The 112920-nt window shown below is 69.9% G+C and carries 107 protein-coding genes (2 of these 107 only partly in view); 56 read left to right on the top strand and 51 right to left on the bottom strand.

The annotated features are described in order from the left end of the window. Positions 1 to 314: the 5' portion of a DNA gyrase/topoisomerase IV subunit B gene (locus tag Q9G87_RS43985; RefSeq protein ID WP_305922574.1), read on the bottom strand. 1753 nt of this gene lie to the left of the window's left edge; 314 of the gene's 2067 nt are visible here — the first part of the coding sequence; it begins with the start codon at positions 312 to 314; its stop codon lies off the left edge, out of view. Positions 315 to 560: 246 nt separating this feature from the next. Here Q9G87_RS43985 and Q9G87_RS43980 point away from each other — a divergent pair, with 246 nt between their 5' ends. Further along, positions 561 to 791, top strand: a complete 231-nt coding sequence (locus tag Q9G87_RS43980; RefSeq protein WP_305922573.1) for a DUF7455 domain-containing protein — start codon at positions 561 to 563, stop codon at positions 789 to 791. Positions 792 to 952: 161 nt separating this feature from the next. Here the strand turns inward: Q9G87_RS43980 and Q9G87_RS43975 are convergent, their stop codons facing one another. Next, positions 953 to 1651, bottom strand: coding sequence for a GNAT family N-acetyltransferase (locus Q9G87_RS43975; protein ID WP_305922572.1), 699 nt, complete (start codon positions 1649 to 1651; stop codon positions 953 to 955). A 152-nt stretch (positions 1652 to 1803) separates the two neighbouring features. Here Q9G87_RS43975 and Q9G87_RS43970 point away from each other — a divergent pair, with 152 nt between their 5' ends. Continuing rightward, positions 1804 to 2550 carry a YaaA family protein gene (locus tag Q9G87_RS43970; RefSeq protein ID WP_305922571.1) on the top strand — a complete coding sequence of 249 codons (747 nt, stop codon included), beginning with the start codon at positions 1804 to 1806 and terminating at the stop codon, positions 2548 to 2550. Between the two features lie 70 nt (positions 2551 to 2620). Here Q9G87_RS43970 and Q9G87_RS43965 read toward each other — a convergent pair whose 3' ends face one another. From Q9G87_RS43965 to Q9G87_RS43955, 3 genes are all read right to left on the bottom strand, one after another. Beyond that, positions 2621 to 4276, bottom strand: a complete 1656-nt coding sequence (locus tag Q9G87_RS43965) for an RNA polymerase sigma factor (protein WP_305922570.1) — start codon at positions 4274 to 4276, stop codon at positions 2621 to 2623. A gap of 242 nt (positions 4277 to 4518) precedes the next feature. Continuing rightward, the gene (locus Q9G87_RS43960) at positions 4519 to 6612 is read right to left on the bottom strand and encodes a SpoIIE family protein phosphatase (protein WP_305922569.1); all 2094 of its coding nucleotides are present in this window, start codon (positions 6610 to 6612) and stop codon (positions 4519 to 4521) included. A gap of 217 nt (positions 6613 to 6829) precedes the next feature. After that, the gene (locus tag Q9G87_RS43955) at positions 6830 to 7399 is read right to left on the bottom strand and encodes an HhH-GPD-type base excision DNA repair protein (protein WP_305922568.1); all 570 of its coding nucleotides are present in this window, start codon (positions 7397 to 7399) and stop codon (positions 6830 to 6832) included. Between the two features lie 154 nt (positions 7400 to 7553). Between Q9G87_RS43955 and Q9G87_RS43950 the strand changes: the two genes are divergently transcribed. The 8 genes from Q9G87_RS43950 (at position 7554) to Q9G87_RS43915 (ending at position 15198) form a co-directional block, all read left to right on the top strand. Continuing rightward, positions 7554 to 7778, top strand: a complete 225-nt coding sequence (locus Q9G87_RS43950) for a hypothetical protein (protein WP_305922567.1) — start codon at positions 7554 to 7556, stop codon at positions 7776 to 7778. A 306-nt stretch (positions 7779 to 8084) separates the two neighbouring features. Further along, entirely contained in the window at positions 8085 to 9575 is a 1491-nt protein-coding gene (locus Q9G87_RS43945; RefSeq protein ID WP_305922566.1) for a hypothetical protein, read from the top strand. 12 nt (positions 9576 to 9587) lie between these two features. Continuing rightward, a complete protein-coding gene (locus Q9G87_RS43940) occupies positions 9588 to 10367 on the top strand; it encodes a thioesterase family protein (protein WP_305922565.1) in 780 nt (259 codons plus the stop codon). 36 nt (positions 10368 to 10403) lie between these two features. Next, positions 10404 to 11159 carry a LamB/YcsF family protein gene (locus Q9G87_RS43935; protein WP_305922564.1) on the top strand — a complete coding sequence of 252 codons (756 nt, stop codon included), beginning with the start codon at positions 10404 to 10406 and terminating at the stop codon, positions 11157 to 11159. Between the two features lie 5 nt (positions 11160 to 11164). Next, positions 11165 to 11770 (top strand): 5-oxoprolinase subunit B family protein, encoded by a 606-nt coding sequence (locus Q9G87_RS43930; protein ID WP_305922563.1) that lies wholly within the window; start codon positions 11165 to 11167, stop codon positions 11768 to 11770. Next, on the top strand, positions 11767 to 12615 hold the full coding sequence (locus Q9G87_RS43925; protein WP_305922562.1) for a 5-oxoprolinase subunit C family protein: 849 nt from the start codon (positions 11767 to 11769) through the stop codon (positions 12613 to 12615). The genes Q9G87_RS43930 and Q9G87_RS43925 overlap by 4 nt, the downstream gene beginning before the upstream one ends. A 107-nt stretch (positions 12616 to 12722) precedes the next feature. Beyond that, positions 12723 to 14138: a Si-specific NAD(P)(+) transhydrogenase gene (gene sthA, locus Q9G87_RS43920; RefSeq protein ID WP_305922561.1), complete on the top strand. Its 1416-nt coding sequence runs from the start codon at positions 12723 to 12725 to the stop codon at positions 14136 to 14138. A gap of 136 nt (positions 14139 to 14274) precedes the next feature. Beyond that, positions 14275 to 15198: a DMT family transporter gene (locus tag Q9G87_RS43915; RefSeq protein WP_305922560.1), complete on the top strand. Its 924-nt coding sequence runs from the start codon at positions 14275 to 14277 to the stop codon at positions 15196 to 15198. 70 nt (positions 15199 to 15268) lie between these two features. On the opposite strand, the gene Q9G87_RS43910 is transcribed toward Q9G87_RS43915, so the two are convergent. Further along, complete coding sequence (locus tag Q9G87_RS43910) at positions 15269 to 15940, bottom strand: DoxX family protein (protein ID WP_305922559.1); 672 nt, start codon at positions 15938 to 15940, stop codon at positions 15269 to 15271. Positions 15941 to 15975: 35 nt separating this feature from the next. Continuing rightward, on the bottom strand, positions 15976 to 17505 hold the full coding sequence (locus Q9G87_RS43905; protein ID WP_305922558.1) for an MFS transporter: 1530 nt from the start codon (positions 17503 to 17505) through the stop codon (positions 15976 to 15978). Positions 17506 to 17755: 250 nt separating this feature from the next. On the opposite strand from Q9G87_RS43905, the gene Q9G87_RS43900 reads away from it, so the two are divergent. From Q9G87_RS43900 to Q9G87_RS43865, 8 genes are all read left to right on the top strand, one after another. Then, positions 17756 to 19495, top strand: coding sequence for a tetratricopeptide repeat protein (locus tag Q9G87_RS43900; protein WP_371825918.1), 1740 nt, complete (start codon positions 17756 to 17758; stop codon positions 19493 to 19495). A 15-nt stretch (positions 19496 to 19510) separates the two neighbouring features. Then, on the top strand, positions 19511 to 20407 hold the full coding sequence (locus Q9G87_RS43895) for a haloalkane dehalogenase (RefSeq protein WP_305922556.1): 897 nt from the start codon (positions 19511 to 19513) through the stop codon (positions 20405 to 20407). Positions 20408 to 20471: 64 nt separating this feature from the next. Continuing rightward, entirely contained in the window at positions 20472 to 22820 is a 2349-nt protein-coding gene (locus Q9G87_RS43890) for an AAA family ATPase (protein ID WP_305922555.1), read from the top strand. Between the two features lie 80 nt (positions 22821 to 22900). Beyond that, positions 22901 to 23884 carry an ABC transporter permease gene (locus Q9G87_RS43885; RefSeq protein WP_305922554.1) on the top strand — a complete coding sequence of 328 codons (984 nt, stop codon included), beginning with the start codon at positions 22901 to 22903 and terminating at the stop codon, positions 23882 to 23884. Next, the gene (locus tag Q9G87_RS43880; RefSeq protein WP_305922553.1) at positions 23884 to 24786 is read left to right on the top strand and encodes an ABC transporter permease; all 903 of its coding nucleotides are present in this window, start codon (positions 23884 to 23886) and stop codon (positions 24784 to 24786) included. Before Q9G87_RS43885 ends, Q9G87_RS43880 begins: the two co-directional genes overlap by 1 nt. Next, on the top strand, positions 24783 to 26798 hold the full coding sequence (locus Q9G87_RS43875; RefSeq protein ID WP_305922552.1) for a dipeptide ABC transporter ATP-binding protein: 2016 nt from the start codon (positions 24783 to 24785) through the stop codon (positions 26796 to 26798). The genes Q9G87_RS43880 and Q9G87_RS43875 overlap by 4 nt, the downstream gene beginning before the upstream one ends. 18 nt (positions 26799 to 26816) lie before the next feature. Then, positions 26817 to 28505 carry an ABC transporter family substrate-binding protein gene (locus Q9G87_RS43870; RefSeq protein WP_305922551.1) on the top strand — a complete coding sequence of 563 codons (1689 nt, stop codon included), beginning with the start codon at positions 26817 to 26819 and terminating at the stop codon, positions 28503 to 28505. 71 nt (positions 28506 to 28576) lie between these two features. Further along, entirely contained in the window at positions 28577 to 29680 is a 1104-nt protein-coding gene (locus tag Q9G87_RS43865) for a DNA glycosylase AlkZ-like family protein (protein ID WP_305922550.1), read from the top strand. Here Q9G87_RS43865 and Q9G87_RS43860 read toward each other — a convergent pair. Continuing rightward, positions 29677 to 29928, bottom strand: a complete 252-nt coding sequence (locus tag Q9G87_RS43860) for a hypothetical protein (RefSeq protein WP_305922549.1) — start codon at positions 29926 to 29928, stop codon at positions 29677 to 29679. The two genes, Q9G87_RS43865 and Q9G87_RS43860, sit on opposite strands and share 4 nt — an antisense overlap. A 96-nt stretch (positions 29929 to 30024) precedes the next feature. Beyond that, the gene (locus Q9G87_RS43855) at positions 30025 to 31119 is read right to left on the bottom strand and encodes an MFS transporter (protein ID WP_305922548.1); all 1095 of its coding nucleotides are present in this window, start codon (positions 31117 to 31119) and stop codon (positions 30025 to 30027) included. A 76-nt stretch (positions 31120 to 31195) separates the two neighbouring features. Between Q9G87_RS43855 and Q9G87_RS43850 the strand changes: the two genes are divergently transcribed. Beyond that, positions 31196 to 31642: a hypothetical protein gene (locus Q9G87_RS43850; protein WP_305922547.1), complete on the top strand. Its 447-nt coding sequence runs from the start codon at positions 31196 to 31198 to the stop codon at positions 31640 to 31642. A gap of 91 nt (positions 31643 to 31733) precedes the next feature. Then, positions 31734 to 32177: a carboxymuconolactone decarboxylase family protein gene (locus tag Q9G87_RS43845; RefSeq protein WP_305922546.1), complete on the top strand. Its 444-nt coding sequence runs from the start codon at positions 31734 to 31736 to the stop codon at positions 32175 to 32177. Between the two features lie 533 nt (positions 32178 to 32710). On the opposite strand, the gene Q9G87_RS43840 is transcribed toward Q9G87_RS43845, so the two are convergent. Together Q9G87_RS43840 and Q9G87_RS43835 are read right to left on the bottom strand one after the other, a co-directional pair. After that, entirely contained in the window at positions 32711 to 33334 is a 624-nt protein-coding gene (locus Q9G87_RS43840; protein WP_305922545.1) for a pyridoxamine 5'-phosphate oxidase family protein, read from the bottom strand. Continuing rightward, complete coding sequence (locus tag Q9G87_RS43835; RefSeq protein WP_305922544.1) at positions 33303 to 33890, bottom strand: winged helix-turn-helix transcriptional regulator; 588 nt, start codon at positions 33888 to 33890, stop codon at positions 33303 to 33305. The genes Q9G87_RS43840 and Q9G87_RS43835 overlap by 32 nt, the downstream gene beginning before the upstream one ends. 56 nt (positions 33891 to 33946) lie before the next feature. On the opposite strand from Q9G87_RS43835, the gene Q9G87_RS43830 reads away from it, so the two are divergent. Further along, positions 33947 to 34810, top strand: coding sequence for an alpha/beta fold hydrolase (locus tag Q9G87_RS43830; RefSeq protein ID WP_305922543.1), 864 nt, complete (start codon positions 33947 to 33949; stop codon positions 34808 to 34810). Here the strand turns inward: Q9G87_RS43830 and Q9G87_RS43825 are convergent, their stop codons facing one another. Both Q9G87_RS43825 and Q9G87_RS43820 read right to left on the bottom strand, forming a co-directional pair. After that, positions 34811 to 35896: a PrsW family intramembrane metalloprotease gene (locus Q9G87_RS43825; protein WP_305922542.1), complete on the bottom strand. Its 1086-nt coding sequence runs from the start codon at positions 35894 to 35896 to the stop codon at positions 34811 to 34813. It lies immediately after the preceding gene. 60 nt (positions 35897 to 35956) lie between these two features. After that, positions 35957 to 37168: an amidohydrolase gene (locus Q9G87_RS43820; protein WP_305922541.1), complete on the bottom strand. Its 1212-nt coding sequence runs from the start codon at positions 37166 to 37168 to the stop codon at positions 35957 to 35959. Positions 37169 to 37205: 37 nt separating this feature from the next. Between Q9G87_RS43820 and Q9G87_RS43815 the strand changes: the two genes are divergently transcribed. Next, positions 37206 to 37604 (top strand): ester cyclase, encoded by a 399-nt coding sequence (locus tag Q9G87_RS43815; RefSeq protein WP_305922540.1) that lies wholly within the window; start codon positions 37206 to 37208, stop codon positions 37602 to 37604. A 16-nt stretch (positions 37605 to 37620) separates the two neighbouring features. Next, a complete protein-coding gene (locus Q9G87_RS43810; protein ID WP_305922539.1) occupies positions 37621 to 38091 on the top strand; it encodes a TIGR03618 family F420-dependent PPOX class oxidoreductase in 471 nt (156 codons plus the stop codon). On the opposite strand, the gene Q9G87_RS43805 is transcribed toward Q9G87_RS43810, so the two are convergent. Further along, positions 38051 to 39445 (bottom strand): MFS transporter, encoded by a 1395-nt coding sequence (locus Q9G87_RS43805; RefSeq protein ID WP_305922538.1) that lies wholly within the window; start codon positions 39443 to 39445, stop codon positions 38051 to 38053. The genes Q9G87_RS43810 and Q9G87_RS43805 overlap by 41 nt on opposite strands. Before the next feature lie 162 nt (positions 39446 to 39607). Here Q9G87_RS43805 and Q9G87_RS43800 point away from each other — a divergent pair, with 162 nt between their 5' ends. Beyond that, positions 39608 to 40435 (top strand): glycerophosphodiester phosphodiesterase, encoded by an 828-nt coding sequence (locus Q9G87_RS43800; RefSeq protein ID WP_305922537.1) that lies wholly within the window; start codon positions 39608 to 39610, stop codon positions 40433 to 40435. A gap of 219 nt (positions 40436 to 40654) precedes the next feature. Here Q9G87_RS43800 and Q9G87_RS43795 read toward each other — a convergent pair whose 3' ends face one another. The 6 genes from Q9G87_RS43795 to Q9G87_RS43770 form a co-directional block, all read right to left on the bottom strand. Continuing rightward, positions 40655 to 41878 carry a PP2C family protein-serine/threonine phosphatase gene (locus Q9G87_RS43795; protein ID WP_305922536.1) on the bottom strand — a complete coding sequence of 408 codons (1224 nt, stop codon included), beginning with the start codon at positions 41876 to 41878 and terminating at the stop codon, positions 40655 to 40657. Positions 41879 to 42075: 197 nt separating this feature from the next. Next, positions 42076 to 42345: a winged helix-turn-helix domain-containing protein gene (locus tag Q9G87_RS43790; protein WP_305922535.1), complete on the bottom strand. Its 270-nt coding sequence runs from the start codon at positions 42343 to 42345 to the stop codon at positions 42076 to 42078. Positions 42346 to 42634: 289 nt separating this feature from the next. Then, the gene (locus tag Q9G87_RS43785) at positions 42635 to 45451 is read right to left on the bottom strand and encodes a vitamin B12-dependent ribonucleotide reductase (protein WP_305922534.1); all 2817 of its coding nucleotides are present in this window, start codon (positions 45449 to 45451) and stop codon (positions 42635 to 42637) included. Next, a complete protein-coding gene (nrdR, locus tag Q9G87_RS43780; RefSeq protein WP_043614619.1) occupies positions 45448 to 45903 on the bottom strand; it encodes a transcriptional regulator NrdR in 456 nt (151 codons plus the stop codon). The genes Q9G87_RS43785 and nrdR overlap by 4 nt, the downstream gene beginning before the upstream one ends. Positions 45904 to 46387: 484 nt before the next feature. Further along, positions 46388 to 46702, bottom strand: coding sequence for a LysM peptidoglycan-binding domain-containing protein (locus Q9G87_RS43775; protein ID WP_305922533.1), 315 nt, complete (start codon positions 46700 to 46702; stop codon positions 46388 to 46390). Then, positions 46693 to 47079, bottom strand: a complete 387-nt coding sequence (locus tag Q9G87_RS43770; protein WP_305922532.1) for a hypothetical protein — start codon at positions 47077 to 47079, stop codon at positions 46693 to 46695. Before Q9G87_RS43770 ends, Q9G87_RS43775 begins: the two co-directional genes overlap by 10 nt. A gap of 1048 nt (positions 47080 to 48127) precedes the next feature. Here Q9G87_RS43770 and lexA point away from each other — a divergent pair. After that, a complete protein-coding gene (gene lexA / locus Q9G87_RS43765) occupies positions 48128 to 48835 on the top strand; it encodes a transcriptional repressor LexA (RefSeq protein WP_305922531.1) in 708 nt (235 codons plus the stop codon). Between the two features lie 248 nt (positions 48836 to 49083). Here lexA and Q9G87_RS43760 read toward each other — a convergent pair whose 3' ends face one another. Then, positions 49084 to 50436, bottom strand: a complete 1353-nt coding sequence (locus Q9G87_RS43760) for a glycoside hydrolase family 43 protein (protein ID WP_305922530.1) — start codon at positions 50434 to 50436, stop codon at positions 49084 to 49086. A gap of 89 nt (positions 50437 to 50525) precedes the next feature. Beyond that, positions 50526 to 51371 (bottom strand): aminoglycoside adenylyltransferase domain-containing protein, encoded by an 846-nt coding sequence (locus tag Q9G87_RS43755; protein WP_305922529.1) that lies wholly within the window; start codon positions 51369 to 51371, stop codon positions 50526 to 50528. A gap of 164 nt (positions 51372 to 51535) precedes the next feature. Between Q9G87_RS43755 and Q9G87_RS43750 the strand changes: the two genes are divergently transcribed. Beyond that, positions 51536 to 52546, top strand: coding sequence for a MalY/PatB family protein (locus Q9G87_RS43750; RefSeq protein WP_305922528.1), 1011 nt, complete (start codon positions 51536 to 51538; stop codon positions 52544 to 52546). 219 nt (positions 52547 to 52765) lie between these two features. On the opposite strand, the gene Q9G87_RS43745 is transcribed toward Q9G87_RS43750, so the two are convergent. Further along, positions 52766 to 55906, bottom strand: coding sequence for a S41 family peptidase (locus Q9G87_RS43745; protein WP_305922527.1), 3141 nt, complete (start codon positions 55904 to 55906; stop codon positions 52766 to 52768). A gap of 147 nt (positions 55907 to 56053) precedes the next feature. Here Q9G87_RS43745 and Q9G87_RS43740 point away from each other — a divergent pair, with 147 nt between their 5' ends. Together Q9G87_RS43740 and Q9G87_RS43735 are read left to right on the top strand one after the other, a co-directional pair. Further along, the gene (locus Q9G87_RS43740; RefSeq protein ID WP_305922526.1) at positions 56054 to 56473 is read left to right on the top strand and encodes a hypothetical protein; all 420 of its coding nucleotides are present in this window, start codon (positions 56054 to 56056) and stop codon (positions 56471 to 56473) included. A 49-nt stretch (positions 56474 to 56522) separates the two neighbouring features. Further along, complete coding sequence (locus Q9G87_RS43735; protein ID WP_305922525.1) at positions 56523 to 57488, top strand: TIGR03557 family F420-dependent LLM class oxidoreductase; 966 nt, start codon at positions 56523 to 56525, stop codon at positions 57486 to 57488. A 9-nt stretch (positions 57489 to 57497) separates the two neighbouring features. Here Q9G87_RS43735 and leuS read toward each other — a convergent pair whose 3' ends face one another. Further along, a complete protein-coding gene (gene leuS, locus Q9G87_RS43730; RefSeq protein WP_305922524.1) occupies positions 57498 to 59978 on the bottom strand; it encodes a leucine--tRNA ligase in 2481 nt (826 codons plus the stop codon). Positions 59979 to 60564: 586 nt separating this feature from the next. On the opposite strand from leuS, the gene Q9G87_RS43725 reads away from it, so the two are divergent. Beyond that, on the top strand, positions 60565 to 62331 hold the full coding sequence (locus Q9G87_RS43725) for a hypothetical protein (protein ID WP_305922523.1): 1767 nt from the start codon (positions 60565 to 60567) through the stop codon (positions 62329 to 62331). A gap of 3 nt (positions 62332 to 62334) precedes the next feature. Here the strand turns inward: Q9G87_RS43725 and Q9G87_RS43720 are convergent, their stop codons facing one another. Beyond that, positions 62335 to 63576: a cytochrome P450 gene (locus Q9G87_RS43720; protein WP_305922522.1), complete on the bottom strand. Its 1242-nt coding sequence runs from the start codon at positions 63574 to 63576 to the stop codon at positions 62335 to 62337. 226 nt (positions 63577 to 63802) lie between these two features. Between Q9G87_RS43720 and Q9G87_RS43715 the strand changes: the two genes are divergently transcribed. Beyond that, positions 63803 to 65005 carry an RNA methyltransferase gene (locus Q9G87_RS43715; RefSeq protein WP_305922521.1) on the top strand — a complete coding sequence of 401 codons (1203 nt, stop codon included), beginning with the start codon at positions 63803 to 63805 and terminating at the stop codon, positions 65003 to 65005. Positions 65006 to 65048: 43 nt separating this feature from the next. Here the strand turns inward: Q9G87_RS43715 and Q9G87_RS43710 are convergent, their stop codons facing one another. Further along, on the bottom strand, positions 65049 to 65858 hold the full coding sequence (locus Q9G87_RS43710) for an alpha/beta fold hydrolase (protein ID WP_305922520.1): 810 nt from the start codon (positions 65856 to 65858) through the stop codon (positions 65049 to 65051). A 104-nt stretch (positions 65859 to 65962) separates the two neighbouring features. On the opposite strand from Q9G87_RS43710, the gene Q9G87_RS43705 reads away from it, so the two are divergent. Next, positions 65963 to 67363, top strand: coding sequence for an MFS transporter (locus tag Q9G87_RS43705; protein WP_305922519.1), 1401 nt, complete (start codon positions 65963 to 65965; stop codon positions 67361 to 67363). Between the two features lie 59 nt (positions 67364 to 67422). On the opposite strand, the gene Q9G87_RS43700 is transcribed toward Q9G87_RS43705, so the two are convergent. Next, positions 67423 to 68676 carry a cytochrome P450 gene (locus Q9G87_RS43700; protein ID WP_305922518.1) on the bottom strand — a complete coding sequence of 418 codons (1254 nt, stop codon included), beginning with the start codon at positions 68674 to 68676 and terminating at the stop codon, positions 67423 to 67425. A gap of 33 nt (positions 68677 to 68709) precedes the next feature. After that, on the bottom strand, positions 68710 to 70251 hold the full coding sequence (locus tag Q9G87_RS43695; RefSeq protein ID WP_305922517.1) for a GMC family oxidoreductase: 1542 nt from the start codon (positions 70249 to 70251) through the stop codon (positions 68710 to 68712). A 125-nt stretch (positions 70252 to 70376) separates the two neighbouring features. On the opposite strand from Q9G87_RS43695, the gene Q9G87_RS43690 reads away from it, so the two are divergent. The 4 genes from Q9G87_RS43690 to Q9G87_RS43675 all read left to right on the top strand — a co-directional run bounded on the left by Q9G87_RS43690 (position 70377) and on the right by Q9G87_RS43675 (position 73824). Then, positions 70377 to 71915, top strand: coding sequence for a long-chain-fatty-acid--CoA ligase (locus Q9G87_RS43690; protein ID WP_305922516.1), 1539 nt, complete (start codon positions 70377 to 70379; stop codon positions 71913 to 71915). A gap of 49 nt (positions 71916 to 71964) precedes the next feature. Beyond that, entirely contained in the window at positions 71965 to 72621 is a 657-nt protein-coding gene (locus Q9G87_RS43685; protein ID WP_305922515.1) for an HAD family hydrolase, read from the top strand. A 10-nt stretch (positions 72622 to 72631) separates the two neighbouring features. Further along, positions 72632 to 73594, top strand: coding sequence for an aminoglycoside phosphotransferase family protein (locus Q9G87_RS43680; protein ID WP_305922514.1), 963 nt, complete (start codon positions 72632 to 72634; stop codon positions 73592 to 73594). A 104-nt stretch (positions 73595 to 73698) separates the two neighbouring features. Continuing rightward, entirely contained in the window at positions 73699 to 73824 is a 126-nt protein-coding gene (locus Q9G87_RS43675) for a hypothetical protein (protein WP_305922513.1), read from the top strand. A gap of 175 nt (positions 73825 to 73999) precedes the next feature. On the opposite strand, the gene Q9G87_RS43670 is transcribed toward Q9G87_RS43675, so the two are convergent. Next, positions 74000 to 74605: a TetR/AcrR family transcriptional regulator gene (locus tag Q9G87_RS43670; protein ID WP_305922512.1), complete on the bottom strand. Its 606-nt coding sequence runs from the start codon at positions 74603 to 74605 to the stop codon at positions 74000 to 74002. Between the two features lie 103 nt (positions 74606 to 74708). Between Q9G87_RS43670 and Q9G87_RS43665 the strand changes: the two genes are divergently transcribed. Then, positions 74709 to 75617, top strand: coding sequence for a zinc-binding dehydrogenase (locus Q9G87_RS43665; protein ID WP_305922511.1), 909 nt, complete (start codon positions 74709 to 74711; stop codon positions 75615 to 75617). Positions 75618 to 75662: 45 nt separating this feature from the next. On the opposite strand, the gene Q9G87_RS43660 is transcribed toward Q9G87_RS43665, so the two are convergent. The 4 genes from Q9G87_RS43660 to Q9G87_RS43645 form a co-directional block, all read right to left on the bottom strand. Continuing rightward, positions 75663 to 76922, bottom strand: a complete 1260-nt coding sequence (locus tag Q9G87_RS43660) for a class I SAM-dependent methyltransferase (protein ID WP_305922510.1) — start codon at positions 76920 to 76922, stop codon at positions 75663 to 75665. 4 nt (positions 76923 to 76926) lie between these two features. Next, positions 76927 to 78276 (bottom strand): FAD-binding oxidoreductase, encoded by a 1350-nt coding sequence (locus Q9G87_RS43655; protein WP_305922614.1) that lies wholly within the window; start codon positions 78274 to 78276, stop codon positions 76927 to 76929. 203 nt (positions 78277 to 78479) lie between these two features. Continuing rightward, entirely contained in the window at positions 78480 to 79463 is a 984-nt protein-coding gene (locus Q9G87_RS43650; protein ID WP_305922509.1) for an NAD(P)-dependent oxidoreductase, read from the bottom strand. Next, positions 79460 to 80986 carry a serine/threonine-protein kinase gene (locus Q9G87_RS43645; RefSeq protein ID WP_305922508.1) on the bottom strand — a complete coding sequence of 509 codons (1527 nt, stop codon included), beginning with the start codon at positions 80984 to 80986 and terminating at the stop codon, positions 79460 to 79462. The genes Q9G87_RS43650 and Q9G87_RS43645 overlap by 4 nt, the downstream gene beginning before the upstream one ends. Positions 80987 to 81095: 109 nt before the next feature. On the opposite strand from Q9G87_RS43645, the gene Q9G87_RS43640 reads away from it, so the two are divergent. Next, on the top strand, positions 81096 to 82217 hold the full coding sequence (locus Q9G87_RS43640; RefSeq protein WP_305922507.1) for a CaiB/BaiF CoA transferase family protein: 1122 nt from the start codon (positions 81096 to 81098) through the stop codon (positions 82215 to 82217). Here the strand turns inward: Q9G87_RS43640 and Q9G87_RS43635 are convergent. Continuing rightward, positions 82144 to 83418, bottom strand: a complete 1275-nt coding sequence (locus tag Q9G87_RS43635) for an FAD-dependent monooxygenase (RefSeq protein ID WP_305922506.1) — start codon at positions 83416 to 83418, stop codon at positions 82144 to 82146. The two genes, Q9G87_RS43640 and Q9G87_RS43635, sit on opposite strands and share 74 nt — an antisense overlap. 74 nt (positions 83419 to 83492) lie before the next feature. Between Q9G87_RS43635 and Q9G87_RS43630 the strand changes: the two genes are divergently transcribed. Continuing rightward, complete coding sequence (locus tag Q9G87_RS43630) at positions 83493 to 84017, top strand: TetR/AcrR family transcriptional regulator (RefSeq protein ID WP_305922505.1); 525 nt, start codon at positions 83493 to 83495, stop codon at positions 84015 to 84017. A gap of 28 nt (positions 84018 to 84045) precedes the next feature. Here Q9G87_RS43630 and Q9G87_RS43625 read toward each other — a convergent pair whose 3' ends face one another. Further along, positions 84046 to 84498 (bottom strand): GyrI-like domain-containing protein, encoded by a 453-nt coding sequence (locus Q9G87_RS43625; RefSeq protein ID WP_305922504.1) that lies wholly within the window; start codon positions 84496 to 84498, stop codon positions 84046 to 84048. A gap of 97 nt (positions 84499 to 84595) precedes the next feature. On the opposite strand from Q9G87_RS43625, the gene Q9G87_RS43620 reads away from it, so the two are divergent. Then, complete coding sequence (locus Q9G87_RS43620; RefSeq protein WP_305922503.1) at positions 84596 to 86035, top strand: GuaB1 family IMP dehydrogenase-related protein; 1440 nt, start codon at positions 84596 to 84598, stop codon at positions 86033 to 86035. Between the two features lie 61 nt (positions 86036 to 86096). Here Q9G87_RS43620 and Q9G87_RS43615 read toward each other — a convergent pair whose 3' ends face one another. Then, positions 86097 to 86858 (bottom strand): SDR family NAD(P)-dependent oxidoreductase, encoded by a 762-nt coding sequence (locus Q9G87_RS43615; RefSeq protein WP_305922502.1) that lies wholly within the window; start codon positions 86856 to 86858, stop codon positions 86097 to 86099. Between the two features lie 78 nt (positions 86859 to 86936). Here Q9G87_RS43615 and Q9G87_RS43610 point away from each other — a divergent pair, with 78 nt between their 5' ends. The 3 genes from Q9G87_RS43610 (at position 86937) to Q9G87_RS43600 (ending at position 90083) form a co-directional block, all read left to right on the top strand. Then, positions 86937 to 87311: an FKBP-type peptidyl-prolyl cis-trans isomerase gene (locus Q9G87_RS43610; protein ID WP_305922501.1), complete on the top strand. Its 375-nt coding sequence runs from the start codon at positions 86937 to 86939 to the stop codon at positions 87309 to 87311. 156 nt (positions 87312 to 87467) lie between these two features. After that, positions 87468 to 88991, top strand: coding sequence for an ATP-dependent DNA ligase (locus Q9G87_RS43605; RefSeq protein ID WP_305922500.1), 1524 nt, complete (start codon positions 87468 to 87470; stop codon positions 88989 to 88991). 405 nt (positions 88992 to 89396) lie between these two features. Next, entirely contained in the window at positions 89397 to 90083 is a 687-nt protein-coding gene (locus tag Q9G87_RS43600) for a septal ring lytic transglycosylase RlpA family protein (RefSeq protein WP_371825917.1), read from the top strand. A 41-nt stretch (positions 90084 to 90124) separates the two neighbouring features. Here the strand turns inward: Q9G87_RS43600 and Q9G87_RS43595 are convergent, their stop codons facing one another. Then, the gene (locus Q9G87_RS43595; RefSeq protein ID WP_305922612.1) at positions 90125 to 90718 is read right to left on the bottom strand and encodes a DUF1707 and DUF4870 domain-containing protein; all 594 of its coding nucleotides are present in this window, start codon (positions 90716 to 90718) and stop codon (positions 90125 to 90127) included. Positions 90719 to 90861: 143 nt separating this feature from the next. Between Q9G87_RS43595 and Q9G87_RS43590 the strand changes: the two genes are divergently transcribed. Further along, the gene (locus tag Q9G87_RS43590; RefSeq protein ID WP_305922499.1) at positions 90862 to 91206 is read left to right on the top strand and encodes a hypothetical protein; all 345 of its coding nucleotides are present in this window, start codon (positions 90862 to 90864) and stop codon (positions 91204 to 91206) included. A 702-nt stretch (positions 91207 to 91908) separates the two neighbouring features. Here Q9G87_RS43590 and tnpA read toward each other — a convergent pair. Beyond that, complete coding sequence (tnpA, locus tag Q9G87_RS43585) at positions 91909 to 92340, bottom strand: IS200/IS605 family transposase (RefSeq protein WP_305922498.1); 432 nt, start codon at positions 92338 to 92340, stop codon at positions 91909 to 91911. A gap of 25 nt (positions 92341 to 92365) precedes the next feature. Between tnpA and Q9G87_RS43580 the strand changes: the two genes are divergently transcribed. The 6 genes from Q9G87_RS43580 to Q9G87_RS43555 all read left to right on the top strand — a co-directional run bounded on the left by Q9G87_RS43580 (position 92366) and on the right by Q9G87_RS43555 (position 96838). Beyond that, entirely contained in the window at positions 92366 to 93682 is a 1317-nt protein-coding gene (locus tag Q9G87_RS43580) for an RNA-guided endonuclease InsQ/TnpB family protein (protein ID WP_305922497.1), read from the top strand. A gap of 267 nt (positions 93683 to 93949) precedes the next feature. Then, complete coding sequence (locus Q9G87_RS43575; RefSeq protein ID WP_305922496.1) at positions 93950 to 94921, top strand: LysR family transcriptional regulator; 972 nt, start codon at positions 93950 to 93952, stop codon at positions 94919 to 94921. Between the two features lie 226 nt (positions 94922 to 95147). Continuing rightward, positions 95148 to 95432 (top strand): GlsB/YeaQ/YmgE family stress response membrane protein, encoded by a 285-nt coding sequence (locus Q9G87_RS43570; protein WP_305922495.1) that lies wholly within the window; start codon positions 95148 to 95150, stop codon positions 95430 to 95432. A gap of 55 nt (positions 95433 to 95487) precedes the next feature. Next, complete coding sequence (locus Q9G87_RS43565; RefSeq protein WP_305922494.1) at positions 95488 to 95787, top strand: hypothetical protein; 300 nt, start codon at positions 95488 to 95490, stop codon at positions 95785 to 95787. A 224-nt stretch (positions 95788 to 96011) separates the two neighbouring features. After that, a complete protein-coding gene (locus Q9G87_RS43560; RefSeq protein WP_305922493.1) occupies positions 96012 to 96638 on the top strand; it encodes a hypothetical protein in 627 nt (208 codons plus the stop codon). 2 nt (positions 96639 to 96640) lie between these two features. Then, entirely contained in the window at positions 96641 to 96838 is a 198-nt protein-coding gene (locus tag Q9G87_RS43555) for a hypothetical protein (RefSeq protein WP_305922492.1), read from the top strand. A 60-nt stretch (positions 96839 to 96898) separates the two neighbouring features. Here the strand turns inward: Q9G87_RS43555 and Q9G87_RS43550 are convergent, their stop codons facing one another. From Q9G87_RS43550 to Q9G87_RS43540, 3 genes are all read right to left on the bottom strand, one after another. Then, positions 96899 to 97159, bottom strand: coding sequence for a universal stress protein (locus Q9G87_RS43550; RefSeq protein WP_305922491.1), 261 nt, complete (start codon positions 97157 to 97159; stop codon positions 96899 to 96901). Beyond that, positions 97156 to 97611 (bottom strand): universal stress protein, encoded by a 456-nt coding sequence (locus Q9G87_RS43545; protein ID WP_305922490.1) that lies wholly within the window; start codon positions 97609 to 97611, stop codon positions 97156 to 97158. Before Q9G87_RS43545 ends, Q9G87_RS43550 begins: the two co-directional genes overlap by 4 nt. A gap of 112 nt (positions 97612 to 97723) precedes the next feature. Beyond that, positions 97724 to 97897, bottom strand: a complete 174-nt coding sequence (locus Q9G87_RS43540) for a hypothetical protein (RefSeq protein WP_305922489.1) — start codon at positions 97895 to 97897, stop codon at positions 97724 to 97726. 344 nt (positions 97898 to 98241) lie between these two features. Here Q9G87_RS43540 and Q9G87_RS43535 point away from each other — a divergent pair, with 344 nt between their 5' ends. Together Q9G87_RS43535 and Q9G87_RS43530 are read left to right on the top strand one after the other, a co-directional pair. Further along, complete coding sequence (locus tag Q9G87_RS43535; protein WP_305922488.1) at positions 98242 to 98802, top strand: DUF5994 family protein; 561 nt, start codon at positions 98242 to 98244, stop codon at positions 98800 to 98802. A gap of 384 nt (positions 98803 to 99186) precedes the next feature. Then, a complete protein-coding gene (locus Q9G87_RS43530; RefSeq protein ID WP_305922487.1) occupies positions 99187 to 99453 on the top strand; it encodes a hypothetical protein in 267 nt (88 codons plus the stop codon). 198 nt (positions 99454 to 99651) lie between these two features. Here the strand turns inward: Q9G87_RS43530 and Q9G87_RS43525 are convergent, their stop codons facing one another. The 7 genes from Q9G87_RS43525 to Q9G87_RS43495 form a co-directional block, all read right to left on the bottom strand. Beyond that, positions 99652 to 99924, bottom strand: a complete 273-nt coding sequence (locus Q9G87_RS43525) for a hypothetical protein (RefSeq protein WP_305922486.1) — start codon at positions 99922 to 99924, stop codon at positions 99652 to 99654. 113 nt (positions 99925 to 100037) lie between these two features. Continuing rightward, positions 100038 to 101147 (bottom strand): DUF4192 domain-containing protein, encoded by a 1110-nt coding sequence (locus Q9G87_RS43520; protein WP_305922485.1) that lies wholly within the window; start codon positions 101145 to 101147, stop codon positions 100038 to 100040. A 278-nt stretch (positions 101148 to 101425) separates the two neighbouring features. Next, positions 101426 to 102226, bottom strand: coding sequence for an EI24 domain-containing protein (locus tag Q9G87_RS43515; RefSeq protein WP_305922484.1), 801 nt, complete (start codon positions 102224 to 102226; stop codon positions 101426 to 101428). A 10-nt stretch (positions 102227 to 102236) separates the two neighbouring features. After that, the gene (locus Q9G87_RS43510) at positions 102237 to 102818 is read right to left on the bottom strand and encodes a Maf family protein (RefSeq protein ID WP_305922483.1); all 582 of its coding nucleotides are present in this window, start codon (positions 102816 to 102818) and stop codon (positions 102237 to 102239) included. A 19-nt stretch (positions 102819 to 102837) separates the two neighbouring features. Further along, positions 102838 to 103491 carry a DUF937 domain-containing protein gene (locus Q9G87_RS43505; protein ID WP_305922482.1) on the bottom strand — a complete coding sequence of 218 codons (654 nt, stop codon included), beginning with the start codon at positions 103489 to 103491 and terminating at the stop codon, positions 102838 to 102840. An 83-nt stretch (positions 103492 to 103574) separates the two neighbouring features. Then, positions 103575 to 105485 (bottom strand): ATP-dependent zinc metalloprotease FtsH, encoded by a 1911-nt coding sequence (gene ftsH, locus Q9G87_RS43500; RefSeq protein ID WP_305922481.1) that lies wholly within the window; start codon positions 105483 to 105485, stop codon positions 103575 to 103577. A 36-nt stretch (positions 105486 to 105521) separates the two neighbouring features. Then, the gene (locus Q9G87_RS43495) at positions 105522 to 106319 is read right to left on the bottom strand and encodes a hypothetical protein (protein WP_305922480.1); all 798 of its coding nucleotides are present in this window, start codon (positions 106317 to 106319) and stop codon (positions 105522 to 105524) included. 170 nt (positions 106320 to 106489) lie between these two features. On the opposite strand from Q9G87_RS43495, the gene Q9G87_RS43490 reads away from it, so the two are divergent. Then, positions 106490 to 107449 carry a DUF3616 domain-containing protein gene (locus tag Q9G87_RS43490; protein ID WP_305922479.1) on the top strand — a complete coding sequence of 320 codons (960 nt, stop codon included), beginning with the start codon at positions 106490 to 106492 and terminating at the stop codon, positions 107447 to 107449. Between the two features lie 14 nt (positions 107450 to 107463). Here the strand turns inward: Q9G87_RS43490 and Q9G87_RS43485 are convergent, their stop codons facing one another. Both Q9G87_RS43485 and Q9G87_RS43480 read right to left on the bottom strand, forming a co-directional pair. Beyond that, positions 107464 to 108129 (bottom strand): peptidyl-tRNA hydrolase, encoded by a 666-nt coding sequence (locus Q9G87_RS43485; RefSeq protein ID WP_305922478.1) that lies wholly within the window; start codon positions 108127 to 108129, stop codon positions 107464 to 107466. Next, on the bottom strand, positions 108126 to 109397 hold the full coding sequence (locus Q9G87_RS43480) for an MFS transporter (protein WP_305922477.1): 1272 nt from the start codon (positions 109395 to 109397) through the stop codon (positions 108126 to 108128). Before Q9G87_RS43480 ends, Q9G87_RS43485 begins: the two co-directional genes overlap by 4 nt. 71 nt (positions 109398 to 109468) lie before the next feature. Between Q9G87_RS43480 and Q9G87_RS43475 the strand changes: the two genes are divergently transcribed. Then, positions 109469 to 110419: a GlxA family transcriptional regulator gene (locus Q9G87_RS43475; protein ID WP_305922476.1), complete on the top strand. Its 951-nt coding sequence runs from the start codon at positions 109469 to 109471 to the stop codon at positions 110417 to 110419. Positions 110420 to 110504: 85 nt separating this feature from the next. Further along, a complete protein-coding gene (locus Q9G87_RS43470; protein WP_305922475.1) occupies positions 110505 to 111332 on the top strand; it encodes an SAM-dependent methyltransferase in 828 nt (275 codons plus the stop codon). Between the two features lies 1 nt (position 111333). Here the strand turns inward: Q9G87_RS43470 and Q9G87_RS43465 are convergent, their stop codons facing one another. Further along, positions 111334 to 111774, bottom strand: coding sequence for a hypothetical protein (locus tag Q9G87_RS43465; protein WP_305922474.1), 441 nt, complete (start codon positions 111772 to 111774; stop codon positions 111334 to 111336). Between the two features lie 65 nt (positions 111775 to 111839). Between Q9G87_RS43465 and Q9G87_RS43460 the strand changes: the two genes are divergently transcribed. Both Q9G87_RS43460 and Q9G87_RS43455 read left to right on the top strand, forming a co-directional pair. After that, entirely contained in the window at positions 111840 to 112454 is a 615-nt protein-coding gene (locus tag Q9G87_RS43460; protein WP_305922473.1) for a TetR/AcrR family transcriptional regulator, read from the top strand. Between the two features lie 68 nt (positions 112455 to 112522). After that, on the top strand, positions 112523 to 112920 hold the 5' portion of the coding sequence (locus Q9G87_RS43455) for a CGNR zinc finger domain-containing protein (protein ID WP_305922472.1). Its footprint extends 172 nt past the window's final position; the window shows 398 of its 570 coding nt (coding positions 1-398); it begins with the start codon at positions 112523 to 112525; its stop codon lies beyond the right edge, outside the window.

The raw sequence follows: 112920 nt of genomic DNA, 5'->3' as shown, positions 1-112920 counted from the left end.
TTTCCGCCCGCGTGCAGCTTGGTGTAGACGAGCTCCACACCGGCCAGTCCGCTCTTCGGCTCGACGTCGACCGGGATGCCACGGCCGTTGTCGCGGACCTCGATGGAGCCGTCGGCGTAGAGCTCGACCTCGATCCGGTCACAGTGCCCTGCCAGCGCCTCGTCGACGCCGTTGTCCACGATCTCCCAGAGGCAGTGCATGAGCCCGCGACTGTCGGTGGACCCGATGTACATCCCCGGGCGCTTGCGGACGGCCTCGAGGCCCTCAAGCACCGACAGGTGACGAGCCGTGTAACCCGCCTCCACTAGCGTCACTCCAGCTCCCCAGGTCTAAGCATCGAACACGTGTGCGTAGCCTACCGTTCTTCCCGTACGCACGCGTACAAGCTTGCCATGGCGACACGTTTGCCGTTACCAACCGGCTGATCGTCATTACTATCGGACACATTCTGCTCTGGGCGTAGAGAGGGGGAGGTTGGGAAGCTCCACGTCCGGTTAGATGTTGTCCAAGTGACTGACGCCAGATCCTCGCTTCGGCGGGGGTGACCCGAAAGGCGATACGTGACTGGAGCTCTCGCCCCCGTTAAGCCGCTGACGGCCCTCGACCGCTGCGACCGCTGCGGCGCCCAGGCCTACATTCGCGCGACCCTGCCCATAGGCGGGGAGCTGCTGTTCTGCGCCCACCACGGGCGTCAGCACATCGCGGCGCTGCGCGAAAAGGGCGCCGACATCCTGGACGAGTCGGCTCGACTCAGCAAGACCGATTCAATTGCCCCCAACGACGAGCGCTGACCCGGCGCTGGTCGTGATGAGATAACCACATATCGCGTGACAGTGACGGCGACCCCGGGCGTGCCCGGGGTCGCCGTCCTGCGTAAGACGCCGTGGCCGGCGCGCCCATTCCCGTAGACCGCCGCCCGGTGGTCAGCGTCCCGTACGCCACCGCCCGGTGGTCAGCGCACCCGGTAGTGATACCGGCCGGCGATCTCGAACCCCTCGCCGCGATACAGCGCCTGCGCGGCCTGGTTGGGCGCGGTGGTGACCAAATACGCGGAGTCCGTGCCCGCGTGCCGCGCCAGCGCCCGCAGCACGGTACGGGCCAGCCCACGGCGGCGCGCCTCCGGCCGGGTGGCCATGCAGTAGATCCCCAGCGTGCCGCCCTGCGGTACGGCCCGCCCGACGGCAAGTGCCACGCCGCCCTCCTCGTAGGCCCCATACCAGGCCGGTACGCCGGTGCAAATGCGCTCGGCTTCCTCGATCCCGCTGCCGAACCGCCCGTCCACGGCCCACCAGGTCTCGAGCCACCCCCGCCAGGGCCGCTCCTCGATCCTGACCTCGCGCTCCGCCTCGCCCAGCGCCTCGGGACGGAGAGAGCCGGCCGCCATGACGAGGGTCGGGTCGACCAGCTCGTAGCCCCTAGCCTCCAGCTCCTCGTCCAGACCGGGCGTTGCCCCAAGCCCCACGGAGAAGACGCAACGCTGCCCACGCTCCCGGTAGAACCGCTCAGCCCTCTGGATGGCCCCGCCCAGATCCACCGGCTGCCCCAACGCGAGCACCGAGTTGGCCCGCTTGGTCACGCCTCCCGCGTAACGCAACACCCACCCGTCGCAAACGAGCTGCTCATAGGCAGGCCAGGCCTCGTGCACAAGCATGTCGAAATCCACTCGCGCAGCCTAGCCAAGCGCCCCATCGCCCCGTGACACCCGGGCGTGTCGCCGCACCATTGGCCCGGGTTTCAGCGAAGCGGACGGCCCGCGTGGCCCGCCGTACAGAAGGAAAGACCAGCACCAATAGGCTGAGGGACGTGCTGATTGTGTTGCCGCCGTCGGAGGGGAAGGCCTCCGAGGGGAGCGGCCCGCCCCTCGGGCAGCTGTCGTTTTCGTCGCTCGACAAGCCCCGCAAGCGGGTGCAGACCGCGCTCATCCGGGCCTCCAAACGCCGAGACGCCCTCGACGTGCTGGGCCTGTCCCCCGGTCTGGCGGGCGAGCTGGCCAAGAACACGGCGCTGCCGGCGGCCCCCACACTCCCCGCCGCCGAGCTCTACACCGGCGTGCTCTACGACAATCTCGGACTTGACACATTGGATCCCGACGCCCGGGCCCGGGCGGCCGAATCGGTCCTGATCTTCTCCGGCCTGTGGGGCGTGGTCCGGATCACCGACCGGATCCCGCCGTACCGCCTCTCGATGGGCGTCAACCTCTCACCCGTGGGCGGGCTGGCCGCGTTCTGGCGTCCCCAGATCTCCAAGGCGCTGGACACGCTCCCGGGCCTGGTGGTGGACCTGCGCTCGGCGACGTACGCGGCCGCCTGGCAGCCGGGCGAGCGCTCGGTGACGGTACGGGTGTTCAGGGACGGCAAGGTCGTCAGCCACATGGCCAAGGCCACCCGCGGCGAGATCGCCCGCGCCCTCCTCCACCAGGACGCCACCCCGGCCACCCCGGACGAGCTGGCCAAGATCCTGGACGCCCTCGGCTACACCGTCACGCTGACGCCTCCCTCTCGCGCAAACCGCCCCTGGACGCTGGACGTGCACGTCAACGACCCTTCGTGAGCCAACGCGAAGAAGCCCCGCACGGATAGCCGTGCGGGGCTTCTTCGTTCAGCCGATCAGTCCAGCCCGATCAGTCGAGGTAGTCGCGGAGCACCTGCGACCGGGACGGGTGGCGCAGCTTGGACATGGTCTTGGACTCGATCTGGCGAATGCGCTCACGGGTCACCCCGTAAACCTTGCCGATCTCGTCCAGCGTCTTCGGCTGTCCGTCGGTGAGCCCGAAGCGCATCGAGACGACGCCCGCCTCCCGCTCCGACAACGTGTCGAGAACGGAGTGCAGCTGCTCCTGGAGCAGCGTGAAGCTGACGGCGTCGGCCGGAACGATGGCCTCGGAGTCCTCGATGAGGTCGCCGAACTCGCTGTCGCCCTCCTCGCCCAGCGGCGTGTGGAGCGAGATGGGCTCACGACCGTATTTCTGGACCTCGACGACCTTCTCGGGCGTCATGTCCAGCTCGCGGGCCAGCTCCTCCGGCGTGGGCTCGCGGCCGAGGTCCTGCAGCATCTGCCGCTGGACGCGGGCCAGCTTGTTGATCACTTCGACCATGTGGACCGGGATGCGGATGGTCCGCGCCTGGTCGGCCATGGCACGCGTGATCGCCTGCCGGATCCACCACGTGGCGTAGGTGGAGAACTTGTAGCCCTTGGTGTAGTCGAACTTCTCCACGGCCCTGATCAGGCCCAGGTTGCCTTCCTGGATCAGGTCGAGGAACAGCATGCCGCGGCCGGTGTAGCGCTTGGCCAGCGAGACCACGAGCCGGAGGTTGGCCTCCAGCAGGTGGTTCTTGGCCCGGCGGCCGTCCTCGGCGATCCACTCCAGCTCGGCCCGGACGTCGACCGGCAGGCTGCCGGTCTCGTCGCCGCCCAGCTGCTCCTCGGCGAACAGGCCCGCCTCGATGCGCTTGGCCAGCTCGACCTCCTGCTCGGCGTTGAGCAGGGGGACCTTGCCGATCTGCTTGAGGTAGTCCTTGACCGGGTCGGCGGTGGCGCCGGCGGCTGCGACCTGCGCGACCGGGGCGTCATCGTCGTCGTCGGACAGGATGAGGACCTCGTCCTCGGTCTTCTCCGTCGCCGCGATCTCGGAGGGCTTGGGCTCCTCCTCGGTCTCGTCGTCGGAGTCGGAGTCACCCTCGGCGTCGGACTCCTCGGCGACGATCACCTCGTCGTCGACCTCGATGTCCTCGAGGTCCTCCAGCTCCACGTCGCCGTCGAGCTCGATGTCCTCGTCGTCGTTGTCCGCGTCGGCGGACTCGGGCGCCTTCGGCTTGGTCTCGGCAGGCCCAGCGTTCTTCGGCTCGGCCTTCTTGGCGGCGGCGGGAGCCGCGGCCTTCTTCGCCGCCGGAGCGGCCTTCTTCGCAGGGGCCGCCTTCTTGGCGGCCGGCTCGGCTTCAGCGGCGCCCACGACCGCGGTCACGGTCTCGGGCTGCTGCTCTTTGGCGGCCGCCGCCGTCTTGGTCTTGACGGGGGCGGCGGTGCGGCGCTTTGCTGGACCACGAGACTTCTTCGGCGCAGCCGAATCCGCGGCGGTCACCACCACGGTCACGCCCTCTTTACTGAGGTTCCGCAAGAACGCGGCGGCGTGCGACATGGGGATGTCCGCCTCCTCGAAGGCCTGACGGACATCCTCAGACTCGAGGAAACCCTGCGAGCGCCCACGCTCGAGCAGTCGCTGAATGACGGGCTCGTTCAGCTCTTGTGGCTTCGAGCGAGTCGAACTTGCAGGCGACACGAACACCTCTCGAACGAACGCGTGGCGACAATGGACCCAGATGCCCGCTGGGGGGCTGCTCCCTCTCTCGGAGATCAGTGAGGCCGTGCGGACCGCGACGGACCTGCACAGCATTGTGGCACGACCCCGCACTCCATACGGCCACCTCCCGGCGGTTGACCTCCACCCTAGGCCGACCGAGACAGTAGTGCGTACGTAAGCGGGGCACTGATACCCGAAAGCAACCGTTATGACTGTTTCATTCAGTCACTCTTCGTGGCTGGCGGGACGTGAATTGCTAGCGCAGTAACGTCATCATCCTGTTCATATCCAGACAACATCCGGTCAACCAGGAAGTCCAGCAACATGTGCGGACTACTTACGACCTCAGGCGGCGCTTCGGTCACAACACTGCAAAGCTCGGCGAGTCCGGCATCCAGCCCGCGCTTCCTGTTCTCCACGAGACCGTCGGAGTAGAGCACGGCGGTATGGCCGGGCGGCACCACGAACCGGAACTGCCTACGGCTGGTCGGCCAGCCTAGCGGAGTGCCGGGCTCGGCGTCGCACAGGATCGCCGTGCCCTGCGGAGAGACCAGCACGGGCGGTGGGTGGCCGGCCAGGGCGAGCGTGCCCTCGCCGGTCACAGGCTCCACGACCATGTAGGCCAGGGTCGTGACCTGCTCCTCCTCTTCGGTGGCCTCGAAGACGCGATCCAGGCCGGTGAGCACGGCCGCGGGCGGCGGGTTGGTCAGCGCCAGCGCCCGCATGGCGTTGCGGATGCGGCCCATCCCCGCCGCGGCCTTGACACCCTTGCCCATCACGTCGCCGACGACGGCCGCCACGCGCCCGTCCTGCAGCACGAAGGCGTCGTACCAGTCACCGCCGACCTGGACGTGGCGGCTGCCCGAGCGGAAGCGCTGGGCCAGCTCCAGGCCCTTGACCACGGGCAGGCGGTCGGGCAGCAGGCTGCGCTGGAGGGTCTCGGCGGTGCGGTGCTCGCGCTCGAACAGGGTGGCCCGCTCGACCGCCAGCGCGCACTGGCCGGCCAGCGCCTCCAGGAAGACGCCGTCCTCCTGGGAGATCTTCACCGGCCGGGTGAAGGAGAATCGGAGCGCTCCCAGTGCCCGCCCTGCGGCCAGCAGCGGCAGCCCGACCCAGGCCCGCTCGTCGCTGTTGGCCAGGTAGTTGGCCAGGACCTCCTCGTCGCCGCCGGCCTCGAGCAACTGCGCCTTGAGGCTGTCGGTCGACTCGGCGAACATCGGCCTGCGGCTGTTGACGGCCATGGTCATCACGCTGGAGCTGGACAGGGGGATCTCCTCGCCGAAGGCGCCGGACGCCTCGGGGATGCCCTCGCCGTTGATCAGCTTGAGCGCCGCACGGTCGGTGTCGAGCAGCGCCACGGCCGAGCGGTCCGCGGCCAGGGCGGTGCGGCCCACGTCGATGATGACCTGCACCACCTGCTCGACCGTCAATGCCTCGGCGAGCTGGGCTGTGGCGCCCTGCAGCCGGGCGGTACGCAAGGCGGCGGCGCCGAGCTGGTCGGTCAGCCTGCCGCGCATCTCCTCGGCCTCGCGCTGCGGGGTGACGTCGGTGTTGGCGCCGACCCACTCGACCACGCGGCCGTGCCTGATGATCGGCACGGCCCGCACCTCGAAGTGGCGGTAGCCGCTGGCCCGGGTGCGCACCCGGTAGTTCCACTCGAACATGGTGCGCCCGCGCAGCGCCTCCCGCCAGGCCTCTTCGGTCTCCTGGCGCTCCTCGGGGTGGACGACCTCCAGCCAGCCGTTGGCGAGATATTCCTCCAGGCCCTGGCCGGTGATGGCGCGCCACTGCGGTGCGTCCTCGACGACGGCGCCGGTGGGCGAGGTGATCCAGACCAGCTGCGACTGCGCCTCCACCAGCGACCGGTAGCGCTCCTCGCTGCGGCGCAGCGCCTCCTCGGTCTGGCGGCTCTCGGTCACGTCGAGCCCGACCAGCGCGATCGCCCGCAGCTCGCCCGCCTCGTCGTGGACCGGCGAGAACGACAGCGACCAGTGCCTGGTGTCGCCCTCCGCCGACCGCACGCGCACGCGGCCCTCAGTGACCGGCGCGTCGGTCTCGATGACGGCCTGCACGGCGTGGGTGATGATCTGGCTGAGATCGGGGGCGAGCACCTCGACGGGCTGCCGGTCGAGCAAGCGCTCGGCGGGCACACCGACGACGTCACAGAAGACGTCGTTGACCCGCTGAACGCGGCTGTCGCCGTCGAAGAACGCGAAGGCGAACTCGGCCTCCGACAGCAGGCCCTGGAAGAGGGCGGAGTCTGAGATGTCCACATCCGACTCCCGGGGACGGGGAACGGAGGTCTCGGCGCTCATGGTCGGCACCTCCGTCGCGTGCCAGGGTCTCCCACGCGGCACATCTCCATAGTCGTGTATCGGCGTAGCGCAGCTCCGGGCGACCGGATTCTGCAGTACATCATCGGCGATGGGCATGTGCGGACGGAAGCCCCCGCCGCGGCCCGGTCGGCTCTAAGGTCAACGCATCCTGTCAAAATCGCTCCACGTCGCGCAGCAAGATCAGGTTACAGCGCAGCTACTCGGCCGGTGCCGCGCGCTTGGCCTCTTGCTTGGCGGCACGCACGCGGACCAGGCTCTCGGCGTCGACGACGTCGGCGACCGATCGGTGTGACCCCTCCTCGCCGTAGGCTCCGGCTGCCTCACGCCAGCCTGATGGCTGGACCCCCAACTGCTTCCCCAGCAATGCCAAAAAAATCTGGGCCTTCTGTTTGCCGTATCCCGGAAGGGTCATGAGTCGTTTCAGCAACTCTTTGCCGTCCGTGGCATCCGCCCAGATCTTCTCCGGCTGTCCGTCGTAGTGTTCGACGAGGTAGGCCGCGAGCTGCTGGACCCTGGCCGCCATAGACTTCGGGTAGCGGTGCACGGCCGGCTTCTCGGCGAGCAGCGCGGCGAACGCCTCAGGATCATATGAGGCTATCTCCGCGGCTGTGAGGTCGTGCCCCAGCCGCTGCGAGATGGTGAACGGCCCCATGAACGCCCACTCCAGGGGGACCTGCTGGTCGAGGAGCATGCCGACGAGCAGGGCGAGCGGGCTGCGGCCGAGGAGCTCGTCTGCCTCGCTTTGCTGGGCGAGCTGGATGCGCATGGAGACAGCTTCGCATGAATGGGTAGCCGGTGACGTGAACACAGCCGTCGCGGAGGCTTGACACACGCCCGAGAAAAGGTGAAATGAGAGCGCAAGTCACCCTGCAGACATTCCTGGGGGTTTGCCCCTGGGTCTCCAGAGGAATCTCACATCTATGCTCGCTCTGGCCACACGGTTCCTGCGGGAGCCGGTCAGTCTCAGGCTGGCCGAAGAGTTCCTGACCGTACCCGTGGACACGATCGACCGCTGTGTCGCGGACGTGTGCGCGTGCACGCAGCATCTCGGCATCTCAGCGACGCCCGAGATCGTGGAACGCATCGCGCGCGAGCACCTGCTCGCCATCGTCAACTCGGCGCCTCCGCCGCGCGGCATGCGATAACCGCGCGGCGGCGGGCACGACGCGCCCAGGGCGCAGCGCCCCGGGCACGGCCCCTATTCGCGCGCCTCCGGCACAGTGTCCAGATGCGCCTCCGGCACAGTGCCCGTATCGCTGCACCAGCCTCCGGCAGAGTGCCCATGTCGCTGCCCCATTTGTGCCTCCGGCACGAGGTGACCCCGATAACATCGGGGTCACCAGGCCGAGATCTCCGCGCCGTTTGCGCCTGGAATACGAGAGAGTGAGGGTGTGCGCCGACACCGACGAGATCCCCGGGAGAGCACTCCTCCAGACGACGTGTTCAAGGAGATGGTGCAAGCGGCCCGCGAGCTGCTCGCCGTACGCACCCCCTTGGACGCCGAGCTGATGGTCTCCGACATGATCGGAGCCTGGTGGGGCAGGCGGGTCAGAGGCGGCGACGTGGAGCAGGTGCTCGGTGAGGGGCTCGTCGACTACGCCGCCAAGGCCGGCACGCCGGCCTCGCTGACGTTGCTCATCTGCCTGGCGTATCTGGGCACCGCCCGCCAGGGCGCCAAGGCCGAGGGCGCGGCGCTGGCGATGATGGAGTCCGGGGTGGCCAGGCCCGGCTGGGCCGACAAGGTCGGCGCCGTCAAGCCCGCGGGCTGTTACGTCTCCCGCGACGCCTACGGCGACCAGGACACGGTGATCTGCACCTTCGCCTACCGCTGGAACGAAACATCGCAGCTGAAGGACCGGCACGCGCTGGTCATGGTCGTCGACTACAACATGAGCGGCATGGCCCGCGACGCCTGGGTGTCCTCACAGGTCGACAAGCTCCTCGAGCAGGCCAGGGCCGAGGCGGCGGACAACCCGATGCTGCTGTTCGAGGAGATCCAGCCCGAGCAGGCCAGAGCGCTGCTCGAGTCGGCGATGAAGGCCACCAGGGAGCCCAAGACGCCGCCCCCGGTGAGCGACAGCTACAGCGCCTACCACGCCTTCGCCCGCGCCCGGCTCAAGGCGCTGCCACCGGGCCGCAAGCGCCCGGCCCCGCTGCACATCGAGGCCCCCTACAGCCGCGAGCGGCGGGCCATGCTGGCGGCGGAGTTCCTGGCCTCGGACGCGGCCGAGCACCTGTCGGACCCCTCGGCGGGCTCGCGGTGCGCCGACCACATCATCGACTACGGCTGCGAGCAGGACTTCAACCGGCCGCTCCGGGTCAGCCCGACCAAGTGCGAGACGTTCCTGCTGGACTGGCTGCCGCGCAAGGTGATGCTGACCGCGGCCGAGCAGGAGGCCATGCCGCACGTGCTGTCGGCGTGGGTGCGCTTCGCCGCGCAGCGCACGGGCCTGCCCGAGCAGGGGCTCAAGGCCACGCTGGACGCGGTGTGGGAGGCCACGGGCAAGTTCCCAGAGGCTTATCGGGATCCGACATCGTTCGGGCTCGACCGGGTGCTGCTGGAGCGCCTGCTGCCGGACGGCGACCTGTCGGCGCTGGCCAGGCGGGTCTTCGCGTTCCCCTATCTGCAGGGCACGCACGACGGCATCGAGCTCGACCGGCTCAACCCGGCCGACGAGGCCGACCGGCGCACGCTGCTCGAGATCGACCACGGCGGCACGATCGACCAGGAGCATCTGGCCTGGCACGAGGAGATCGCCACCCGGCTGTGGGAGGGCGACCCGCCGCAGCTGTGGGAGGCCGTGCAACGCCTGCTCGACCTCGGCCACGACCGGCACGACGTGCTCCATGTGCTGATCGAGATCGCCGAGCGGATCGGCGGCGACCCCGACGAGCTGGCCGCGGCCCTCGACGACATCGCCGACATCCCCGACGAAATCTAGAATCTCTCTTCTATGTCGATGTACGTCCGCCTCGCAGAGGGCCGCTACCTGGCGTCCGAGCACACGCAGGGTCCCTGGGACCCGGCCACCCAGCACATGGGCCCGGTCACCGCTCTCATCGTCCACGAGCTGGCCCGCGCCGCGCCACGCCCGGGATTGGGGCTGTCCAGGCTGGTGGTGGACGTGTTCGCGCCGGTGCCGGTGGCCGAGCTGGAGATCGCGACCGAGGTGGCGCGCGACGGCAAGCGCGTCCAGTACCTCACGGCGAGCGTGTCGTCCGGCGGCCGCGAGTACGCCAGGGCGAGCGCCTGGCGCATCCGCGAGCTCCGCGAGGCCGGCACGCCCGCGACGCCGGTCCCCGGCCCGCCCGCCCCCCTGCCACCGCACGCGGAGGAGCAGGCGCGCTCGTGGCTGGGCTCCGGTTTCGGGTACGGCAGGGCGCTCGACTGGCGTTTCGTCGTCGGCGGCCCCATGGAACTCGGCCCGGCCACGGTATGGGGCAGGCTGACGATCCCGCTGGTCGAGGGCGAGGAGATGACCCCGCTCGAGCGCCTGGCGGTGTTCGCCGACAGCGGCAACGGCGTCAGCTTCGCCCTCGACTTCGCCACCCACGTGTTCGTGAACGTGGACCTGACGATCTCCCTGTTCCGCTCCCCGGAGGGCGAATGGATCTGCATGGACGCCGAGACCGTCATCGGCCCGTCCGGCCGTGGGCTGACCCGCTCCACCCTGTACGACGAGACCGGCCAGGTGGGCACGGCGACTCAGACTCTGTTCGTCGCGCCGCGATGAGGCGCCAAGATGACGGAGAGTTGCCATGATGGTGCCATGGTGATCGACCTCAATGCGGACCTGGGCGAGGGCTTCGGCATCTGGCGCCTCGGCGACGACCTCGCGCTGCTCGACATCGTCACGAGCGCCAATGTGGCCTGCGGCTTCCACGCCGGCGATCCCGTCACGATCAGGCGCACCTGCGCCGCGGCCGTGGACCGGGGCGTGACGATCGGGGCCCAGGTGTCCTACCGCGACCTGGCGCACTTCGGCCGCAGGGAGATGGACGTCGAGCCCGAGGAGCTGTGCGCGGAGGTGCTCTACCAGCTCGCGGCCGTGGACGGCATCGCCAGGGCGATGGGCGGCCGGGTGTCGTACGTCAAGCCGCACGGCGCGCTCTACAACCGGGTCGTCCGCGACGAGGTCCAGGCGGCGGCGCTGATCGACGCGGTCGCCGACTACGACCCCTCCCTGCCGGTGCTCACGCTGCCGGGCTCGGTCGTGCACAAGGTGGCGGCGGCCGAGGGCGTGCCGACGGTGAACGAGGCGTTCGCCGACCGCGCCTACACCTCTGCCGGGACGCTCGTGCCGCGCAGGGAGCCGGGCGCCGTGCTCCACGACGCCGCGGCGGTGGCCCAGCGTGCCCTCCAGATGGCCGTGGAAGGCTCTGTGACGGCCGTGGACGGGAGTTCCGTACCGATTTCCGCCCGTTCCATCTGCGTCCACGGAGACACGCCTGACGCCGTCCGGCTGGCGCAGGGGGTGCGGGACGCGTTGCTGGGGGCCGGAGTGGTCCTGCAGGCCTTCGCGTGATCCGGATGGCCGGGGAGCACGGGCTGCTCGTGGAGACGGGCTCTCTCGAGCTGTCGCACCGGCTGGACGCGGCGCTGCGGGACGACCGGCCCGAGGGCGTCGTGGAGATCGTGCCGGGCCCGGACACCGTCCTCGTGGTGGCTCCGGGCGTGGACCAGGCGCGGCTGTGTGCGCGGCTGGAGGCGCTCGTGGCGCTGGAGCGCGGCAAGGAGCAGGCCGGAGCGGCCGAGGGGCCGGTCGTGACGATTCCCGTGGTCTATGACGGCGCGGATCTCGATGCCGTGGCGGCACTGGCCGGCATCTCTGTGACCGAGGTGATCGAGCGGCACGCCGGGCGGGAGCTGGTGGTGGGGTGGCTGGGGTTCGCGCCGGGGTTCGCCTACCTCACCGGGCTGGATCCGGTGCTGTGGACGCCCAGGCTGGACACGCCGCGCACGTCGGTGCCCGCCGGGTCGGTGGCGATCGCGGGGCCGTATTCGGCGGTCTATCCGAGTGCCTCGCCCGGCGGGTGGCGGCTGCTAGGGCGCACGTCCGTACGAGTGTGGGACGTGGAGGCGGACCCGCCGTCGCTGTTCCGTCCGGGCATGCGCGTGCGGTTCGAGCGGGCATGATCGAGATCCTCGCGCCGGGCCCGTACGCGACCGTTCAGGATCTGGGGCGGCCCGGGTACGCCCACCTGGGGGTGCCGCACTCGGGGGCGGCGGACGCGGCGAGCCTGCGGCTGGCGAACCGGCTCGTGGGCAACGCCGAAGGGATGGCGGGGATCGAGCTGACGCTGGGCATGGCGCGGCTGCGGTTCCGCGCGGGGGCGTGGGTGGCGCTGGCGGGGGCGCCGGTGCCGGCCGGTCCCCCCCGGGGCGCGGGCATGGGCGTGCCGTTCTGGGTTCCCGAGGGGGCGGAGCTGCGGCTGGGGATGCCCGAGCGGGGCCTGCGGACGTATCTGGCGGTGCGCGGCGGGATCGCCGTCGAGCCGGTGCTCGGCAGCCGGTCCACCGACTCGCTCTCAGGGCTGGGTCCCGAGCCGCTGCGGGCGGGCGCGCTGCTGCCGGTGGGCCGGCCGGAGGGCGTGATCGCGGTGGACCTGGCGCCGCTGCCGGAGCCGCGATCGGCCGTGCTGCGGGTGCTGCCGGGGCCGCGCGACGATTGGTTCACGCCCGAGGCGCTGGAGCACCTGTGCGCGCGGCCATACACAGTGAGCCAGGACAGCAACCGCGTCGGCGTGCGCCTGCACGGGCCGGAGCTGGCCCGGGCCAAGGAGGGCGAGCTGCCGAGCGAGGGCATGGTCGCCGGGGCGATCCAGGTGCCGCCGAGCGGGCAGCCCATCGTGTTCCTGGCCGACCACCCGCCGACCGGTGGCTATCCGGTGATCGGCGTCGTACGCGGCGCGGATCTGGCGCTCGCCGCCCAGCTCAGGCCGGGCGACGAGGTGTGGTTCACCACTCGATCCGGCCGGTGACGCAGGTGCTGACCGCGCCTGGCGACCTGGGTGAAAGCGCGCAACAAGTGGCAGAGTCTCCCGGACAGGTCTTTCGCCGTTAACATGCCGCCCCCAGACTGTACGGTGTGGCGGACTTTGACGTTGTGGTCCTGGGTTCCGGACCTGGTGGGCAGAAGGCCGCGATCGCGGCGGCGAAACTCGGCAAGCGCGTCGCGATAGTCGAGAAAAGGCACATGATCGGCGGCGTGTGCATCAACACGGGCACGATCCCCTCCAAAACCCTGCGTGAGGCGGTCCTCTACCTCACGGGGCTCAACCAGCGCGAGCTGTACGGCGCCAGCTACCGCGTCAAGGAGGAGATCACGGTCGCGGACCTGGGGATGCGCACGCAGCACGTCATCGGCAGGGAGATCCAGGTCATCCGCAGCCAGCTGGCCCGCAACCACGTGACCGTGCTGCACGGCACCGGCCGGTTCCTGGACCCGCACACGATCGGCATCATCCATGATGATGACGAGAGCGCGGAGAAGAAGGTCACCGCGGACAAGATCGTCATCGCCACCGGCACCTCGCCGGCCCGCCCGGACAGCGTCGAGTTCGACGGCAGCACGGTCATCGACTCCGACGCGATCCTCCACATGGAGCGGGTGCCCGAGACGCTCGTCGTGGTGGGCGCCGGGGTCATCGGCATCGAGTACGCCTCCATGTTCGCCGCGCTCGGCACCAAGGTGACGGTCGTGGAGCGGCGCGAGCGCATGCTGGAGTTCTGCGACCTGGAGATCGTCGAGGCGCTGAAGTACCACCTGCGGGACCTGGCCGTGACCTTCAGGTTCGGCGAGAACGTGGCCGCCGTCGAGCGCCGCCCGGGCGGCGCGCTGACCCTGCTGGAGAGCGGCAAGAAGATCCCGGCCGACTGCGTCATGTACTCGGCGGGGCGGCAGGGCAAGACCTCCGAGCTGTGCCTGGAGGCGGCGGGCCTGGCCGCCGACGCGCGGGGCCGGATCGCGGTGGACGACAACTACGCCACGCCCGTCCCCCACATTTACGCGGTCGGCGACGTGATCGGCTTTCCGGCGCTGGCGGCCACCTCCATGGAACAGGGCCGGCTGGCCGCCCAGCACGCGTGCGGCGAGCCGGTCGAGGAGCTGGCCGACCTGCCGCCGATCGGGATCTACACGATCCCGGAGATCAGCTTCGTCGGGAAGTCGGAGGACGAGCTGACCCGGGACAAGATCCCGTTCGAGGTGGGCATCTCGCGCTACCGGGAGCTGGCCAGGGGGCAGATCATCGGCGACTCCTACGGGATGCTCAAGCTGCTGGTGTCCTCCGAGGACCGGCGGCTGCTCGGCGTGCACGTGTTCGGCACGGGAGCGACGGAGCTGGTGCACATCGGGCAGACCGTGATGGGGTGCGGCGGGACCGTGGACTACCTGGTCAACGCGGTGTTCAACTATCCGACGCTGGCGGAGTCGTACAAGGTGGCGGCGCTGGACGCGATGAACAAGATGCGGGTGGTGGCCCGGCTCACGGCAGGCATGTAAGCCGAGCCCCTTTCCTCAGTGAGGGTCCACTTTCTGGCTGGCTTCGCGATCTGAGGTCCCGAAATAGGGATATATCCCTACGCGCTCCGGAGCTCCGATCACTACGCTCGCGATGGTTCATCGACGGGAGGCGTGCGTGCGGAGCAAGACGCTGACGGGGTGGCTGCCGGGATTCCTGGTGCTGGCGGCCATCTGGGGCAACAGTTTCTTCTTCATCAAGGTCGCGGTGGGGTCGCTCCATCCGCTGCAGGTGTCGTTCGGCAGGATGGCCATCGGGGCCGCCGTCCTGCTCGTCGCGCTCGCGATCTCCCGGCGGCCGCTCCCCCGTGATCCCCGCCTCTGGGGACACTTCCTCATCGCCTCCGTGGTGCTCACCACGCTCCCCTTCACGCTGTTCGCGTACGGCGAGCAGTACGTCTCCTCGGTCGTGGCCGCGATCTGGAACGCCACGACGCCGCTGTGCACGCTGGCCTTCACGCTCATGCTGCGTGCCGAGCGATCGACGCCCGGCCGGGTGACGGGGCTCGGGCTGGGATTCGCCGGGGTCATGGTGGTGCTCGGGGTGTGGCAGCCGATGGACGGCGGGCAACTGGGCGGCAGCCTGGCCTGCTTCGGCGCGGCGTTGTGCTACGGGGTCGGGGGCGCGTACATGGGGCGGTTCATCACCGGGCGCCGTCCCGAGCCCGCTGTGGCGCTGGCGACCGGGCAGCTCGTCGCGGGGACCTTCCAGCTCGCCGCCGTCACGATGCTGGCGGGGGTGCCGCTGGTGGACTTCGGGGCGCCTGCCCCGGTGTGGTGGAGTCTCGCGGCCCTCGGCGGGCTCGGGACGGGGCTGGCGTATCTGCTGCTGTACTGGGTGCAGGCGCGGGCGGGGGTGACGACGACGTCGACGGTCACGTACCTGCTGCCGGTGTTCGCGGCGGCGTCCGGCGTGGTGGTGCTGGGCGAGACGATCAGCTGGAACCAGCCCGTGGGCGCGGTCATCATCCTCGCCGCCATCGCGCTCACGCAGGGCACCCTGAGGCGGTCCCGCGAACGCGCCACCGCCCCGGCCGCCTGAGCCGGGCTCCGAGCACGTCGGCGGGCCCCGCACTCAGGGCGGGCGGGGACGCCGATCTCGCGAGAGTGGGTCAGTCGGCGGTGGGGCGGCGACCGCGGGGGGCGGGTTTCTTGCGGCCCGCCACCAGCGTGTCACCGGGCGCCGGAGCAGGTGCCGGGTCGTCGCCCCGCTTGGGTTCGACCGCTTGGCCGCGGGGGCGGGGGTGCGGGGCCGTGTCGTCGGTCGGTGACGCCTCCGAGGGAGGTTCCTCCTCCGGAGCCTTGGCCGGGGCCGACGGGTCCGGGGCGCGGAGCGAGGCGATGACCCGGTCCGCCTCGTTGTCGGCGGCGAACTCCTCCGCCGCCTCCGATTCCCTCCGCCGGATCACCACCATGTGATCCACCGACACCCGCCCGGCTCCGACGACGGCGAGCAGGAGGGACGCGGCTCCCAGGAGGATCAGCTCGTTCGTGGTGATCGGGTTGAGCGGCGTCGCGACCAGGAACACCGCCAGGGCCTCGGCGAACAGGATGAGCCCGGTGATGGACACCGCCAAGCCGGCGATCAGCAGCGCGCCACCGATGAGTTCGGAGAGCATTGTGACCGTGGCCCAGGCTTGAGGCGCGGGCGCGCCCTGCTCGAGAAATTTCGCCCCGGTGTTGATGAGACCGTTTTCCAGCTTGGTCCAACCGTTGGCGAAGAAAATGCCGCCCACTCCGACGCGGGCGACTAAAGCGGCAAGATCACGAAGGGCCTGTTTCACGGTAGTTGTCTGCCCTAACGGGGACATGGCACACCTCAATCACGGCTGAGCAGCATGGCCACCGCGACGGCGGTCAGGCTCAGCAGGACGACGCTCACGACCACGGTCGTGTGCAGGGCGTTGACGAAGGCCCAGCGGGCGGCGTCGAGCAGCGCGCCGCCCGCGCTGCCGCCGACCTCGTCCGCGACGTGCGCGGCGGCGGCGAGTGACTGTCTGGCCTTGTCCATGCCGCCCTCGGACACTCCGGGCACGGCGGGCAGTCCGGGGGCGTAGACGATCGCGGTGATCGTGCCGAGCACGGCCACGCCCATGCCCGCGCCGAGCTCGTACGCGGTCTCCTCGATGGCCGCGGCGCCGCCCGCCTGGGACTCCGTGGCCGAGGTCATGATCGTGTCGGAGGCGGCCAGCAGCGCCACCTGCACGCCGAACCCGATGCCGACGAAGCAGATCGCCAGCATGACGGGGTGACCCTCGACGCCCCAGCCCAGCGTGGGTGTCATGGCCAGCGCGACGAGTCCGAGGCCGCCGCTCATCGTGGCCCGCATGCCGACCTTGGGCAGGATGTGGGCCGCGGCGAGCCCGCCGACGATGGCCGACAACACCAGCGGCAACATCCTGACGGCGGCACGCAGCGGGCTGTCGCCGAGCACGAGCTGCAGGTATTGGGCGAGCATGAGCTGCAGACCCACCAGTGCGAACACGCCGAGCAGCACGCCGGCCACACCGGTCGTGAACTCCCGCCGCCGGAACAGCCCGACTTCCAGCAGCGGCACCTGTAGCCGGGTCTGTCGCCGGACGAACACGACCAGCAGGGCCAGCCCGGCCAGGAATACCAGCACGGCCGCCCACAGCGGCATCAGACTGCCCGAACCCGCCTCTTTCAGCCCGAACGCCAGCGCCAGGATCCCGAGCACCGACAGCACCGCGCTGACGGCGTCCCAGGGCCGTCCCTTGCGCACGGGCGACTCGGGCAGCAGGCGTACGGCGGCGGGCAGCAGCACCAGCAGGATCGGCACGTTGATGAGGAACACCGCGCCCCACCAGACGCCGACCAGCACGCCGCCGATGAGCGGCCCCACGGCCGCCCCGGCGGCCGCGACCGCGCTCCAGACGCCCAGGGCGATGGCCCGCTCGCGCCGGTCGGTGAACACCTGGCGGATGAGCGAGAGCGTGGCCGGCATGATCATGGCGCCGCCGACACCGAGCAGCGCCCTGGCCAGGATGAGCGTCAGCGGCGTGGGGGCGAACGCGGCCGCCGCCGAGGCCACGCCGAACAGCACGAAGCCACACAGGACCAGCCGTTTGCGCCCATATCTGTCACCGAGCGTGCCGAACATGATCAGCAGGGGCGCGACCACCAGCGAGTAGATGTCGATGATCCACAGCAGCTGCACCGCCGACGGCTCCAGTGCGGCCGTGAGCGCGGGCACCGCGATGTGCAGGACCGTGGCGTCGACCGTGATCAGCAGCAGGCTCAGGCAGAGCAGGACAAGAATGGACCAGCGGTGGTCACCGCGCCCGCGATCGGCAGTCCGTACGGGGGGTGCGGCCTGTGTGACGGTCATGGGCCTCCTTGCAGGCCGATCCGTAACAGGGCCCGCACGTGCTATTCGGTCGGCCGCTTGCGTGCCGCGCCTCGACACTCGCTCCTTCTCGAGCTCTGGCGCCCGGCTCGCGCGCTCCGGCTTGCGTGGCAGCTTAGGCCATGCGACGCGCTTGTCATAGCGGTATCGCCCGATCCACGGTGGCCCGTACCTCTCTAGAGAGATACAGCCATATGTCGGTATCTATCCAACATTCGCCCGTCAGCCGATCATGGGTCGCGTGGGGACCGATGGAAGTACCAGAAATGACGACATTCCAGATAGGTCCTCACGCGAATGGTGTGACGAGGCCCTGACCAGGCTTGACGCCGGCCGGCCCGAGTCCGCGCTGGACGCCGCGCGCCGGGCCGCGGACCTGGATCCGGGCGCGGAGTGGGCGTACCGGCTGATCAGCCTCGCCCACGAGCGGCTGGGCCGCGACGCCGACGCGGTGCCCCCTGCGGAGCGGGCGGTGGAGCTGGCCCGCGGCTCCTGGCCGGCCCGCCTGCGCCTGGCCGCGATCCTGCGCAGGACACCGGGCCGCTGGCGGGAGGCGGTCGAGCACGCGGAGCTGGCCAGGAAGTTCGCGCCGGAGGAGCCCGACCCCGAGGTCATGCTGGGCGACCTGGCGCTGCTGCGCGGCGATCACGCCGAGGCCGGGCGCTCCTACCTGGCGGCCCTCGCCGCCGACCCCGGGCATCGGCAGGCCCGGGTCAATCTGGCGCTGTCGCTGCTGCGCTGGGACCGGCCCCGCCCGCACCACGATCCGGCCTGGCCGGTGGATCCGCGCGACACCGGCAGGGCCCGGCGGGCGCTGGAGGTATGGTCGCGGCAGTCGCGCCTGCTGGTCGCCGTCGCCACGGTGGCCGTCGCGGTGTCGGCGCTGCTGTTCGACCTGGGCGCGCAGGCGCAGCTGGCCGGGTTCGCGGTGCTCGTCCTGCTGGTGCCGCTCACGGTCGGGCAGGCGCGGCGGGTCAGGCTGTGGTCGTACGTGCCCGCGATGTTCGGCAGGGACCCGTGGCTGGGTGCGGGCGTCGTGTCGGCCGCGGTGTCGGTGCTCGCGTTCGCCGCATGGTTGCTGCTGGGGGCGATGCCCGCAGTGCCGTCCTCGTTCGATCCGGTGTGGGCGGGGCTGGCGGGCATCGTCGTACTGGGCTGGCCGGCACTGGCCGCCGTGCGCGCGCTGACCGAGGCGTGGCGTGGCCGCCCGCTGGCCGCGCTGGAGCAGTCGCTCCTGGCCGGCGCCGACCGCACCGCCAGGAGGAACACCGGCGTCACGCTCTGGATCCTGCTCTGCAGAACCTGGTCGATCCTCGTGCCGGTGGTGTGCGGGGCGCTCGCGGTGGAGCCGCGGGCCGCCGTGGCGGCGCTGGCGGTGCCGTACCCGATGGTGCGCGGCTACCTGCGTGCCCGCTACCGCGACGACGCCTGGCTGGCCGCCGCGACGGGGTTCGTCGTGCTGGGGGCCGCGGCCTGCGCGGCGGGCGGGGCGCTGGCCTCGGCGTGGGCGTGGCGGATCGGTCTGGGCGCGCTCGGCGCGGCGATGGCCGTGTTCGCGGCGCGGGCGCTGCGGGCGTGGTGGCGGGGCGGTCCGGGGCCGTGGCGGGCCTCCCTGATCATGTCCGACCCGCCGATGGGCGCCGCTCCGTCCATCGTGCTGACCCCCGAGGTGCGCCAGACCTTCTCCTACGCCCGCAGCATCGTCCTGTCGTACGGCGACCAGCTGGGTCCCCGGGTCGTCGGCGCGGCCGCGTCCGTCACGTCCACCGGCGAGCTGCGGCTGATCGCGGAGACCGAGGCGTGGGAGGCGATCGAGGCCGACCCGCGGGTGGCGGTGTTCGCGGCCGACCCGCTGCAGCGGCGGTTCTGGGTGGAGGTACGGGGCATCGCCCTGCCGGACTCCGACATCCTGCGCGTCACCCCCAAAGAGGTGCTGGTCGGCGAATTCCCTGGGCGGCACCAGCGGCGCTGACTAGAATTTCGTTCTATGAGAACCCTGCGCACGTCAGAGGAACGCTTCGCGGATCTCCCTGATTTCCCCTACGAGCCCCGGTACGCCGACGTGGCCGATGGCCTGCGCATGGCGTACGTGGAGGCGGGGCCGGGTGACGGCGAGCCCGTCGTGCTGCTGCACGGCGAGCCGTCGTGGTCGTTCCTCTACCGGCACGTCATGCCCGAGCTGGCCGCGGCCGGACTGCGCGCGATCGCGGTCGATCTCGTCGGGTTCGGCCGCTCCGACAAGCCGGCCGAGATCGCCGACCACACCTACGCCAGGCACGTCGAGTGGACCCGCACCCTGCTGCTGGACTCGCTCGGGTTGAGCGGGATCACCGTGGTCGGCCAGGACTGGGGCGGGCTGATCGGGTTGCGGATCGTGGCGGAGAACCCCGGGAGCGTCGCCAGGATCGTGGCGGCCAACACGGGGTTGCCCACGGGTGACATTCCCATGCCCGAGGTGTGGCATCGGTTCAAGGACGCGGTGCTGAAGGCTCCGGTGCTTGATATCGCCAGGTTGGTCCAGGCGGGCTGCACGAGCGAGTTGCCTGCGGAGGTGCGGGCGGCCTATGACGCTCCGTTCCCCGACGAGTCGTACAAGGCGGGTCCGCGCGCCATGCCGGGGCTCGTCCCGATCTCCCCCGACGATCCCGCCGCCCCCGCCAACCGCGCTGCCTGGGAGGTCCTCACGACACTCAATCGGCCGTTCCTAGTGGCCTTCTCCGACGGAGATCCGATCACCGGGGGCATGGCGCCTGTTCTGCTCAAATCGATCTCAGGCACGTCCGGCCTGGCACATCCCGTGATCAAAGGTGCGGGACACTTCCTTCAGGAGGACGCGGGCGCGGAACTCGGGCGTCAGATCGCCGTTTTCGTGACCGCCACCTAGCGTGTCAGGAGCGCCCAAGAGTCGGTCCGGTGCGGTATAACCGGGGGCGGACCGGGGAGGCGTGATGCGTGAGTCCGGCAGGGCCCAGGCCGCGGGGCGGGCCGCAGCGCGGGATCTGTTCGAGCAGGTGCGAGAGCGCTATTTCCAGATTCCCCCTGCCATGCGCCGGGTGCTCTACGTGGTCGTGCTCGTCGCCACCATGGGGGTGGGCGCCGCGCTCGGCTGGAACCTGGGCGCGACCTTCGTCACCACGCTGGTGCTCCTCGCCTTCATCGCGCTGACCATGCGTTTCCCCCGCGCCGCCGCCACCTCGCTGGTGGTCGTGGGCTGGGACGTGGTGGCTTTGTATCTGTTCCAAGCGCTCTATCCGCCCGGCTCCATGGCCGTGCATCTGATGGTCGGGCTGGCCCTCCTCGTGGCCGCCGCCGCGCATCTCATCCGATGGGTGACGCCGTGGGTGACCACCCTGGTGGCGCTCATTCCCGCGGGCATGCTCGCCGCCGCGCTGTCGCCCGTGTCGCCCACCGTCTCCGTGTGGACGGGCTACGCCACGGCGCTGGCCGTGCTCGTCTACCGATTCGTGCTCGCCCGCCAGGCGAAGGCGGCCAACGCCGCGGTGGAGGAGCAGGTCCGGGTCAGGGTGCGCGAGGGCAGGCCGGAGTCGGCGCACGACAGGGGCGGCGCGCCGCCGCAGATCTCCGTGGAGGAGGCGCTCGGGGAGCTGGAGAGCATGATCGGCCTGGCCCCGGTCAAGGAGCAGGTGCGCTCCATCGCCGCCTCCATCGAGGCCTCCAGGCTGCGCGCCGAGGCCGGCTACACCGCCGAGCGGCCCACCAGGCACTTCGTGTTCGCCGGTCCGCCGGGCACCGGCAAGACCAGCGTGGCCCGCGCGCTCGCCAAGATCTTCTACGCGTTCGGTCTGCTGGAGACCCCCTACGTGGTCGAGGCGCAGCGGGCCGACCTGGTGGGCGAGTTCCTGGGCGCGACCGCGATCAAGACCAACGAGCTGGTCGACCGGGCGCTCGGCGGGGTGTTGTTCATCGACGAGGCCTACGGGCTGGTCAACTCCTCCGACGGCCAGCCCGACCGGTTCGGCGCCGAGGCCGTGCAGACCCTGCTCAAACGGGCCGAGGACGACCGCGACCGGGTGATCATCATCCTGGCCGGCTACGAGCAGGAGATGAGCGGGTTCCTGTCCAGCAACCCGGGCCTGGCCAGCAGATTCGCCACCCGGGTGCGCTTCCCCGGCTACTCCCCCGCCGAGCTGGTCGAGGTCACCGAGCTGCTCCAGCGGCGCAGGGGCGACACGATGGACGCCGAGACCCGGCGCGTGCTGCTCAGCAGATACGAGGACGTGCACCGGCGCGGCCTGGTCGACGAGCTCGGCAATGCCAGGTTCGCGCGCAGCCTGGTCGAGGCCGCCGCGCAGGCCCGCGACGTGCGCGTGGTGGGCGCCGGCGGCACGCCGAGCACACAGGATCTGGTCACGACCACGACGGCCGACGTGACGAAGGCGTTCGAGGAGCTGACCGCGCGCTTCCGCGGCTATGTCGCCACACCCACGCTCGAGGAGGCGCTGGCCGATCTCGACAGGATGGCGGGCCTGGCGCCCGTCAAGCGGCAGGTGCACGCGATCGCCGCCCAGCTGCAGGTGGCGCGGATGCGCCAGGAGCGCGGCCTGCCGACGCCGCAGCAGATGCGGCATTTCGTGTTCGCCGGCCCGCCCGGCACCGGCAAGACCACCGTCGCCAGGGTGCTGGGCCGGATCTTCGCCGCGCTCGGCCTGCTGGCCCGGCCCGACGTGGTCGAGGCGCACCGGGCCGACCTGGTCGGCCAGCACCTCGGCGCGACCGCGATCAAGACCAACGAGCTGGTCGACCGGGCGCTCGGCGGGGTGTTGTTCATCGACGAGGCCTACAGCCTGGTCAACCCCGGCTACCAAGGCGGCGACGCGTTCGGCTCCGAGGCCGTGCAGACCCTCCTCAAGCGGGCCGAGGACGACCGCGACCGGCTCGTCGTCGTCCTGGCCGGCTATGAGCGGGAGATGGACGCGTTCCTGGCCACCAATCCCGGTCTGGCCAGCCGGTTCAACCAGCGGGTGGCCTTCCCCAGCTACTCGCCGCAGGAGCTGACCGAGATCGCGGTGCTGCTCGCCGAGAAGTCGGGCGACACGTTCGACGAGGACGCCCTGCGCAACCTCGACGAGGTGTTCGCCTGGGTGTGCGAGGAGCGGCTGATCGACGGGCTCGGCAACGGCCGCTTCGCCAGGTCCCTGTTCGAGCGCGCGGCCATGCGCCGCGACGTGCGACTCGCCGCGCACGCCGCGCGCGGCGGGTCCGCCAGCTCCGCCGACCTGACCACGATCACGAGCGAGGACGTCGCCACGGCCGTGGACGAGCTTTCCGGACGCTGACTTACCCCGGCTGCGTGCGCAGCACCGCTCACATGGTGTAGCTATATGACTACATGCCGTGCGCGTCAGAGGGGGAGGCGATGGCCGGGTTTCTGGTCCGCAGGCTGCTCTCGTCCGTCGTGCTCGTCGCGGTGGCCGCAAGTCTCGCCTACCTCCTGGCGGCCACGGCCCTGGACCCGCGCTCCAACTACGCCGACCGCACGCCCAAGCCGCCGCCCGCCGTGGTCGACGCCCAGCTCACCGCGCTCAATCTCAACGACAAGACACCCCTGCTGCAGCGTTACGCCACCTGGGGCACCGGGGTGCTCCGCGGCGACTTCGGCAAAACGGTCGTGGGCTCGCCGGTCAATGAGGATCTCAAGCGGCGCATGGGCGTCACGTTCCGGCTGGTCATGCTGGGGCTGCTGTTCGGCAGCGCGCTCGGGGTGATCGTCGGGGCGCTGGCGGCGGTCCGGCAATACGGGTGGTTCGATCGGCTCTCGACCGGCCTGTCGTTCGTCGTCCTCGCGGTGCCGGTGGTCGTCCTGGCCAACATGATGATCTTGGTGGCCACCTGGGCCAACGAGCACGTCTTCGGCCGCCAGGTGTTCCTCGTCAGCGGCGAATACAGCGACGGGCTTGCCGCCGGATTCTGGGGTCAGGTGGTGGACCGGCTGCAGCACCTGATTCTGCCGACGATCTCGCTGTCGGTCGGTCTCATCGCGGTCTTCAGCCGCTATCAGCGCAACATGATGCTCGACGTGCTCGGCGCCGACTTCCTGCGCACGGCCATGGCCAAGGGGCTGAGCAGGCGCAGGGCGCTCGTCACGCACGCGCTGCGAACCGCGCTGATCCCGGTGGTGACCTATTTCGCGTTCATGTTCGGCGCGCTGCTGACGGGGGCGACGTTCACGGAGAAGATCTTCGGCTGGCACGGGCTGGGCGAGCAGCTGATCAACTCGATCTTCACCAACGACGTCAACACCGTCGCGGCCATCTCCCTCCTGGCCGCGATCGCCGTGTTGTGCGCCTCGCTGGCCGCCGACCTGCTGCGCGCGGCCCTCGATCCGAGGGTGCGGGCCTGATGACGCTGCACGAGGAGGAGGTGGCCGAGGAGCTGTCCGACGGCGTCATGGTCACCTATCCGTCGCGGGTGCGGGTGGTCGCCGGGCGGTTCTTCCGCTCCCGTCAGGGGGTGGCCGGGTTCGTGGTGCTGGCGGTGATGTTCGTGCTGGCGTTCGCCGGCCCGCTGTTCAGCCGGTGGAGCTACACGGACAAGGATTTCACGGCGTTCCTGCAGCCGCCGTCGTCCTCCCACTGGTTCGGAACGCTCCAGACCGGCGCCGACGTCTACGCGCTGACCCTGCGCGGAATGCAGAAGTCACTGGTCGTGGGCCTGCTGGCGGCTCTGGTGTCCACAGCGCTCGCGGCCGTGGTCGGGGCGTTCGCCGGCTACTTCCTGGGCTGGACCGACCGGGTGCTGAGCTGGATGACCGACCTGCTGCTCGTGCTGCCGGGATTCCTCATCCTGGCGATCATGTCGCCGCTGTTCGAGTCGGGGCAGTGGCCGCTGTTCGTGCTCATGCTCGCGCTGTTCCTGTGGATGGTCACCTCGAAGATCGTCAGGGGGATGACCATCTCGCTGAAGGAGCGGGAGTTCATCCAGGCCGCCCGCTACATGGGGGTGCCGCCGGCGCGGATCGTGTTCCGGCACGTGATCCCCAATCTGGCGTCCCTGCTGATCGTGGACGCCACGCTCAACGTCAGCGCGGCGATACTCACCGAGACCTCGCTGTCGTACTTCGGGTTCGGCATCCAGCCGCCGGACGTGTCGTTCGGCACGCTTATCGCCGACGGCTCCAAGACGGCCACGTACGCGCCGTGGACGTTCTGGTTCGTGGCCGGGCTGCTGGTGGTCACGGTGCTCGCGGTCAACCTCATGGGCGACGCCTTGCGCGACGCCTTCGACCCGGGGGCCAAACGATGAGCCCGGTCCTCGAGGTGACCGACCTCAACGTGGCGTTCGGCGACGTGCCGGCGGTGCGCGGGATCAGCTTTTCCGTACGCCCCGGCGAGGTCCTCGGCATCGTGGGCGAGTCCGGCTCGGGCAAGTCCGTCACCTCGGCCGCCGTCATGGGGCTGCTGCCGCCCGGCGCACGCGTCACCGGATCGGTGCGGCTGCACGGCAAGGAGCTGATCGGGGCCCCGGAACGGGAGCTGACCGCCTTGCGCGGCAAGACCATGTCGATGGTGTTCCAGGACCCGCTGTCGGCGCTCACCCCGGTCTACCGGGTCGGCGACCAGATCGCCGAGGCCGTGCGCGTGCACCAGCGGGTCAGCAAGGAGACCGCTCTGGTCAAGGCCATCGAGCTGCTGGAGCTCGTCGGCATCCCGTATCCGGCCGAGCGGGCGCTGGCCTTCCCGCACGAGTTCTCCGGAGGCATGCGGCAGCGCGTGGTGATCGCGATGGCCATCGCCAACGACCCCGACGTGATCATCTGCGACGAGCCGACCACGGCGCTCGACGTCACCATCCAGGCGCAGGTGCTGGAGGTGCTCAAGAAGGCGCAGCGGAAGACCGGCGCCGCCATCATCATGATCACGCACGATCTCGGCGTGGTGGCCGGGTTCGCCGACCGGGTGCTGGTCATGTACGCCGGGCGCCCGGTCGAGGTGGGCGACGTGGACGACATCTACTACGGGCCGCGCATGCCGTACACCGTGGGCCTGCTGGGCTCCGTGCCGCGGGTGGACCGGGGCGGGCGGCGGCCGCTCGTGCCGATCGAGGGCAACCCGCCCTCGCCGGCGGCGCTGCCGCCGGGCTGCCCGTTCGCGCCGCGCTGCCCGATGAAGGTGGACGCGTGCGACGAGGGAGAGCCGCCGCTGTTCGAGGTGGGGGCAGGGCACGGGGCGGCGTGCATCCGGTGGGACGAAGTGCATCCGCCGGGGCTCGCGGAGCCGGCGGGGCCGCGGGAGGCCCGGGCGGCGCGCGGCGAGCGCACGGTGCTGGAGGTCCGCGGCTTGGTCAAGGACTATCCACTGGTGCGCGGGGCGGTGTTCAAGCGCCGGGTGGGCACCGTGCACGCCGTGGCCGGGATCGGGTTCGACGTACGGGAGGGCGAGACGCTCGGGCTGGTCGGCGAGTCGGGCAGCGGCAAGACGACCACGCTGACGCAGATACTCGAGCTGGCCAAGCCGCAGGAGGGCCGCATCGTCGTGCTCGGGCACGACACGGCCCGGCTCGGCCGAGGGGAGCGCACCGCGATCAGGCGTGACATGCAGGTCGTCTTCCAGGACCCGATGGCCTCGCTCGACCCGCGCATGACCGTGCACGACATCCTGGCCGAGCCGTTGCGTACCCACGGGCGGCGCGCCCCCGGGCGCCGGGTCGCCGAGCTGCTGTCCCTGGTCGGGCTGGACCTCTCGCACGCCGCCCGCTACCCGCAGGACTTCTCGGGCGGGCAGCGGCAGCGCATCGGCATCGCCAGGGCGCTCGCGCTGGAGCCCCAGCTGCTGGTGCTGGACGAGCCTGTCTCGGCACTCGACGTGTCAATCCAGGCCGGGGTGATCAATCTGCTCGACGCCCTGAGGGCCAGGCTCGGGCTGTCTTATCTGTTCGTGGCGCACGACCTGGCCGTGGTGCGTTACATCGCCGACCGGGTCGCGGTGATGCACCTCGGCAAGATCGCCGAGATCGGCCAGGTGGACGCCGTCTACGAGGCCCCGGCGCATCCGTACACGCAGGCTCTGCTGTCGGCGATCCCACTGCCCGATCCGGTACGCGAGCGGTCGCGGCGGCGCATCCTGCTCCACGGCGACCTGCCCAGCCCGGCCCACCCTCCGTCGGGCTGCCGTTTCCGCACCAGGTGCCCCAAGTTCCGTGCCGAGCTGACCGACGAAGAGCGCAAGCGCTGCGTGGACGTCGAGCCCGAGGTGCGGCCGCTGGGCGAGGACCAGGGCGCGGCCTGCCACTACGCCGAGCGGCGTGAAGTCGTATAGACCAGGAGGAATCGCTCGATGAAAGCAGCACGTCTTGTCACGGCCGCCGCCGTTGTCGTGGCACTGGGAGGGTGCGGCGGCGGGGCGGGAAACGGCCCTAGGACCGGGGATGGAGCCGGCGACGACCATACGGTCAAGGCCTTCGACATCAACGCGCAGCCGCGCGACAAGGTCAAGGACGGGGGGACGCTGCGGTGGGGGATCAACGAGTTCCCCGCGCAGTGGAACAGGAACCACGTGGACGGCAACCTGGCCGTGGCGGCCTCGGTGAGCAACGCGCTGCTGCCGTCACCGTTCGTGTCGGACGAGAAGGCGGAGATCTCCGTCAACCGGGACTACATGCTGGACGCGAAGGTCACCGATCAGCGGCCCGAGCAGGTGGTGACGTACACACTGAACCCGAAGGCACGCTGGTCCGACGGGCGGCCGATCACGTGGGCCGACTACCAGGCTCAGTGGCAGGCATTGAACGGGCGGGACTCGGCCTACCGCATCGTCTCGGCCACCGGCTACCAGGACATCAAGAAGGTGGCGCGGGGGAAGGACGACTTCGAGGTGATCGTCACGTTCGCCCGGCCGTTCAGCGACTGGCAGGCGCTCTTCGGTCCGCTGCTGCCCGCCGCCGCGAACCGCACGCCGGAGGCGTTCAACACCGCCTGGCTGAACAAGATCCCCGTGACGGCCGGGCCGTTCAAGTTCGGGGGGTTCGACCAGACAGCCAAGACGATCACGCTGGTCCGGGACGATGCCTGGTGGGGTGAGCGGGCCAAGCTCGACAAGATCATTTATCGGGCGTCCGAGCAGGACTCGCTGATCGGGGCGTTCAGCAACGGCGAGCTCGACATCATCGACATAGGCCCGTCCGCCCCCGACTACGCGCGGGCCAAGGCCACGGCAGGTGCACAGGTACGCCAGGCGGCGGGGCCTGACTTCCGGCACTTCACCTTCAACGGGTCGAGCGAGCTGCTGCGGGACCGGAACGTGCGGCAGGCGATCCAGCTGGGCATCAACCGCCAGGCCATCGCGCAGTCCGACCTGCAGGGGCTGAACTGGCCGATAGCGCTGCTGAACAACCACTTCTTCATGAACACCCAGGAGGGCTACCAGGACAACGCGGGAGCGCTGGGGGTGTACAACCCCCAGCGGGCGCGGCAACTGCTGGACGCGGCCGGGTGGAAGCTGAACGGGGCGGTCAGGCAGAAGAACGGCAAGACGCTGGATCTGCGGTTCGTGGTGCCGTCGGGGGTGCAGATCAGCAAGGCGGAAGGGGAACTGGCCCAGAGCATGCTCGCGCAGATCGGGGTGAAGCTGACGATCAAGGCGGTGCCGAGTGACGACTTCTTCACCAGTTACGTGATCCCCGGGAACTTCGACATCACGCCGTTCGCCTACATCGGGACGCCGTTCCCGGTGTCCAGTAGTTACGGGATCTACGCGAACTCGCCCGACGGGAAGACGTGGAACGCGAACTTCGGGCGTACCGGGTCGGCGGCCATCGACCAGGCCATGAGCCGGGCCGCGCAGAGCCTGGACCCGGTGCGGGCGCGCGCGGCCACCAACGCCGCTGATGAGCTGATCTGGCAGGAGGTGAACGTGCTGCCGCTCTACCAGCGGCCGCAGCTGGTCGCGACCAAGGCGACGCTGGCCAACGCGGGGGCGCGCGGCTTCTACGACCTCCGCTACGAGAACATCGGCTTCATGCGCTGACCCTGCGGGCACCGGGGGCCGGACAGCCCCTCGCGGCGGGATTGTCGGTGGGCGGGGTGTACAAAGGGCGAGTGACGACGAAGGTTACCTGGGCGCAGATCCTCGCGTGGCGCCTGCGCAGGCAGTTCGTGAGCGGAGCCGGCGGGCCCGACGCCGTGAGCGTGGCCCGGAGGTTGTGCGGCGTGCAGACCCAGGTCCCGTCGTCGGCGCAGCTGGCGGTGGCGGTCAGGAGCGCCGAGCCCGAGCCCGGCGAGATCGACCGCGCCCTGTGGACCGACCGGACACTCGCCAAGACGTGGATCATGCGCGGCACCCTCCATCTCGTCCCCGCCGACGAGCTGGCCGGATACTGCGCCGCCCTGAGCACGTTGCGGTTCTGGGAGAAGGGGTCGTGGCAGCGCGGCCACGGGGTGACCGCCGCCGAGATCGCTGCGATCATCGAGGCGGTCCCGCAGGCGCTGAGCGATGGGGCTGGGCGCCCACTGACCCGCGAGGAGCTGGTCGACGCCGTGGTGGCGGTGACCGGCAACGCTCACCTGCGGCAGGCGCTCACCTCCGGTTGGGGCGCGCTGCTCAAGCCGCTCAGCCGCCTGGGCGAGCTGTGCTACGGCCCGCCCCGCGAAGGCAGGGTGACGTTCACCGCCCCGCGCGCCTGGATCCCCGGCTGGCCCTCCGAGCCGCCGCCGTTCGAGGAGGCGGGCGTACGCGTGGCGCGGGCGTTCCTCGGCGCGCACGGCCCGGCGACGCCGGAGATGTTCGATGCCTGGCTGTTCGGCGGCGTGGCCAGGAAGGCCGTGCTGAAGGGCTGGTTCCGCGACCTGGCGCCGGAGCTGACCGAGGTCGAGACCGAGGACGGGACGACCCTGCCGGCGCTGAAGGAGCACCTGGACGACCTGGCGGACACCCGGCCGTCGGCCGAGGTCCACCTGCTGCCGGGCTTCGATCAATACATTCTGGCCGCCCCGCGCACGCTGGCCCCGCTCCTCCCGCCGTCGCTCAAACCCAAGGTCAGCCGGCAGGCAGGGTGGATCTCCCCCGTGGTCGTCCACGGGGGCCGGGTGGCGGGCGTCTGGGAGGCCAGGAACGGCGACATCGTCCTGGATCTCGACGCGCCGGTGCCCCAGTGGCCGCTGGAGGAGGCCGTCGCCCGCGTGCGCGACCTCCTGAAACCCTAGGACGTGGTGCCCGCCATGACGCGGTCGACGATGCCCTTGGTGCCCTCCTCACGGGCGCAGTGGGCGCAGCAATACCAGTGGTCACCGGCCTGGACCCCGTGCCCGATGACCTTGGTGCCGCAGTGCTCGCACACCGGTGCCATGGCCTCGATCGCGCACTGGAAGCAGTCGAAGGTGTGCACCGATCCCTGCGCGTGCACCTCGAACGCCATGTCGTAATCGTTGCCGCAGCTCTCGCAGACAGCCATGGTGATCCCCTTTGCAGTCGTGTCCGCCCGGGGGGATACCCCGTTCCGTGCTCTCCTTTCCCCAAAGCATCACCATAATCAGGCCGTCTCCGCCCGTCACGAACGTTCCACCGCGAAGCGGGCCACCAGCGGCAGTCCCAGCAGCCCGAGCGCGGCCAGCGCCACGGGCAGGCCGAACCACCCGCTCAGACCGGCCACGAGCAGCGGGCTGACCACGAAGCCGGTGTACGAGATCGTGGACACGCCCCACACCAGCGTCCCGCTCGGATCGTCGGCGGCCGAGCGGCTGAGCAGGGCGGGCACCAGCGGCCCGAGCGCCAGCCCGGTCACCGCGAACCCCACCATGGAGATCACTACGGTGCCGCCCAGGGCGGCCAGCGCGATGCCCGCCCCGCCACCCACCCCCGCCACCAGGTACATCGCCCTGAGCGGCACCCGCGGCAGCGCCTGCACGATGAGCCGCCCGGCGGTGAGCGCCCCCATGTAGACCGCGGGCGCGGCGCTCGACACGAGCGGCGTGGCGCCGCGATGGTCCTCCAGCAGCAGCACCGACCATTGCTCGACCGAGTTCTCGATGATGAGCACGCAGGCTGCCAGCGCCCCGAGCACGGCGGCGACCCTCCAGAGCCCGCGCCTGCCGGTGTGCGAGGGGGCTTCGGCTGCCGTACGTCTCATGGGCAGTGCCAGCAGTGACAACGACGTGACGACCACGATCACCGCGATGGCCGCGAGCACCGCGCCGGCGCCGTACCCGAGCGAGCGGGCCAGCCCCGTGGCCGGGGCGGCGGCGATGACCCCGACAGGGAACGCCGCGTGCACCAGCTGGAAGAGCCGGCGGCCGCTCTCGCGTTCGACCCGCCCGGTGGCCAGGTTCAGCGCGATGTCCAGCGCGCCGCTGGCGGCGCCCACGAGCAGCAACGCCGCCCCCAGCTGCCAGAGCGAGCCGACCAGGCCGACGCAGGCCACGCTGAGCGCGAACAACGTCGTGGTCACCATCAGGGCAGACCGCTCACGCCCCCGTGCCAGCCGCCCGGTGAACGCCATCGCGGGCAGGGCCCCGACCGGTACGGCGCTCAGGGCCAGCCCGAGGTCGCCCGCCGAGATGCCCAGCTCCAGCTTGATGGCGGGCAGCAGGGCCGACCAGGAGCCCCAGAACACGGCCCAGGCCGCGCAAACCGCGATGAGCGGCATCCAACCCCCTTGCAATTACGGTCAAGTCACAGTAAAGATCATCGATGTCCTTATATCCCCTGTCGAAGGGAAAACCGTGCTCACGCGAACGGTCATCGCGGCCGCTCTGGTCGCCACCGGGATCGCCGCCCTTCCCTCCTCCGCCTACGCCGCCACGGCGCGCTACACGCCTGAGCGCATCTGCGGCCCCGGCTTCCACCGCGTCAAGGACGGGCACCGGGCGATGAAGACGCGCGGCGCCGTGTTCGGACACGTGTACCTCATGTACAACAAGCGCTCCGGCAAGAACTGCGTCGCCGCGATCAAGACCGTCTACCAGGGCATCCGCTCGGTGACCGGCGCCTACCTCGAGGTGAAGGGCGGCGGCAAGTCGCAGGACGAGCAGAAGTATCGCTACTACGCCGAGACCGGCCACCTCGACGGGAGCTGGAAGTGCGTACGCTACGCCGGTTGGACCCGCGACCCCGCCGGCCGGGTCGAGGCGTGGGGCGGCCGTCAGTCCTGGGGTAACTGCCTGGGCTGACCGCGGCATCCAAGGTTTTCCTCCGAAGCTGTCACAACCGGGCGGCCTATCCCGTCCTGTTGATGTAAGAGCGAAAACTGAGGAGGCTCACATGACCCAGCGGATCAACGTCGCCAAGAACATCCCCGAGGTGTACCACCACTTCCTGGCGGTGGAGAAGATCCTGCACGACAGCGAGCTGCCGGCCGCCACCATCGAACTCGTCAAGCTGCGCGCCAGCCAGATCAACGGCTGCGGTTACTGCGTGGACATGCACAGCCGCGACATGAAGAAGGCGGGCGAGAGCGACGAGCGGTTGTGGATGGTGGCGGCCTGGCGTGAGGCCACGGTTTTCACGCCGGCCGAGCGGGCCGCGCTGGCGCTGACGGAGGAGGCGACCAGGCTGCCCGACCGGGAAGGCGTGCCGGACGCCGTGTGGCAGCAGGCCGGCGAGCACTACAGCGAGAAGCAGCTCGCGCTGCTGATCGCGACGATCGCCATGATCAACGCCTGGAACCGGATCGGCGTCACCGCCCGGCTCACGCCCGGTACCTGACCTCGTGGAAATGCATTGAGCCGGACCGGCACTGGAGCTAGGTTGGCGCGCATGGCGGGTGGCAAGCGCCCGCCAAGCCGTCGCCAAACGGCGCGGCGCACAGTCGTGAAAGGAGAACGACGCGCTTCGGAAGGGGGATACACCGTGAAACGCGTCAAAGTCACCAAGGCGACGGCCAGGCGACGTCCGCGGCCCGCCATGGAGTTGGACCTGCGTTCACCGGCAGGTCGCAGACTCCCCTACTGACTTGCTCCTTACAGCAAACTTACGGGGGTATCTGTAGATAACATAGATAACAAGAACATCACGGGGGGCTCACGATGAAGAGGCTTGTGGCGGTGCCGCCACACGTTGCCAGGCACAAGGTCCGCGACATTCGGTCGGCAGACCGCCACAAGCCGCCCGCAGATCCCAAGGTGATCGATTTGCGGGCCTACACCGGCAGGAATGTGATCCGTTTCCCCGGCGGTCCCACGCCTGCCGCCTAGCCCACCGGACGACCCAGGCCGGCGTGCGGCCTGGGTCGTCGCAGGTCAGGAGGCGTACAGCTTCTTGGCGTACGTCTCGCCGTAGTAGCTCTCGAGCTCCTCGAGGCTCTCCTGCACCGCCTGCACGTCCTTGACCAGCCGCGCGTGCGAGGGCAGGTTATCGCCGCCCCAGGTGTCCGGCTTCCACAGCCCGGAGCGCAGGAACGCCTTGGCGCAGTGGAAGAAGATCTGCTCGATCTCCACGACGAGGGCGAGATGCGGGCGGTGACCCTTGACGATCATCTCATCGAAGAACGGGGCTTCGCGGACGAGCCGCGCCCGGCCGTTGATGCGGAGGGTCTCGTTGCGGCCGGGAATGAGAAAGACCAACCCTACATGCGGATTTTTCAGGATATTGAGGAATCCGTCCGCTCTGCGGTTCCCTGGGCGGTCCGGGATGGCGATCGTCGCGTCGTCGATGACGTGGACGAACCCGGCGGGGTCGCCCTTGGGCGAGACGTCACAGTTGCCCTGGTCGTCGGAGGTGGCGATCAGACAGAACGGCGAGGCCGCCAGCCACTGCCGGTCGCGCTCGTGCAGGCGTACCCGCTCCTTGCTGGCCGCCCTCGGCATGACCTCCCCTAGCAGTTCGCGCAGCTCAGCCTCGGACCCGATCTCCGCCCAGCTCATGTGATCTCCCTTCGAGGGTTTCCCTGATGATTTTGTCAGGAATGGGAGCCAACATCCGGTGTGGTGTCCGAAGGGCGAGACTGACCAGGTCCTCGCGCGTGTCATGGCGCAGGCCCGGCCCGGGGCGGACCTCGACCTCCTCCAGCGGGACGCTCCGACGGCAGGCCGGGCAGCCGGACTGGGGGTCGAGCCGAGTCCGGCAGGTCACGTGGTGGTACAGGCGACGGGGGCCGTGCGCGGCGAGATGGCGCTCGCCCCACTGCGTCAGGGCCAGCACGGGCGGCCAGAGCTCGCGGCCCATGGGGGTCAGGACGTACTCGTCGCGCGGCGGCGCATCCTGGTAGCGGCGTCGGTCGAGGACGCCGGCCGCGACGAGCGTGGCGAGCCGCTGGGAGAGAACGGCTCGCGGGATGTCGAGGTGGGCCTGGAAGTCGCCGAAGCGCCGCACGCCGTACATGGCGTCGCGGACCACGAGCAGCGTCCACCGCTCGCCGATCACCTCCAGGGCCTTGGCGAGGGAGCAGTCTTGACCGTCGTAGTTCTTGCCGAGCGCCATGGGGCGCATGTTAGTTCATTCACCGAACCGTGCTAGCGTGCGGCACCATGAGTTCAATGACCGAACCGGCCATCGAATCGCGCATGGCCGACCTCGACGGCCTGCGCATGCACTACCTGATCGCCGGCGAAGGGCCGTTGCTGGTCCTGCTGCACGGCTGGCCGCAGACCTCCCACTGCTGGCGGCGGCTCATCCCCGCCCTGGCCGGCAACTTCACGGTCGTCGCGCCCGACCTGCGCGGGTACGGCCGCACGGACAAGCCGGTCACCGGCTACGACAAGCGCACGATGGCGGCCGACATCCGCGCCCTGGCGCGCTCGCTCGGCCACTCCACGCTCGTGCTCGCCGGCCACGACCGGGGCGCCAGGGTCGCCCACCGCTACGCGCTCGACCACCCAGGCGAGGTGGAGCGGCTCGTGGTCATGGACATCATCCCGACCAGGGAGATGTGGCGCAGGTTCGACATGACGACCGGCCTGGCGTCGGGCACCTGGCACTGGACGTTCCACCTGCAGCCCGATCTGCCGGAGCGGCTGGCGGGCCAGGACGTCCGCGGCTACCTGGGCTATTTCTTCGAGAAGTGGACGGTGCAGCGCTCACGGCTGGACGTCGAGGAGTACGTGCGCGCGTTCGAGCAGCCGGGCGCACTGCGGGCCGGGTTCGAGGACTACCGGGCCTCGTTCCCGCACGACGCCCAGCATGACGACGCCGACTGGGACGCGGGCCGGCGCCTGGAGATGCCGGTCCTCGCGCTGTGGGGCGCCGCCGGGCTGCCGAGCAGAGTGCCGGTGCTGGACATCTGGCGGGATTACGCCCTTGACGTGCGCGGGGCCGAGATCCCCGAGTGCGGGCACTTCCTGGCCGAGGAGCAGCCGGACGCGGTGCTCGCCCACCTGTCGAACTTCCTGCTGCCCCGCTGATCACCAGCGGCGGGCGTGCGCCATCGCCCCCAGGTAGGCGTCCCGCTCCACCGCGAACCTGGCCGGGTCCATGCCCCGCCGTTCGGCCCGCAGGTGCAGCATGGTCAGCTCGGTGGCCGCCTGCTGATAGTCGCTCATGGCCCGGCCGAGCCCTGCTCCCCTGGCCCACCTGCGGGCCGCCTTGCGTGCCGACAACGTGCTGAGCATCCGGACGTCCTGGTCGGTGACGAGCCCGGTGGGCCGGTAGCCGGGCAGGTAGACGGCCATCTTGCCGACGAGGTGGCGGCGTTCGACGACGGTCACGACGATCAGCAGGACGAGCGCCGCCATGATCACCAGGTACGCCACGCCCAGCCAGGCCAGCGAACCCGTGGTGGCCGAGCCGTTCCAGAGCGCGTGCAGGAAGACCGCGCCGAGATAGCCGAGGGGGATCGCGGCGAACCTGGCGGGCGAGCGGCTCGTCAGCGCGTAGGCGACGCCGAGGCCGATCATCGAGGTGTAGACCGGGTGGCCGAGCGGGTCGATCAGGCCGCGCAACACGAACAGCTGGATCGCACCGCCGACGCCGTCCTCGCCGAACGCGAGCAGGTAGTAGCCGACGTTCTCGACCGCGGCGAAGCCCAGGCCCGCCATGGAGGCGTACACGATGCCGTCGGTCAGGCCGTCGATCTCGCGCCTCCTGCGCAGGAGCAGCAGCAGCGCCGAGCCCTTGAGCGCCTCCTCGATCACGGGGGCGAGCAGGACGGTGCCCATGTTCTCGGCGACCGCGGCGCCGTAGCCGGCCCTGACGAACAGCTGCTGGCCGAGCAGCGTGAACCCCACGGCGACCACGACGGCCACCCCCGCACCCCACGCGAACGCGAACGCCAGATGCAGCTTCGGCTCCGGCTCCAGCCGATCAAGGGAGAGCACCGCGGCCAGCAGCACCGGCAGCGGCGCCACCGCGAGCACCGCCGACAACGCGAACCCGGCGGGCCCGCCCGAGATCAGCATGAGGGCCAGCACGAGCAGCGCGAGGATTCCCGAGACGACCAAGCCGATCACCAGCGCCTTGCTGGGGCGCTGAGCAAGCAAAGGAGCTGTCATGGTTGGCGCCTCTCTTCCCGTCTGATCCGCCCACTATGCGCGCCGCGCATCTACAGACGCTTAACGATGACTTGAATCTCGGTAGTACGGATCCGCCACGATGGGCTCACCCTCCGTGTACGAATACACCTCCCGGCCGGAAATGAACACTCTCAGCGCCCGGCTCATGACGTCCAGCGGATCCCCGGACCAGATGACCACGTCGCCGTCGAGCCCCGGCCGCAGCGCGCCGACCCGGTCGTCGATGCCCATGATGCGGGCCGGGTTCACGGTGATCGACCGCAGCGCGGCGTCGCGGTCGAGTCCGTCCTTGACCGCCAGCGTGGCCTGGTGGACGAGGAAGTGGATCGGCACGACGGGATGGTCGGTGGTGATGGCTAGCTCGACCCCGGCCCGCGCCAGGATGCCGGGGTTGCGGAGCGAGCGCTGCCGCAGCTCGACCTTCGACCGGCTGGTGAAGAGCGGCCCGATGATCACGGGGACGTTCCTGGCGGCCAGCGTGTCGGCCAGCAGGTGCCCTTCGGTGCCGTGGTTGATCACCAGGCGGTAGCCGAACTCGGCCGCCAGCCGCAGCGCGGTGGCGATGTCGTCGGCCCGATGCGTGTGCTGGCACCACGGCAGCTCGCCGTCCAGCACGCGGACCAGGACCTCCAACGTGCCGTCACGGTCGAACGGCTTGCCCTCGTCCGCCGCGGCGGCCTTCCTGGCCTTGTAGTCCTGGGCCTTCATGAACGCGTCGCGGATCACCGCCGCGACCCCCTGGCGGGTGGAGGGCAGCTTCTTCTGGTCGCCGTACACACGCTTGGGGTTCTCGCCGAGCGCGCTCTTGACGCTCACCGGCTCCTTGATCAGCATCTCGTCGACCGTCCTGCCCCAGCACTTGACCGCGACCGTCTGGCCGCCGATGGGGTTGCCGGAGCCCGGCTTGATCACGGCGGTCGTCACGCCGCCGGAGAGGGCGTCGGCGAAGGCGAGGTCGGCCGGGTTGATCGCGTCGAGTGCACGCAGGCGGGCGCCGTTGGGGTCGGTCATCTCGTTGGTGTCGCTGCCGGCCCATCCCTCGGCCTCCTCGTGCACGCCCAGGTGGCCGTGGGCCTCGACGAAGCCGGGCAGCACCCAGCCGCCCGCGGCGTCCACGACCTCGAAGCCGTCGGGGATCCGCACGTCCGCGCCGACCTCGGCGATCCTCCCGTTCACGATGAGAACGACGCCACCGTCGATGGGGGCACTGTCAACGGGCACGACATATCCGCCAGTAATAGCAAAATTCACGACTCGTAACTTATCGGGCAATGGGTAGCAGGCCTGAATGATCGCGGAACTGTACGAGCGCTGGCTGCTCGAGATGTGGAACGGAGACTTCAAGCTCGCCCACGACCTCGTCACCCCCGGCTTCGTCGGCCACTGGCCCGGCATGGACGTGCACGGATCCGATGGGCTGGTGGAGGCGCTGCGACAAGGGCACGCGCCCTTCGACGACGTCAAGGTCACGCTGGACGTGGGCCCGATCGTGGACGGGGACCGGGTGGCGGCGCGGTGGACGTTCAGCGGCGCCTACCGGGGCGGTCTGCCCGGCGCGAGCGCCGCGGCGGGGACGTGGGTGGCCTTCAGCGGCCACGACATCCTGCGAGCCGACGGCGACAAGTTCGCCGAATACTGGGTGATCTCGGACGCCCAGACGTTCAACCGGCAGCTTGGGATAGGGTGAATCGTCCCCAACCCCGATGGAGGACGATGAGGTGCCGCAGGAAATCGAACCGGGCGCGGGACTGAGGTCGCTGACGGACGAGGAGATGACGCTGCTGCTGGCGCAGCAGCGTTTCGGCGCGCTGGCCACCAACAAGAGCAGCGGCCACCCCCACCTGTCCACCGTCCTCTACACGTGGGACCCGGGCCAGCGCGTGGTGCGGATCTCGACCATCGCCGACCGGCTCAAAGTGCGGGATCTGCACAAGGACCCGCTCTGCGCTCTCTACGTGACCAGCAACGACTTCTGGTCGTACGCCGTGGCCGAGGGCGAGGCGGAGCTGTCGCCGGTGACCACGGAGCCCGGGGACGAAGTGGGCATGGAGCTGCTCGCCATGCAGACGGGCCTGACCGACGAGGCGGCGTTCCTGCGGCAGATGGTGACCGACCGGCGGCTGGTGATCAGGCTCAGGGCGTCACGCCTGTACGGGACCGCACTCGGCCTCTAGCCCGGCTCCTGTTGTAGGCCACGGTCGCGATCACGATCAGCACGAGTCCCAGGTCGATGGCGGCCGACCAGCGCATGGCCGCCACGTGGCCGCCGTGCCGCGCGACCGCGAAGAACACCGCCCCTATCACCGCCACCCCGCCGGCCCCCGCGAACTGCTGCGCCGTGCTCAGCATGCCGGAGCCGATGCCGGCCTGGTGCGGCTCGACCTCCACCAGCGCCGCCCCGATGAGCTGCGGCAGGATCAGGCCGTTGCCGGCGCCGACGAGCACGAGCGCGGCCATGACGTACGGCAGCCCGAGCCCGGCCGCGGCCACCAGCAGGCCGAGCCCGAGCGCCGTGACCGTGCCGCCGATCATGACGACGATCAGCCCGTACCTCCCGACCAGCCGCGTCCCGAGCACCGAGGTAACTGAGAACAGCACCCCCATCGGCGCGAACGCCAGCCCCGCCTGGAACGCCGTCAGCCCCATCCCGCCCTGCAGCAGCAACGTCAGCGTGAACATGAACGCGGCGAAGTACGCCATGAAGGCCACGATCGACCCGACGCCCGCCAGGTAGGAGTGAACCTTGAGCAGCGCCAGGTCGAGCACCGGCTGCCCGCCGCGCGCCCCGAGCAGCCGCTGCCACCGCCAGGTCAGCGCGAACACCGGGACGCTCGCCGCCATGCTGACCCAGGTCCAGGCGGGCCAGCCCAGGCTGTTACCGAGGCCGAGCGGCACCAGCACCAGCGCCAGACCCGCGGCCAGGCCCGCCGCGCCCGGCAGGTCCAGCTTCGGCCGGCGGGCCGTGTCGACGTGCGGCAGCAGCCACGCGGCCAGCGGCACGACGACCAGGCCGACAGGCAGGTTGATGAGGAAGACGATCCGCCAGCCGAGGCCGAACACGTCGGCCGTCAGCAGCAGCCCGCCCAGCACCTGCCCGGCGATCGAGCCCAGACCGCCGACCGCGCCGTACCAGCCGACGGCTCTGCTCCGCTCCCCCGGCGGGTAGACGGCCGAGATCGTGGCCAGCACCTGCGGCACCATCGCCGCGCCCGCCAGGCCCTGCAGGAGGCGGGCGGCGACCAGCTGGGCCGGGTTCACGGCGATCCCGCACAACACCGAGGCGACGGTGAACGCGGCCACGCCCCAGATAAACAGGCGCCGGTAGCCGTAGCGGTCGCCCAACCGGCCCCCGGTGATCATGCCGGCCGCGTACGTGAAGGCGTAGCCGCCGACGATCAGCTCGAGGGCGGCGGGGCCGGTGTGCAGGTCGTGCTCGATGGAGGGGGCGGCCACGTTGACGACGAAGAAGTCGAACTGGGCCATGAACCATGCGGAGAGGAGGATGACCAGCGTACCGGCAGATCTCACGACATTCAGGCTAGATCGTCGTCGCGGCGTGATCCCCCTTGCCCCGTCCGGGCGTGTCGTTTGCTCATCACCCCGGCACCGTGGGTCTACTCTTCTCTCAACTGTTGGTCATGCAATCTTGTCACCGTCGGTCCGTAGGCCCCTCTCCACCTGAGGAGACCCATGTTCCGATGTCTGGTGCTCGTCCTGGCCACCGCCCTGTCCGCTCTCGCAGCCCCCGCCACCGCGGCCACCGCCGCCCCGGCGGTGCTCAATGTCGCACACCGAGGCGCGTCCGCGTACGCTCCCGAGAACACGATCGCCGCCTTCGAGCTGGCAGGCAAGCAGCGGGCCGACATGTTCGAGCTCGACGTCCAGGAGACCAAGGACCACGAGCTGGTCCTCATGCACGACACCACCCTGTCCCGCACCACCAACGTGGAGCGCGTCTTCCCCGGTCTGTCGCCGTGGAACGTCGGCGACCTCACGCTCGCGCAGATCCGCAAGCTGGACGCCGGCTCCTGGTTCAGCGACGAGTACGCCGGCGAGCCGGTGCCCACGCTGGGCGAGGCGCTCCGCGCGATGAGCGGCTCCGGCATTGGCCTGCTGCTGGAGGTCAAGAAGCCGGAGCTCTATCCGGGGATCGAGCAGCGCATCGCCGACGAGCTGCGCCGCCACTCGAGCTGGCTCGCGCCGGGGCGGCTGGTGGTGCAGTCGTTCACCTTCGAGTCGATGCGAAGGTTCCACCGGCTGCTGCCGGATGTGCCGATCGGGCTCCTCGGCACACCCTCCACCGCCGAGCTGCCCGAGCTGGCAACGTTCGCCGACCAGATCAACCCGCCGTACACCACGCTCACGGCGTCCTACGTGCGCCGCGTCCACGGCCTCGGCATGCAGGTCCTCACCTGGACGGTGGACAACCCCGACGTCATGCGCCGAATGCTGACCTACCGGGTGGATGGCATCATCACCAACAAGCCGGACGTGCTACACGAGTTGCTGGACACCTGATGTCCGGACGGCCGACCCGCAGGGGATCGTGGCAGGCGAGCCGCTCTGAAGGCAACGAGTTCTGCGTCGCTAGGAGTCATACCGGGTGATGCCGTCGCTGTCGTCGAGATTGATCTCGTCCCGCTAGTGGCGCACCAGCCAGAACGCGACTCCCCGGCCAGTGAGTGGGGTCCGGATCTGGGTCGACGGTCACGTACGGCGAACACCGATCGGGGCTGCTCAGTCAAGCACCGCGAGGTGATCAGCGGCACCCCCGTGCCACTCGATCATGAAAAGGGTGGCGTCGTCGCTGGTGCGCCGGCCTCGTTCCCCCATCAGGGTGTGGGAGAGCCGGCGCAGATCCGCCCGCACCCCCGCCGGCGGCTCTTCCCCCAGACGGTCGACGCAGCGGATGAGGCGTTCCTCACCGAACGGCTCCCCGCCGGTGACGTGCTCCTCGATGATGCCGTCGGTGTAGCACAGCACCCGGTCGCCCCGCTGGAGCAGGTGCTTTGCGATTCGGGGCTCCTCACCGCCGAAGCCGACGGGCAACGTCGTCGCGCTCTCCAGCTTGCACACGACCCGGCCATCGCGGATCAGCAGCGGCGCGGGGTGGCCCGCGTTGACCAGCTCCAGCTCACCGGTGGTGATGTTCAGGTGCATCAGTTGCGCCGTGACGAAGTGGTCGGGCCCGAACTGCCGGGAGACGGCATCGTCCATGAAGGCGTACTTCTCGGCCAGGCTGACGAACACGCGCCGGGCATGCCGGTAGGCGCCGATGGCGATGGTCGCCATCGAGGCGGCGTCCAGGCCATGGCCCATCGCGTCGATCACAGCCACGTGCAGGATGTCGTCGTTCAAGGCGTAGTCGAAGCTGTCGCCGGCGACGCGGTAGGCGGGCTCCAGCATGCCGGCCACCTCGACCTGCGGCACGGACATCGACAGCGGTGGCAGCAGGCTCCATTGGATCTCCGCGGACACACTCATCGGCTCCCGGCGCCGGGCCAGGAAGAACTGGTCGGTGTAGCAGTTTTTGGTGACCAGCATGTCCGCGACCAGCCCGGCGAGCCGGCGCAGCAGGCGCCGGTCGTCATCGGTGATGGCGTCCAGGGTCAGCGCCATCACCCCCACCTGATCGCTTCCGTCCAGCAGGGGCAGGTACATCCGTACCCCGCGGGCCTGCGGAACCTCGACGACATCTACGCGCAGGAAGGCCCGGCCGGCGGGGGAACCGACGATCGGCTCGGGCCGGCCCACGTGCAGCTTCCTGCCCGGAAGCGGCACCAGCAGCTCTTGGGCGTAGTCCTGGAGCAGAATGGAGACATCACGACCGCCGATTCTGGCCACTTCCTCCGCGACCAGCGGAGCGACCAGCTGCGGCGGCAACAACCGCGCCCTGTCCAGCAGGAGGCCGAGCAGGCGCTCACCGAAACCCTCCGACCGGTCCACGATCTCCTTGTCCATGGCCGGGTTCACCCCCTCTTTCCCGCATCACGCGCCGGAGCGGCCCATGAACCATGCGCAGCCTGTCGGCCGGGCCGGGCTTCCACCCCGCTGTTGATCTCCCTGGGGTGAGATCCACGCTACGATCGCCGGCCTGCTCATCGTCATCACCGTGGCGGGTGGGCCAGGCAAAAATCCCGCCAACGGGAAGGCGGTCCTCAGCGGGGACCGGGGCCACCGGCGGGCAAACCGAAGCGGGCGAACAGGTCGATGATCGCTTGAACAGGGATGGTGCTTTGGCTGGGGTGACGCAGGTGCCGGCCCGGAAGGATGGCATAGCGGTTACGCCGGCCCTCCCGCTCCCGCTCCACATAGCCAGCCTCCAGCAGGTCGGTCACGATGCTCTGGGCTGCTCGTTCGGTAATGCCGATGCTTTTGGCGATATCGCGGACCCGCACTTGCGGATCAGCCGCAATGAGCAGCAGCACGCGGGCGTGGTTGGTCAGAAATGTCCAACTGGAGCGTCGGTCAGCAGCGTCACCCACGTCCGTGACCGTCCCTCGGCAAGCAGAGAAGAGCCAGAACCCCGGCACACACCTGAAGTCTATATGAGGAAAACATCTTCAGGTGATCCTCTGGAGTAACCCCCACCTAATGGCGGGTCGGTCACACCAGCAGAGAGGCCCGGCCAAAAGGCCGGGCCTCTTCGTAACCCCAGCATGAGCAAGACCTCAGCCAAGGCGCCGAGTTCCGGTTAGATCGGAGGACTTCAGGGAGTCAGCTGCAACCGCTGGTTGATCCGCAGCCCTCGCAGACGTAGCAGCTGCCGGCAGGACGCATCTTGGTGCCGCAGGTCATGCAGAGCGGCGCGTCAGCCGTGAAGCGCTGGTGGCTCTCCAGCGTCAGCTCCTCCTGGGCCGCCGGTACCGGGTGGATCTCCTTCGGCTTCTGCTCGATCGGCGCCGACTGGGCCAGCGCCTCGCGGTCCACCGTCTCCTGCAACGCCGCCGGGTCCTCCCCACGCTGCTGCGCGGCCCGCTCGGCCGCCGAGAAGATACCCAGGGCCGCCCGCTCCTCGTAGGGCAGGTGGTCCAGGGCCAGGCGCCGGAAGATGTAGTCCATCACCGACGTGGCCATCCGGATGTCCGGGTCGTCCGTCATACCCGCCGGCTCGAACCGCATGTTCACGAACTTGCTCATGTACGTCTCCAGCGGCACCCCGTACTGGAGCCCGATGGAGATCGCGACGGAGAACGCGTCCATGACGCCCGCCAGGGTCGAACCCTGCTTGGACATCTTGAGGAAGACCTCGCCGAGCCCGTCATCGGGGTAGGACGAAGCGGTCATGTAACCCTTGGCGCCGCCCACCGTGAAGCGGGTGGTCATGCTCGGCCGCTGGTTGGGCATGCGCCGCCGGGTCGGCCGGTTGACCTCGATGACCTTGACCTCGGGCTCCTTGGCCGCCTCTTCCTTCTTGGCGCCGTTGCCGGCCGACAGCGGCTGGCCGACCTTGCAGTTGTCGCGGTAGACGGCCAGCGCCTTGAGCCCGAGCGTCCAGCCCTCCATGTAGACCTGCTCGATGTCGTCGATCGTGGCCGACTCGGGCAGGTTGACCGTCTTGGAGATGGCGCCGGACAGGAACGGCTGGGTGGCCGCCATCATGCGGACGTGTCCCATCGGCGCGATCGCCCGCTCGCCCATCGCGCAGTCGAATACCTCGTAGTGCTCCTTGCGCAGGCCGGGCGCGTCGATGACATGGCTGTGCTCGGCGATGTACTCGACGACGGCCTCGATCTGCTCCTGCTGGTAGCCGAGCTGCTTGAGCGCCCGCGGGATCGTCTGGTTGACGATCTGCATGGAGCCGCCGCCGACGAGCTTCTTGAACTTGACCAGCGCCAGGTCCGGCTCGATGCCGGTCGTGTCGCAGTCCATCATGAGCCCGATCGTGCCGGTCGGCGCCAGGAGGCTGGCCTGGGCGTTGCGGTAGCCGTTCTTCTCGCCGAGCTTGAGGCACTCCGCCCACTGGCGCGACGCCTCAGCGTGGATCTTGGCGTCCATCGAGCCGATCGTGCGCATGGAGTCGTTCGCCGCCGAGTGCTTGCGCATGACGCGCTTGTGCGGCTCGGCGTTCCTGGCATATCCGTCGTACGGCCCCACGACCCCCGCCAGTTCGGCGCTGCGGCGGTAGGACACACCGGTCATCAGCGACGTGATCGCCCCCGCCACGGCACGACCCCCGTCGGAGTCATAAGCATGGCCGGTCGCCATCAGCAGCGCGCCCAGGTTGGCGTAACCGATGCCGAGCTGCCGGTACGCCCGCGTGGTCTCGCCGATCTTCTCGGTCGGGAAGTCGGCGAACGTGATCGAGATGTCCATCGCGGTGATGATCAGCTCGGTCAGCTTGACGAAGTCGGCGACGTTGAAGGAGTTGTCGTCCTTCAGGAACTTCAGCAGGTTGATGCTGGCCAGGTTGCAGGAGGAATTGTCCAGGTGGACGTATTCACTGCACGGGTTGCTGGCGGTGATCCGCCCCGTTTCCGGGGTGGTGTGCCAGTCGTTGATCGTGTCGTCGTACTGCAGACCCGGGTCGGCGCACTCCCAGGCAGCCTTGGCCATCTTGCGGAACAGGTCCTGGGCGTCGACCGTCTCGATCACCTCGCCGGTGAGGCGAGCGCGCAGGCCGAACTTCTCGCCCTTCTCGACGGCCCGCATGAACTCATCCGAGACGCGCACCGAATTGTTGGCGTTCTGGTATTGGACGGACACGATGTCCTTGCCGCCCAGGTCCATGTCGAAACCGGCGTCCCGCAGCGCGCGGATCTTGTCCTCCTCGCGCGCCTTGGTCTCGATGAACTCCTCGATATCGGGGTGATCGACGTCGAGCACGACCATCTTGGCCGCCCGGCGGGTGGCGCCACCGGACTTGATCGTCCCCGCGGACGCGTCGGCGCCGCGCATGAAGCTCACCGGCCCGCTCGCGGTGCCGCCGCTCGACAGCAACTCCTTCGAGGAACGGATCCGGGACAGGTTGACCCCCGACCCCGAGCCGCCCTTGAAGATCACACCCTCTTCCTTGTACCACTCCAGGATCGACTCCATCTGGTCGTCCACGGAGAGGATAAAGCAAGCGCTTACTTGCTGAGGTGATTGGGTGCCCACGTTGAACCAGACCGGCGAATTGAACGCGAACACCTGGTGCGCCAGTGCGTGCTTCAGCTCGTGGTCGAAGATCTCGGCGTCCTCGTCGCCGGCGAAGTAGCCGTGTTCGATGCCGGTGCGCGTGTAGACGCCGACGACCCGGTCGATCAGCTGCTTCAGGCTCCACTCGCGCTGCGGGGTGCCCACGGCGCCGCGGAAGTATTTGGTGGTCACGATGTTGGCCGCGTTGACCGACCAGAACTCGGGGAACTCGACGCCCCGCTGCTCGAAGTTGACCGAGCCGTCGCGCCAGTTGGTCATGACGACGTCGCGGCGTTCCCACTGGATCTCGTCATACGGGTGCACGCCGGGCTTGGTGAAGATCCGCTTCATCTTCAGCCCCTTACGCGGACGCTTACCCCCGCGCGCTACTGAACCGCTGGCCGTCTCCGTCATGACTCCCCCTTCTCCGCCTTCAACTGTTTGATCTCGGCCTCGAAGTCCGCCAGGCTCTCGAAACCGCGATACACCGATGCGAAACGCAGGTAGGCCACCTCGTCGAGCTCCCGCAGCGGGCCCAGGATCGCCAGGCCCACCTCGTTGGAGGGGATCTCGGCCGCGCCCTTGGCCCTGATGGCCTCTTCCACCCGCTGTCCGAGCTGCGCCAGTGAGTCCTCGCTGACCGGTCTTCCCTGGCAGGCCCGCCGTACGCCCGCGACGACCTTGTCCCGCGAGAACGGCTCCGTCACTCCACTGCGCTTGCTCACCATGAGCAGCACGGTCTCCTGCGTGGTGAACCGGCGCCCGCACTCCGGGCAGGTGCGCCGGCGCCTGATGGCCGCGCCGTCGTCCGTCGAGCGGCTGTCGATGACCCTGGTGTCAGGGTGGCGACAGAACGGACAGTGCACGCTTCGCCTCCTCGACCTGCGGCCACCACACACGCAAATGGGTTGTGACGGGACGCTCACGCACACTCCACGGCTGGCCATGGAGCGGTCACGGAAACACAAGGTGTGGTGAACTACATCGGTGTAACTACTAGATGTTGTGGTCCAACCGTAGAAGCGCGCGACCATGAACGCAAGTTGGGCGGGCCCATCCGGCTGAAGTCGCTGATCAGCCCACGGTCATCTGGAGCCTCGGGCGTGTCGGCCTTCCCGGATGGCAGGATGGAGGCGCGGCCGTGTCACATGTATTGCTAGCGGTCACGGCCGTGAACAAACCTCACAACGCTACCGCAGGCCACTTCCTGTTCGATCCATCCCTCGGGCACCGCGCCGCAGCACCTCCACGCCGCCCGCCTTGGGCGTTGTCACCTCACGAGACGACGCCCTCGACGTTGCCACTCGCATGACGTCGTCACTCCCACGACGTCGTCGGGATCCGCGTCGATCAGCGCACCACCCCGGCGATGTCCCTCGGGACATAGAGGCGCGTGCCGGGATGGATGATCGAGTCGGGGAGCCCGTTCAGACGCTTGATCTCCGCGACCACGGCTCCGGGATCTTCGCCTCCGGAGAGCACGTCGGCGATGGCCCAGAGCGTGTCCCCCTGGCGGACCTCCACCCACGGCAGCCCGGCGGTGCTGGGAACGACGACCTTCACCGCCGCATGGCTGACGGCACGGGTGCCGAGCCAGAACCCGCCCAGGGACAGTAACGCCACCGCCACCACCAGCACGGCCCGCCCTCGGCGCGTCAGCCGCACCGGCGGCGCGGCGCGACGCTCAAGCCGCGACGCCGCGCGACGATCGCGCCGCACACCGGCCCTGCGCTTCCACCGGCGATCAGCGCCCTTCGCGCCGCCGCCTCCCCGCCGGCGACGCGACCCAGGCGTTCCCGGCCCGACTCCCGCCGCCGCCTTGGCCCGTGTCCTGCCCGCGGCCGACCCGCCACGCCTCTTGCCCACCCCGGGCCCACCGCGCTCCACACCACGACCGATCCCAGCACGAGTCCCGGCTCCGCCGCTGCCCGCGGCGCCGCCCAGCCTTGCACCAGCTCCAGCGCCGCTGCCGCCCGCGCTGCCGCCCCCGGTCGCACCAGCTCCAGCGTCCCCGCCTCCCACAATGCCGCGTAGCCTCGCACCAGGCCCAGTGCCGCTGCCGCCCGCAATGCCGCCTAGCCTCGCACCAGTCCCAGCGCCACTCAGCCGCGCATCAGTCCCAACGCTGCCCGACCTCGTACCAGTCCCAGCACCGCCGCTCCCCGCGGCACCGCCCTGCCTCGCAACTGTCCCAGCGCCGCCGCTGCCCGCATTGCCGCCCTGCCTCGCAATGGTCCCAGTGCCGCCACTTTCCGCGACGCCGCCCAGGCTCGCACCGGTCCCATCGCCGCCCAGGCTCGCACCAGCCCCGCCGCTACCCGCGGCACCGCCCCGCCTCGCACCAGCCTCGCCGCCGCCCGCACTGCCGCTCCGCCTCGCACCAGTCCCAGCGCCGCCGCCAGCAGCGCCGCCCGACCTCGTGCCAGTCGCCTGTCTTCCGCGGCGTGTGCCATCACCGGGCCCCGCGTTCGCCCCGAGCGTGCCGCGCCCCGCGACAGTGCCGGGACTCCCGCCGGTTCCAGGCCCTCCCCGACCCGTACCGGCTCCGTGCTCTCGGCGACCCTGGCCGCTCGATGCGGGCGTGTCGTCCGCGTTCGTCCGGGAATGAGGCGGTGGGACGAGGCGCAGGCGAGGCCTCCCCTGACCCCGGGCCGCCGCCGCGTCCGGCGAGGGCCCTCCGCGCCTTGCCCCATCACTCGAACGGAGCCCCAACCTCTTACCGGAATTTCCACGGGAAGCGATCTCGGTCCGCGTATTGTCTCCCCGTCGGTCCTTACTCTGCGTAGCATCGGCAATGAGGGTGAGCCGCTTGGCGTCTTCGCTGGTCGGGTTCGTGTTTGTGGTCGTTCGCATGGATGACCTCCTGCCGTGTGGCCTGAGGAAAAGGCCGAATAAAGATCAGCAAATCGAACACGGTGTCGATCGAACTCCCGTACGATGTTGTACACCACACTGGCGACAATTTCGAGGAAGACTCGAACAATTGTTTGAAGATGATCTTCAACAGCGATAACGTCGCTGTGTGCGACATCGAGACCACAGAACGGCAGGTCCGCCGGTGAGGCGGGCGGCCGGGCGAGGAGGCAGGGCATGACCGAGCGGGATGACGCAAACGGGGTCAGCGACCTCGCGGTGCGCAGACGCGACTCTCTGGGCCTGACGCCCAGGCAGCGCAAGATCCTCGAAGTGATTCGCGACTCGGTGCAACAGCGCGGCTATCCGCCCTCCATGCGGGAAATCGGCGAAGCGGTGCAGCTGACGAGCACGTCCAGCGTGTCCCATCAGCTGACGGCGTTGCAGCGCAAGGGTTACCTCAGACGCGACCCACACCGGCCGCGCGCCCTGGAGGTGCGACTGCCGGGCGAGCCGGTGTTGTGGGTGGACCCGGACGCGGCGGATGACGAGCCCACGATCAGCCGTCCCACGGCCGCCTACGTCCCACTCGTCGGCCGCATCGCCGCCGGTGGTCCGATCCTGGCCGAGGAGAGCGTCGAGGACGTCTTCGCGCTGCCCAAGCAGCTCGTCGGCGAAGGCACGCTGTTCCTGCTCCAGGTCGCCGGTGACTCCATGATCGAGGCCGCCATCGCCGACGGCGACTGGGTGGTCGTCCGCCAGCAGCCGGTGGCGGAGAGCGGCGACATCGTGGCCGCCATGATCGAAGGCGAGGCCACCGTCAAGACCTTCAAGCGCAAGGACGGCCATGTCTGGCTCGTCCCGCACAACACCAATTACGAGCCCATCCCCGGTGACGAGGCCACCGTCCTGGGCAAGGTCGTAGCGGTCCTGCGCCGGCTCTGACCAGGTCGGCGGCTTGGGCGCGCGTCACCTCGCCGCGCCGCGTTCCGGCGCGCGCCACAACATGCACTGACGGGGCACGGCACCGCACCGCTGACCTCGCCAACCGTCATGCTCGCCCCTCAACACACGAACCGTCGCACCCAGTCCCCGGCTTTGACCGGTCGCACCCATTGGTCCGTGTTGGTCGCGATGCCCGGCTCCTGGTGTGCCCAGAGCAAGTCTGACGACGCCGCGCATCTGCTCGTCGTTCAGGACAGCGGCGAGGTGACGGTGTAGGAGGCGTCGCCGGCGAACACCGAGCCGGACGCCCACAGGTCCAGCCGCATCTCGTAGTTGTAGTGCCGCAGGTAGCGGCCGGGCAGGTTGTAGGACTCGAACGAGATCGTGCCCCCGCCCGCCAGTCCGGCCCGCCCGCAGTACGTGGCGTCGCCCTTGAAGATCGCCGACCCGTCGTCCCGTTGCAGCGTCAGCCGCATGTTGTAATGCCGCAGGTAGTAGCCGGGCTGGTTGACGGCCTGGAAGGAGTAGCAGCCGGCGTGCGCCAGCCCGGCGACGACGGCGAACGTGGCGTCCCTGCGGTCGGCGAGCGGACTGGCGGAGCCGAGCGGGTCCACGTAGGCCAGGTAGTCGCGGTGGCGTACGTACCGGTCGGGGAAGTTGGCCGAGCGCAGCGAGCGGTTGCCGGTGGGCACCGCGGTCGTGTCGCCGACGTCCTCACGCAGCACGGTGAAGTGCCTGGCGGTGCCGGACAGGCCGGACAACTCGACCCTGGCGCCGAACGAGGTCAGGTTCGAGCTGTCGGCGTAGTAGTAGCGGCCTCCGGTGTAGTTGTCGAAGTAGATCCGCCACCGGCCGTCCGGCAGCCGCGTCAGCGCCGGGCCCTCCAGGCCCGAGCCCCAGCCGGCCCAGTTCCCGGTGCCGGTGAACTGCCAGGGGCCGTTGAGCGAGGTGGCGGTGGCATGCTCGATGTACTTGGTCGTCTCGTTCTTGAGGAAGTTGTGGTACGTGGAGCCCACCTTGACGACGAAGCTGTCGATGTAGTTCGCCGGGATGCCCAGGGGCGTCGGGCCGCTCCACGACGACAACGCGCTGTTCGTAGCGGTGATCCGGTAGGGCCGGAATTGCCCTGCTGTGCCCGTCGTGGACGCCGAGTAGATCACGTGGACGCTGCCGTCGGAGTCCCTGAACCACTCCGGCGCCCAGGTGCTGCCGGTGGCGCCGTTCAGGCCGACCGTGACGTTGCGGAGAAAGGTCCAGGTCACGGAGTCGGCGCTGCGGGCGAAGCCGATGGTGTCGCCGGTCCAGTTGGTGGTGTAGACGAGGTAGTAGTAGCCGTCGGTGTGCCGCAGCACGCTCGGGTCGCGGATCAGGCCGGACGGCGGGGTGTACGCGTTTGCGCGGACGAGGGTGAAGGTCGTGGCGTTCGCCGAGTCGTAGACGTACATGTTGGACTCGCTGCTGTTGGTGAACGCGGTCATCAGGTAGTGCGGCGCCGGCCCGGCGGCGTGTGCCGCCCCGGGTGCGAACGCGACGGCCGCGATGGCGGCGAGCAGCGCGACGACGCCGGTTAACGCCTTTCGAGTGACTCCACGTGTACGCATCCGCGGCCCCTCTGTGGTGTTAGCGCTAACATTTCACCACGCCGACGAGGGCGCGGTGATCGCATTCGTACCCCAGGGGCGATCCGCCGTCAATCCCCAGCGGTGTACAGATCGTGCGCGGCCTTGATCGCCTGGTCGGCGAAGTCGAGCACGTCATGCCGCCGTTCGAACGGGGAGCCGTACAGCGAGCGCCGGGGTGTGCCGAAGTGCTCACCCAGCCCCGAGACCAGGCACCCGAGCGAGGGCTCCGCGGTGTCGTCCGCCCGCAGCCGCAGCGCCTCGTCGATCACGCGGTGCCAGCGCTCGGGGAACGTTTTCCGCGCGTGCCGCGCCGCACCCGTCTTGGACGTGAGCTCGCCCGTCGCGAGCGTGTAGTGCAGCCGGGAGACGCCCGTGACGATCCACACGGTGGCGTACGGGCCCAGCGAGGCCAGCCCCCACGGCGAAAACAGGTGGGAAGCCCGGGTCACCAGGCGCCGCCAGTAGCGGTCGAGGTTGGCGTCGGTCCAGGCGGCGAGGACGGCAGGATCGGTCCAGATGTCGAGGTCCCCCGCCTTGGGACCGCGGCAGGTCACCCCGTGGCGGGCCAGCGTATGCCAGGTGACCGGGTTGAGGCCGCCCTGGGGGTTGAGCTTGCCGGCGTGGGCCTGCGGGCGCGCCCCGAGGTCCAAGGGGTTGCGACGGAGGTCGTCCCAGGTCACGTAGACGCCTTCGAACGGGTGGGCGCCGAGGCTGGTGTGGATGCGCTCCAGGGTCTCGATCGGCGGCCCGGCGGCCGTGACCGCGACGAAGTCCACGTCGCTCGTGGCCGGACGGTAGTCATCCAGCGCCGCCGACCCCTCGAGGTAGAGCCCTTCGATGAGCCCGGGAGCCGCCGCGTCGGCCACTGACAGGTATGTCTCGACAATCGCGTCGATCTTCGGGTGGGGCGTCATCACCGCTCAGCCTGCCACAATCGACGCCGGCGCCTCATCACAATCTAAAATCCTAGAATGTCCAGGTGAATACCGCATACCGCCCAGAAGACCTCAAGGCACGAAATGATGGATTTAAGTGGGCAAAGGCGGGTCCGGGGATCATTCCCGCCTGGATAGCCGACATGGACCTGCCCACCGCGCCCGAGGTCATCGAGGCGCTGCGCCGGCGAGCCGGCGCCGACCTCGGCTATCCGGCCTGGCTGGACAAGCCCAACGCAGGGCCGCTGGCGGAGGCGTTCGCCGAGCGTATGGCGGGCCGGTACGGCTGGTCGCCCGACCCCTCGCAGGTACGTTCGTTCAACGACCTCAACCAGGCACTCCAGGTCCTGCTCCACGTCTGGACCAAGCCCGGCGACGGTGTGGCCGTGCACACTCCCGCCTACCATCCGTTCCTTACGACGCTGCAGGTCATGGACCGCCCCTTGCGCGCCATCCAGGCCGAGCCCGACGGCGATTCGTGGCGCTTCGAGGTGCCCGACCTGTCGGGCTGCCGGGTGCTGCTCTTGGTCAACCCGCACAATCCGACCGGCCGGGTGTTCACCCGCGAGGAGCTGACCCACCTGGCCGAGCAGGCCGAACGCCACGATCTGCTCGTGATCGCGGACGAGATCCACGCCGACCTGACCTTCGAGCCGCACCGTCACATCCCGTTCGCCACGATCCTCCCCGAACGCACCGTCACCCTCACGTCCGCGACGAAGGCGTTCAACCTGGGCGGCATCCGCGTCTCTGTCGCCCACCTCGGGCACCAGGGGGTCCGCAAGGCCCTGGAGGCGCAGCCGCCCTTCCTGTACGGCTCCGCCAACCTGTTCGGGGTCGAGGCGACGGTGGCGGCGTGGCGGCATGGGGACGCCTGGTTGGACGGGGTTCGCCTCCTGCTGGATCGTCACCGGCACACGATCGCCGCCCGCCTGCCCGGCACCTTCGGCTATCGGCTTCCCCAGGCGACGTATCTGGCGTGGCTACATGTGGGGCGGACGGGGATGGCGGAGGTCATCGAACGGGAGGCCAAGGTGCTGCTGACGGACGGGGCGGGCTTCGGGCCCGGTGGGGCGGAGTACGTCCGCCTGAACTTCGCCACCAGCGAGCCCGTCCTCGCCGAGATCCTCAACCGCCTGTCCCGCCTCCGCTGACCCCCGCCCGGCCACGCCCCATGGCGCCCCACCCAGCGGCACCGCCGCCCCCAGACAGGCGACTCCCGGCCTGACGCCGAGCCAGGCCGGTGGCCGCGGGGCACCGTCGCAAGTGAGCACCGTCGCACGTGAGCACCGCCGCACGTGAGCACCGCCGCACGCGGAACACCGCCGCACGTGCGGCGCCACAGACCGTCAGGCGCGGCCCCGCGCGGGGCGTCAGGGCAGGGGTGGCAGGTCGGGCGGGGTGGCGGGCGGGTTTTCCGCCAGGGCGGCGAGCGCGAGCTCGATCGCCTTGTCCAGCTGCGGATCCCGCCCCGCCGCCCGATCCTGCGGTGTGATCACCACCTCGATGTCCGGATCAACCCCATAGTTCTCCACGCCCCATCCAGGCCCGTCGAGCCAGAACGAGTACCGGGGCTGGGTGACCCGGGTCCCGTCGACCAGGTTGTACCGGGAGTCGATCCCGATCACCCCGCCCCACGTCCGCGTCCCCACCAGCGGCCCGATGTCGCGGTTCTTGATGCCCGCGCTCACGATGTCCCCGTCCGAGCCCGCGAACTCGTCCGTGATCGTCACGATCGGTCCCCGCGGGGAGTCCATCGGATACCGCCGGGGTTCGTACCCGCGCGCCCGCGCCCACCCGGTGACCTTGCGGGACAGTTTCTCCAGGATCAGTTCCGACAGGTGCCCGCCGCCGTTGTGCCGCACGTCCACGATCAGCCCGTCGAAGGCCATCTCGGTACGCAGGTCGCGATGGAACTGCGCCCACCCCGTCCCCACCATGTCCGGCACGTGCAGATACCCGAGCCGCCCGTCCGACGCCTCCCGCACCAGCGTCCGCCGGCCCTCCACCCAGTCGTGGTAACGAAGCGGCGTCTCGTCCGCGATTGGGCTGACCACGACGCGGCGCGGGTCGCCGCCGGAGGCGGGCCGGACGGTGAGCTCGGTGGGCTGGTTCGCGGTGCCGGCCAGGAGGGCGAGCGGCCCGCGTACGGGATCGACCGGACGCCCGCCCACCGCGATGATCGCGTCGCCCGGACGGACGGCCACGCCGGGGGCGAGCAGGGGCGAGCGGGCGGCGTGGTCGGAGGACTCGCCGGGCAGGATGCGCTCGACCCGCCACACGCCGTCGGCGTCCCTGGTCAGGTCGGCGCCGAGCAGCCCTTGGCGGCGGCGCGGGTCGGAGCCGCCGTTGGGGGCGGCGGCGTAGGCGTGGGAGGTGCCCAGCTCGCCCTGTGCCTCCCAGAGCAGGTCGATCAGCTCCGAGTGGGCGCCGATGCGCTCGACGAACGGCGCGTACCGGTCGAGCACGCCCTGCCAGTCGACGCCGCCCATGTCCGCACGCCAGAAGTGGTCGCGCATGAGCCGGCCGGCCTCGTGGAAGCCCTGCCGCCACTCGGCGACCGGGTCGATCTGGACGGTGATCCGGTCCAGGTCGACGGTGACGACCTCGTCGCCCTCGGTGGCGGCGCGGGTCTGCAGGCCGTTCTTGCCGTTGGTGACGAGCCTGGTGCCGTCGCCGCTGACCTGGAACGAGCGCACTTCCTTGCCCAGCTCGCTCTTGGACCGCTTCTTCAGGTCGTATCGCTCCAGCACCATCTCCTGCGACGGCTCGTCCCCGTGCTGCCCGGTGAGCGGGTATCGCAGCCAGAGCAGGGCGTCCTTGGCGGTACGCAGGTTGCCGTAGCGTCCGGCGGGCACCGGCACGGGCACCACGCGCGAGCCGATCCCGTCAGGGTCCACCTCGGTCCGCGGCGGCGCGTCGTCCTGCTTGTCGTCCTTGTTCGGCTTGTCGTCCTCGCCGTTGAAACCCCGCCCCTGCAGCGACGGGTCGAACGGCGACGGCGTGCCGGCCTGCAGCGGCACGATGTACGGCCGGCACCCGTAGAGGAAGGACATGTCGAAGACGTGCGAGTCGTACACGGGGTCGAACGTCCGCGCTGACAGGAACGCCAGATACTTGCCGTCCTTGGTGAAGACCGGGTCGTAGTCGTCGAACCGCACCGGCGTCACGTCGATCACCGACGTGCCGTCCACCCGCCCCATCTTGATCTGCGACAGCGGGTGCTGATGCGGATGCTCCCAGGCCAGCCAGCGCGAATCGGGCGAGAACGTCAGTCCGCTGAGGTCTCCCTGCGTGGTGCGGTCGAGCTCCCGGAGATCGCCGGACTCGAGGTCGACGACCAGCAGCCGCCCGTCGTGCGTGGCGACGGCCGCGTGTTTGCCGTCGGGCGCGGCCTCCAGCTCCAGCACCCGGCCGAGCTGCCCGGTGGCCAGCGTGCGTATCTCGCCGCCGGGCGTGCCGATCTCCAGCCCGTCCTCGCCGCTGACGTCCGATACCCAGATGGCGCGCCCGTCGCCGTCGAGAACGCGTGGCAGCCGTACGCGAACGCCCGGCTGGACACGCAGCGCACCCGCCGGGCCGTCACGGTGGGGCACCCAGTGCGCGGTGCCGCGGATCTCGACCACGCTGGCCCGCCCGGTGGCGTCGGGCGCATAGGAGCCGGCCCGCGTCGGCGCCGGCCGCCTGGCCCGCCCCGGCCGCGGCCCGCCGAGCCGGACATCCAGCCGGTGGGGCTCCGCGTCCAGGCTCTCCAGCACCCACAGGTCCCCGGCGTGGCTGTAGATCACCCGCTGTCCGTCACTGGTGGCGTGGCGGGCGTAGAACTCCTCGTGGGAGCTGTGCTTTCGCAGGTCGGAGCCGTCCGGCAGGGCGGAGTAGAGGTTCCCGGTCCCGTCGAGGTCGGCCAGGAAGACGATCCTGTCCCCCACCCAGCTGACGGACCAGTATTGCGCCGTGCTGTCCGCGAACAACCGGGCGAACTCCCCGCTCCCGTCGGCGTCCACCCAGATCTTGCCCGCGGTCCCGCCCCGGTATCGCTTCCACTGCGACGGCTCGCGCCACATCGCCGACACGGTGGCGACCCGCCCGTCGCTGATGGCGACGTCGCTGGCCCATCCGTACGGCAGCCGCGTCCCCGGTCCCCCGTCGAGCGGCACCGCGTAGGCCCAGTTCCTGACGCGATGGCTCTGCCCCGTCGAGCTGATCGCCAGCACGGCTCCGTCCTCGGTCCAGCCGCGCACCCGGGTCGTGTCGCTGCCCCAATGGGTCAGCCGCTCCCCCTCGGGTCCGTCGATCTCGGCCGCGAACACCTCCGGGGCACCCTCCCTGCTGCCGGTCCACGCGATGTGGCTGCCGTCGGGCGAGAACCGCGGATCCGACACCGGCACCCGATCGGCGGTGAAGCGCCAGGCCCTTCCCCCCGCGAGGGGAGCCAGCCAAACGTCGTCGTCAGCTACGAAGGTGACCAGGTCACCGTGCAGATGTGGATATCTCAGGTATGCGCCGTTCGTCACAGCTGAACATTAATGCCCGACACCAAGCCCAGCCCATGAATTCCCCTCCTGGCGGACCCACCAGGCCCAGGGAACGGTCAAGTCCAGGGTGTGCCGGAAATGCGAGGGAAGTGATTGATTGCCCGCTTTCGTAGCGTAAGGGGACCCATGAAGATCTTCGCTCGCACCCACCAGCTCCCGCCCCGCCTGGCCGCCGCCGCCATCATCCTGAGCTCCGGACTCGACAAGACGAGCGTGGACGATCAGGCCGCCGCCGGCCTGCACGGGATGGCCGCGGGCACGTACCCGTTCCTCGGCCGCATGGACCCGGTGACCTTCGCCCGGCTGCTGTCGCGGGCCGAGATCGTCCTCGGCACGGTCCTGCTCGTGCCGTTCGTGCCGTCGCTGCTGGCCGGAGCGGCGTTGACCGGGTTCGCGGGAGGGCTGCTCGGCATGTATCTCAAGACGCCCGGCATGCGCCGCGAGGGCAGCCTGCGCCCGTCCCAAGAGGGCATCGGCATCTCCAAGGACGTCTGGCTTCTGGGCATCGGCCTGGGGCTGGTGCTCGAGGAGCTCGGCCATCGATGATCTCCGGCCCGGCGCCAGTAATCCGGACAAACACGGGTAGTCCGGACGCATGGTGCAAATCGGCTACACCTTGATGTCCGAACAGACCCCGGCCCGCGAGCTCGTCGACTACGCCGCGACAGCCGAGCGGATCGGCTTCGACTACGCGGTCATCTCCGACCACTACTTCCCGTGGCTCGAGGAGATGGGGCATTCCCCCTACTGCTGGTCGGTGCTCGGCGCGGCGGCCCAGGTCACCGAGCGGCTACCGCTCATGACGTACGTGACCTGCCCCATCATGCGGTACCACCCGGCCGTGGTGGCACAGAAGGCCGCGACGATGGGCGTGCTGAGCCACGGCAGGTTCACCTTGGGCCTCGGCGCGGGCGAGAACCTGAACGAGCACGTCATCGGCGAGGGATGGCCGCCCGTGGACACCAGGCACCGGATGTTCGCCGAGGCCATCCAGATCATCAAGGAGCTGTTCGGCGGCGGCTACGTGACCTACCAAGGCGAATTCTTCGACGTGGACTCGGCCAAGCTCTACGACCTGCCGGACGAGCGGGTGCCGATCGGCATCGCCGCCTCGGGGGGCCAGTCGGCGGAGATCGCCGCCGAGTACGGCGACCTGCTGGTCGTCAACGAGCCGATGCCGGACGTCGTCCGGCAGTTCAACGCCGCGGGCGGCCAGGGCAAGCCAGTCTACGGCCAGCTCGCGCTCGCCTACGACACCGACCCCGAGGCCGCCGAACGGCGCGCGCACCAGCTGTGGCGCTGGGCCGCAGCCGGCTGGAAGGTCATGGCCGAGCTGCCCGCGCCGGTGAACTTCGCCGCCGCGGCCGGCACGGTACGCCCCGAGGATGTGGCCCAGAGCGTGCCGTGCGGCAACGACGTGGACGCGGTCGTCCAGGGGGTCCAGAAGTTCGCCGATGCGGGATACACGCACGTGGCGCTGGTCCAGATCGGCCACGACCAGCAGCAGCCCTTCTTCGACTGGGCAGAGAAGGAGCTGCTCCCGGCCTTGCGCGCCCTCTGACGCCGTGCGCTAGGGGACGATGTTGACCAGCTTGGGCGCCCGGACGATCACCTTGCGGGGCATGCCCGTCAGATAGGCGGACACCTTCTCTGAGGCCAGGGCCAGCTCCCGCAGCTCCTGCTCGGTGATGTCCGGCGACACCTCCAGCCGGTCACGCACCTTGCCCGCCACCTGCACCACGCAGGTGACCGACTCCTGCACCAGCAGCGCGGGGTCGGCGCTCGGCCACCCGCCGAAGGCGACGGGACCGGTGCGGCCCAGCCGCTCCCAGCCCTCCTCGGCGGTATAGGGAGCCACCAGTGACAGCATGATCGCCAGCGTCTCCGCGGCCTCACGGACGGCGGGGTCGGCGGGGCCGGGGCCCACGTCGATGGCCCGCCGCGCGGCCGAGGTCAGCTCCATCATCCGCGCCACTGCCACGTTGAACTTGTAGGAATCGATCTGCCGGGTGACCTCGTCGATCGTGCGGTGGGTGACCTTGCGCAGCTCGACGTCGCCGCCCTCGACCGCCACGCCGGGCTCGCTGGTCACCTCCGACATCACGCGCAGGGCCCGGGCCAGGAACTTCTGCGAGGCCAGCGGCGAGACGTCCGCCCAGTCGATGTCGTCCTCGGGCGGCCCGGCGAACACCATGGTCAGGCGTACGGCGTCGACGCCGAAGTCGTCGATCTGCTGGCCCAGGTCCACGCCGTTGCCCAGGGTCTTCGACATGGCCTTGCCGGCGTTGATCACCTGCCCCTGGTTCAGCATGCGCTGGAAGGGCTCGCTGAAGTCCAGCATGCCCATGTCGTGCAGGACCTTGGTGAAGAACCGGGAGTAGAGCAGGTGCAGCACCGCGTGCTCGATGCCGCCGACATATTGGTCGATCGGGCCCCACTTGCGCACCTGCTCGACGTCGAACGGGCCGTCGGTGTAGCCCGGCGAGCAGTAACGCAGGAAATACCAGGACGAGTCGACGAACGTGTCCATCGTGTCGGTGTCGCGCTGGGCGCGTCCGCCGCACTTGGGGCACTCGACGTTGACCCAGTCGGCCGCACTGGCCAGCGGGGACACGCCCTTGGGCGCCAGCGCCTCGCCGCGCAGGTCGGGCAGCGTGACGGGCAGCTGCTCGTCGGGGACGGGGACCTCGCCGCAGTCGGGGCAGTGAATGATCGGGATCGGCGTGCCCCAGTAACGCTGCCGGGACAGCAGCCAGTCGCGCAGCCGGAAGTTGATCGCGCCCGTGCCCTTGCCCTCGGCCTCCAGGACCTCAATGATCTTGCGGATGGCCTCGGCCTTCTCCAGCCCGTCCAGCGGGCCGGAGTTGACCAGCGTGCCCTCGCCGGGCGTGGCCTCGCCGGTCTCGCCCGGGTCGGCCAGGCCGGTGTGCACGACCACCTTCACCGGCAGGTCGAACTTCAGCGCGAAGTCCAGGTCGCGCTGGTCGTGAGCGGGCACGGCCATGATGGCGCCGTGGCCGTAGTCGGACAGCACGTAGTCGGCCGCCCAGACCGGGATGCGCTCGCCGTTGACCGGGTTGATCGCGTAGCGGCCCAGGAAGACGCCGGTCTTCTCCTTGTCCGTGGCCAGGCGCTCGATGTCGCTCAGCCGGGCCACCTCGGTGCGGTAGGCCTCGAACGCTTCCCGCCACTCGTCGGTGACGATCTCGTCGGCCAGCGCCGCGTCCGCGGCGACCACGAAGAACGTGGCCCCGAACAGCGTGTCGGGCCGCGTCGTGTAGACGTGGACCGGCTCCTCGCGGCCCTCGATCGTGAACAGCACGTCGGCGCCCTCGGAGCGGCCGATCCAGTTGCGCTGCATGGTCAGCAGCCGCTCCGGCCAGCCGGTCAGCTGGTCCATGTCGTCCAGCAGCCGCTGCGCGTAGTCAGTGATCTTGAAGTACCACTGCGTCAGCTCGCGGCGGATGACGTCGGCGCCGCAGCGCTCGCACTTGCCGGCCACGACCTGCTCGTTGGCCAGCACCGTCTGGTCGTTGGGGCACCAGTTGACCAGGCCGCCCTTGCGGTAGGCCAGGCCGCGCTCGAAGAAGCGGTTGAACAGCCACTGGTTCCAGCGGTAGTAGTCGGGGTCGCTCGTGTGCAGGCGGCGCGACCAGTCGAAGGAGATCCCGTAGCGCTTGAACGAGTGCGCCTGCGTCTCGATGTTGGCGTAGGTCCACTCGGCCGGGTGGGCGTTGCGCTTGATCGCGGCGTTCTCCGCGGGCAGGCCGAAGGAGTCCCAGCCGATCGGGTGCAGGACGTTGTAGCCCTTTTGCATCCAGTAGCGCGCGACGACGTCGCCGATGGCGAACACCTCGCCGTGGCCCATGTGGAGGTCACCCGACGGGTAGGGGAACATGTCGAGCATGTAGCGCCGCTCGCGGGGGTCGGCGGGCTCTTCGCTCGCCCGGAAGGGCTCCTGCTCCTCCCAGCGCTGCAGCCACTTGGCCTGCAGCGCCTGCGGGTCGTACTCACTCACGGCTACTGTCCTTCTGGCTTGATTCGGACCCATAAGAAAACCCCCCGTGCACACGACGAGGGGTAGCCGCGACGGCGAGATCTCAGGGCCGTCGCGGCCCGCTAAGAAGCAGGGTCGCGGAACGCATGTGTCAAGCCTAGCGCACCTCTTCGGATGAATGCAGGTTCTCGATCGAGGTGCGCATGCACAATGGACCCTTCAGGTCCAGCGAGACCTGATGGTGATGTATCCGTTGTGACCTCATTCGTCCCTCAAGAATACCCTTGTCGCCGTGGTGTACCGAGCTGAGCCTGATCGACCGGAGGACGGCCTGCCCTTGCAGGATCCGCCCACCGATCCTCATGGCTTCACTCGTTTCGCTGCGGAACCACCGGCATCTCCTGGAAAATCCCATGAGATCATGCCTGGTACGTCAAATCCGGATATAAGGGTTGATCCGGACACAACTTCGGGAGGGCCGGCAGCAATGGCAACGGATAACTCCGGACCTCACCTGCCCCCATCCTGGCCTGAGTCGTCTCCCTCTCCGTGGCCCGGCTCCCCCGCGCCCGACGCCCCTTCCTCGTGGTCTTCCGCGGCCGACGGCCCTTCTTCGAGGCCCGGCTCCCCCGCGTCCGAGGTGCTGACGTCGTGGCCGGAGACCCCGCGGCCGCCCGCGCACCAAGACCCCGCCTGGCCGGAGCCGCCGCGCCAGGATGCCTCCTGGCCCGAGCCGTCACGCCCCGAGCCGCGCCGCGACGCCGCCCGTCAGGACTCCGGCCCGTCCTGGCCGGAGCCGCCCCGCCAGGACGCGGGCTGGCCCGAGCCACCGCGTAAGGACGCCGGCTGGCCGGAGCCGACACGCCAGGACATGCCGACGTCCTGGCCCGACGCCGCGCCGCAGCCCGGACCATCATCGTCCTGGCCGGACGCCGCCTCGCAGCCCGGACCGTCGTCGTCCTGGCCCGACGCCTCCCCCCAGCCCGGACCATCGTCGTCGCCGAACGCCTCCCCGCAGGGTGGACCCGCGTCCTGGCCGGAGCCCCAGGACGTGCCGACCTCGTGGCCCCAGGCCGCGCCACCGCATGCCGCCGGGCCGTCCGCCCCGGCCGGTTCCCGTGCCGATGCCCAGGCTGGCTCCCGTGCCGATGCCGGGATCAACTCCGGGGGAGCGCAGCCTCCCGTGCCGGACCCGGTGCCCGCGTGGGCGCAGCCGCCGACTCCGGCCCCCGGCGCCTGGTCCAACCTGTCCGCCCCGGCCCCCTGGCCGCAGGGCGAGCGCGGCCATGCGAGCCAGGCGCCGGATCCGCGCACGGCGGCTTACGACCAGGCCGCCCCGGCCGGACCCCCGTCGCACGACGCGCTGTCCGCCCCCCACGGCCCACCGCCCCAGCCCCACCCCGCACAGCACTCCGAGAACCAGCTCAACGATCGCGCGGTCCCCTCTACCCCGATGGATTCCACCCATATAGGTACGCCCCCCACCGAGGACGGCAATCAGCCTCCGGCATCCCGTCCGGGCTCCAACCTGAGCCGCGACCCCTCGGACCCGGAGCACCGGTTCGTGACGGCGGGCCAGATCAGCGGCTCCCGCACCCCTCCGCCCGAGCGCCAGCAGGAGCTCTGGAACACCGTCTTCGGCGAGAACTACCAGGCCATGGGCGACCAGGAAGTCCTGGACGACGACGAGGGCGAGGGCAGGCCCGTCTGGATCTACGCCCTCGGCGGGTCCGTGGCGGTCGCGCTGGTCATCGCGCTGTTGTGGGCGTTCCTCGCGGGCCCGCTGGCCGGTGAGGACCCGACCTCCGCCGTCGCCTCCGGCCAACCCACGGCCTCGCCCAAGCCGAGCGCCACCAAGTCCTCGACGACGATCGGCAAGCTGCCGGCCTACCCCGGCAAGGCCTCCCCCGTCCTCGGCAGGGTGCCGGACGCCGCCGCGGGGATCTCCGTCCCGCGCCTCGGCGGCAAGTGGCAGCTGGACGAGCGCGTCACGGTCAAGGGCACGTTCGGTTTCGACACCCGCCAGTACGTCGAGGTCGCGCCCGAGCGGTACGCCCAGCTCATGTCGGGCCCGCTCATGCCGAAGCTGACCTCGTACTACGAGCAGGACAACCTGGAGCCGGTCATCAAGCAGGTGGTGCTGACCGCCCGCAAGCGCTTCTTCCCGGCGGACAACAAGGTCCGCAAGATCGCCCAGCAGCCGATCAAGGTAGGCGACCAGACAGGCCGGCTGATCGCGTACTCGCTGACGTCGGAGACCGAGAAGGCCACGATCGTCACGATGGCGATCAACACCGGCGGCAGCGTCCCGGCGATCGTCTACATGTCGATCCCGTCGGACAGCAAGCAGCTCCTGCCCGACATCCGCACGGTGATGAACCAGCTCAGGCTCTCCACGGAGGGCTAGCCGCTAGAACGTGCACTCCATGTGCTTGATGCCGTTGATGAACATGGAGTGCAGCCGGTCCGGCTTGCCCGCCTCGATCTGCGGGACGCGGCGCAACAGCTCGCGGAACATCACCGTGATCTCCCGCCGGGCCAGGTGCGAGCCGAGGCAGAAGTGCGGGCCCGGGCCACCGAAGCCGACGTGCGGGTTGGGGGTGCGGGTGATGTCGAAGCGGTACGGGTTCGCGAACACGGACTCGTCCCGGTTCGCGGCCCAGTAGAACAGCACCGCCTTCTCGCCCTTGCGGTAGAGGTTGCCGTTCATCTCGAAGTCCCTGGTGACCTTGCGGCGCATGAAGTTCACCGGGGAGGCCAGGCGGACGATCTCCTCCACGGCCCCGGGGGCATGGCCGTCGAGGTCCTGCAGCCAGAGGGCGCGCTGGTCGGGGTTCTTGGTGAGCAGGCGCAGGCCGTACGAGATGGCGTTCCTCGTGGTCTCGTTGCCGGCCACGACGAGCAGGATGAAGAACGACCCGAGCTCCTGCATGGTGAGCCGCTCGCCGTCAATGTTGGCGTTGACCAGGGACGACGTCAGGTCGTCGGTGGGGTGCTCGGCACGGTGGGCGGCCAGGTCCTGCACCAGTTGCTGGAGCTCCATCCCGGCGTTGAGCAGACGGGTGGCGATCTCGCTGACGTCGGTGCCGCCGTATTCGGCGTCGAAGCCGCCGAGGATCGTGTTCGAGCGGTCGAAGACGAACTTGTAGTCGCGCTCGGGGATGCCCATCATATCGCAGATGATCTTCAAGGGCAGGCGGGCGGCCACCTCGGTCACGAAGTCGCAGCCGGACCCCTTGGCGAGGAGGTCGTCCACGATGCCGACCGCCGCCGCCTCGACGTCCGACTCGAACTGCTTGATCATCTTGGGGGTGAACGCGCGGGAGACGATCCTGCGGAGCCTGGCGTGCCGCGGGTCGTCCATGTTGATCATCGAGCCGAAGTACTCGGCGAATTCCGCTGGCATGTCCGGGATGCCCGTCGCTCCGCCGTCGCCCGAGCAGAAGATCTCCGGGTTGCGGCTGGCATCCAGGATGTCGGCGTGCTTGACCAGCGCGTAGTAGCCCGGACCTTTGGGGGCGAAGCCGATGTCCATCTCTTCGAAGAACGCGGGGGTGGCGCGGGCACGCAGGCGGTCGAACGCCTCCTCGCGCTGTTCCATGGGCCTGGCCCAGAAGTCACGGTCCGACAGGTCGAAGTCGAGGACGCTCATAAGGCCATCATTCGGAAAAGCGGCCACTTACGTCAATGGTTATGACGTACGCCGTACGTACGGTGAAAATCCGTGGCACCGCGTGGCGGCCGGCCCTAAGGTGATCTCCATGACCTTCTTCTACCTGCGTTAGCGAGCCGCCGGCGGGGCGCGGACATCCCACCGCCGGCGATGCGGGACGGCTGAGCGACCGCCGTCCCGGGTTCGCGACGTGGGAGAAGGACACGTGCATACTTTTGCCGTGGCCAGGGCGGTGCACGGCATCGAGCCCCTGGTGGCCACGGAGATTCGGCGTTCCCGGCTGGGCGTGGTGCGCGGGGTGCGGCATCGCGAGGTGTGGTTCGAGGCCACGGACGAGGCCGGGCTTCTGGCATTGCGTACGGCGCCCCTGGCATTGCGTACGGCGGACGACGTGCTGCTGGCCGGGGCCGTGGTGGACGGGATCGGCGTCCGCCGCTCCGCGCTCGCGCGGCTGGCGCAGGCGGCGCGGGGCGTGGACGCGGCCCGGCTGGCTCGCCTGGGCGGCGGGCGGCCGGACGCGCGTGGTGGGCTGGAGGTGTCGGCGTCGTTCGTCGGGCGGCGCAACTACACGAGGTTCGAGATCGAGGACGCGGTCGGGGTCGAGCTGGCCCGGGCCCTGGGGGTGCGCTACCACTCCAGGACGGCGGGAGGGCGGCCGCCGCTGGAGGCGATGTCGTGGCGGGTCACGATCGAGGGCGAGCAGGCGGTCATCGCGCTGCGGCCGGCCGATCGGCCGCTGCATCGCAGGCCGTACAAGACGGCCTCCATCCGGGGCACGCTGCATCCGCCGGTGGCGGCCGCCATGGCGGAGCTGGCCCGGCTGGAGGGCGCGGGCACGGTGCTCGACCCGTGCTGCGGCGCGGGAACCACGCTGATCGAGGCTCACGCTCTCGCGCCGCACGTGCGGCTGCTGGGCTTCGATCACGACCCGGCCGCGCTCGCGGCCGCCGCCGCCAACGCCCACGCGGCCCTGACGGGTCGATCGCCCGTCGAAGGCGGGCGACCTCCGGCGAGCGCGCCACCATCCGGCAAGCCGACGCCGACGAGCGGCCGTCCGTCCGGAGGCGGCGAGCCGGCACCTGCGGGCGGCCGAGCGTCCGGAGGCGGCGGGTCGCCGTTCGGGTGGGGGCTGGCGGATGGCGGGCGGATCCCCGTGCCCGACGGGGGCGCCGAGCGCGTGCTGGTGAACCCGCCCTGGGGACGTCAGGTGCCGCCTCGAGGGCTGCTCGCGGGGGACCTCGGACTCCTGTGGCGGGAGGTGCGGCGGGTCCTGGCGGCCGACGGGCTGGCCGTGGCGCTGGTCCACGGCGGGATCCCGCGCGGGTTCGCCGTGGAGGAGACGGTCCGAGTGAGCCTGTCGGGGCGGCACCCGGTGATCGCGGTTCTGCGGAAGCAGGGCCACGGCTGACCACCCCAGGGCGGGGCCGGCCGTCTTGAGGCGCGGCTGCCCCTCAGCGGGCCGGGCCGAGCCAGTCCAGGATCAGGCGGTTGATTTCGGCGGGCCGTTCCAGGTGGAGGAAGTGACCGGTGTCCCCCACCAGCTCGGCCCGCGAGCCGGCCGGAAGGTGGCTGAGCACGTCCTTGACCAGGTCGGCGCCCAGGCAGCCGTCCTGAGCGCCGTGCAGGTAGAGGACGGGCCCGGTCACCCCGGGCTCGACGGCGGGGTAGCGACCGGACCGCGGCGTGGTGCCCAGCATGGCCCGGTAGTAGCCGAGGGCCGCGCTCAGGTTGGCGGGCGCGCCGATGCTGCGCCGTACGAACTCCAGGTCCTCGCTCGCGTCGTACCCTGGGGACCAGTCGCGCCACAGGTTCTCGAGGAAGCCCGGGCCGGCGGCGGCCGTCTCCGCCAGGGCGGTCTGGAAGAGGAAGATGTAGAACGAGCGCTTGAGCTGCTCGTAGTCGAGGAACGTGCCGGCCAGCGACCCGGGCGGCGGCACCGCGAGCGTGACCGCGCGCCGGAAGCGGCCGGCCAGAGGGTAGACGGGGAAGGCACCCCAGTCGTGCCCGATGATCACCGCGTCGGCGTCGCCGCCGAGCTCCTCGTACAGGGCACGGACGTCGGCGACCAGCGCGGCATCCTCGTACGCGCCGTCGGCCGGGACCTCGGTCGGCGCATAGCCGCGCGTGAACGGCGCGACCGCGCGGTAACCGCGCTCGGCCAGCGCCGGCATCAGGTGGCGCCAGGTGTGCGCGGTGTCGGGGAAGCCGTGCAGGCACAGCGCGAGCGGCCCCTCACCGACGGTCAGATACGCGAACTCCACCCCATTAGCGTGGATAGTCCTGATCTCCATGACTGCGAAACCTAGCACCCGGCTCCTTTGAGGAGTACGAACTTCACAGGGGTCCGCGACGCGAAGGAGCTCGCATGCGACGGGGATGGGTACTCGCACTGGCCTCGATGACGATCGTGCTTGTCGTGGTGGACCTGACCGCCGTGACGATCGCGCTGCCCGACATCCGTGCCGACCTGGGGGCGAGCCTGGTGCAGGTGCAGTGGGTGGTGGACGCCTATGCGCTCACGCTGGCCGCCGCGCTGCTGCCCGCCGGAGTCCTGGCTGACCGGTACGGCAGGCGCAGGTTGCTGGTGATCGGCGTGTCGATCTTCACGGTGGCCTCGCTGGCCTGCGCGCTCGCCCCCACGGCGCCCCTGCTCGACCTGGCCAGGGGCGTGCAGGGCCTGGGCGCCTCCGCGTTGTACGGCACCACCACCCCGCTGATCGGCGCCGCCTACCCCGAGGGCCCGGACCGGGGCAAGGCGCTCGGCATCTTCAGCGCGGTGTCGGGGCTGGCCATGACGCTGGGACCGGTGGTGGGCGGCGCGCTGACGAGCGCGTTCGGCTGGCGGGCCATCTTCCTCATCAACCTGCCCATCGGGGCGTTCGTCCTGGTGGCGCTGCGCCAGCGGGTTGCCGAGTCGCGCGGCAGAGGGCATCTCGACCCGCTGGGTATCCTGCTGATCACAGCGGCGCTGTTCGCGATCATCCCGGCGCTCATCCACGACCTGCCGGCCTTGCTGGTGGCCGGTCTGGTGCTGCTGGCGGTGTTCGTGCTCGTCGAGCGGCGCGCCTCCGAACCGATGATCGATTTGGGGCTGTTCAGGAACCGGGTGTTCGCGGTCGGCTCAGGAACGACGCTGCTCATGCTGGCGGCCCTGCTGGGCGCGTTCACCTATCTCACGTTGTACGTGCAGGGCCCGCTGGACACGAGCCCGGCGGAAGCGGGGGCACGCTTCCTGGCCTTCAGCGTGGCGGCGGTCATCGGCCCCGTCGCGATCGGGCGGGTGCTGCACAAGTGGCCGATGGGTGTGCTGATCGCCGTCGGTCCTGCGGTCATCGCGGTAGCGCTGCTGGTCATGGCCGTCCCCGCGGCCGATCCGTGGACGCCCATTATGGTCGGGTTGTTCCTCGGCGGTCTCGGGCTCGGCGCGGGCAACGTCGTGGCCAACCAGGTCGGGCTGACCGCGCCGATGGATCGGGTCGGGATGGCGACCGGGATCGTGAACACGCTCAAACAGGTCGGCACGGCCGTGGGCGTGGCGGTGCTGGCGGCGCCGTACCGGTCAGGGCTCGTCCCGCTGCTGCTCATCGCGGCCGCACTGGCGCTGGCTGGAGCGCTGCTCCCGGTGGCGCTCAGGGGCCGATCGCGGCCCGCCACTCCTCCTCCGGCAGCCCCGTACGCCGCCGCGCCTCCCGCTCGGCCGGCTCTTTGGTCACGGCGCCGAGCACGTAATCGCCGGTCGTCCCGATCAGGGCCGCCGCCCGGGTGATGTCCGGGGTCAGCGCCGCCGCGGCGAGGACGGGCTGCCGGAGTCGATGACAGAGGCGGTCAGAAGGTGTAGCGCAGGTGCTTGACGCCGTTGATGAAGTTGGAGAGCAAGTAGTCGGGTTCGCCGGCGGACCTGAGGCGGGGCAACCGGGAGAACAGCTCGCGGAACATCACAGTCATCTCCCTGCGCGCCAGGTGCGCGCCCAGGCAGTAGTGCGGCCCCGGCCCGCCGAAACCGACGTGCGGGTTGGGGTCGCGGGTGATGTCGAACGTGTCCGGGTCCGAGAAGACCGCCTCGTCGCGGTTGGCGGAGTTGTAGAAGAGCAGCACCTTGTCGCCCTTCCGGTATGAGGTGCCGTTCATCTCGTAGTCCTGCGTCAGCGTGCGGCGGAACTGGATCACCGGCGTGGCGTACCGGATGATCTCGTCGCACGCGGTGCCGATGAGCCCTTCGAAATTCCCGAGCAGGATCGCGCGCTGGTTGGGGTGGTCGGTGAGGAGCTTGAGCCCGTGCGCGATCGCGTTGCGGGTGGTCTCGCTGCCCGCCACCACGAGCAGGATGAAGAACGACCCCAGTTGTTGCGGGGTGAGCCTCTCCTCGCCGTTGACCAGCAGGCTGACCAGGTCGCCCGTGGGCCGCTTGCGCCGCTCGTCGCCCAGGCGGGCGGCCAGCCGGTTGAGCGTGTATCCGGCGCGCAGCAGCTTGGCCAGGCCCTTGGCGACGTTGCGGCGGGTGAGGTCGGGGGCGACGCCGGTGTATTCGGGGTCGGTGTTGCCCAGGATGACGTTGGTCTGCTGTAGCACCAGGTCATGAGACTCCGCCGGGATCCCCATCATGTCGCAGATGACCCGTACGGGGAGCTTCGCGGCCACCTGGGCGACGAAGTCGCGCGGACCTTCCTCGATCGCCCGGTCCACGATCTCCGCGGCGGCCCTGGCGAGGTCCTCCTCCATCTTCGCCAGGATGCGCGGCGTGAACGCCCTCGACACGATCCGGCGTAACCGGGCGTGCCGCGGGTCGTCCATGTTGATCATCGAGCCGAAGTAGACACTCAGCCAGCGCGGCATGTCAGGGATGCTGTTGGAGCACGGCTCGCTGCTGAACACGGCCGCGTTCCTGCTGGCCTCGATCACGTCGGCGTGGCGGACGAGGGCGTAGAAACCCGGCCCGCCGCCGATGAACGGCACGATCTGCTCCCGCATGAAGACCGGGCGGTCCATCTGCCTCAGCCTGCGGAAGGCCTCCATACGCTCGGACTGCGGCAACCCCCAGAACGGGATCTGCGACAGGTCCAGGTCCGCGGACAGTGTCATATCAGACAAGCCTTCTGCAAGTGGTCACTTACGTCAAGAGGAACGGATCAGATCGGCCCCCTTTTCGCCGATCATGATAGCGGGGGCGTGGGTGTGGCCGCGGTTCAGTGTCGGCATGATCGACGCGTCCACGACCCGCAGCCCCTCGATGCCGCGCACCCGCAGGGAGGGGTCCACGACGGAGGCGTCGTCGGCGCCCATGCGGCACGTGCCGACCGGGTGGTAGAGAGTCTCGCCGCGCTCACGTACCCACTGGGCGAGCTCTTCGTCGCTCTCCGGCGCCCAGTACGGGGTCATCGGCCCGCCCGCGTACGGTTTCATCGCGGCGGTGGCGAACACCTGCTTGGCCGTCTTCAGGCCCGCGACGAGCCGCTTGACGTCCGCCTCGGCGGTCAGGTAGCCAGGGTCGATCGTGACGTCCCTGCCGTTCAGCCCGATCCTGCCGCGGCTCTCCGGCTGCAGCAGTACCACGCCGACGGTGAGCCCGTGGCCGGTCGGCGGGGTGAGGCCGTGGTCGATGAACGGAGCGGGAGCGAAGATCAGCTCGATGTCGGGCGCGGGCTCCTCCTCGGAGGTGCGGATGAACGCGACCGCCTCACCCACGTTCGTGGTCAGCATGCCGGAGCGCAGCACAAGGTAACGCAGCAGGTTGCCGAGCGACTCCGCCTTGGTCAGCGTGACCGGCTGCTTGCACTCGACGTACACGCCGCTCGCCAGGTGGTCCTGCAGGTTCTTGCCGACCTCGGGCAGGTCGCGCACGACCTCGATCCCGGCCTCGCGTAACTCGCCGGCAGCGCCCACGCCGGAGCGCATGAGCAGATGCGGAGAGCCGATTGCCCCCGCCGACAGGATGACCTCAGCCCTTGCCTTGACCTGGGCGCCGCCGTCGTGCTGGATGCCGATCGCGCGCCGGCCGTCGAACAGCACCCGGTCGACGGTCGCCGCGGTGATCACCGTGAGGTTGGGCCGCCCGGCCGCCGGCCGCAGGTAGGCGTCGGCGGCGCTCCACCGCCGGCCGCGGTTCTGGGTGACGGGGGTCGGGCTGTAGCCCTCGTTGGAGCGCCCGTTGAGCTCCCCCAGCCGCTCGAAGCCGAGCTCCTCGCACGCCTTGAGGAAGGCCGCGGTGGTGACGTTGGGGCTGCGCAGCTCCGAGATGTACAGCGGGCCGGACGTGCCGTAGACGTTGCCGCCGTTGCTGCCGACGCGGTGCTCGGCCATGGTGAAGTACGGCAGGACGTCGTCGTACGACCAGCCGGGGACCTGCCACTGGTCGTAGTCGCGCTGGCAGCCGCGCACCCACATCTGGGCGTTGAGCGAGGACGAGCCGCCGATGACCCGGCCGCGGGGCCAGTAGAGCTCCCGGCCGGACATCTCGCTCTGCTTGGCCGTCGTGTAGTTCCAGTCGTATTCGGTCTTGAACAGCTTGGCGAAGCCCGCGGGCATGCGGATTTCCAGCTTGTCGTCCTGCCCGCCGGCCTCGACCAGTGCGACCGACACGTTCGGATCCGCCGACAGCCGGTTGGCCAGCACGCACCCCGCGGAACCCGCGCCGACGATCACGTAGTCGTACTCCATAACCCCTTGCTTACTCCCGACGGCGGGGCGCGTCCATATCCAGTTGTAACCTCCGTTTACCTACCGGCCGGTATGAGGTGGCTGCTTAGATGGCGCCCAAGCAGGCTTAGAGAGAGGAAGGCGTCATGCTGAATCTGTCGATCGTCCTGGAGGACAGCGCCAGGAACAACCCCGACGGCACGGCCATCGTCTTCGGCGACATGCGGCTGCCGTACTCGATGATCGACACGATCGCCAACCAGGTCGCGAACCTCCTGGTGGCGCGCGGGATCCAGAAGGGCGACAAGGTCGCGCTGGCCTGCCCGAACCTGCCGTACTTCCCGTTCGTCTACTTCGGCATCCTGAAGGCCGGGGCGACGGTGGTGCCGCTGAACGTGCTGCTGCAGTCGCGTGAGATCGCCTACCACCTCGACGACAGCGACGCCAAGGCGTTGTTCTGCTTCGAGGGCACGCCGGAGCTGCCGCTGGGCGAGCGCGGCAGGAGCGGCTTCGAGGCGGCGGCGGGATGCGAGCACTTCTTCGTGCTGCCGGCGACGCCGCTCGCGACCGAGTCCGAGTACGGCGAGTCGATCTGGGCGGCACTCGGCGGGACGGCCGGTACGTTCGAGACCGTGCAGACGGCGCCCGACGACACCGCGGTGATCCTCTACACCTCGGGCACCACGGGCCAGCCCAAGGGCGCAGAGCTCAGCCACCAGAACATGCTGATGAACGCCATGGTCAGCGACAAGATGTTCCCGCGGAGCGAGGAGGAGGGCGACACCTATTTGGCGGTTCTGCCGCTGTTCCACTCCTTCGGCCAGACCGTGGTCATGAACACCGGCTTCCTGCGCGGCGCCACCGTCGTGCTGATGCCACGCTTCGACCCGGGCGACGCGCTCGCGCTCATGGTCAAGGAGAACGTGACCTTCTTCGCCGGGGTGCCCACGATGTACTGGGGCATGCTCACCAAGATCCACGCCGAGGGAGCGGAGGTGCCCCGGTCGCTGCGCGTGGCGGTCGCGGGCGGCGCGTCGTCGCCGGTGGAGGTGCTCAAGGACTTCGAGACGACCTTCGGCATCGGCATCCTGGAGGGGTACGGGCTGTCGGAGACCTCGCCGGTGGCCAGCTTCAACCAGCTCGGCCGGCCGACCAAGCCGGGCACGGTCGGCACCCCGATCTGGGGTGTGGAGATGAAGCTGATCGATGGTGACTGGAAGACCGTCGAGGGCGAGGGCCCCGGTGAGATCGCCATCCGCGGGCACAACATCATGAAGGGCTACTACGGCCGTCCGGAGGCGACGGCCGAGGTCATGAACGACGGCTGGTTCCGCACGGGCGACATCGCGACCCGGGATGCGGACGGCTACTACTCCATCATCGACCGGGCCAAGGACATGATCATCCGCGGCGGCTTCAACGTCTACCCCCGGGAGCTCGAAGAGGTCCTGCTGACCCATGAGGCCGTGTCGCTGGCCGCCGTGGTGGGGGTCGCGCACGAGTCGCTCGGCGAGGAGGTCAAGGCGTACGTCATCCGCACGCCGGGCGCCACGATCACCGAAGACGAGCTGATCGCCTGGGCCAGGGAGAACATGGCGGCCTACAAGTATCCGCGGATCGTCGAGTTCCGCGACAGCCTGCCGATGACGGCCACGGGCAAGATCCTCAAGCGCGAACTCCGGTAATCGTCCTGCGTAGGGCGCGGGCCTCCGCCCGCGCCCTACACTGGCGATCATGCTCGTCCTCTTCGACCTGGACAACACGCTGATCGACCGGCTGGACGCGTTTGAGCGGTGGGCCGCCGAGTTCGCCGCGAAGCGGGAGCTGGGCGCGGCGGCGGTGTCGTGGCTGGTAGAGGTGGACGCGGACGGGTCCGTGCCCATGGACGTGTTCTTCGCACGGGTGCGGGAGCGGTTCGGACTGGCCGAGCCGGCGGAGGAGCTGTGGCGTGCGTACCGGGCGCGGCTGCCGCACCTGGTCTCGTGCCCCGACGACGTGCTCGACGGGCTCGACCGGCTGCGGGCGTCTGGGTGGGCGGTCGGGATCGTGACCAACGGGATGGCCGACAACCAGACGGGCAAGATCCGGCGTACGGGGCTGGCCGAGCGGGTGGACGGGTGGGCGATCTCCGGGGCGGAGGGGGTGCGGAAGCCCGACGTGCGGCTGTTCGAGATCGGGGCCAGGCGGTGCGGGAGGTCGCTGGCCGGTGGCGGATGGATGGTCGGGGACGATCCGGAGAAGGACGTCGCCGGCGGGCGGGCCGCGGGGTTGCGGACGATCTGGATCGACCGCGGGGTGGTTCCCGGCGGGGAGCCCGACCACGCGGTGAGCGACGTCCAGGCCGCCCTAGGGCTCTTAATGGAGATGAAGCCGGGCGGCCCGGGCCTATAGCGTGATCGGCATGCGAGATCGGCCGGAAGGACTGGACGAAGGGCTGCTGCGGCCCGCGCTGCGCGAGTGGGGCATCGACGCCGTCGCGCTGGACTACGCGCCGGTGGGATTCGGGGATTATCACTGGGTGGCGGACGGGCGGTGGTTCGTCACGGTCGCGGACGTGCGGCGCAGGCCGTACGACGGGCTCCAGCAGGCCATGGAGACGGCGGCGGTCCTCAGCGAGCAGGCGGGGCTCGGCTTCGTCGTCGCGCCGATGCGGGCGGCCGACGGCACGACGCTCCGGAGGCTCGACCGCCACCGTTACGTCATGAGCGTATTCCCCTACCTGGACGGCGCCGGCGGCGACTTCGGCGACGAGGTGTCCGCCGAGGAACGCGGCCGGGTCATCGACCTGCTGGCCGAGTTGCACCGGACACCGCCCCCGCTTTCGACCCCGGCCCGGCCGGTCGATCTGGCGGGACGGGCCTGGCTGGAGGACGCCATCAGGGAGACGGATCACCCGTGGCTGGGCGGCCCGTACGCCGAGCCGGCCCGGGCTCTGATCGCCGACCACGCCGTGACGCTGCGCCGCCGTCTGGAGGAGCTGGACCGGATGGCCGAGAAGGGCGGCGAGCCCGTCGTCACCCACGGCGAGCCGCACCCCGGCAATCTGCTGCGGAAGGCGGACGGGCGGCTGCTGCTCGTGGACTGGGACACGGTCGGGATGGCCATCCCCGAGCGCGACCTGTGGCACGTCGCCAAGGACCCCGCCGACCTCGCCAGATACGCCGACGCCGTGGGCCGCACCCCGGATCCGGCCGCCCTGGAGCTTTACCGGCTGCGATGGGCGCTCGACGACGTGGCCGAGTTCGTGGCGTATTTCCGCTCGCCGCACGGCCGCACGCCGGACGCCGAGCAGAGCTGGGCAGGGCTCGCCGGGACCCTCGAAGGGCTGGCCGGCACGTTCCCGGCGCAACGCCCGAGCCCGTAAGCGTGCGGCCTCGGCGCCTGTTCGTGACGCAATTCGCCACCCAGCCATGCTGACTGTAATCTTGCGGTCACGCTAAGCATTCGAGCCAGGCAAGAGGAGGTCGCGTGGGCCGGCACGAGAAGCCACACAGCCCCAAGGACAAGCCGGACGAGACCAAAGAGGGCTCCAACGCCAGCCAGCATCAGGAGAGCCGGGGCAAACACGCCGCTCCGCCGAAGGACAAGAAATAGATCACGGCGTGCCGGTGAAGAGGTAGGTGCGCCGTCGCGTGCTCACCAGGTCCGTCCTGGTCCAGCGGCGGCCGCGCCAGACGTGCATGCGGTAGCCGCGCTCGATCAGCGAGCCCGCCACCTCGGCAGAGGTCCTGCCGTACTTGTCGAGGTGGCGGCGGCCACCCCGGCGAGCTTAGGGGCTATCGCCGATCAAGGCCGCCGCCATCTCCTGGACGGAACGGGTGAAGCGGCGTGGGTCGTCGGGTGGGGTGACGTGGCGGATCAGGTCGCCGTCGAAGACCGCGAGGATCGCGTGGGCCAGAAAGTCCGCGTCGAGGTCGGGGCGTTCGGCGGCGAGCAGGGTGCTGAGGTGGCCGTGCCAGGAACGGTAGCTGGGGTCGTCGTACTTGTCCTCGGCGCAGGCCTGCTCATGGGCGGCAAGCAGAATGGCGTTGCCCTCGGCGATCGCGCCCAGCCCCTCGAGGAACGCCAGCAGTCGCTCTCGTGCGGGCGCCCCTGGGCCGAGCGGCGGGGGGCCGGTCATGATCGCGTCGCGCAGGTCCCGTGACCGTTCCTCCAGGAGGGCCTGCAACAACCCCGCACGGCTGCCGAAACGGCGGAACACCGTGCCTTTCCCGACCCCGGCCAGGGCGGCGACGCGATCGAGCGACACGTGGTCGCCGCCGCCCTCGGCCAGCAGTTGCTCGGTGGCACGGAGAACGGCGTGGCGGTTACGCGCGGCATCGGCGCGCTCGACGCGCCGTCCGCTACGACCGCCTTCGGTCCGGTTTTCGGGCATTGCCATCCTTGTTCCCCGTTGCGGACTATCGGTCCGCATATGCTAGCGTGCCGCACTATCCGGACCAACAGTCCGGATATATCCCCTGACCCTGGAGATGGCCATGCGCGCTCTCATCGTCGATCCGGACGCCCTCGGTTCCCTTCGCCTCGGTACGGCCGCCGAGCCGGTGCCCGCACCTCACCAACTGGTGGTCGAGGTCCGGCACATCTCACTCAATCGCGGAGAGGTGGCCTTCGCCGGGCAGCTGCCGCCGGGGACCGTGCACGGCTACGACGCCGCCGGGGTCGTCACCCACCCGGCAGCGGACGGCAGCGGACCGGTCCCGGGCACCGGGGTGGCAGCGTTCGGCACCGGAGCCTGGGCGGAGCGGATGGCGGTGGACACCACCGCCGTGGCCGAGGTCCCCGCACAGGTCGATCTGGCCGACGCCGCCGCACTCCCGATGGCCGGCGTCACCGCACTGCGTACCCTGCGGTCCCGGTCCATCCTGGGGCGGCGGGTGCTGATCACCGGCGCGGCAGGCGGGGTCGGCCGGTACGCGGTCCAGCTGGCGGCACTCGGCGGCGCCCACGTCATCGCATCGGTGGGTTCGGCGGCCCGCGCCGCGGGCCTCGCCACGTTGGGCGCCGACGAAGTGGTGATCGGCCTGGACGGCGTCGACCGGCCGGTCGACCTCATCCTGGACAACGTGGGCGGGCCGCAGCTGGCCGACGCCTGGAAGCTGCTCGCGCCGGGCGGGGGTGTTCAGAACATCGGGTGGGCGTCCGGCGAGCCCGCCGTGTTCGAGCCGTACTCGCTGTTCTCCATCGGCCCGGCCAAGACGATGAGCACCTTCGGCGACGTTCATGAGGTCGGTCCAGACCTGGCGACGCTGCTCGGGTTCGTCGCGGCCGGCAAGCTGTCGCCGGAGGTGGATTGGCGTGGTTCGTGGGAGCGGTTCGCCGAGGCCGGCCAGGCTCTGCTCGACCGGCGGATCGGCGGCAAGGCGGTCCTGGATGTCCTTGCGTAATCTGCAAGCCGGCGTGCAGATTACGCAAGGACACTGCCGTCGGACTCAGGGCCAGGTGACGGACGGGCGGAGGGGGACGCCGGAGCGGCCCTGCTCGTCCAGTCTCACGCCCAGGACCTGGTGGAGCTGGACCTTGTTGCGCTCAAAGCCGACGATGCAGCCGGCCATGTAGAGCGCCCACACGCGGGCCGTGCCCATGCCCACCTCCTGGACCGCGTCCTCCCAGTTGGCGTCCAGGTTGTCGCACCAGTGCCGCAGGGTCTTCGCGTAGTGCTCCCGGAGGTTCTCCTCGTGGCGGATCTCGAAGCCGAGGTCCTCCATCTCCCTGATGAGGTGGCCCACCGACTCCAGCTCCCCGTCCGGGAAGACGTATTTGTTGATGAAGCCGCCCTTGTTGAACGTCTTCTCCTTGCCGGTCGGCCGGGTGATGCAGTGGTTCAGGAGGCGGCCGCCGGGCTTGAGCTTGCCGTACAGGAAGGAGAAGTACGCCGGGAGGTTCGCCTTGCCGATGTGCTCGGTGAGGCCGATGGAGCTGACCGCGTCGAACCCGGTCTCCCGGACGTCGCGGTAGTCCATGTGGCGCACTTCGGCCAGGTCCTGCAGGCCCGCGTCGGCGATGGCCTGCTGGGCCCACTCCGCCTGCTGCTTGCTCAGCGTCACGCCGAGCACCTTGACACCGTAGTGCTTGGCGGCGTGCATGACCATGCCGCCCCAGCCGCAGCCCACGTCCAGCAGGCGCATACCGGGCTCGAGCCCCAGCTTGCGGGCCACCAGGTCGAACTTGGTGTACTGGGCCTCCTCCAGCGTCGCGTCCTCCTCGGGGAAGGCGGCGCAGGTGTAGGCCATCGACGGGCCGAGGACCCACTCGTAGAAGCGGTTGGAGACGTCGTAGTGGTGATGAATGGCCTCGGCGTCGCGTTGCTTGGCGTGCCGGGAGCCGAGCTTGGCCAGCGTGCTCTGCCGCATCTCCTGCGGGGGCGGCGGCACGCGCATGAGGAGCGGCTTGACGCCCAGCGAGCGGACAGCGGCGATCTTCTCGGATGTTGTCAGGTCGTTGGTGGTGATGTTCCACATGCGGTCGAGCAATGTGTACATGTCGCCGTGCACGTCGATGTGACCGGCGATGTACGCCCTGGCCAAGCCCAGCTCCCCCGGGGCTTGCGCCAGGTAAGCCACCGCGATCGGGGACTTGACCTCAAGGGTGATGTCGGCCCCGTCGGGCCCTGCCTTGCTGCCGTCGTACGCCAGGAACGCGACGTTCGCGTCCGTACCGACGATCTTTTCAAAGATGGTTGCGAGAGCCATCCACTCACCTTCCCCGCACACACTTGTCGTACAGGTCCAGCAGGCGCCCGTTCGGGTCGTATTCCCGCTTGACCGGCCAGTAGGCGTCGCCGTTGTACAGCTGCCAGAACTGCTCACGGGCGTAGAAGGACGTCGAATAGAGCGACTTGTGCCCGTCGAGGTCGTGCACCGCATGTTCGATGAGCCGGTTGTAGTAGCCGTCGAACTGCCCCCGTGGCAGCGGCACCATTCCCCAGAAGCCGAAGTTGACGTAGAGCTTGCTGGGTTCGAGGGGATAGAGCGGCCAGCGGGTGCCTGCTCGCAGCGGGCACATCCACACCGGCGTCATCCCGACCTTGTCGTGGAAGAACTCCAGGAACTCCGCCCCGCGCTCGACCGGCACCTCCACGTCCTGGATGACCGATTCCTGGACCGGCTGGTTGCGCCACCGGTCGACGCGGGCGGTCACGCCGTATTTGCGGTCGAGGGCGACCAGGCGGCGGTAGACGTCGGAGCGCATCCAGCGGCGCGGCATGAGCGAGCGCACCACCGGCTGCTGCACGCCGAAGGCCCGCGAGCACCAGAACCAGTCGGTGTCCCAGCGCCACAGGTAGTCGCGGATGGTCAACCAGTCGCGGCTGCGGTGCTGGATCGACTGGTAGTAGATGCGCATGCCGGTGTAGTCGGAGGCGTAGGGCGCGCGGTCGGCGAAGCGGCCGACCGTGAGGTACATCTCGCCCGGGCCGAAAAAGACCCCGTCCACGAAGTCGACGCTTTCGCCGTCGTGCACCATGGTGTCGCAGATCTCCTGCATGGCCAGCATGCACTTGTCGGCGTCGGTGAACTTGACGTGCGTGAGGTGCACGTACGGCTGGACCTTGCGCAGCTTGATCTTGATGCGCAACGCGTAGCCGAGCGTGCCGTAGGAGTTGGGGAAGGCGCGGAAGAGGTCGCTGTGCTCGTTGTCGGGGCGGGCCACGACGACGCGCCCGTCGCCGGTGAGGATCTCGAGCTCCTCGACCGACTCGTGCGGCAGCCCGTCCCTGAAGCTCGTGGACTCGATGCCGAGCCCGGTCACGGCGCCGCCGAGCGTGATGGTTTTGAGCTGCGGCACCACGTACGGCATGAGCCCGTGCGGCAGCGTGGCGTCGACCAGGTGCTCGTACGTGGTCATGCCCTGGACCTCGGCCGTCATGGTCTCGGGGTCGACGCTGATGACCTCGTCGAGATCCCTGGCCGAGAGCTTGGCCGTCTTCGTGGCGTCGCGGAACCTGAACAGGTTGGACGTCGACTTGGCCAGCCGCGGCGCGGCGCCACCCGGGATCTCGGCGTAGGAGTGCCGGATCTGCTCTACTGCCCGTTGGTGTGTCGACATCGTCGTCGTCACGGCCCCTCCTTCGACGGGGCCGTGACGACGGTCGTGCTACGTTCGATTGTGCGACGCTCGTTACGCTCGTTCACGAAGCACCCCCTTGAGCCGGTAGAGATCGTCCGTAAGACCGTATCTCCCACACGGCACCTCGAACAGACCGGGGTCGTTAAAGACACGAAAACTGTTCATGGTGCCAGGTGAAATGCCTATGTGGTAGACGATTCCGTAAACTTCCTCCGCACGATGGGCGCTACGCCATTGAGCACCGCGCCCACCTCGCGGCCCTCGACGGCGGCGGTCAGGTTGTCGAGGGTGGCGGTCAGCAGCCGCCCGGTGGCCTCGGGGGTGACGCCGGCGACGTGCGGGGACAGCAGGACGTTCGGCAGGTCACGCAGCGGGTCGCCGGCGGGCAGCGGCTCGACGTCGAACACGTCCAGCGCCGCTCCCCCCAGATGCCCCTCACGCAGCGCGGTGACCAGCGCCTGCTGGTTGACGACGCCGCCTCGGGCGGCGTTCACGAGCAGCGCGCCCTGCTTCATGCGGGCCGGGTCGATCAGGTCACGGGTCTGGTCGGACAGCGCGATGACGACCACCACCACGTCGCTGCCGGAGACGAGCGTCTCCAGGTCTTCGAAGGCGGGGTCCTCGCGCGGCGTGCGGGTCCAGAACGTCACGTGACAACCGAGCGTCCTGAACATCTCGGCGCAGGAGACGCCGATCGGGCCCCACCCGACGATGCCGACGCGGCGGCCGCGCAGCTCGTACGGCTGCAGGCCCTGCTGCGGCCACTCGCCCGCGCGTACGGCGGCGTCGGCCGCGGCGAGCTTGCGCGACAGCGAGAGCGTGGCCGCCAGGCACCATTCCGAGACCGCCACGGCGCTGACGCCGGGCGTGTTGGCCAGCGGCACCCCGGCCGCGGCCAGGGCGCCGAGGTCATGACCGTCCACGCCCACGGACGGCTGCTGCACGAAGGCCAGCCGGGGTGCGGCCGCGACCGCCGCCGCATCCATGACGAGCGTGCCCGTCCAGTCGCCGAGCACGATCTCCGCCTCCGGCAGCGCCGCGAGGAGCGCGTCCCTGTCGCGGGCCGCGGGGACGCGGACGTGCACGCGCTCGCCCAGCGGGGCGAGCAGGCCCCGCATCAGCTCCTCCGGGAGCGGGGGCAGGGCGAGCAGGTTCCAGGGCCTCATGCCCCCACAGTAAAGCTGCTGATCACCTGTCGCATCAGTCCCCTGTTGCGCGGCCACTGGTTCTCGGCGACCGTCCAGGACACGATGTACGCGGTGTCGCCGATCGCCAGGACCCGGCGCACCTCCCGGTAGCGGGTGCCGGCCGCGGCCCACCGCGCCTGTCCCGCCGCGCCCGCCGTCCAGGAGAACTCCCACTCCACGCCCTTGACGCCCTGGTGTGTGACGGTGCGGCGGCCGCGGGTCACCACGCGCTCGGCGTTCTGCCGCATCGTGTCCTCCGAGGCGCGCAGGAGTTCGTTGACGTCGAGGTTGGAGTAGACGGCCTCGATGCCGAGATGGGCGTTCCTGTCCCGGCGCGTCCATTCGGTGCCGGCCTCTCGCCGCGCGCCCTTCCAGCCGACCGGCCGCAGGATCGACCAGCCGTCAGGCGACGTCCACGCCCGTACGACCGGCGCCACCCGGGTCACGCTGGGCGTGGGCGAGACAGTCGGGTCCGGCGTGGGGGTGGCGCTCGGCGTGAGCGGGCTGGTCGCCGCGGCGGGCAGAGCGGTCGCGCGCGGCGCGCCTTCGGCGGGGGTGGCGAGCTTGAAGTAGGCGACCGAGCCGCCCGCGATCACGACGACCGCCGCCGCGCCTGCCGCGAGCAGCGCCCGCCCGCGGCCGCCCTTTCGCTCGGGCACGTCGCGGTCGGCGGCGGCGGGCTTGGCCGCGACGATGGCCGCGAGCAGCCGGTCGGCCTCCTCCGCGTCCACCCGCTCCTCGGGCTCCTTGCGCAGCAGGCCGCGCAGGATCGGATGCATGATCGGCGGGATGCGCCGGTAGTCGGGCTCCTCGGTGAGCAGCGCGTTGAGCGTCGCCATGGGGTCGCCTCGCTCGAACGGCGAGCGCCCCACCATGCACGCGTACAACGTGGCGCCCAGCGACCACAGGTCGGAGGCCGGTCCCGCCTCGGCGGCGCGGACCCGTTCCGGCGCGAGGAAGCTCGGCGAGCCGGTGACCATGCCGGTCCTGGTCAGCGACGCGTCGCCCTCGACGGTGGCGATGCCGAAGTCGGTGAGGACGGCGCGGCCGTCGTCGGTGATGAGGATGTTGCTGGGCTTGACGTCGCGGTGCAGGATCCCGGCCGCGTGGGCGGCCTTCAGCGCCGACAGCACCTGCCGGCCGACGTCGGCCGCCTCGCGCACGGGCAGGGCTCCCGAGCCGAGCACGACCTGCTCGACCGTGGGGTGGCTGAGCAGCTCCATGACGATCCAGGGGCGGCCACCCTCCTCGACGACGTCGTAGACGGCGACGACGGACGGGTGGTTGAGCTTGGCGGCCGTACGGGCCTCGCGGACGGTGCGCATGAGCTGGCGTTCCTGATCGCCGGGCGACAGCCCGGCGGGCAGCACGACTTCCTTGATGGCGACCTGCCGGTTGAGCAGCGTGTCCCGGCCTTCCCAGACCACGCCCATCCCCCCGCGGCCCAGTTCGCGCAGTAACTCGTAGCGCCTGGCGATGAGCCGGCTGTCTTCCGAAACCATGTCCGTCCCCTGTAGACCACCACGAACAGTGGGCAAGTTTCCCATACCTGATAGGGCTTCGCCGGGGAGCCGCTTGCCAGAGATCACCGAATGTTGTTCTACTGTCCGTATGTCTGAAGTTCGCCGAGGCCCGCTGGCCGGAGTCCGCGTGCTGGAGCTCGCGGGCCTGGCCCCCGGGCCGTTCGCGGGAATGATGCTGGCCGACCACGGCGCCGAGGTGCTGCGGGTGGATCGGGTCAAGTCCGTCTCCGACCAGCCGCGCAGGGATGTCATGGATCGGGGCAAGCGCACGATCGGGCTGGACTTGAAGGCGCCCGAGGGCGTGGCCGCGTTCAAGGAGCTGGCCAGGCACGCCGACGTGGTGATCGAGGTGTTCCGGCCCGGCGTGGCCGAGCGGCTCGGCATCGGCCCGGCCGACCTGCACGCGGTGAACGAGCGGCTGATCTACGGCCGGATGACCGGCTGGGGCCAGGACGGGCCGCTGGCCCCGACGGCCGGGCACGACATCGACTACATCGCGATCTCCGGCATCCTGTCGATGCTAGGACGCGACGGGGACAAGCCGACGCCGCCGATCAACATCCTGGGCGACTTCGCCGGCGGTGGGCTCATGCTGGCGTACGGGGTGCTGCTGGCCCTGTTCGAGCGGGAGCGCACCGGGAAGGGCCGGGTGATCGACGCGGCCATGGTGGACGGGGCGTCCGTGCTGTTCGCGATGTTCTACCAGGGCGTGCAGAGCGGCTTCTGGGGGCCGCGCGGCACGAATCTGCTGGACACCGGAGCCCCGCAGTACGACACGTACGAGACGGCCGACGGGCTGCACGTGGCCGTGGGAGCGCTGGAGCCGCAGTTCTGGGACACGATGGTGTCCTTGATGGGCCTGACGGATCTGCCCGACAGGAACGACCGGGCCCAGTGGCCCGCGCTGAAGGCCCGCCTGGCCGCGGAGTTCAAGACCAGGACGCGGGCCGAGTGGGAGGAGCTCTTCGAGGGCTCCGACGCGTGCGTCTCGCCCGTCTTGTCCATGTCGGAGGCCGCCGCCCACCCGCACAATGTCGCGCGCGGCAGCTTCGCCGAGGTCGGCGGCGTCACCATGCCCGTGCCCGCGCCCCGCCTGCTGGGCGCCGCCGGCCCCGACCTGTCGCCGGCCACTCGGCTCACCGACCTCTCGGAGTGGGGGTTGTCCCAGGGGGAGGCGGAGAAGCTGCGGGGCCAAGGGGTGCTCGCCTGACCTCGTGCGGGGAGTAGTCCTTCAGCCGGATCGAGTCGTGCAGGCGCACGCCCTTGCTGGTGATCTTGGTGGCGGCCCTGGTCAGCGCGGCCGGCAGATGCGTGACCAGCCCCACGGCCGCGCCGAGCGCCCAGAGCTCGAAGCGGCTGCCCGGGACGATGCGCTTGGCCGCGTTGACGGCGAACGTGCGGCTGCGGCGCACGTAGTCGCCGATTTCCGCCTCGTAGGCGGGGAAGGCCCGCGTGTGGTCGCCGCCGTGCGCGGCCAGCTCCCCCGCCAGGATGTACGCCCCCACGACGGCCAGGCTCGTGCTGCCGCCGACGGCGGGACCCGGGCAGTAGCCGGCGTCGCCCACCAGCGTCACCCGGCCGCGTGACCAGGTGTCCAGGCGGAGCTGGGTGATCGAGTCGAAGTAGAACGCGGGCGTGTCGTCCAGCTCCGCCATGATCCTCGGCACCTCCCAGCCCATTCCGTCGAAGTGCTCCCGCAGAAACCGCTTCTGCGCGGCCACATCCCTGTGGTGGTAGTCGAGCGGCTCCGGCGTCCTGAACAGGAACACCGCCCGCGGATCGCCCATGTGCGGCGCGCCCATGCCGGCCATCCTGCCCACCCCCGCGATGGCCTCCATGCGGCCGTCGAGACCCAGGAAGTTGGGGACCGAGACCACGGCGAGGTAGCCGCCGATCCAGGTGGAGAATGCGGACTCGGGACCGAAGATCAGGCGGCGCACGTTGGAGTGCAGGCCGTCCGCACCGATCACCAGGTCGAAGCGGGCCGCCCGCCCGCTGTCGAAGGTCACTTCGCCCTCGTCGGAGATGGAGGCGATCGAGTCGCCGAAGACGTACTCGACATCGTCGCGGGTGGCGTCGTAGAAGATCTCGCTCAGGTCGTCGCGCATGATCTCGACGTGCCGGTCGGAGACGGCCGCCATCAGCCGGCGCACCTCCAGGCGGATGGGGCGGTCGTAGCCGACCCTGTGGACAGTCAGGTGCTCGAGGCCGGTCTCCTTGGCCACGACCTGCTCCAGGACGCCCATCCGCTCGACGATGTCCATCGCCGGCCTGAACAGGTCGACCGCGTGCCCGCCCGTCTTACGCAGGGCTGGGGCGCGCTCCACGACGGTGACGGCGAACCCGTACCGGGTGAGCCAGTAGGCGAGAGCCGGTCCCGCGATGCTCGCGCCGGAGATGAGGACTCTCATTCCAACCCCCTTACTTAACGGAAGGTAAGTCGACGCTAGCATACTTAACGGTAAGTAAGCGATAGCCTTGGGCCATGCCCAGCGATACCAAGTCCCGCATCCTGGAGGTGGCCCGCGAGCTGTTCGTCCAGCAGGGCGTGCAGAACACGAGCCTGCGCCAGATCTCCGAACGGCTGGGCATCACCAAGCCCGCGCTCTACTACCACTTCGCCTCGCGCGAGGACCTGGTGCGCAGCATCGTCCAGCCGATGGTCGAGGACGTGGAGCGGTTCGTGGCCACGCGGGAGCCGGGGGGCGACGCGCGGGAGCTGCTCGAGGACTACTTCGAGCTGACCTGGCGGCACCGCGAGGTGATCGTCATGATGGTGCGGGAGATGTCCACGCTGGGCTATCTGGACCTGGGCACGCGCATGTTCGACTGGCGGCGCACGCTGGTCCGCCTGTTGTTCGGGCCGGAGGTCACCCTCGAGCAGCAGATCCGGGCGACGGTGGCGCTCGGCGGGATGGCGGACTGCTCCGCCGAGTATGCGCACCTGCCGATGGAGCAGGTCAAACCGACGGCCGTCGAGGCGGCGGCCGCCGCGCTCGACCTTTCCTAGGTCCGGGCTTGTCCAAGCCCGGACCTGCCTAGATGGCGATGTAGAGGTCCGCGCCCTGCGGGTGATGCACTTCGAGGTCCGTCGTGTACGAACGGGACGGCGTGCCGCCCGACTCGGTGTGCTTCCACACCCGCTGCCACGCCTCGACGAGCGACTGCGGCATCGGCCCGCGCGCCTCCACCCTCAGCGCCTGCCCGGCGGGCACCCGCACGGCCACCATGCCCTCGGGCAGCCGCGGCACCGTGCGCACGCCGATGCCGACGATCTGCGTGTAGGCCCCGTTATGGTCGCTTTCGTAGTCGGTCAGCACGGCATAAAGGTTTTCATCGACGCGGCCGGGCACGTGCGCGAAGGCCCCGGGCGCGCCGGCCCGCTGCCACAACGCAGGCAGCTTGGCCCGTGCCGGATCCATCTCGTCGGCATTGGTGGTGCGTATGACGTAGCCGACGACGGTCAATTCGGCCCGTTCGGTGACATCCACAGACCCTCCCTCCCCCAAAAAGTGTCCCGGCCGATCATAAGCCCCCGCGAAAGGGGGAAACTCCTTGGTGACGAATCACCGCATATGATGGACGAACGTGAAATTCCTTAATGGCCTCGAGCCGCACCACGATCTGACCTACAGCGACGTTTTCATGGTCCCGTCGCGCTCCTCGATCGGATCACGGCTCGCAGTCGACCTGTCCACCCACGACGGCACCGGCACGACCATCCCCGTCGTCGTGGCCAACATGACCGCGGTCGCCGGCCGGCGCATGGCCGAGACCGTGGCCCGGCGGGGCGGCCTCGCCGTGATCCCGCAGGACATACCGCTGGACGTCGTGGCGAACGTCGTCGACTGGGTCAAGAAGCGCGACCTCGTCCACGACACGCCGCTGACGCTGACGCCGCACGACACCGTGGGCGAGGCGCTGCAGCTCCTGCCCAAGCGGGCGCACAACGCGATCATCGTGGTCGACTGGGACAACCGGCCCGTCGGCGTCGTCACCGAGGCCGACTGCCAGGGCGTGGACATGTACACGCAGCTGTCGCAGGTCATGTCCAGCGAACTACTGACGCTGCCGGCCGGCCTCGATCCGCGGACCGCGTTCGACCGGCTGCACGAGGGCCGGCACCGGCTGGCGCCCATCGTGGACGCCGACGGGCGGCTGGTCGGCATCCTCACCCGCACCGGCGCGCTGCGCGCCACCCTCTACCAGCCCGCGGTCGACGCCCAGGGACGGCTGCGCATCGCGGCGGCGGTCGGCGTGAACGGCGACGTGGCCGCCAAGGCCAAGGAGCTGCTGCAGGCCGGGATCGACGGCCTGGTCGTGGACACCGCGCACGGCCACCAGGAGAAGATGCTCTCCGCCCTGCGCTCCGTCAAGGCCCTCGACCCCGGCGTGCCCGTCGCGGCGGGCAACGTGGTGACGGCGAGCGGCGTACGCGACCTGGTTGACGCCGGGGCCGACATCATCAAGGTCGGGGTGGGCCCGGGCGCCATGTGCACGACGCGGATGATGACCGGGGTGGGGCGGCCGCAGTTCTCCGCCGTGCTCGAGTGCTCCGCCGAGGCCCGCCGGCTGGGGCGGCACGTGTGGGCGGACGGCGGCGTGCGCCACCCGCGCGACGTGGCGCTGGCGCTGGCCGCCGGGGCGGCGAACGTAATGATCGGGTCGTGGTTCGCCGGCACGTACGAGTCGCCGGGCGACACCCACACCGACGCGAACGGGCGCAAGTACAAGGAGAACTACGGCATGGCCTCCGCGCGGGCCGTGCGGCTCAGGACAGCCGAGGACTCGGCGTTCGAGCGGGCCAGGAAGGCGCTGTTCGAGGAGGGCATCTCGACGTCCAGGATGTACCTGGATCCGAAGCGGCCCAGCGTGGAGGACCAGATCGACGCGATCGTGGCGGGGCTGCGGTCGGCGTGCACGTACGCGGGGGCCTCGGATCTGGAGGAGTTCCACGCACAGGCGGTCGTGGGGATCCAGAGTTCGTCGGGGTACGCCGAGGGGATGCCGTTGCACCAGAGCTGGTGACATCCCAGCGGGCGCGGGCGGGCGGTTGCGTTGGGCGGAGCCGGGCGGGCGTGGCGTGCGATCAGGGTTCGGTGAGCCGCCAGCCGCCGGCCGCGTGGATGCCGCCGTCCACGTGCACCGTCGTCCCCGTGACGAACCTCGCCAGGTCGCTCGCCAGGAACACGGCCGCCCCCGCCGCGTCCGCGGGGGCGCCGAGGTGGCCGAGGGGCGGAATGCGTACCGGCTCGTAGGGCAGCGGGCGTGCCAGCATGTGCTCGCGCACACCCGCCTCACCCTCGGTCGGCAGCGCGTCGGGCGCGATCGCGTTCACTCTGATGCCCCTGGGCGCCAGCTCCAGGGCCAGGGACTTCGTCAGGCTCTCCAGGGCGGCCTTCATCGCCGCGTACACCGCGAATCCCGGCGCCGCCTGATGGGCCTCGCTCGACGTCACATTGATGATCGAGGAGCCGGGGAGCATCATCGGCAACAGATGCCGGATCATGCCGGTGACCTGCGTGAAGTTCTCTTCGATGAGGGTCTGCTCGCCGCGCGGTGAGGTGTCGGCGAACGCGGCGTGGAAAGTGCCGCCCGCGTTGTTGACCAGCACGTCGACGCGGCCCCATCGTTCCCGTACGGCCTGGGCGAACACCTCCACCGCCGCCTGGTCGCGCACGTCGAGCGTCATCGCCACCTCGGCGTGCGGCGTGTCACGGTCGCAGCTCGCGACGTGGGCGCCGAACGCGGCGAACGTCTCCGCGATCGCCAGCCCGATGCCCCGGGCCGCCCCGGTGACCACGGCGACGCGCCCGGTGAGCAGGATCGCGTCGGGTGTGATGGCGGTCATGAACGATGACGATATCCCGAGCGCATAGAGTCGTCGGGTTCATATTTCATCGTCCGTCATCGTTATCAGGAGCACGTCGTGGCACTCGAAAAGCCCGAGATCGACTTCCCCGAAGGCAACCCGCCCACCGACCTGGAGATCGTCGACCTGGTGGAGGGCGACGGCCCGGAGGCCAAGCCCGGGCATCGCGTCCGCGTCCACTACGTGGGCGTCGCCTTCTCGACCGGGGAGGAGTTCGACGCCTCGTGGAACCGCGGGGACGCGTTCGAGTTCCCGCTCGGCGGGGGGCGCGTCATCGCGGGCTGGGACCAGGGGGTCGCCGGCATGAAGGTCGGTGGCCGGCGCAAGCTCGTCATCCCGCCGCACCTGGGGTACGGCAGCCGGGGCGCGGGCGCGCGCATCAAGCCGAACGAGACGCTCATCTTCGTCGTCGACCTGCTCGGCGTCAGCTGACCTGCGTCCCGTCCGTCAGCTGACCACCTTCACCACCGTCAGCTGACGGACGCCGGCAGGCGATCAGCCAACACCCAGCCGGTCACCACACGGCGCTCGACACACGGCGCTCGAGACCGGGTAGGGAATGTCGGCGGCGTGAGGCACGATAGGCGTGTGCTTCTGATCGACGTGGTGCGAGTTTCCGAGGCGGTGACGCGCACGTCCGCCAGGCTTGGCAAGATCGCCCACCTGGCGGAGCTGCTGGGCCGGGTCGGCCCGGACGAGGCGGAGATCGCGATCTCCTACCTCTCTGGCGAGCTGCCTCAGCGGCAGGTGGGCGTCGGCTGGCGCACACTGGAAGACCTGCCCGAGCCCAAACTGGCCGCCACCGCCACACTGACCACGGTCGACGCGTTGCTGACGAAGATCAAGGCCGTCTCAGGCCCGGGCTCACAGGCGGCGCGCAGGGCCCTGGTGGCCGAGCTGTTCGCCGGGCTGACGAGCCAGGAGCAGCAGTTCATGCGCCGGCTGCTGCATGGCGAGCTGCGGCAGGGCGCGCTCGACGGCGTCATGATCGAAGCGGTGGCCAAGGCGTCCGGCGCGCCGTCGGCGGACGTGCGGCGCGCGCTGACCTTGCGCGGCTGGCTCCCCGCTGTCGGCGCGGCCGCGCTGAGCGGTGGGGTGGTGGCGCTGCACGCGTTCCGCTTGGAGGTGGGCCGGGCGGTGGCCCCCATGCTGGCCGGCAGCGCGCCCAACGTCGCCGCGGCCCTGGACAAGGCGGGCACGCCGGCGGCGCTGGAGTGGAAGCTCGATGGCATACGCGTTCAGGCCCACCGCTCCGGCTCCGAGGTGAAAGTCTTCACCCGTACGCTCGACGACATCACGCCGCAAGTGCCCGAGTTGGTCGAGGCCGTGCTGGAGATGCCGTCCGAGGATCTGGTGCTGGACGGTGAGGTGATCGCGCTGCGCCCCGACGGCCGCCCGCACCCGTTCCAGGTCACGGCGAGCCGGGCCGGCAGCAAGACCAACGTCGCCCAGTTGCGCGAGCAGACGCCGCTGAGCGTGTTCTTCTTCGACGCGCTCCGCGTGGACGGCGCCGACCTGCTCGATCTCACCTATGCGCAACGGCAGGAGGCGCTGGCCCGCACGGTCCCGCAGGGCCTGCTGACGCCGCGGCTGGTCACGGGTGACGTGTCGGAGGCGGAGAAGTTCTTCACCGATGTGGTGAAGGCCGGCCATGAGGGCCTGGTGGTGAAGTCCCTGTCGTCCCCCTACGCGGCGGGCCGCCGGGGTGCAGGCTGGATCAAGGTCAAGCCCCGCCACACCCTCGACCTGGTGGTCCTGGCCGCCGAGTGGGGCCATGGCCGGCGCGAGGGCAAGCTGTCCAACCTCCACCTGGGCGCCCGCGATCCGGAGGGCGGCTTCGTGATGCTCGGCAAGACCTTCAAGGGCCTGACGGACGAGCTGCTGGCCTGGCAGACCGCGCGTTTCCTGGAGCTGGCCGAAGGGCCGACCGACACCTGGACGGTCAACGTCCGGCCCGAGTTGGTGGTGGAGATCGCCTTCGACGGCGTCCAGCGCTCGCCCCGCTATCCGGGCGGCATGGCCCTGCGCTTCGCCCGGGTCCTGCGCTACCGCTTGGACAAGCGGGTGGAGGACGCCGACACGGTGGAAACGGTCCGCTCCCTCATGTTCTGACCTCTGAACGTCGCCCCTGTTCCGGCCGCCGTTGGACGTCGGCCCTGTTCCGACCGCTGACGCCCTTCGCGTTCTGACGCCTCACGGCCGCGCGTTCTGATCTTTGACTCCTGCGGACCGGTATGGACGTTACCCGCGCGCTGCCAGCCGGTGACGTGACGCGGCACGGTTGTCCTGAACTCCCAAGATCCCTAGCACAGGTGGGCGTTATGGGCGATCTTGCGAGCTAAGTGAGATACATCACTGAATGTCGCATTACATTGTCTTTACCTCCCGTTTGTCGCATATGTTCGTCCTCACCGCGCGGCCCCCCTGCCGCGCCGACGGATCGGCCACCGCACGCCCCTCCCACTCTGCGGACCGGCCTTTCCCTTCCCTATCCCCTATCTAGGACCGTGGTTTACCTTGGGCCTGCATTCCCACAAGCCGTCCCCCACCGGCAGACGCCGCTGGAGCGCCATAGTCGTCGGGACCGCCGTCCTCGCCACCGCCTCGTCCGCCGCATGGGCGACCCTCGCCAACGACGACCTCCCCAAGCACACCGCCGCCCCTGCCGCAGCAGCCCAGGGATCGGCCCCCAGCACCGGACCGGCGGCGGCCAACGAAGCCGCCCGCCAATCCGCACCGAAGACCCCCTCCCCCGCCCCCAAGCCGCCGTCGGCCGCCCTCCCGAACCCGACCAAGCCCGCGGAACAATCGGTGAAGCCGACTGATCAGTCGGCCAAGCCCACAGAGGCGTCGGCCAAGCCCTCGCAGCAGCCGGTCAAGGCCAAGACCGAGGCCGCGAAGCCCAAGGTCCGCGTCCTGTCGTCCGGCTCATGCGGCGCCTCGTTCTATGACGAACCCCAGATGACGGCCAGCGGCGAGCGCTTCAACCCCTCCGCCATGACCGCCGCCCACAAGACCCTCCCCCTGGGCAGCAAGGTCCGCGTGACGAACCCCAACACCGGCGAATCGGTCACGGTCCGCATCAACGACCGGGGTCCGTACATCGGCGGCCGCTGCCTCGACCTCTCCGCCGCCGCCTTCTCCGCCATCGGCAACACCGGCGCGGGCGTCATGAGGGTCAGGTACGAGGTCCTGGCCCGCTGACGGCCGCAGAAATCACGATCACGCGAAATATGGGCGAGAGCTCATTTGACCAGGCGAATGGTCATGGGATAGCGGAAGTTGCTCTCCGAGAGCGCGGAGACGCCGCCGACGATGGCGAGCACGACGGACGCGACCCAAATGACCGGCACCAGCACGATGCCGATCACGGTGAACGGCAGCAAGAACGTCGCGCCGACCACCGTGATCTGGAAGTTGAGCGCTTCCAGTGCGTGCCTGCGAATGTAGGGCGACGTCTTGCCGCCGGTGAGCAGCAGAATCAACGGGCCCGCGATCGGAATCCCGAGAAGGACGAGGAGGTGGGCGGCGGCCGCGCCGAGGCGCTCGTTGCTCTCCGGCGCGCCGGTGATCGGCTCCGGACGCACCGAAGCCGGCCGCGGGGCGAGCTGGGGCGCGACCTGGGTGCCGTACAGCTCGGTCATGATGGGCATCAGGTCCCCGTGGGTACGCGCGGTCATCGCGCGCTCCAGCCGGTCGTCGAACTCGAGCTTGTCGAAGCGGCCTTCCGCGTACGCCGCCTTGACGTGCTCGACCACGTGCTCTCGGTCCTGGTTGGTGGCGCGCAAATGCGCTGGCGGCACCTGTCCCGGCCCGGGGGTTGTCGGTACCCCAGCCATAGTCGCCATGCCTCTCCTTAGGTAATTGAGCAGTCCCCCTCATACTGCGTCGCCAATGCCGCGGGTGGTATCGGGAGAATCCCGGATATGTCCCCTAGATCATCCCCGACGCACGCGGGCTCCAGACGGTATAAAAAGGATGCATGAGATGGCGAGACCGCTACGGCCTTCGTCGGCAGCGCGGCCCTAAGGTCGCGAAGTTCGACCGTGAGGCGACAGACGCCGACATCGAAGCGCTTATCGCCTTTGCCCGTTCGCGGCGTGGCGTCGAGTTCTATGTCGAGCCAGAGACGTTCGCCACCGACACCACGGCTGTGGCGGTGGCGGACGACGGTGAGTGGACCAGGCGAAGGGTCGGATCCCCCGCGGTGATTCACAAGGTCGCCCGTGATCTTGCCCTGCCGGTGTACGACGTTCAGCTCACGGGGTATCCGCCGCGCATGCGTGCTTATAACGAGCGAAGGCGCCGCGAGGAGGGAACCCTCTAGTCCAGCCCATTCGTCCCGCCCCACCCTTGACCTCGTTTTCGTCCCCACTCACTCCCCTTCCGACCCCCAGCATCGTTTCCCGCTCGTCACCACGGCTACGTACCTGCGTTTGCTTGTCCGCCCTTTCGCCGTAGTTCGGCGGGTTTTTGAGGAGGAGGGTCGAGGGGTGCAGGAATGCGCTCAGCGCGAACCTGGGCGGGCACGTCGTCCCCGGCCGTGATGACGTCTTCGAGGACCGATCCTTTGAGAAGCAGGTCAAGCAGCCGACGACGGCGTCGCTCATCCGCAGGGTGCCGGGTCTGACGTCTGGACCGGCAAGGGGTTCCAACAGCTTCACCGGCGCCATCGAGCTCGGCCCCGGGCGGGCACCGTATGCGCGCACGTTGATGTCGCTGGGGGACGTCAACGAGGACGGTCACACCGACATAGGCGCCGTGCACGCCGAACCCGGGACGCCGAACATCTGGATACAGTGTGCACGGGTCAGCGAACGAACAAGCTACGACCTACGACACCAATTGGTCGCTGCGGATGTTCGCGATCTGCGCCGACGAGCCGCCACCCGGGCTGTGGATCTACCGAGGTGCGGGAGTGCTCCCGCCTTCAGGCGGGAGGCGACGACCCGCGCGGGAAGGCCCCAAGGGCCTGAGCGTGCCCTGACCCGCGCTTTTGGAACCGGTCGTGAGCGCGTCTGGTGTTGTCTCATTTCTGGGGTCGGTCCTGGGACTGGAGGTAGGTGCGGATAGTGGCCTCGTTCGCGTCGCCGGTCGATCCTGTGTAGTAGGAGCGGGACCAGAAGTGGCCGCCCCACAGGTGTGTGCGGACGTGGGCGCTGTATTCCTGGCGGAGGTAGCGGGCCGAGACGCCTTTGAGGGAGTTGACGAGGGAGGACAGGGCGACCTTGGGCGGGTAGCGGACCAGGAGGTGGACGTGGTCGTGTGCGCCGTTGAAGTCGGTCAGTTCGCAGTCGAACTTCTCGCACACCTCTTTCATGATCTGTTCGCAGCGTTTCAGCATGGGGCCGGTGAGTGCGTCCCGTCGATATTTCGTGACAAACACCAAATGCGTGGTCAGGTCGTGGACGCAGTGACGTCCTGTCCTGATGTCGGGGTTCGGTTCCCATCGCGGTGACATACACCAAACGATAGAATGAGCCCCTGTGGGGCTGGAGAAGCGCAATCGTGCTCATGTCGCGCGCCTGGAGTTGGACCAGCGGCAGAGCGCCGTGTTGGACGGCCAGGCGCACAACGCGCGCCTGCTGTGGAACCTGTTGCACGAGTTCTTCACCTTCCGGCAGGGCCGGTTCGCCTCCCTGGCCCAGTGCGACGAGGCCATCCGGGCCGCCCGCAAAGAGATCGACTGGCTCAACGACCTGCCCGCCCAAGCGGCGCAGGCCGTGCTGAAGACCTACCGGCAGGCGTGGGCGAACTTCTTCAACCCCGACCACCCGGCCGGGCGCCCCACGTTCAAGAGCCGGTACCGCTCCCGGATGGCGGTGGACGTCCCCCAGGCGCGGGACCTGAACATCACCCGGATCAACCGGCGGTGGGGCGCGGTCACCATCCCCAAACTCGGCCGGGTCCGCTTCCGGTGGACCAAAGACCTGCCGGGGGTCACGAAGGGCGGCCCGGACGGGAAGATCACCGGGGCGCGGTTGGTGAAGGAGGCCAATGGGTGGCACATCGTGTTCCGTATCCAGACCGAGGAGCCGGTGCCCGCCCCGCATCCGGGGCCGCGCACCGCGATCGACCGGGGCATCGCGGTGCCGTTGGCGCTGGCCACCGGGGAGAAGATCTTCCACCGTGACCAGTGGCTGTCCGGCGGGGAGCAGCAGCGCCTGCTTCGTCTGGAGCGCAGAGCCGCCCGCCAGAAACGAGCGGCGAAACCCGGGCAGCCTGTCAGTAACCGGTTGAAGACAACCTACGACCAGATCGCCCGCCTGTGCGCGACAGCCAAGCGCCGGGCCATCGACTGGCAGCACCAGACCACCGCCGAGCTCACCGACCGGTTCTCCGTCATCGTGCTGGAAGACCTCAAGGTCACGAACATGATGGCGAGCGCCGCCGGCACCCGCGAACAGCCGGGCAAGAACGTCGCCCAAAAGCGCGGCCTGAACCGGGCCATCGCCACCGAGGCGTGGGGGCGCACCGCCGAGTTCCTCACCTACAAGGCCACCGACAAGGGCGGCAAGGTCGTCTACATCCCGGCACCTGGCACCAGCCAGGAATGCCACGCCTGCCACACGATCACCGAAGGCTCCCGCCAGAGTCAGTCCCGGTTTGTGTGCAAGAACACCGTCTGCGGGTGGATCGGCAACGCCGACGTCAACGCCGCCCGCACCCAGTTGTATCGGTACAACTCAGCCGCCGGACGGGCGGTCACCGGACGTGGAGGCCCTGCCGTATTGGGGCCGGTGAAGCGTCAAGCACCTCATGGCGGGAGTACCCGCACCGCCCCGCAAGGGGTGGCGGCGTAGCGGCCATGAGAATCCTCCCCATTCATTCATTCATGGGGAGGAGCACGTCAAACTCTGCCCAGCCGCTATTGGAGTCGATGATCGTGTACGCGGAGGTGCTGGCATGATGCGGATCCCGGGGCGATCGAGGTCCGCGCTTCCTGACGCCTGGCCACTCGTGCTGTGTCATGGGAAGGGGCCGCTCTGCAGCCCTACGCCACCACATGGCACCTAGAGTGGGGGAGACGGCCCGAATGGGCGCCGCCCGGGCGGGAAGGGGTGGCGGGCATGGAGTTACGTCAGCTGCGCTCCTTCGTGACGCTGGCCGAAGAGTTGCATTTCGGCCGGGCCGCGGCCCGCGAGCACATCGTGCAGTCCGCGCTGAGCCAGCAGATCCAGCGACTGGAACGCGAGCTGGGCGTGCGACTGCTGGATCGCAGCACCCACCACGTCGATCTGACCCCGGCGGGCGCTGCCTTCCTCGTCGAGGCGCGCCAGATCCTCGACCACGTGGGCCGCGCCGGGCAGGCCGCACGCAACGCCGTCGCGTCGACGCCCACGCTGCGTGTCGGCATCATCGACGCCGGCTACGACACCATGCCGCAGATCCTGCGCGAACTCCAGCGCAACCATCCTGACATCACGATCCATCAGGTTGAAGCAGGCACCCCCGAGCAATACCGGCAGCTGGCCGACGGCCGCCTGGACATCGCCATCGGACACGCCTCTCAGGCTCCAGCCGAGGTGACCTCCAAGCTGATCAGGCTCGATCCGCTCGGCGTGCTGGTGCCCGACGACCACAGCTTCGCCGAGCTCGACGGTGTACTCGTCGCCGCCCTCTCCGACGAACTCCTGCTACTCGGCGAAGAAACACAGACCCCAGAGCTCAACCAGTTCGTCATCACGCTGTGCCGCTCGGCCGGGTTCGCGCCCACAATCTACGAGGGCACTGTTCAGAGCAGCCGCGCCGCGGCTGACCTCGTCCTTCAGCACCGCTGCGTGCACTGCGTCCCTTCCTCCTTCCGCACCTCCAACCGGCTGGGAACCACGTGGCGGCCCCTGATCGAACCTGCCACGCACTATCCCTGGTCGCTGCTGTGGCACGACGCCAACCCCTCTCCCCACATAGCCACCGTCATCGACAGCGCCCGGCGACTGGCCGAGCGGCTCGGCTGGCTGGAACCCATCAGCCCCGCCACCGGGCCGGCGCCCGGCGGAGGGGCTCCGAGCGCCACCAGCCCCAGTGATGAGCCTGTCTGATTCGCGAGCGCTGAACGCTGCGTGCACCACGAAACCCTGGTGATCGGTTCTGGAGATGGATCCTTTCCAGATCGCCTGTTTCGGCAGGGCACGCGCGGGTGTTGGCTCACGGTGAATGAGTTCGACCGTCGGCGCCGACAACCAGGCGGCGGCCGGCCCCCTGCTTCGACCGGTCCGGAAAACCGATCCCATGCAGACATCGATGCACCGCCAAGGGAGCTCGGCCATGGGCATCATCGCTTGGATCATCCTCGGACTGGTCGTCGGGGCGGTGGCCAGAATGCTGGTCCCCGGCAAGGATCCGCAAGGTTTGATCATCACGTTCGTGCTCGGCATCGCCGGGGCGCTGCTGGGTGGCCTCGTGGCCACCCAGATCTTGCACGTCTCCGGCATCCAAGGGTTCTTCCACCTGTCCACCTGGCTCTGTGCCATCGTCGGCGCGGCAGTCCTGCTGGGCGGCTACCACCTGATCACCGGTCCGCGTCCGGACCGCCGGGCCGGTCGCCGATGACCTCGCCCAGCACCTCCGGGAGTTCACGGTCCTGCCGTGGCGAAGGTGCTGCGTGATGCCCACAGGCGGAGCCCTCACGGTGATCGCCTTCGGCGCCGTCCTCACCTTCGCCCTGGCGGACGGCTCGGTGGGCGGCCTGGACCTGCGCATCGCGGGTGTCATCCTGATGCTCGGCGGCGCCCTCGGGCTCCTGCTGCCCTTGCTGCTCCGCACCCCGTCACGCTGGAGCCAGTCAACCGCTCGCAGCCTGCGGGACACCATCGATGACCGACCACCGCACAGCCCGGTTGATCCGCCCGGCCACGACGCCGGGCAAGGCCGCGGCCGCAGGCCTCACGGCAATCGCCGGCCCTGACCAGCGCCGGACGGCTGGCCAGGCGGGACGGTCGGCCAGGCGGGCTGGACAGCGGCGACCGTCACACCGTTCCTCACGCAAGGCTAGGCGCGCCGCTGTGGCCCGTACGCGGGAGCTGACATCCTTCGGCCCGCCGTCGAAAGGTCGACCCGAGCTAATCCGCTGCCCTCACCCTCCGGCCTTCGGCAGGCGGGTGAGGGCAGAAGCAACTCCTGGAGGCAGACATGCCCACGATGACCACAATCGTCGCCGTCGCTATGGTGGCGATCCTGGTCGCGGCAATCAGCTTCGTCGTGGTGCAGCAGCGCTGGGAAGGCATTCGCCGGCACGTCGGCCGCCGCAAACAAGCCGCCCCGAACGAAGGAGACAATCGCGGCGGGGCCGAGCAGGTACCGCGAACCCGGCGACGGCGGGGCGCCACCTTCGATATCAAGCCGCTCACCTCCGAGTCACAGCAGGCCTGCGCCGAACGCTGGACAGCGATCCAGAAGCAGTTCGCCATCGTGCCGGGCCTCGCGGTAGGTGCGGCCGATCGGCTGGTCACCGCCGCCATGGCCGAGTGCGGATATCCCACCGAAGACTTCGAGCGGTGGCAACCAGAATTGCCGGCGGCTCACGGGCGCACGCTGCACCGCTACCGGCAGGCTCACGAGATCAGTGGGGGCGTCGCCCACGGCAGCGCCTCCACCGAGGATCTGCGGCAGGCCATGGTGCACTATCACGTCCTGTTCCAGGAGTTGCTCGACAACACTGGCGAACACCACCCTCAGCTCGCCGACCACACCCGCGACAACCAGCCGACATCCCAGGGAGACTCCCGAAACGGCTCGAGACAAGGTGACGCTGCATGAACATGCACAACGACGACGAACGCCTCGATGAAACCGCCGACCTGCCGCCGCGCCGGCCTGAGTCCGTGCTGAGGCGCGGCAACGACGGCAAGAGCAGGCTGCCACCACCGTCCGACAAGCTCGTTTTCGGCCTTGCGATCCAGTCCGACGCACCGCTGGTGCTGTCCGAGCCGCAGCTCAACAGCGATCCTGCCGACTGATTCACCCCGACGGCCGCCGGCTCGGATATCACATCTACGGCCAGGGCGAGCAGGAAGCCCTTATGGCCGTACCACCGCGACAGAGCTGCGCGCGTGGTACAGAACGCCGAGGGTAACGGATCCAAGCATCACGGTGCCGATCGCCCCTCGGCCCTGGGAGCCCATGACGACCAGATCCGCCTTAGCGGAAACGCTGGCGAGAGCGTCGACAGGGTGGGCGCGCTGGACGTCCTCGATCACCTGAACCTGCGGATATCGCTGCCCCCAGGAGGACACCTGCCGCGATCCGGCACTGGACAGCGTGGATCTCCTCCAGGTCATGGGCGCTTGCGGGGATGTGGGCATGCGCCGGTGGTTGCCACGTGTAGACGGCGCGTAGTGTGCTCGCGCGGAGTATCGCCTGCTCGAAAGCGTAGGCGAGGGCTGGTTCGCCGGCGTGATAGTCGTCGAGCCCGATGACGATCTCGGCGGCTTTTGCCGGCGTGAGTCCGCAACACCGCCGCTGCGGAGCCCTGAAACAGCTCGCCGGCGACCTCGATGCAGGGCTGTCGCTTGCGTGCGACCGCCTCGGCGTCGGCCAGCACGCTCTCCGCGCTGAGGGCGACGGCATCGCCCGGACCCGCGTTGGAGAACTTCGCGATCTCGTACGGTGAACGGTCCACGGCGTGCACGATCCGCAGCCGGGCCTCCGCGCGCGGAGGCCCGGCCGCCCACTCGACGGCTGCGGTCGCGGCGGCCGAACCGTCGGTGCCCACGACAATGACACGATTCATGGCTCCTCCAGATTTGCACGATCTATTTGCTCATCGCTCGAAGCGGGAATGTGCCGACCCGCCGGCGGGCGCATTGGGCGCTTGCCGTCGATGTCGTTGATGGTGGCCGCGGTCAACGCTTGAACATGCCTTTGATCCTTCCGCTGCGCTGCCCCAGATTATTTCTAGGTCGGCTGGCCGCGCCTTTCGACGCCAGGTGCTGGTTTCCGGTGGCGCGGCCGAAGTAGAGCATGATCCAACCCTGGGCGGCCCGCGTCTTGGACTTGATCTTCCTTGTCAGACTCACAGTGTTTCCCTTCAGCGGCTCTCGGGTGTCCGTCCCGCAGAGTCGTGGACCCGCCGTCGCCGGGGCACCATGCCCGGCCGGCGTTTACGGCCGCAACGCGGCCTGGCCCAAGGGTGCTCTTCCGGACCGATAACAGGAAACAAGCAACCGCCGACCTGGTTATCACCGCAATCGATAACGGCACCGATTTCGCCGGTGGCCACTTAATGCATCTCCTTTCCTTGCGAAACGAGGTACGGTAAATTACCGAGGACATTTCGTGCGTTGGCATTCAGGTTAGCGTCGCCCGCGGCGATAGACCGCTTTCGGCCCATGGTGAGGGCCTGACAGGCCAGGCAACAATGATGACAACGCTTCTCTCCCCGTCCACACCGTCAAACCCCGTTACCGCTGACGCCCCCACGGCCCATTCCGCGCCCAGGCTCAGCCTGAACCCCCTCATTGACCGGAGAGGCACCGTCGACGGGGCGTGGTGGCCCCGCACCCGCGACGCCGCCGCCGAACTGCCCACCCTCATCTCCGCCGTCGACCAGCGGCTCGGCAGGGCCGTCCTGCGTGTGGGCCTGTATCAGGACGCGTGGGATCACATCCCACGCCGCATCCCGGCCCGCGGTCGCCACGTCAGAGTGGGCTGGTTCCGCAGCGCGGACCCGCACCTGATCACCCTGAGCATCGCGGGAACCGCGCCCATCAGTCTGCTGGTCATTCCCCCCGGCACCGCGAACGATCCGGCCGCGGCAGCCCTCACGCTTGCCGCCGCAGGCATGGTCGGCGTCCGTCCTGCTGACATCCTCCACCCTGCGGCTCCGGACGAGGGCATACCCGGCCGCGACGGCTCAGCCGCATGGGAGAACGAGGGCGGCCGCGTCGCCGATCTCGTGCCCGCACGGCCCGCCGCCACCTGACCCCGCGCCGTGCTGCCGTTCCCGGCGGTCACCGACTTCCGATGAAGAAGGACACGGCCCGATCTCTCGACGCGGATCCGGGACGGGGTAATCGCGGCTTCAGCGGCGGGAGGTCCTGACTGTGGCTCATTTGTTCCCAGAGCCAACTCGCGATGATCGGGCCGTTCCTGTGGCAGACATCGTGCCTGATCGAACACGGTAAGGCGTCTGGGCTCGACCGGGAAGCCGGCGATCAAAGTCGGCAGCTCCAGCTTGGTCCTGACGCAGGAGCCGGCGAGACGCTGTCCGAGCCTCTCGGCCACTGCCTCCCCGAGGAGGGATGCTTCATTGCCGAGCAGGCCGGAGGGCTCGCGAAGAGAGTGATCGTGGGCCACGATGGCCGGTATGAGCAACGATGATGGCGCGCGTGCCGAGTTGGAGGAATGGAGCGAGTTCATCGGCCGGGTCCGTTACGACGGGCCACGTTCTGGTGATGCCGGCCTCGAGCGGTTGGCCGATGAGGCGGTGTCCAACGAGTTCTCCAGTTGGGGACGACTCGACGGCTCTGCCGAGATGAATAACCTGATCTGTCGTGCCTTGGAGATCGGCTACCTGCGGGCCCTGCAGGACGTGCGTGAGCAACGCATCGCCGGGCTCGGGCCCACAGACTGACATCGGTACGAAAGGCACGGCTCACCTCCGCGCATCGTTCCGCCCTAGCCTCTTCCCCCTCGCGGCACCAGCCCGGCCCGGGATCAGCGAACTCGTCGTCCTGTGGGGTGCGGCGATTTCGGTCGTCAGGGGCGACCTGTAGGTTCACAGCTCGAGCACATCGTCTGGTCTCAGGCATCCTGCTGGTGGTGCGGTGCTCTAAATCGCCCCGGGTTTCTCACCCGCGGATGGTGCGTGTACAAGTATCTCGTCGCGTCCCTCAAGAAGACGACCGTGTGCGACGAGGTGCAGGACCCCGACCTTCGTCGCGCCGCGGGGCTGGGCGTAGACCCAAACCCCGTAGCCTTGCAGCTTCGCGAGAGCCTCGAATCTCAGCAGCGGAATTACATCATCAGGAAGATTCTTACCTGTGTGAACCCTGTTCTGCCGAGATATCGCGATGCCGAGTTCCAGACCGAGCACGATCATCACGCTGTGACCAGCTTGCTGATTGAGCACTTGAAAGCACGCTTCCGAGCAAGAAGAGCCACGAACCCTACGATGGTCCAGAGTGGCGGACCCTGGGGGGTCAAGAGAGGTGTGGGTCATTCGGGTGGGATGGGCGGGTCTTCCTCGTCCAGGAGGTTGACCAGCGGGAGGAGCCAGCCTGCGTGCGCGAGGCCCATGGCCGCGTCGAGTTCGGCAGGGGTGGGCATGCGGTCTCGCATGATGGCTGGGGACAGCAGGTTTTGGACCGCGTGCATGAGGAGATTCGCCATCGAGTAGGCGGGGTCGATGGTCAGAGCGCGTTCGAGGGCGATGGTGGCCTGCACGCTGTTTCCCGCCCGCCAGGCCGCCATGGCCAGCAGGGACGCGGCAGGCGGGATGAAACGGGGCTCGAGCCTGCGAGTCAGGTCTTTCCACAGCGAGGCATGGGAGTCGCGCATGAGCGTCCACGCCTCGTCGCGAACCCTGGTGACCGCGAGGTCGAGGCCCAGTCTCGCCGCTTCCGCGTCACGCAGTCGGCCGCCCTCGGCGTGCGTGGTCAGCGCCGATCGGACGCGTGCCAGGCCTTCCGCCACGTAGTGCCGGGCGAAGGCGTCGAGGTCCGCGCTGGCCGCCAGTCTGGATCTGAGCTCCGCGATCGCGTCGGCCGTGGCGCGGCGCATCGCCATCCGTACGGGGCCCGTGACGGGCGCTACGGTGCGCTCCAGGGCCTCGCGGTCGGGGAGGGCGACCAGGCCGCGCACGGTCGCCTCGGCTGCGATCTGGCTCGTCGAAGGGTCGTAGGGCGTGCCCTCCGCCGGGCAGCACGCAGGCAGATCGCAGACGTATGACCAGTAGCGGCCCTCATGGGCCCGCAGTGCCTCACCCACGTGGACCTCGGCCTTGGCCGCCAAGAGCCTGGCCTCGTCCACTACGGGCGTGACCACGTCTCCTGCGCCGTAGCCGATGATGACGACCTGGGTGACGCCCTCTCGGTCGAGCAGGGGCGGCAGTGGGGCGAGCGCGTCCGGTGGGAGCGGCAGACCCCATCTGACCACCATCTTGGCCTGGCCGCGGTCGAGCCCGATGATGACGAGGCTGTCGCTCGGGTGGAAGCCGACAAGGTAGGGGACGGCGGCCAGGATGTCGGCGGGGCTGGTGAGGGTGAGGCACGACCCGGAGAAGGGCGGGGAAGCGGAGGAGGCGGACGGGGAGGCGTTGGTCGTCATGGACCGAAGGGTGCCGGGCGGGGCGGTAGCGGCGTGGGGCCGAACGCGGTTCTGGGGATGAAGGCGGTTCCTCCATCGGCCTGTGGAAACCACAGAGCGGCCCCGGCGGGCCGGCCTGGCTAGGGCGGCTAGAGGCGGGCGGAGGCGACAGGCTCGTTTCAGGCGGGCGTCACAGCGGCCGGAGGCGGCCAGCTCGCTTCAGGCGGGCATCACAGCGGCCGGAGGCCACCGGTTCGCTTCAGGCGGGCATCACAGCGGGCAGAGGCCGCCGGCTCTCGTCAGGCGGGCGTCCCGGGGCCAGGCGTCGCGGGGCCGCGCGTCCCGGGGCCCGGCATCCCGGGGCCCGGATGGGCGGGGGCCAAGCGGTTGCGTACGAGGAGCGCGGCGCCCGCCACCGCGGCCGGCATGGCGATCACCGCCACGAAGGGCACCAGGAACAGCAGGAACACCGCAACCCCGAACCCCAGCGCACTGGCCTTGTTGGCGCGCAGGAGCGCGAAGCGCTGCTTGCGGGCCATGCCCCGCCGCTCCAGCGCCAGCGTGGTGAGCTCGACTGTCAGGAAAAATCCGGACACGGCGGCCCCCAGCACCGGCACCACGGTCTGCCCGACGACGGGCACGAAGCCCAGGAAGAACAGCGGCACTGTGAACAGCAGCACATAGAACAGCGTCACCAGGCTGTCCCTGATCGAGCGCGGCAGCGTACGCCAGAACGGCTGCTCGTCCTCGCGCTCGAGCACGTCCACCGCCGATGACAACTTCTCGTAGAACGGCTCCCCGATCGCCAGGGTGACCGCCGCGAAGGTCAGCACCGCCACGGCCAGCCCGGCCAGCACCAGCGCGATGCCGATCAGTGTGCGGAACACCTCGCGCCAGCTCCAGGAGTCCGCGAACGGCGTCAGGAACTCGGCCACCTCACTGGCGTTGGTGCCGAGGAAGATCAGCGCCACCACGTAGATGGAGAACGCGACCAGCGCCGGGATCAGCCCGAACACCCACCAGCGCCCGTTCCTGGCCACCCACCCGAACCCCTGGAGGAAGAACCCTATGCCGGAGGTGAAGTCACGCACTGATCGCATGCCCGGCAGGCTAGCGCCAGAAGGTGGTCACCGCGTAGCCCAGCTCCGCGAACAGGTCACGAAGCAGCGGCAACGAGATGCCGAGCACGTTGCCGTGGTCGCCCTCAATGCCCTCGACGAACCACCCGCCGCGCCCCTCGATGCTGAACGCCCCGGCCAGGTTGAGCGGCTCGCCGGTGGCGGCGTAAGCGGCGATCTCCTCGTCGGATGGCTGGCCGAAGCGGACCACGGTGCTGGCCACCTCCGCGACCTGCCGCCCGGTCGCGACGTCGATCAGGCAGTGGCCCGTCACGAGGCGGCCGGTGCGGCCGCGCATCAGCCGCCACCGCTGCACGACCTCCTCCTCGGAGGCCGGCTTGCCGTAGGGGCGGCCGTCGAGCTCGAGGATGGAGTCGCAGCCGATGACCAGCCCCTCGTCGAGCCCGCTTGCCACGGCCTCCGCCTTCGCCTTGGCCAGCATCAGGCTGAGCGCGGCAGGGCTGTGCGCGGTGTAGGCGTCCTCGTCGACCCCGCTGACGATCACTTTGGGGTCGAGGCCGGCACTGCGCAGGAGGGCCAGTCGGGCGTTGGAAGCTGAGGCCAGAACGATCACCGCACCAGCCTACCGGCCCTCACCAGTCGGAGTTCGACCTGCCCGGGGTGGGGTGTCCCTGCTCCGGCTCGCGCGAGGGTCCCGGCTCCAGTTCGCCGTACGCCCCGTACGACATGTCCGTCGCGAGCTCCCTCCCCACGTACGGCCAGCCCGGCACGGCGCTGCCGAAGATGTTCGATAGCAGCCCGTCGAGCGCCTCCCCCAGGCCACCGGGCACCGCCGCCCGCTCCCGCTCCAGCTCGCGGGCCACGTCCCTGGCGTCCATGTCGTGGCGCGCCGCCCGGTCGGCCAGCAGGAACATCACCATGGGGGCGATGAGCGGCAGCAGCTTCATGACGACGCCGGTGTCGATCCCGGCGAGCCGCGCCAACCCGGCCGCGGCCTGCTCGGTCCCCTGGCCGCCGAGCACGTGCCCGAGGATGCCATGCCCGTCTCGGGTCAGCGAGGCCACGTCGCCGTTGAACGGGTCGGCGTCCACGTGGTCTTCCAACGCCCCGCGCAGCGCCTCGGCGCCGTCCGGGTGCTGGGCGTTGCGGGCGAGACCGCCGACGATGATGCCGCTCACGGCCTGGACGACGTCGCGGGCCTGGGCCGGGCCGGTGCCGAGCATTCCGGCGACCTGTTCAACACCTGGCTCTCCGAGCTGCTCGAGAAGCTCGTCGTGCAGCGTCACCGCTCTCCCCCGATCCTCGTCGGGGGAGAGCTTCCCGAGACATCATCGAGCCAATGCCCGTCTTGCGCTAATTCTCGGAAAAACTATTGCTGGACGGCGGCCGTGGACCGGCTGGCCACGCCGGCGGCGGCGTACGCGCTCACCTCGTCGAGCGTCTCGTGCTCCAGCAGGGCGGCCACGATGCCCTCGAGCTTGTCGCGGTTGTCGCTGAGCACCTGGATGGCGCGTTCGTAGCACTCGTCCACGATGCGCCGCGCCTCCTCGTCGACCATGGCGAGGGTGACGGGCGAGGCCTGCGGCGGCTGACCGTCGTTGGGCAGGATGGTCAGCGGGCCGATCTTCTCCGACATGCCCCACCGGCCGACCATGCCGCGGGCGATCATGGTGACCTGTTCGAGGTCGTTCTCGGCACCGGTGGTGATGACGCCGTACACGACCTGCTCGGCCGCCATGCCGCCGAGCGCTCCGGTGATGCGGCCCCGAAGATATTGCTCGTCGTAGGCGTACCGGTCGGTGTCCGGGGTGGACAGCGTGACGCCGAGCGCCCGGCCGCGCGGGATGATCGAGATCTTCCTGACCGGGTCGGCGCCCGGCTGGAGCATGCCCAGCAGCGCGTGGCCGGCCTCGTGGTAGGCGGTCCTGACGCGCTCCTCCTCGGGCATCACGATGCTGCGGGCCGCGCCGAGCTGCAGCTTCTCCAGCGCGTCGGCGAAGTCGGCCATCGTGACCTTGTCCTTGCCGCGCTTGGCGGCGAGCAGGGCGGCCTCGTTGACCAGGTTCGCCAGGTCGGCGCCGGTCATGCCGGGCGTCGTCTTGGCGAGCTGGTCGAGGGCGACCTCGCCGTCCAGCGGCACGCCGCGCGTGTGCACCTCCAGGATCGCGGTGCGCCCCGCCGCGTCGGGCAACCCGACCTGCACCGTACGGTCGAAGCGCCCGGGACGCAGCAGCGCCGGGTCGAGGACCTCGGGACGGTTGGTGGCCCCGATGACGATCACGCCCTCGGCTCCGGAGAAGCCGTCCATCTCGGTGAGGATCTGGTTGAGCGTCTGCTCGCGCTCGTCGTGGCCGCCGATGCCGCCGGCGCCGCCCCTGGCGCGGCCGATGGCGTCGATCTCGTCGATGAACACGATCGACGGCGCCACCTTCCGCGCCTCCTCGAACAGGTCGCGCACCCGCGAGGCGCCCACGCCGACGATCATCTCGATGAACTCGGAGGCGGAGGCGGAGAAGTAGGGCACCTTGGCCTCGCCCGCGACCGCCCTGGCCAGCAGGGTCTTGCCGGTACCGGGAGGTCCGGCGAGCAGCACGCCCTTGGGCAGCTTGGCGCCGAGCCTGCGGTATTTGCCGGGGTCCTTGAGGTAGTCGACGACCTCGACGAGCTCGTTCTCCACCTCGTCGATGCCCGCGACGTCCTCGAACGTGACGCGTACCTTGGCGGCCTCGACGGGCTTGGCCGCCTTGGACTTGCCGAGGCCGCCCAGGCCGCCGCCCATCATGCTGGCGCCGCGCCGCATGATCCAGATCCACAGGCCGGCCAGCAGCAGCACGGGCAGCAGCGACAGCAGCAGGTTGGAGAAGAAGCCGCGGGTGATCGGCTGCGAGGTGATCTCGACCTGGCCGGTCGCGAGCTGCTGGTCGAGCTGGTCGGTGTTGGCGAAGGCCGGGATCTCGGTGGCGAACTTGGTGTACGACTCACCGGTCTCGGGGTTCTTCGCCGCAGACCTCAGGTCGCCCTCGACCGACAGGCCCTGGGCATAGATGTCCTTGACGTTCTTGGTGTCCACCTGCTTGGTGAACTCGGTGTACGAGATCGTCTCGACGGATCCGCTGTCGACGAAGGACGACACGACGAAAAAGGCCGCGTACACCACAAGCAAGGTGACGACGAATCGCCACCAGTTGATCTTGGGCTTGCCTCCCGGCAGCCCTTCAGAGCGCCAGGGCGGCTTGCCCTTGCCCTTCTCCGCTGACTGCGGCGGTCCAGAGCGTTCCACGGCGTCACTCCCCATATCGCCGCAACCATGATCTTTCTAGCCTAGAACACGCACCCCGGACACCACTCGGCTGATGTCCCGCCACTGCTTTCGCTGCGCGTCAGGCACTGTGACGAACACCAGACCGGGCTTGCTCATTCCCCCATCCATGATCACGACGGCCGCCCGCGACGTGTGCTTGCCGTAGGTGACGCGGTAGACGAGCATCCAGCCGCGCTTGACGGGTTGCGAGGCGAGCCAGCTGATCTTGGCGCCCTTGGGGTGGTGGTTGAGCGTCCAGCGGGCGGCCAGCAACGCCGTGTCGCGCGCGGAGTCCTGCGCCATGATCGGCAGCGGGCAGGTGACGACCATGCCGCGCAGGCTGGTCCCGCGCATCTTGGGAAGCACCTGCTTGGTGCTGAACGGCGCGGGCCCGTACGACTTCCACGGCTTGGGGAGCTTGGGCACGGCCAGGCCGGTGCGCTCGTCCTTGACGACCTGCCGGGACGGCGACGACAGGGCCATGCGCTTGACCGCGCCGGTCAGGCGGGGGACGCGTGGGTCGGCGGCCAGCGCCTCCATGGGCGTGTAGCCGGGCGCAAGGGTCGGGCCGGGGCTCGGCGTGGCCCGTTCCACAGGCGCGTCACCGGCCGCGGGGCTGGCCGAAACGGTGGGGCCGGCCGACACGGTGGCGCTCGCCGAAACGGTGGGGCCGGACGAGGACGGCGCGGCCGGCGGCGCGGTTACCGGCCGCGCGACGACCTCGTCCGGCTCCGGCGGGAGCACCACGACCACTGTCACGACGACTGCCACGACGGCGGCGACCACGGCGAGCCCCCGGTACACGTCCCGCATGCGGAGGTCTCCGATGCGGGAGCGTCTGGGCGGAGAAACAGGGGTTCCAGGCCCGGTGACGGTTCTCACTTGGGAACCCTTGATCTCATCTTCCCCATCGAGCACGACGGGAGCGTACGACATATCCCGCCATTACGCCCAGGAAGCTACCGAAGTGCAATCATGGCCTCGTGGAACAGGTGGAGCTGCGATTCGACCACGCCTCGCAAGCGTCTCAAACACACACGAATCTCTCAGCGATCCGGCAGAGCGCGAACGGTCTCTGGGTCGCCGGCGACGAGACCGCGACCTTCGAGCATCTGGCGTGGTCGGGCGACCACTTCGGAGACCAGCGCACCTACCGGCTGGCCGACTACGTCGACCTGCCCGCGGGTCCGGAGGACGAGGCCGACATCGAGGGCATGGCCCGGGCGAACGGCTGGCTCTGGCTGGTCGGCTCGCACAGCATGAAGCGCAAGCGGGTCAAGTCGAAGGACCCGGACAAGGCCGCCGACCGGCTCGCCACGGTGATCAGGGAGGAGAACCGGTTCATCCTGGCCCGCCTGCCGCTGCACGACGAGGTCCCCGGTCCCGGCGCGATCCTGGCCGGGACGCACAACCTCACCGCGCACCTGCGCGAGGACCGGCACCTTGCTCCGTTCCTGGCGCTGCCGGGCAAGGACAACGGCTTCGACGTCGAGGGCATCGCCGTCGTCTCCGAGCAGGTCTACATCGGGTTGCGCGGCCCAGTGCTGCGCGGCTGGGCGGTGGTTCTCCAGCTGCGACTCGACGACTCCGGCCGGCGGCGGCTGCGCCTTCGGGAGCCGTACCGCAAGCACTTCCTGGACCTGGACGGGCTGGGCGTGCGGGACCTGTGCCCGGACGGCGACTCGCTGCTGCTGCTCACCGGCCCCACCATGGACCTCGACGGCCCGGTGCGCATCGTGCGCTGGCGGCCGGCCGAGCGGCAGGGCGTCGTGCCCAAGGACGAGCTGGAGATCGTGCGCGAGCTCCCCTACGGCGTGGGCTGCGACCACCCCGAGGGCCTGGCGCGGCTGGACGACGGCAGGCTCATGGTCGTGTACGACAGCCCGTCACCCGCGCGGATCACCCCGGCGGGCGGCGTGCTGGCGGACGTGTTCACGATCTAGGGACCGCCCGTGCGCTACCTGCGGTGAGTCGCTGACCGCGACCCGCCGTAGAGCCAGGGCGCGTCCGCCACGAACGTGCACGAGCCCGGCTCGATCTCGGTGAACCCGGCGTCGCGCACCACGGGCAGCCCGGCGGCCACCTTGGCGGGGAAGTCGTCCCGGGCGGCCGTGCGAACGGAGATAGCGAGCCCGTTCGCCCGCCAGGCCGCCCGCTCGGCCGCGTCGCTGGCCCACCACGCGAGCTGGGCGGCGTGCCCGGCCTGCGCCATGGCCTTGCCGGCGGACATCTCCAGCTCCGGGTTGGCCCACAGGATCGGCGGCTCGGCCGGCGGCGGCTCGGCGCTGTCGACCAGCTCGGTGCCTCCCACCTGGAGTCGCGCCAGGTCTCTCGGCCAGCCGTCGAGTGGCACGGGCGGGTGCACGCGCACCTCCGCCGTGCGGTGCTCGACGGTACGCCCGGGCAGCGCGATCGCGCGGCGCCACTCGGCGCCCCTGGCCCGGCGCACGACCTTGCGGATCTTGCCGGTGGACTGCCAGGCATGGAGTTCGGCGGCCCACTCCCCCGGATCGTCGAGCAGGCTCAGCACCGCCATGGCGGCGGCTTCCAGCGCGTCGGTGCGCTCAGGGGGTGTGGCCCGCTCGATCCTGACCACGAGCGGCAGCACATACAGTTCGTTCATCGCCCTCTAGCTTGCCCGATCGCCAGGGACATGCCGGCGGCCAGGAGGCAGAGAGCGCCGGCGCCGTACCAGGCGAGGTCGTAGGCGCCCAGGTGGTCGCGGGTGAGGCCGGCGCCGACGGCCGCGATCGCGGCGCCGATCTGGTGCGAGCCGAACACCCAGCCGAAGACCACGGCCCCGTCGGCGCCGTAGATACGCCGGCACAGCGCCACCGTGGGCGGCACGGTCGCCACCCAGTCCAGCCCGTAGAACACGATGAAGATCAGCATGCTGGGCTCGGTCGTGGCCGCGAACAGGCTGGGCAGCACCATCAGCGACAGCCCGCGCAGTCCGTAGTAGGCGCCGAGAAGGATCTTGGGGTTGATCCGGTCGCTGAGCCAGCCGGAGGCGACCGTGCCCACGATGTCGAAGATCCCGATGACCGCCAGCAGAGAGGCCGCGACCGGCTCGGCCATGCCGTGGTCGTGCGCGGCGGGGATGAAGTGGGTGCCGACCAGCCCGTTCGTACTCATCCCGCAGATCGCGAAGCCGCCCGCGAGCAGCCAGAACGGCCGCGTCCGCGCCGCCTGGGCGAGCACGGTGACCGCCCGGACGGCCGCGTTGACCTTGCCCGGTTCGGTACGCACCGCGCCCGGCTCCGCGCCCAGGGCCGTCGTACCGACGTCCGCTGGATGGTCACGCAGCAGCCACCAGACGAACGGCACCACGGCCAGCGCCGACCCGGCGACGGCGAGCGAGGCGACCCGCCACCCCGGCCCCTGGGCGAGGTGGGCCAGGACCGGCAGGAAGATCAGCTGCCCGGTGGCGCCCGCCGCGGTGAGGATGCCGGTGACCAGCCCGCGGTGCCTGACGAACCATCGGTCGACCACGGTCGCGGCGAACACGAGCGCCATCGACCCGGTTCCGAGCCCCACGAACACGCCCCAGAGCAGCAGCAGCTGCCAGCTCGCCGTCATCACGACGGTGAGCCCGCTGCCGACCGCGATCAGCAGCAGGGCGATCGCGACCACGCGGCGCATGCCGAAGCGGTCCATCAGCGCGGCGGCGAACGGCGCGGTCAGCCCGTAGAGCACCAGGTTGATCGACACGGCCAGCGAGATCGTGCCGGTGGACCAGCCGAACTCCTCCCGCAGCGGGGTGATCAGCACGCCCGGGGTGGCGCGGAAGCCGGCGGCGCCCAGGATCGCCACGAAGGCGACGGCCGCCACGTACCAGGCCCTGTGGAGCTTGCGGCGGGTGGTGGCCGCAGGGGTGGTGCTCAACGTCATGCGCCAATCATGATTTATCTCCTTACATGGTCGCGAGTGGCCGGAAAGTCAATATGTGAAAGAATCTGGCCATGCCGCATCGCATCGCCGTCGTGGTGCTCAACCACTTCGCCCCACTCGACCTCGGCGTGCCCGGCCAGGTGTTCTGGTCGGCGGAAACTCCGGAGGGCGAGAAGTTGTACGAGGTGGTGACCTGCTCCGAGGGCCGGCAGCCGGTCCGCTGCTCGGCCGGCTACAGCGTCCTGCCCGACCACGACCTCGACGTGCTGGACACGGCCGACACGGTCCTCGTGCCCGGCATCCACGCGGGCCGGGCGATGAAGGACGGCACGATCTCGGACACCCTGTACGCGGCGCTCCAGGGCCGCCCGCGGATGATGTCGATCTGCACGGGGTCGTTCGTGCTGGCGGCGGCCGGCCTGCTCGACGGGCGCCCGGCCACCACGCACTGGCGCGAGGCGGCCCGCTTCGCCGCGCTGTTCCCGGAGGTGAAGCTGGACGCCGACGTGCTGTTCGTGGACGACGGCGACGTGCTGACCTCGGCCGGGGTGGCGGCGGGGATGGACCTGTGCCTGCACGTGATCAGGCGCGACCACGGCAGCGAGGTGGCCAACCGCGCCGCCCGCCGCTGCGTCATGCCGCCGTGGCGGGAAGGCGGCCAGGCGCAGTACGTCGAGCGCCCCCTTCCGTACGAGACCGCCGGCGGCACCGCGGCCACCCGCGCGTGGATGCTGGCCCATCTCGAGACCCCGCTCGATCTGAGCGCGCTCGCCGAGCACGCCAGGATGAGCGTGCGCACGTTCACCAGGCGCTTTCGCGAGGAGACCGGCGTGAGCCCGGCCAAGTGGCTGACCGGGCAGCGGGTGCAGCACGCCAGGCACCTGCTGGAGACGACGGACCTCGGGGTGGAGGAGGTGGCCAGGCGGGCGGGCTTCGGCACGGCGGTCTCGCTGCGCCAGCACCTGCACGCGGCGGTGGGGGTGGCGCCACTGGCCTATCGGCACACGTTCCGCCGCGCCTGATCCCCCTCCACCGCGTCCCTTGCCCGAATACTCCCCTCTGCCCCTACAATCGGCGCGAGGAAGATCGCCAAGGAAAGGTCGTCGCATGACCGAGGCGGACCGCGTACCCGCCGGGATCGACCCGAACGTGCCCAGCGTCGCCCGCATGTACGACTACTACCTCGGTGGCCGGGACAACTTCGCCGCCGACCGCGAAGCGGCCGAGAAGATGATCGAGATCGGCCGGCAGATGGGCAATGACGCCCGGGAGATCGCCCTGGCCAATCGGGGTTTCCTCGGCCGGGCGGTGCGGATGCTGGCCGAGGCAGGCGTGCGCCAGTTCGTCGACATCGGCGCGGGGCTGCCCACCCAGGACAACGTCCACCAGGTGGCGCGGCGGCATGGGGCCAGCTCCCGCGTCGTCTACGTGGACAACGACCCGATCGTGCTCGTCCACGCCCGCGCGCTGCTGGCCAGGGACCCGGACGTGCTCGCGCTGGAAGGCGATCTGAAGGACCCGGACGCGATCCTGGACGACCCGCGCGTGGCCGGGCATCTCGACCTGTCCCAGCCGTACGCGGTCCTGCTGGTCTCCGTGCTGCACTTCATCACCGACGACGCCGAGGCGTGCCGGATCGTCGCCCGCCTCCGCGAGCGTCTGGGCCCGGACGGCTATCTGGTGCTGTCGCACCTGTACGCGGGCGACGCCGCGGACGACGTCACCGAGGCCAGCCGGCAGGTCTATTCGCGCACCTCGCCGGGCGGCCTGGCGCGGCGCGGCTACGACGAGATCGCCGCGTACTTCGACGGTTTGGACCTGCTCGGCCCCGGCGTCGTGCCGGTCGCCGACTGGGCCCCGGACGCCTCCCCCGACGGCTCGTACGACCTCGTCAGGTCCGGCATCCTGGCCGGCGTGGGCCGCGTACGCGCATAAATCATCTTTTGTCGGACGCCAACGGGACACCTGCCGCTCTCGACCTGAGCAGGACGACCAGCGCCTCCCCCAGCAGTCCGACCCCGATCGACAGCGGCATGGACCTGGCCTCGGGGTGCATGCCGGCCGTGATCGCCAGCGCGCCCACGCCCACGCCGCCGGCGAACGTGGCCGCCCACACCACCAGCGTCTTCGCGGTATAGCGCTGCCACAGAACACCATTCCTCGCGTACAGCACGGTGGTGGCGGCCCGGACCGCGCCGAAGGCGACGCCGAGCAGCACCGTGACGGCGAGCCATCCCACGTCGAGCGCGGACAGGCCCTGCTTCGCCAGGCCATGCACGCCGACCGCGACCAGCACGACCGGCGGCACGTAGACATCCTTGGCGACGAGCGGCTCGCCCCGCATCCGCCTCACCACGACGTATCCGATCAGTCCCAAGATTAACAATGTTTTTAGCACGTCCATGCCAATTAAAATAGCAGGAGCGTGCTATAAAGGACAACATGCCGAAAGTGGTCGATCCGGAAGCACGCAGGGACGAGGTCGTCGACGCGGTGTTCCGCGTCGTGCGGCGCGCGGGCTTCGAGCAGGCGTCCCTGCGCAACGTGGCCGAGGAGGCCGGACTGGCCATCGGCTCGGTCAGGCACTACTTCGACGGCCACACGGACCTGATGGTGTTCGCGATGCGGGCCTCGCTCGACCGGGTGAGCGCCCGGCTGACGGAGCGGGTCGGCCCGCTGCTGGCCACCCAGGACGAGGACGAGCGGGCCGAGGGCGTCGAGCTGATGTTGTCGGAGCTCCTGCCGCTGGACGAGCGGCGGCGGGACGAGGCCACCGTCTGGCTGGCGTTCGCGACGGCCGCCCGCACCCGGCCCGAGCTGCGGCCGCTCGCACGCGAGTCCTACGATGGCATGCGCACCCTGGTGCGGCGGATCGTGGACGGGATCGCCCGGCGCCGACGACTGGCCGGGGACCCGAAGGTGGAGACCGAGCGGCTGTGCGCGCTGATCGACGGGCTCACCGTGGAGGGCGTGCTGCATCCCGAGCGGATGACGCCCGAACTGATGGTCCAGGCGCTGCGCCGCCATCTCCAGACGCTCGTCGAACCACGCCTCTAAGGGCGCGGCGAGCGCTGCCCCTCTGGACTCTCACGGGCCAGTGTGCCCGTACGCGTTAGATTGAGGACATGTCCCTGACCCTCGATTTCGTCAGCACGATCAGGGCCGATCGTTCCGGATTGATCGACCTGCTGGCCGACGTGGACGCCATGACGGCATGGGTACGCGAGCATGCGGCCGAACTGGACGTCGATCCCGGCTTCACCGCGACGGAGGAGGCGCGCGAGGAGACCGTACGGCTGCGCCAGGCCGTACGCGCGCTGTTCGCCAGAGCCGTGGCCCCGGAGCCGCCGAGCAGGGCGGATGCGGCCGGCCTGCCCACGCTCACGGAGTCGCTGGCCTTGGTCAACGCCACCGCCCTGGCCGCGCCCCGGGCCCCGCAACTGTCCTGGAACGGGCAGCCGACCCTCCTCACGGTCCCCGCCGTGGAGGCCGAGCCGTCTGTACGGGTGCGTGGCGCGCTCGC

This window comes from Nonomuraea turcica (assembly GCF_030718205.1).
Lineage (GTDB): Bacteria > Actinomycetota > Actinomycetes > Streptosporangiales > Streptosporangiaceae > Nonomuraea.
The sequence above is the reverse complement of the archived record's forward strand: the minus strand, read 5'-3'. Positions and strand labels throughout refer to the sequence as shown.

Bases quoted from the DNA above. Each gene is read 5' to 3' on its own strand.
- Q9G87_RS43700 (WP_305922518.1), bottom strand. From the start codon at position 68,676: ATGACACTGTCCGCGGACCTGGACCTGTCGCAGATCCCGTTCTGGGGG.
- Q9G87_RS43810 (WP_305922539.1), top strand. From the start codon at position 37,621: ATGGAGGACGATGAGGTGCCGCAGGAAATCGAACCGGGCGCGGGACTG.
- Q9G87_RS43830 (WP_305922543.1), top strand. From the start codon at position 33,947: ATGACCGAACCGGCCATCGAATCGCGCATGGCCGACCTCGACGGCCTG.
- Q9G87_RS43570 (WP_305922495.1), top strand. From the start codon at position 95,148: ATGGGCATCATCGCTTGGATCATCCTCGGACTGGTCGTCGGGGCGGTG.
- Q9G87_RS43940 (WP_305922565.1), top strand. From the start codon at position 9,588: ATGTCGATGTACGTCCGCCTCGCAGAGGGCCGCTACCTGGCGTCCGAG.
- Q9G87_RS43650 (WP_305922509.1), bottom strand. From the start codon at position 79,463: ATGAGGCCCTGGAACCTGCTCGCCCTGCCCCCGCTCCCGGAGGAGCTG.
- Q9G87_RS43555 (WP_305922492.1), top strand. From the start codon at position 96,641: ATGCACAACGACGACGAACGCCTCGATGAAACCGCCGACCTGCCGCCG.
- Q9G87_RS43825 (WP_305922542.1), bottom strand. From the start codon at position 35,896: ATGACAGCTCCTTTGCTTGCTCAGCGCCCCAGCAAGGCGCTGGTGATC.
- Q9G87_RS43870 (WP_305922551.1), top strand. From the start codon at position 26,817: ATGAAAGCAGCACGTCTTGTCACGGCCGCCGCCGTTGTCGTGGCACTG.
- Q9G87_RS43895 (WP_305922556.1), top strand. From the start codon at position 19,511: ATGAGAACCCTGCGCACGTCAGAGGAACGCTTCGCGGATCTCCCTGAT.
- Q9G87_RS43885 (WP_305922554.1), top strand. From the start codon at position 22,901: ATGGCCGGGTTTCTGGTCCGCAGGCTGCTCTCGTCCGTCGTGCTCGTC.
- Q9G87_RS43655 (WP_305922614.1), bottom strand. From the start codon at position 78,276: ATGTCGACACACCAACGGGCAGTAGAGCAGATCCGGCACTCCTACGCC.
- Q9G87_RS43495 (WP_305922480.1), bottom strand. From the start codon at position 106,319: ATGCGGGACGTGTACCGGGGGCTCGCCGTGGTCGCCGCCGTCGTGGCA.
- Q9G87_RS43735 (WP_305922525.1), top strand. From the start codon at position 56,523: ATGGTGCAAATCGGCTACACCTTGATGTCCGAACAGACCCCGGCCCGC.
- Q9G87_RS43685 (WP_305922515.1), top strand. From the start codon at position 71,965: ATGCTCGTCCTCTTCGACCTGGACAACACGCTGATCGACCGGCTGGAC.
- tnpA (WP_305922498.1), bottom strand. From the start codon at position 92,340: ATGTCACCGCGATGGGAACCGAACCCCGACATCAGGACAGGACGTCAC.
- Q9G87_RS43750 (WP_305922528.1), top strand. From the start codon at position 51,536: ATGGACCTGCCCACCGCGCCCGAGGTCATCGAGGCGCTGCGCCGGCGA.
- Q9G87_RS43575 (WP_305922496.1), top strand. From the start codon at position 93,950: ATGGAGTTACGTCAGCTGCGCTCCTTCGTGACGCTGGCCGAAGAGTTG.
- Q9G87_RS43720 (WP_305922522.1), bottom strand. From the start codon at position 63,576: ATGAGCGTCCTCGACTTCGACCTGTCGGACCGTGACTTCTGGGCCAGG.
- Q9G87_RS43875 (WP_305922552.1), top strand. From the start codon at position 24,783: ATGAGCCCGGTCCTCGAGGTGACCGACCTCAACGTGGCGTTCGGCGAC.
- Q9G87_RS43680 (WP_305922514.1), top strand. From the start codon at position 72,632: ATGCGAGATCGGCCGGAAGGACTGGACGAAGGGCTGCTGCGGCCCGCG.
- Q9G87_RS43485 (WP_305922478.1), bottom strand. From the start codon at position 108,129: ATGAACGAACTGTATGTGCTGCCGCTCGTGGTCAGGATCGAGCGGGCC.
- Q9G87_RS43530 (WP_305922487.1), top strand. From the start codon at position 99,187: ATGAGCAACGATGATGGCGCGCGTGCCGAGTTGGAGGAATGGAGCGAG.
- Q9G87_RS43660 (WP_305922510.1), bottom strand. From the start codon at position 76,922: ATGGCTCTCGCAACCATCTTTGAAAAGATCGTCGGTACGGACGCGAAC.
- Q9G87_RS43515 (WP_305922484.1), bottom strand. From the start codon at position 102,226: ATGCGATCAGTGCGTGACTTCACCTCCGGCATAGGGTTCTTCCTCCAG.
- Q9G87_RS43795 (WP_305922536.1), bottom strand. From the start codon at position 41,878: ATGGACAAGGAGATCGTGGACCGGTCGGAGGGTTTCGGTGAGCGCCTG.
- Q9G87_RS43690 (WP_305922516.1), top strand. From the start codon at position 70,377: ATGCTGAATCTGTCGATCGTCCTGGAGGACAGCGCCAGGAACAACCCC.
- Q9G87_RS43545 (WP_305922490.1), bottom strand. From the start codon at position 97,611: ATGAATCGTGTCATTGTCGTGGGCACCGACGGTTCGGCCGCCGCGACC.
- Q9G87_RS43785 (WP_305922534.1), bottom strand. From the start codon at position 45,451: ATGACGGAGACGGCCAGCGGTTCAGTAGCGCGCGGGGGTAAGCGTCCG.
- Q9G87_RS43815 (WP_305922540.1), top strand. From the start codon at position 37,206: ATGATCGCGGAACTGTACGAGCGCTGGCTGCTCGAGATGTGGAACGGA.
- Q9G87_RS43520 (WP_305922485.1), bottom strand. From the start codon at position 101,147: ATGACGACCAACGCCTCCCCGTCCGCCTCCTCCGCTTCCCCGCCCTTC.
- Q9G87_RS43535 (WP_305922488.1), top strand. From the start codon at position 98,242: ATGACAACGCTTCTCTCCCCGTCCACACCGTCAAACCCCGTTACCGCT.
- Q9G87_RS43900 (WP_371825918.1), top strand. From the start codon at position 17,756: ATGGGTCGCGTGGGGACCGATGGAAGTACCAGAAATGACGACATTCCA.
- Q9G87_RS43470 (WP_305922475.1), top strand. From the start codon at position 110,505: ATGACCGAGGCGGACCGCGTACCCGCCGGGATCGACCCGAACGTGCCC.
- Q9G87_RS43855 (WP_305922548.1), bottom strand. From the start codon at position 31,119: ATGCCGCTCATCGCGGTTTGCGCGGCCTGGGCCGTGTTCTGGGGCTCC.
- Q9G87_RS43935 (WP_305922564.1), top strand. From the start codon at position 10,404: ATGGTGATCGACCTCAATGCGGACCTGGGCGAGGGCTTCGGCATCTGG.
- Q9G87_RS43640 (WP_305922507.1), top strand. From the start codon at position 81,096: ATGTCTGAAGTTCGCCGAGGCCCGCTGGCCGGAGTCCGCGTGCTGGAG.
- Q9G87_RS43590 (WP_305922499.1), top strand. From the start codon at position 90,862: ATGAGATGGCGAGACCGCTACGGCCTTCGTCGGCAGCGCGGCCCTAAG.
- Q9G87_RS43890 (WP_305922555.1), top strand. From the start codon at position 20,472: ATGCGTGAGTCCGGCAGGGCCCAGGCCGCGGGGCGGGCCGCAGCGCGG.
- leuS (WP_305922524.1), bottom strand. From the start codon at position 59,978: ATGGGTCCGAATCAAGCCAGAAGGACAGTAGCCGTGAGTGAGTACGAC.
- Q9G87_RS43880 (WP_305922553.1), top strand. From the start codon at position 23,884: ATGACGCTGCACGAGGAGGAGGTGGCCGAGGAGCTGTCCGACGGCGTC.
- Q9G87_RS43925 (WP_305922562.1), top strand. From the start codon at position 11,767: ATGATCGAGATCCTCGCGCCGGGCCCGTACGCGACCGTTCAGGATCTG.
- Q9G87_RS43550 (WP_305922491.1), bottom strand. From the start codon at position 97,159: ATGACCTGGAGGAGATCCACGCTGTCCAGTGCCGGATCGCGGCAGGTG.
- Q9G87_RS43755 (WP_305922529.1), bottom strand. From the start codon at position 51,371: ATGACGCCCCACCCGAAGATCGACGCGATTGTCGAGACATACCTGTCA.
- Q9G87_RS43645 (WP_305922508.1), bottom strand. From the start codon at position 80,986: ATGGTTTCGGAAGACAGCCGGCTCATCGCCAGGCGCTACGAGTTACTG.
- Q9G87_RS43635 (WP_305922506.1), bottom strand. From the start codon at position 83,418: ATGAGAGTCCTCATCTCCGGCGCGAGCATCGCGGGACCGGCTCTCGCC.
- Q9G87_RS43705 (WP_305922519.1), top strand. From the start codon at position 65,963: ATGCGACGGGGATGGGTACTCGCACTGGCCTCGATGACGATCGTGCTT.
- Q9G87_RS43595 (WP_305922612.1), bottom strand. From the start codon at position 90,718: ATGGCTGGGGTACCGACAACCCCCGGGCCGGGACAGGTGCCGCCAGCG.
- Q9G87_RS43945 (WP_305922566.1), top strand. From the start codon at position 8,085: ATGGTGCAAGCGGCCCGCGAGCTGCTCGCCGTACGCACCCCCTTGGAC.
- Q9G87_RS43800 (WP_305922537.1), top strand. From the start codon at position 39,608: ATGTTCCGATGTCTGGTGCTCGTCCTGGCCACCGCCCTGTCCGCTCTC.
- Q9G87_RS43670 (WP_305922512.1), bottom strand. From the start codon at position 74,605: ATGCCCGAAAACCGGACCGAAGGCGGTCGTAGCGGACGGCGCGTCGAG.
- Q9G87_RS43480 (WP_305922477.1), bottom strand. From the start codon at position 109,397: ATGACGTTGAGCACCACCCCTGCGGCCACCACCCGCCGCAAGCTCCAC.
- Q9G87_RS43740 (WP_305922526.1), top strand. From the start codon at position 56,054: ATGAAGATCTTCGCTCGCACCCACCAGCTCCCGCCCCGCCTGGCCGCC.
- Q9G87_RS43955 (WP_305922568.1), bottom strand. From the start codon at position 7,399: ATGCGCATCCAGCTCGCCCAGCAAAGCGAGGCAGACGAGCTCCTCGGC.
- Q9G87_RS43950 (WP_305922567.1), top strand. From the start codon at position 7,554: ATGCTCGCTCTGGCCACACGGTTCCTGCGGGAGCCGGTCAGTCTCAGG.
- Q9G87_RS43760 (WP_305922530.1), bottom strand. From the start codon at position 50,436: ATGCGTACACGTGGAGTCACTCGAAAGGCGTTAACCGGCGTCGTCGCG.
- Q9G87_RS43905 (WP_305922558.1), bottom strand. From the start codon at position 17,505: ATGACCGTCACACAGGCCGCACCCCCCGTACGGACTGCCGATCGCGGG.
- Q9G87_RS43665 (WP_305922511.1), top strand. From the start codon at position 74,709: ATGCGCGCTCTCATCGTCGATCCGGACGCCCTCGGTTCCCTTCGCCTC.
- Q9G87_RS43630 (WP_305922505.1), top strand. From the start codon at position 83,493: ATGCCCAGCGATACCAAGTCCCGCATCCTGGAGGTGGCCCGCGAGCTG.
- Q9G87_RS43615 (WP_305922502.1), bottom strand. From the start codon at position 86,858: ATGACCGCCATCACACCCGACGCGATCCTGCTCACCGGGCGCGTCGCC.
- Q9G87_RS43840 (WP_305922545.1), bottom strand. From the start codon at position 33,334: ATGAGCTGGGCGGAGATCGGGTCCGAGGCTGAGCTGCGCGAACTGCTA.
- Q9G87_RS43460 (WP_305922473.1), top strand. From the start codon at position 111,840: ATGCCGAAAGTGGTCGATCCGGAAGCACGCAGGGACGAGGTCGTCGAC.
- Q9G87_RS43960 (WP_305922569.1), bottom strand. From the start codon at position 6,612: ATGAGCGCCGAGACCTCCGTTCCCCGTCCCCGGGAGTCGGATGTGGAC.
- Q9G87_RS43845 (WP_305922546.1), top strand. From the start codon at position 31,734: ATGACCCAGCGGATCAACGTCGCCAAGAACATCCCCGAGGTGTACCAC.
- Q9G87_RS43835 (WP_305922544.1), bottom strand. From the start codon at position 33,890: ATGGCGCTCGGCAAGAACTACGACGGTCAAGACTGCTCCCTCGCCAAG.
- Q9G87_RS43475 (WP_305922476.1), top strand. From the start codon at position 109,469: ATGCCGCATCGCATCGCCGTCGTGGTGCTCAACCACTTCGCCCCACTC.
- Q9G87_RS43560 (WP_305922493.1), top strand. From the start codon at position 96,012: ATGCCCACGATGACCACAATCGTCGCCGTCGCTATGGTGGCGATCCTG.
- Q9G87_RS43975 (WP_305922572.1), bottom strand. From the start codon at position 1,651: ATGCTTGTGCACGAGGCCTGGCCTGCCTATGAGCAGCTCGTTTGCGAC.
- lexA (WP_305922531.1), top strand. From the start codon at position 48,128: ATGACCGAGCGGGATGACGCAAACGGGGTCAGCGACCTCGCGGTGCGC.
- Q9G87_RS43695 (WP_305922517.1), bottom strand. From the start codon at position 70,251: ATGGAGTACGACTACGTGATCGTCGGCGCGGGTTCCGCGGGGTGCGTG.
- Q9G87_RS43860 (WP_305922549.1), bottom strand. From the start codon at position 29,928: ATGGCTGTCTGCGAGAGCTGCGGCAACGATTACGACATGGCGTTCGAG.
- Q9G87_RS43565 (WP_305922494.1), top strand. From the start codon at position 95,488: ATGCCCACAGGCGGAGCCCTCACGGTGATCGCCTTCGGCGCCGTCCTC.
- Q9G87_RS43930 (WP_305922563.1), top strand. From the start codon at position 11,165: ATGGCCGGGGAGCACGGGCTGCTCGTGGAGACGGGCTCTCTCGAGCTG.